Source organism: Catellatospora sichuanensis (genome assembly GCF_007483665.1).
GTDB classification, from domain to species: Bacteria; Actinomycetota; Actinomycetes; order Mycobacteriales; family Micromonosporaceae; genus Catellatospora; species Catellatospora sichuanensis.
This window is the reverse complement of record NZ_VIQO01000023.1, coordinates 1-115343: the sequence shown is the minus strand read 5'-3', so window position 1 is coordinate 115343 and position 115343 is coordinate 1. Positions and strand designations below refer to the sequence as shown.

101 protein-coding genes (1 of these 101 running past the window's edge) are annotated in these 115343 nt (G+C 69.9%); 62 read left to right on the top strand and 39 right to left on the bottom strand.

Going from position 1 to position 115343, the window contains the following annotated elements; all coding sequences use genetic code 11:
* A protein-coding gene (locus FLL47_RS28695; protein ID WP_222106246.1) for a Rid family hydrolase crosses the window boundary here: on the bottom strand, positions 1 to 86 show its 5' portion. The gene continues 586 nt to the left of window position 1, outside the view; only the first 86 of its 672 coding nucleotides appear in the window; its start codon is at positions 84 to 86; its stop codon lies off the left edge, out of view.
* Positions 86 to 1675, bottom strand: a complete 1590-nt coding sequence (locus FLL47_RS28690) for a flavin monoamine oxidase family protein (RefSeq protein WP_246158782.1) — start codon at positions 1673 to 1675, stop codon at positions 86 to 88. The genes FLL47_RS28695 and FLL47_RS28690 overlap by 1 nt, the downstream gene beginning before the upstream one ends.
* 266 nt (positions 1676 to 1941) lie before the next feature.
* Between FLL47_RS28690 and FLL47_RS28685 the strand changes: the two genes are divergently transcribed.
* Together FLL47_RS28685 and FLL47_RS28680 are read left to right on the top strand one after the other, a co-directional pair.
* Positions 1942 to 2559, top strand: coding sequence for a GNAT family N-acetyltransferase (locus FLL47_RS28685; RefSeq protein ID WP_144124233.1), 618 nt, complete (start codon positions 1942 to 1944; stop codon positions 2557 to 2559).
* A 139-nt stretch (positions 2560 to 2698) separates the two neighbouring features.
* Positions 2699 to 3196 carry a hypothetical protein gene (locus FLL47_RS28680; RefSeq protein WP_144124231.1) on the top strand — a complete coding sequence of 166 codons (498 nt, stop codon included), beginning with the start codon at positions 2699 to 2701 and terminating at the stop codon, positions 3194 to 3196.
* Between the two features lie 24 nt (positions 3197 to 3220).
* On the opposite strand, the gene FLL47_RS28675 is transcribed toward FLL47_RS28680, so the two are convergent.
* A complete protein-coding gene (locus FLL47_RS28675; protein WP_144124229.1) occupies positions 3221 to 4417 on the bottom strand; it encodes an epoxide hydrolase family protein in 1197 nt (398 codons plus the stop codon).
* Between the two features lie 449 nt (positions 4418 to 4866).
* Positions 4867 to 6006, bottom strand: coding sequence for an epoxide hydrolase family protein (locus FLL47_RS28670; protein ID WP_144124227.1), 1140 nt, complete (start codon positions 6004 to 6006; stop codon positions 4867 to 4869).
* Positions 6007 to 6144: 138 nt separating this feature from the next.
* Here FLL47_RS28670 and FLL47_RS28665 point away from each other — a divergent pair, with 138 nt between their 5' ends.
* Positions 6145 to 8082, top strand: coding sequence for a sensor histidine kinase (locus FLL47_RS28665; protein WP_144124225.1), 1938 nt, complete (start codon positions 6145 to 6147; stop codon positions 8080 to 8082).
* On the opposite strand, the gene FLL47_RS28660 is transcribed toward FLL47_RS28665, so the two are convergent.
* Complete coding sequence (locus FLL47_RS28660; RefSeq protein ID WP_144124223.1) at positions 8008 to 8613, bottom strand: response regulator transcription factor; 606 nt, start codon at positions 8611 to 8613, stop codon at positions 8008 to 8010. The genes FLL47_RS28665 and FLL47_RS28660 overlap by 75 nt on opposite strands.
* A gap of 360 nt (positions 8614 to 8973) precedes the next feature.
* On the opposite strand from FLL47_RS28660, the gene FLL47_RS43150 reads away from it, so the two are divergent.
* The 3 genes from FLL47_RS43150 to FLL47_RS28650 all read left to right on the top strand — a co-directional run bounded on the left by FLL47_RS43150 (position 8974) and on the right by FLL47_RS28650 (position 10416).
* Positions 8974 to 9144: a hypothetical protein gene (locus FLL47_RS43150; protein WP_186315959.1), complete on the top strand. Its 171-nt coding sequence runs from the start codon at positions 8974 to 8976 to the stop codon at positions 9142 to 9144.
* Positions 9145 to 9493: 349 nt separating this feature from the next.
* A complete protein-coding gene (locus tag FLL47_RS28655; RefSeq protein WP_186315958.1) occupies positions 9494 to 9868 on the top strand; it encodes a low affinity iron permease family protein in 375 nt (124 codons plus the stop codon).
* Between the two features lie 113 nt (positions 9869 to 9981).
* Positions 9982 to 10416, top strand: a complete 435-nt coding sequence (locus tag FLL47_RS28650) for a response regulator (RefSeq protein ID WP_144124219.1) — start codon at positions 9982 to 9984, stop codon at positions 10414 to 10416.
* A 19-nt stretch (positions 10417 to 10435) separates the two neighbouring features.
* On the opposite strand, the gene FLL47_RS28645 is transcribed toward FLL47_RS28650, so the two are convergent.
* The 5 genes from FLL47_RS28645 to FLL47_RS28625 form a co-directional block, all read right to left on the bottom strand.
* Positions 10436 to 10807, bottom strand: coding sequence for a TraR/DksA family transcriptional regulator (locus tag FLL47_RS28645; RefSeq protein ID WP_144124217.1), 372 nt, complete (start codon positions 10805 to 10807; stop codon positions 10436 to 10438).
* A gap of 152 nt (positions 10808 to 10959) precedes the next feature.
* On the bottom strand, positions 10960 to 12177 hold the full coding sequence (locus FLL47_RS28640) for a cupin domain-containing protein (RefSeq protein ID WP_144124215.1): 1218 nt from the start codon (positions 12175 to 12177) through the stop codon (positions 10960 to 10962).
* The gene (locus FLL47_RS28635) at positions 12170 to 12376 is read right to left on the bottom strand and encodes a hypothetical protein (protein WP_144124213.1); all 207 of its coding nucleotides are present in this window, start codon (positions 12374 to 12376) and stop codon (positions 12170 to 12172) included. Before FLL47_RS28635 ends, FLL47_RS28640 begins: the two co-directional genes overlap by 8 nt.
* A gap of 237 nt (positions 12377 to 12613) precedes the next feature.
* Positions 12614 to 12961, bottom strand: a complete 348-nt coding sequence (locus FLL47_RS28630; RefSeq protein WP_246158780.1) for an STAS domain-containing protein — start codon at positions 12959 to 12961, stop codon at positions 12614 to 12616.
* A gap of 1 nt (position 12962) precedes the next feature.
* The gene (locus tag FLL47_RS28625) at positions 12963 to 13286 is read right to left on the bottom strand and encodes a hypothetical protein (protein ID WP_246158778.1); all 324 of its coding nucleotides are present in this window, start codon (positions 13284 to 13286) and stop codon (positions 12963 to 12965) included.
* 361 nt (positions 13287 to 13647) lie between these two features.
* Here FLL47_RS28625 and FLL47_RS28620 point away from each other — a divergent pair, with 361 nt between their 5' ends.
* The 7 genes from FLL47_RS28620 to FLL47_RS28590 all read left to right on the top strand — a co-directional run bounded on the left by FLL47_RS28620 (position 13648) and on the right by FLL47_RS28590 (position 22103).
* Positions 13648 to 14394 (top strand): winged helix-turn-helix transcriptional regulator, encoded by a 747-nt coding sequence (locus tag FLL47_RS28620; RefSeq protein WP_246158775.1) that lies wholly within the window; start codon positions 13648 to 13650, stop codon positions 14392 to 14394.
* Positions 14395 to 14654: 260 nt separating this feature from the next.
* A complete protein-coding gene (locus tag FLL47_RS28615) occupies positions 14655 to 15071 on the top strand; it encodes a GNAT family N-acetyltransferase (RefSeq protein ID WP_144124209.1) in 417 nt (138 codons plus the stop codon).
* A gap of 110 nt (positions 15072 to 15181) precedes the next feature.
* Positions 15182 to 16300, top strand: coding sequence for a sensor histidine kinase (locus tag FLL47_RS28610; RefSeq protein WP_222106244.1), 1119 nt, complete (start codon positions 15182 to 15184; stop codon positions 16298 to 16300).
* Positions 16297 to 16965, top strand: coding sequence for a response regulator (locus FLL47_RS28605; protein ID WP_144124207.1), 669 nt, complete (start codon positions 16297 to 16299; stop codon positions 16963 to 16965). Before FLL47_RS28610 ends, FLL47_RS28605 begins: the two co-directional genes overlap by 4 nt.
* A gap of 70 nt (positions 16966 to 17035) precedes the next feature.
* A complete protein-coding gene (locus tag FLL47_RS28600; RefSeq protein WP_144124205.1) occupies positions 17036 to 17698 on the top strand; it encodes a DUF2306 domain-containing protein in 663 nt (220 codons plus the stop codon).
* Positions 17699 to 17867: 169 nt separating this feature from the next.
* The gene (locus FLL47_RS28595) at positions 17868 to 19415 is read left to right on the top strand and encodes a golvesin C-terminal-like domain-containing protein (RefSeq protein WP_144124203.1); all 1548 of its coding nucleotides are present in this window, start codon (positions 17868 to 17870) and stop codon (positions 19413 to 19415) included.
* Between the two features lie 132 nt (positions 19416 to 19547).
* Positions 19548 to 22103: a polysaccharide lyase family 8 super-sandwich domain-containing protein gene (locus FLL47_RS28590; protein ID WP_144124201.1), complete on the top strand. Its 2556-nt coding sequence runs from the start codon at positions 19548 to 19550 to the stop codon at positions 22101 to 22103.
* A 71-nt stretch (positions 22104 to 22174) separates the two neighbouring features.
* On the opposite strand, the gene FLL47_RS28585 is transcribed toward FLL47_RS28590, so the two are convergent.
* From FLL47_RS28585 to FLL47_RS28570, 4 genes are all read right to left on the bottom strand, one after another.
* Positions 22175 to 23233 (bottom strand): hypothetical protein, encoded by a 1059-nt coding sequence (locus FLL47_RS28585; protein ID WP_144124199.1) that lies wholly within the window; start codon positions 23231 to 23233, stop codon positions 22175 to 22177.
* 204 nt (positions 23234 to 23437) lie between these two features.
* Entirely contained in the window at positions 23438 to 26857 is a 3420-nt protein-coding gene (locus FLL47_RS28580) for an endo-1,4-beta-xylanase (RefSeq protein WP_144124197.1), read from the bottom strand.
* A 147-nt stretch (positions 26858 to 27004) separates the two neighbouring features.
* Complete coding sequence (locus FLL47_RS28575; RefSeq protein WP_144124195.1) at positions 27005 to 28051, bottom strand: questin oxidase family protein; 1047 nt, start codon at positions 28049 to 28051, stop codon at positions 27005 to 27007.
* Between the two features lie 48 nt (positions 28052 to 28099).
* Positions 28100 to 29095 carry a phosphotransferase gene (locus FLL47_RS28570; protein WP_144124193.1) on the bottom strand — a complete coding sequence of 332 codons (996 nt, stop codon included), beginning with the start codon at positions 29093 to 29095 and terminating at the stop codon, positions 28100 to 28102.
* Between the two features lie 159 nt (positions 29096 to 29254).
* Between FLL47_RS28570 and FLL47_RS28565 the strand changes: the two genes are divergently transcribed.
* Genes FLL47_RS28565 through FLL47_RS28540 form a run of 7 tightly spaced genes read left to right on the top strand, consistent with a single transcriptional unit; the run spans position 29255 to position 35393 of the window.
* Entirely contained in the window at positions 29255 to 30202 is a 948-nt protein-coding gene (locus FLL47_RS28565; RefSeq protein WP_186315957.1) for a 3-oxoacyl-[acyl-carrier-protein] synthase III C-terminal domain-containing protein, read from the top strand.
* The gene (locus FLL47_RS28560; RefSeq protein ID WP_144124189.1) at positions 30199 to 31080 is read left to right on the top strand and encodes a diiron oxygenase; all 882 of its coding nucleotides are present in this window, start codon (positions 30199 to 30201) and stop codon (positions 31078 to 31080) included. Before FLL47_RS28565 ends, FLL47_RS28560 begins: the two co-directional genes overlap by 4 nt.
* Complete coding sequence (locus FLL47_RS28555) at positions 31070 to 31312, top strand: hypothetical protein (RefSeq protein WP_144124187.1); 243 nt, start codon at positions 31070 to 31072, stop codon at positions 31310 to 31312. The genes FLL47_RS28560 and FLL47_RS28555 overlap by 11 nt, the downstream gene beginning before the upstream one ends.
* Positions 31309 to 32190: a class-II aminoacyl-tRNA synthetase family protein gene (locus FLL47_RS43145; protein ID WP_186315956.1), complete on the top strand. Its 882-nt coding sequence runs from the start codon at positions 31309 to 31311 to the stop codon at positions 32188 to 32190. The genes FLL47_RS28555 and FLL47_RS43145 overlap by 4 nt, the downstream gene beginning before the upstream one ends.
* The gene (locus FLL47_RS28550; RefSeq protein WP_186315955.1) at positions 32187 to 33248 is read left to right on the top strand and encodes an SDR family oxidoreductase; all 1062 of its coding nucleotides are present in this window, start codon (positions 32187 to 32189) and stop codon (positions 33246 to 33248) included. Before FLL47_RS43145 ends, FLL47_RS28550 begins: the two co-directional genes overlap by 4 nt.
* Positions 33214 to 34356 (top strand): DUF3419 family protein, encoded by a 1143-nt coding sequence (locus tag FLL47_RS28545; RefSeq protein WP_144124183.1) that lies wholly within the window; start codon positions 33214 to 33216, stop codon positions 34354 to 34356. Before FLL47_RS28550 ends, FLL47_RS28545 begins: the two co-directional genes overlap by 35 nt.
* Positions 34353 to 35393 carry a GNAT family N-acetyltransferase gene (locus FLL47_RS28540; protein WP_144124180.1) on the top strand — a complete coding sequence of 347 codons (1041 nt, stop codon included), beginning with the start codon at positions 34353 to 34355 and terminating at the stop codon, positions 35391 to 35393. Before FLL47_RS28545 ends, FLL47_RS28540 begins: the two co-directional genes overlap by 4 nt.
* Positions 35394 to 35506: 113 nt before the next feature.
* Here FLL47_RS28540 and FLL47_RS28535 read toward each other — a convergent pair whose 3' ends face one another.
* Positions 35507 to 36907: an RICIN domain-containing protein gene (locus FLL47_RS28535; RefSeq protein ID WP_484051824.1), complete on the bottom strand. Its 1401-nt coding sequence runs from the start codon at positions 36905 to 36907 to the stop codon at positions 35507 to 35509.
* Between the two features lie 632 nt (positions 36908 to 37539).
* On the opposite strand from FLL47_RS28535, the gene FLL47_RS28530 reads away from it, so the two are divergent.
* Positions 37540 to 38853, top strand: a complete 1314-nt coding sequence (locus FLL47_RS28530; protein WP_144124176.1) for an RICIN domain-containing protein — start codon at positions 37540 to 37542, stop codon at positions 38851 to 38853.
* A gap of 77 nt (positions 38854 to 38930) precedes the next feature.
* On the opposite strand, the gene FLL47_RS28525 is transcribed toward FLL47_RS28530, so the two are convergent.
* Genes FLL47_RS28525 through FLL47_RS28510 form a run of 4 tightly spaced genes read right to left on the bottom strand, consistent with a single transcriptional unit; the run spans position 38931 to position 42814 of the window.
* Complete coding sequence (locus tag FLL47_RS28525) at positions 38931 to 39557, bottom strand: LutC/YkgG family protein (protein ID WP_144124174.1); 627 nt, start codon at positions 39555 to 39557, stop codon at positions 38931 to 38933.
* A complete protein-coding gene (locus FLL47_RS28520; protein ID WP_144124172.1) occupies positions 39554 to 41026 on the bottom strand; it encodes a LutB/LldF family L-lactate oxidation iron-sulfur protein in 1473 nt (490 codons plus the stop codon). Before FLL47_RS28520 ends, FLL47_RS28525 begins: the two co-directional genes overlap by 4 nt.
* Entirely contained in the window at positions 41023 to 41775 is a 753-nt protein-coding gene (locus FLL47_RS28515) for a (Fe-S)-binding protein (protein ID WP_144124170.1), read from the bottom strand. The genes FLL47_RS28520 and FLL47_RS28515 overlap by 4 nt, the downstream gene beginning before the upstream one ends.
* A gap of 4 nt (positions 41776 to 41779) precedes the next feature.
* On the bottom strand, positions 41780 to 42814 hold the full coding sequence (locus tag FLL47_RS28510; protein WP_144124168.1) for a LacI family DNA-binding transcriptional regulator: 1035 nt from the start codon (positions 42812 to 42814) through the stop codon (positions 41780 to 41782).
* Positions 42815 to 43053: 239 nt separating this feature from the next.
* On the opposite strand from FLL47_RS28510, the gene FLL47_RS28505 reads away from it, so the two are divergent.
* The 7 genes from FLL47_RS28505 to FLL47_RS28475 all read left to right on the top strand — a co-directional run bounded on the left by FLL47_RS28505 (position 43054) and on the right by FLL47_RS28475 (position 52481).
* The gene (locus FLL47_RS28505; protein ID WP_222106243.1) at positions 43054 to 44592 is read left to right on the top strand and encodes a sugar ABC transporter ATP-binding protein; all 1539 of its coding nucleotides are present in this window, start codon (positions 43054 to 43056) and stop codon (positions 44590 to 44592) included.
* Positions 44589 to 45551, top strand: a complete 963-nt coding sequence (locus tag FLL47_RS28500) for an ABC transporter permease (RefSeq protein WP_144124166.1) — start codon at positions 44589 to 44591, stop codon at positions 45549 to 45551. The genes FLL47_RS28505 and FLL47_RS28500 overlap by 4 nt, the downstream gene beginning before the upstream one ends.
* Positions 45548 to 46570 (top strand): ABC transporter permease, encoded by a 1023-nt coding sequence (locus tag FLL47_RS28495; protein WP_144124164.1) that lies wholly within the window; start codon positions 45548 to 45550, stop codon positions 46568 to 46570. The genes FLL47_RS28500 and FLL47_RS28495 overlap by 4 nt, the downstream gene beginning before the upstream one ends.
* Positions 46571 to 46663: 93 nt before the next feature.
* Positions 46664 to 47638, top strand: a complete 975-nt coding sequence (locus FLL47_RS28490) for a substrate-binding domain-containing protein (protein WP_144124162.1) — start codon at positions 46664 to 46666, stop codon at positions 47636 to 47638.
* Between the two features lie 80 nt (positions 47639 to 47718).
* Positions 47719 to 48885, top strand: coding sequence for an L-rhamnose isomerase (gene rhaI, locus FLL47_RS28485; protein WP_144124160.1), 1167 nt, complete (start codon positions 47719 to 47721; stop codon positions 48883 to 48885).
* On the top strand, positions 48885 to 50936 hold the full coding sequence (locus FLL47_RS28480) for a bifunctional aldolase/short-chain dehydrogenase (protein WP_144124158.1): 2052 nt from the start codon (positions 48885 to 48887) through the stop codon (positions 50934 to 50936). The genes rhaI and FLL47_RS28480 overlap by 1 nt, the downstream gene beginning before the upstream one ends.
* A 42-nt stretch (positions 50937 to 50978) precedes the next feature.
* Positions 50979 to 52481 (top strand): rhamnulokinase, encoded by a 1503-nt coding sequence (locus FLL47_RS28475; RefSeq protein ID WP_144124156.1) that lies wholly within the window; start codon positions 50979 to 50981, stop codon positions 52479 to 52481.
* A 54-nt stretch (positions 52482 to 52535) separates the two neighbouring features.
* Here FLL47_RS28475 and FLL47_RS28470 read toward each other — a convergent pair whose 3' ends face one another.
* A complete protein-coding gene (locus FLL47_RS28470; protein ID WP_144124154.1) occupies positions 52536 to 53558 on the bottom strand; it encodes a LacI family DNA-binding transcriptional regulator in 1023 nt (340 codons plus the stop codon).
* Positions 53559 to 54326: 768 nt separating this feature from the next.
* Between FLL47_RS28470 and FLL47_RS28465 the strand changes: the two genes are divergently transcribed.
* Positions 54327 to 56360, top strand: coding sequence for an alpha-L-rhamnosidase-related protein (locus tag FLL47_RS28465; RefSeq protein ID WP_144124152.1), 2034 nt, complete (start codon positions 54327 to 54329; stop codon positions 56358 to 56360).
* A gap of 105 nt (positions 56361 to 56465) precedes the next feature.
* Here the strand turns inward: FLL47_RS28465 and FLL47_RS28460 are convergent, their stop codons facing one another.
* Positions 56466 to 57509 (bottom strand): LacI family DNA-binding transcriptional regulator, encoded by a 1044-nt coding sequence (locus tag FLL47_RS28460; protein ID WP_144124150.1) that lies wholly within the window; start codon positions 57507 to 57509, stop codon positions 56466 to 56468.
* 397 nt (positions 57510 to 57906) lie between these two features.
* On the opposite strand from FLL47_RS28460, the gene FLL47_RS28455 reads away from it, so the two are divergent.
* Genes FLL47_RS28455 through FLL47_RS28430 form a run of 6 tightly spaced genes read left to right on the top strand, consistent with a single transcriptional unit; the run spans position 57907 to position 65831 of the window.
* Complete coding sequence (locus FLL47_RS28455) at positions 57907 to 58737, top strand: carbohydrate ABC transporter permease (RefSeq protein ID WP_144124149.1); 831 nt, start codon at positions 57907 to 57909, stop codon at positions 58735 to 58737.
* On the top strand, positions 58734 to 59555 hold the full coding sequence (locus tag FLL47_RS28450) for a carbohydrate ABC transporter permease (protein ID WP_144124147.1): 822 nt from the start codon (positions 58734 to 58736) through the stop codon (positions 59553 to 59555). Before FLL47_RS28455 ends, FLL47_RS28450 begins: the two co-directional genes overlap by 4 nt.
* 8 nt (positions 59556 to 59563) lie before the next feature.
* On the top strand, positions 59564 to 62263 hold the full coding sequence (locus tag FLL47_RS28445) for an alpha-L-rhamnosidase (RefSeq protein ID WP_144124145.1): 2700 nt from the start codon (positions 59564 to 59566) through the stop codon (positions 62261 to 62263).
* A 40-nt stretch (positions 62264 to 62303) separates the two neighbouring features.
* Positions 62304 to 63560 (top strand): ABC transporter substrate-binding protein, encoded by a 1257-nt coding sequence (locus FLL47_RS28440; RefSeq protein WP_144124143.1) that lies wholly within the window; start codon positions 62304 to 62306, stop codon positions 63558 to 63560.
* Positions 63561 to 63615: 55 nt separating this feature from the next.
* Positions 63616 to 64842, top strand: a complete 1227-nt coding sequence (locus FLL47_RS28435; protein WP_246158772.1) for a glycoside hydrolase family 1 protein — start codon at positions 63616 to 63618, stop codon at positions 64840 to 64842.
* A gap of 11 nt (positions 64843 to 64853) precedes the next feature.
* Positions 64854 to 65831: an alpha/beta hydrolase fold domain-containing protein gene (locus tag FLL47_RS28430; RefSeq protein ID WP_144124138.1), complete on the top strand. Its 978-nt coding sequence runs from the start codon at positions 64854 to 64856 to the stop codon at positions 65829 to 65831.
* 21 nt (positions 65832 to 65852) lie between these two features.
* On the opposite strand, the gene FLL47_RS28425 is transcribed toward FLL47_RS28430, so the two are convergent.
* The 5 genes from FLL47_RS28425 to FLL47_RS28405 form a co-directional block, all read right to left on the bottom strand.
* On the bottom strand, positions 65853 to 66923 hold the full coding sequence (locus FLL47_RS28425) for a LacI family DNA-binding transcriptional regulator (RefSeq protein WP_144124136.1): 1071 nt from the start codon (positions 66921 to 66923) through the stop codon (positions 65853 to 65855).
* A 53-nt stretch (positions 66924 to 66976) separates the two neighbouring features.
* Positions 66977 to 68578 carry a glycoside hydrolase family 43 protein gene (locus tag FLL47_RS28420; protein ID WP_144124134.1) on the bottom strand — a complete coding sequence of 534 codons (1602 nt, stop codon included), beginning with the start codon at positions 68576 to 68578 and terminating at the stop codon, positions 66977 to 66979.
* 61 nt (positions 68579 to 68639) lie between these two features.
* Entirely contained in the window at positions 68640 to 69464 is an 825-nt protein-coding gene (locus FLL47_RS28415) for a carbohydrate ABC transporter permease (protein ID WP_246158768.1), read from the bottom strand.
* Between the two features lie 119 nt (positions 69465 to 69583).
* Positions 69584 to 70444 (bottom strand): ABC transporter permease, encoded by an 861-nt coding sequence (locus FLL47_RS28410; protein WP_246158766.1) that lies wholly within the window; start codon positions 70442 to 70444, stop codon positions 69584 to 69586.
* 152 nt (positions 70445 to 70596) lie between these two features.
* Complete coding sequence (locus tag FLL47_RS28405; RefSeq protein ID WP_144124130.1) at positions 70597 to 72291, bottom strand: type 2 periplasmic-binding domain-containing protein; 1695 nt, start codon at positions 72289 to 72291, stop codon at positions 70597 to 70599.
* Between the two features lie 479 nt (positions 72292 to 72770).
* Between FLL47_RS28405 and FLL47_RS28400 the strand changes: the two genes are divergently transcribed.
* The 5 genes from FLL47_RS28400 (at position 72771) to FLL47_RS28380 (ending at position 77552) form a co-directional block, all read left to right on the top strand.
* Positions 72771 to 74906 carry a cellulase family glycosylhydrolase gene (locus FLL47_RS28400; protein ID WP_144124128.1) on the top strand — a complete coding sequence of 712 codons (2136 nt, stop codon included), beginning with the start codon at positions 72771 to 72773 and terminating at the stop codon, positions 74904 to 74906.
* A gap of 14 nt (positions 74907 to 74920) precedes the next feature.
* Positions 74921 to 75070, top strand: coding sequence for a hypothetical protein (locus FLL47_RS28395; protein ID WP_222106241.1), 150 nt, complete (start codon positions 74921 to 74923; stop codon positions 75068 to 75070).
* Between the two features lie 237 nt (positions 75071 to 75307).
* Positions 75308 to 75868 (top strand): M15 family metallopeptidase, encoded by a 561-nt coding sequence (locus FLL47_RS28390; protein ID WP_144124126.1) that lies wholly within the window; start codon positions 75308 to 75310, stop codon positions 75866 to 75868.
* 133 nt (positions 75869 to 76001) lie between these two features.
* On the top strand, positions 76002 to 76466 hold the full coding sequence (locus FLL47_RS28385; RefSeq protein WP_144124124.1) for a hypothetical protein: 465 nt from the start codon (positions 76002 to 76004) through the stop codon (positions 76464 to 76466).
* Between the two features lie 132 nt (positions 76467 to 76598).
* Positions 76599 to 77552, top strand: a complete 954-nt coding sequence (locus tag FLL47_RS28380) for a sensor histidine kinase (RefSeq protein WP_144124122.1) — start codon at positions 76599 to 76601, stop codon at positions 77550 to 77552.
* 19 nt (positions 77553 to 77571) lie between these two features.
* Here FLL47_RS28380 and FLL47_RS28375 read toward each other — a convergent pair whose 3' ends face one another.
* Positions 77572 to 78609, bottom strand: coding sequence for a LacI family DNA-binding transcriptional regulator (locus FLL47_RS28375; RefSeq protein ID WP_144124120.1), 1038 nt, complete (start codon positions 78607 to 78609; stop codon positions 77572 to 77574).
* Between the two features lie 267 nt (positions 78610 to 78876).
* Here FLL47_RS28375 and FLL47_RS28370 point away from each other — a divergent pair, with 267 nt between their 5' ends.
* The 7 genes from FLL47_RS28370 to FLL47_RS28340 all read left to right on the top strand — a co-directional run bounded on the left by FLL47_RS28370 (position 78877) and on the right by FLL47_RS28340 (position 85668).
* A complete protein-coding gene (locus FLL47_RS28370; RefSeq protein WP_144124118.1) occupies positions 78877 to 80802 on the top strand; it encodes a discoidin domain-containing protein in 1926 nt (641 codons plus the stop codon).
* A gap of 244 nt (positions 80803 to 81046) precedes the next feature.
* Positions 81047 to 83113, top strand: coding sequence for an RICIN domain-containing protein (locus tag FLL47_RS28360; protein ID WP_246158763.1), 2067 nt, complete (start codon positions 81047 to 81049; stop codon positions 83111 to 83113).
* A 146-nt stretch (positions 83114 to 83259) separates the two neighbouring features.
* The gene (locus FLL47_RS28355) at positions 83260 to 83490 is read left to right on the top strand and encodes a hypothetical protein (RefSeq protein ID WP_144124116.1); all 231 of its coding nucleotides are present in this window, start codon (positions 83260 to 83262) and stop codon (positions 83488 to 83490) included.
* Positions 83465 to 83986: a DUF6879 family protein gene (locus FLL47_RS28350; RefSeq protein ID WP_144124114.1), complete on the top strand. Its 522-nt coding sequence runs from the start codon at positions 83465 to 83467 to the stop codon at positions 83984 to 83986. The genes FLL47_RS28355 and FLL47_RS28350 overlap by 26 nt, the downstream gene beginning before the upstream one ends.
* Positions 83987 to 83988: 2 nt before the next feature.
* Positions 83989 to 84867 (top strand): helix-turn-helix domain-containing protein, encoded by an 879-nt coding sequence (locus FLL47_RS28345; protein ID WP_144124112.1) that lies wholly within the window; start codon positions 83989 to 83991, stop codon positions 84865 to 84867.
* Between the two features lie 428 nt (positions 84868 to 85295).
* On the top strand, positions 85296 to 85460 hold the full coding sequence (locus tag FLL47_RS43140) for a hypothetical protein (protein ID WP_186315954.1): 165 nt from the start codon (positions 85296 to 85298) through the stop codon (positions 85458 to 85460).
* Positions 85453 to 85668 carry a hypothetical protein gene (locus tag FLL47_RS28340; RefSeq protein ID WP_144124110.1) on the top strand — a complete coding sequence of 72 codons (216 nt, stop codon included), beginning with the start codon at positions 85453 to 85455 and terminating at the stop codon, positions 85666 to 85668. Before FLL47_RS43140 ends, FLL47_RS28340 begins: the two co-directional genes overlap by 8 nt.
* Positions 85669 to 85806: 138 nt before the next feature.
* On the opposite strand, the gene FLL47_RS28335 is transcribed toward FLL47_RS28340, so the two are convergent.
* Positions 85807 to 86376 carry a DinB family protein gene (locus FLL47_RS28335; RefSeq protein WP_144124108.1) on the bottom strand — a complete coding sequence of 190 codons (570 nt, stop codon included), beginning with the start codon at positions 86374 to 86376 and terminating at the stop codon, positions 85807 to 85809.
* A gap of 82 nt (positions 86377 to 86458) precedes the next feature.
* Entirely contained in the window at positions 86459 to 86953 is a 495-nt protein-coding gene (locus FLL47_RS28330; protein ID WP_425457774.1) for a MarR family winged helix-turn-helix transcriptional regulator, read from the bottom strand.
* A gap of 75 nt (positions 86954 to 87028) precedes the next feature.
* On the opposite strand from FLL47_RS28330, the gene FLL47_RS28325 reads away from it, so the two are divergent.
* Complete coding sequence (locus FLL47_RS28325) at positions 87029 to 87667, top strand: NAD(P)-dependent oxidoreductase (RefSeq protein WP_144124104.1); 639 nt, start codon at positions 87029 to 87031, stop codon at positions 87665 to 87667.
* Between the two features lie 38 nt (positions 87668 to 87705).
* On the opposite strand, the gene FLL47_RS28320 is transcribed toward FLL47_RS28325, so the two are convergent.
* Both FLL47_RS28320 and FLL47_RS28315 read right to left on the bottom strand, forming a co-directional pair.
* Positions 87706 to 88401, bottom strand: coding sequence for a GNAT family N-acetyltransferase (locus FLL47_RS28320; RefSeq protein ID WP_144124102.1), 696 nt, complete (start codon positions 88399 to 88401; stop codon positions 87706 to 87708).
* Positions 88402 to 88530: 129 nt separating this feature from the next.
* Positions 88531 to 89625 carry a NosD domain-containing protein gene (locus FLL47_RS28315; RefSeq protein ID WP_144124100.1) on the bottom strand — a complete coding sequence of 365 codons (1095 nt, stop codon included), beginning with the start codon at positions 89623 to 89625 and terminating at the stop codon, positions 88531 to 88533.
* 488 nt (positions 89626 to 90113) lie between these two features.
* Between FLL47_RS28315 and FLL47_RS28310 the strand changes: the two genes are divergently transcribed.
* Entirely contained in the window at positions 90114 to 91292 is a 1179-nt protein-coding gene (locus FLL47_RS28310) for a polysaccharide lyase family 7 protein (protein ID WP_144124098.1), read from the top strand.
* Between the two features lie 75 nt (positions 91293 to 91367).
* On the opposite strand, the gene FLL47_RS28305 is transcribed toward FLL47_RS28310, so the two are convergent.
* Positions 91368 to 91916, bottom strand: a complete 549-nt coding sequence (locus FLL47_RS28305) for a signal peptidase II (protein ID WP_144124096.1) — start codon at positions 91914 to 91916, stop codon at positions 91368 to 91370.
* Positions 91917 to 92033: 117 nt separating this feature from the next.
* On the opposite strand from FLL47_RS28305, the gene FLL47_RS28300 reads away from it, so the two are divergent.
* Positions 92034 to 92501, top strand: a complete 468-nt coding sequence (locus tag FLL47_RS28300) for a GNAT family N-acetyltransferase (RefSeq protein ID WP_144124094.1) — start codon at positions 92034 to 92036, stop codon at positions 92499 to 92501.
* A 23-nt stretch (positions 92502 to 92524) separates the two neighbouring features.
* On the opposite strand, the gene FLL47_RS28295 is transcribed toward FLL47_RS28300, so the two are convergent.
* Both FLL47_RS28295 and FLL47_RS28290 read right to left on the bottom strand, forming a co-directional pair.
* On the bottom strand, positions 92525 to 93295 hold the full coding sequence (locus FLL47_RS28295) for an aminoglycoside phosphotransferase family protein (RefSeq protein WP_144124092.1): 771 nt from the start codon (positions 93293 to 93295) through the stop codon (positions 92525 to 92527).
* A 60-nt stretch (positions 93296 to 93355) separates the two neighbouring features.
* The gene (locus FLL47_RS28290; protein ID WP_144124090.1) at positions 93356 to 94399 is read right to left on the bottom strand and encodes a LacI family DNA-binding transcriptional regulator; all 1044 of its coding nucleotides are present in this window, start codon (positions 94397 to 94399) and stop codon (positions 93356 to 93358) included.
* A 330-nt stretch (positions 94400 to 94729) separates the two neighbouring features.
* Between FLL47_RS28290 and FLL47_RS28285 the strand changes: the two genes are divergently transcribed.
* The 7 genes from FLL47_RS28285 to FLL47_RS28255 all read left to right on the top strand — a co-directional run bounded on the left by FLL47_RS28285 (position 94730) and on the right by FLL47_RS28255 (position 102883).
* Positions 94730 to 96007: an ABC transporter substrate-binding protein gene (locus FLL47_RS28285; protein WP_246158760.1), complete on the top strand. Its 1278-nt coding sequence runs from the start codon at positions 94730 to 94732 to the stop codon at positions 96005 to 96007.
* Positions 96008 to 96085: 78 nt separating this feature from the next.
* Positions 96086 to 97045, top strand: a complete 960-nt coding sequence (locus FLL47_RS28280; RefSeq protein ID WP_246158757.1) for a carbohydrate ABC transporter permease — start codon at positions 96086 to 96088, stop codon at positions 97043 to 97045.
* The gene (locus FLL47_RS28275) at positions 97035 to 97895 is read left to right on the top strand and encodes a carbohydrate ABC transporter permease (RefSeq protein ID WP_144124084.1); all 861 of its coding nucleotides are present in this window, start codon (positions 97035 to 97037) and stop codon (positions 97893 to 97895) included. Before FLL47_RS28280 ends, FLL47_RS28275 begins: the two co-directional genes overlap by 11 nt.
* Before the next feature lie 14 nt (positions 97896 to 97909).
* Positions 97910 to 98674, top strand: coding sequence for an SDR family NAD(P)-dependent oxidoreductase (locus FLL47_RS28270; protein ID WP_144124082.1), 765 nt, complete (start codon positions 97910 to 97912; stop codon positions 98672 to 98674).
* Positions 98671 to 100227 carry a heparinase II/III domain-containing protein gene (locus FLL47_RS28265; RefSeq protein WP_144124080.1) on the top strand — a complete coding sequence of 519 codons (1557 nt, stop codon included), beginning with the start codon at positions 98671 to 98673 and terminating at the stop codon, positions 100225 to 100227. The genes FLL47_RS28270 and FLL47_RS28265 overlap by 4 nt, the downstream gene beginning before the upstream one ends.
* Positions 100228 to 100229: 2 nt before the next feature.
* Positions 100230 to 102233: a heparinase II/III domain-containing protein gene (locus tag FLL47_RS28260; protein ID WP_144124078.1), complete on the top strand. Its 2004-nt coding sequence runs from the start codon at positions 100230 to 100232 to the stop codon at positions 102231 to 102233.
* A gap of 5 nt (positions 102234 to 102238) precedes the next feature.
* Complete coding sequence (locus tag FLL47_RS28255) at positions 102239 to 102883, top strand: hypothetical protein (protein WP_222106240.1); 645 nt, start codon at positions 102239 to 102241, stop codon at positions 102881 to 102883.
* Between the two features lie 65 nt (positions 102884 to 102948).
* Here the strand turns inward: FLL47_RS28255 and FLL47_RS28250 are convergent, their stop codons facing one another.
* Entirely contained in the window at positions 102949 to 103137 is a 189-nt protein-coding gene (locus FLL47_RS28250; protein WP_144124076.1) for a tautomerase family protein, read from the bottom strand.
* Between the two features lie 282 nt (positions 103138 to 103419).
* Here FLL47_RS28250 and FLL47_RS28245 point away from each other — a divergent pair, with 282 nt between their 5' ends.
* Positions 103420 to 103851, top strand: coding sequence for an STAS domain-containing protein (locus tag FLL47_RS28245; RefSeq protein ID WP_144124074.1), 432 nt, complete (start codon positions 103420 to 103422; stop codon positions 103849 to 103851).
* Positions 103852 to 103877: 26 nt separating this feature from the next.
* On the opposite strand, the gene FLL47_RS28240 is transcribed toward FLL47_RS28245, so the two are convergent.
* Positions 103878 to 104576 carry a LuxR C-terminal-related transcriptional regulator gene (locus FLL47_RS28240; RefSeq protein ID WP_144124072.1) on the bottom strand — a complete coding sequence of 233 codons (699 nt, stop codon included), beginning with the start codon at positions 104574 to 104576 and terminating at the stop codon, positions 103878 to 103880.
* Positions 104573 to 105808 (bottom strand): ATP-binding protein, encoded by a 1236-nt coding sequence (locus tag FLL47_RS28235; protein WP_246158754.1) that lies wholly within the window; start codon positions 105806 to 105808, stop codon positions 104573 to 104575. The genes FLL47_RS28240 and FLL47_RS28235 overlap by 4 nt, the downstream gene beginning before the upstream one ends.
* A 317-nt stretch (positions 105809 to 106125) precedes the next feature.
* On the opposite strand from FLL47_RS28235, the gene FLL47_RS28230 reads away from it, so the two are divergent.
* Positions 106126 to 106656 (top strand): hypothetical protein, encoded by a 531-nt coding sequence (locus tag FLL47_RS28230; protein ID WP_144124070.1) that lies wholly within the window; start codon positions 106126 to 106128, stop codon positions 106654 to 106656.
* Positions 106657 to 106740: 84 nt separating this feature from the next.
* On the top strand, positions 106741 to 109356 hold the full coding sequence (locus FLL47_RS28225) for a GH25 family lysozyme (RefSeq protein ID WP_222106239.1): 2616 nt from the start codon (positions 106741 to 106743) through the stop codon (positions 109354 to 109356).
* Between the two features lie 78 nt (positions 109357 to 109434).
* Here the strand turns inward: FLL47_RS28225 and FLL47_RS28220 are convergent, their stop codons facing one another.
* Positions 109435 to 110196 (bottom strand): DUF427 domain-containing protein, encoded by a 762-nt coding sequence (locus FLL47_RS28220; protein WP_144124068.1) that lies wholly within the window; start codon positions 110194 to 110196, stop codon positions 109435 to 109437.
* Between the two features lie 224 nt (positions 110197 to 110420).
* On the opposite strand from FLL47_RS28220, the gene FLL47_RS28215 reads away from it, so the two are divergent.
* On the top strand, positions 110421 to 113033 hold the full coding sequence (locus tag FLL47_RS28215; protein ID WP_144124066.1) for a cellulase family glycosylhydrolase: 2613 nt from the start codon (positions 110421 to 110423) through the stop codon (positions 113031 to 113033).
* An 11-nt stretch (positions 113034 to 113044) separates the two neighbouring features.
* On the opposite strand, the gene FLL47_RS28210 is transcribed toward FLL47_RS28215, so the two are convergent.
* On the bottom strand, positions 113045 to 113641 hold the full coding sequence (locus FLL47_RS28210) for a GNAT family N-acetyltransferase (protein ID WP_144124064.1): 597 nt from the start codon (positions 113639 to 113641) through the stop codon (positions 113045 to 113047).
* Positions 113642 to 114342: 701 nt separating this feature from the next.
* Between FLL47_RS28210 and FLL47_RS28205 the strand changes: the two genes are divergently transcribed.
* Positions 114343 to 115343, top strand: a 1001-nt coding sequence (locus FLL47_RS28205) for an ALF repeat-containing protein (protein ID WP_246158752.1), incomplete at its 3' end; no start/stop codon positions are given.

Genomic DNA, 115343 nt, shown 5'->3' with positions numbered 1-115343 from the left:
GCGGTCGTCGGCGCGACCAGGCCGGCGGTCAGGGCGACGGCCAGGACGATCTTGGTGCGGCCACCGAGGTGGTGGAGCATGCGCATCAGGCGGTCACCCTCTCGTGGATCTGCTCGACGGTGGCGCGGGCCGAGGTGATGGCGCCGTGCTGCCAGGCGATGGCGTGGCTGAGGTGGTCGCCGGCGAAGTAGACGTTGCCGGAGGCCTGCAGGAGGCTGCGGTAGCCGGCCCCGGTCTGGCCGCCGACCGCGCTGGGCCAGCTGACCCAGGCACCTTCGGAGAACTTCGCCGACGCCCAGTCCTGGCTGAACGACGTGGTGATGCCCTCGCCGTAGACGTCACCGAAGATCTTCTTGCCCTGTGCCACCGCCTCGGTGAGCCGCTGCGCCGGGGTCAGGGCGCCGTAGAAGTTCGCGTTGGCGCCGGTGTTGTAGTAGCCGATCATCGTGCCGGTCTTGCCGTGGTAGCCGTACGACGGGTGCCACATGTTGCCGATGTTGGTGTTGGCGTTGGTGATGCCGCCGTAGATGCGGAAGTCCTCCTCCCACCAGCGGCGGTCGTACTCGATGCCGATTTTGCCGGCGTTGGTCTTGCTGACCGAGCCCAGCGCCGTGACGACCTCGGCGGGCATGTTGCTGGGGATCTTCGCGGCGATGTGGGGCGGCATCGCGTTGATGGCGAAGTCGGCGGTGATGGTCTTCGGGCCGCCGGCGGTCGTGTAGGTGACCGCGACGCCGTCTGTGGTGTTCTGGTACGCCAGGACCTCGGCGTTGTAACGGAAGCGGCGGGCACCGATGGCCTCGGCGAAGGCGTACGCGATGCGATCCATGCCGCCGATGGGCTGGTACATCATCATCGCCTGGTCGAAGCCCATCTCGAAGGAGAAGTAGTTGCCCAGGGTGGAGCGGAACAGGTCGGACAGCTCGTACTGCGGGAGCGGGGTGCCGGCCTCGAGATGGGCGCCGGGCTCGGGGGCGTAGCCGCGGCGGCCGCCGCCGACGTACTCGTTGGCGGAGTTGATGGCGCCGAAGCTGCGCAGGTAGGAGATCAGGGCCTCCTTGTCCGCGGCGGTCAGCTCCGCGTCGAGGGCGCCCTGGCTGGTCGCCTTGGCCAGCAGCTCGGCGGTGTAGCCGTAGGCGTCGGCCTTCACGGCACGTTGCCGGACGGGGACGCCGTTGAGCGCGCCGGGGACGTTCTCGCGGTAGAGGAACGCGTCGGCGTTCTGGTTGGTGAAGACCTCGATCGGGACGCCGAGTTCCTTGCAGTAGTCCAGCGTCACGTGCATCTGCGGGATGCGCCCCGGGCCGGCGTTCATGTACTGGCCCTTGGAGAAGCCGGCGGTCTGGGTCTGTCCTTTGAGGTCGGTGAAGGTGGTGCCGCGCCGGACGGTCCAGTTGCGACCGCCGGGCCGGTCGCGGCCCTCGAGCACGGTGACCGAATAGCCGCCCTTGAGCAGCTCGTACGCAGCGGTCATGCCGGCGATGCCGCCGCCCATGACGATGACGGACTTGTCGCCCCGGCTTCGCAGGGCGTCCCTCGTGAGTGGGGTGAACGGCGGGGTCTCGGCAGCGTTGGCCGCCGTGGTGAGCCCGAGGGCTCCCATGGTGTGGAACATGACTCCTGCGCCGCCGGTGATGCCGATCTGGCGGAGGAAGTCACGGCGTGTCTGGCCCAAGGGGTGAACCTCCAGGGACGTCCGGGAGGCGGGGGGGACGCCTCCCGAGGTTGGGGATCTTGGGTCCGGACGCTAGGAGGGCCAGATTTCGGTGGTGCTTTACTTGTGTGTCCGCCACGTTGCCTACCCGGTCGTCAACCGACGGGTAGGTTGCGGCGAGGGGTAACCCCTGACGAACCAAGAACCAGCCCATGACCATGGGAAGTGCGTGTGACCTGCGACAAAATCGGATAGCGCCATCGGCGCCATTATGTGATCGTTGCGGAATGCCTCAACCGATCTTGCGGACTGATCGCCTGCTGCTGGTCCCGCTTGCGGACCGGCATCTGGAGCTGGAAGTCCAACTCGATTCCGATCCGGAGGTGCTTCGGTACATCAGCGGCCGGGCGCGATCCCGGGACGAGGTGGTCGCATCTCATTCGCAGCGGATGGCCTTGGGACGCAAGGTGGACGGCTTGGGCTTCTGGATGGCGTTCGCGTCTGACGGCGGCGCGCTTGACTCGACGCCACCCGCAGGTGAGGACGATGGCGATTTCATCGGGCTGATGATGCTCCCGCCGGCGCACGGTCCGGACCAACCTGACGACCCGACCGTCACAGACCTGGGTTACCGCCTCGTCCGTCGGCACTGGCGGAAAGGTCTGGCCAGCGAGGCATCCCGCGTCCTGCTGCGGCACGCCTTCGACACCGTCGGGCAGAGCCGGGTGATCGCGCAGACCATGGCAGTGAACACCGGGTCCCGAGGCGTGATGGAGGCCATCGGCATGCGGCACGTTCGCACGTACTTTCCGGTCTGGGACGACCCGCTCCCGGGCGCGGACCTGGGCGAAGTCGAGTACGAGATGACCCGCGGCATGTGGCAGGCGTGCCGTGGCGCTCGCTGAGGCAGGAATGCGTGGCCATTGAGGTGGCGGGGCGGATCACGTTGCTGCCGCTCGCCACGATCAACTAGGGTGCGGCGGGGCGCCCTCCACATTGTGCGGACGGCGCCGCCCCAGCGTGAACCGTCGAGGAGCTCTCCGAATGCGCCGTACCGCCGTATCCGTGCTGCTGGCCGTCGTCATGACGGGTGTCGTCGCGTGCAGTGACGCGGCCGAGCCGCAGGCCGGGCCCTCTGTCGTCCCGGCGAGCAGCGCCGCGTCGGATGTGCTCGCGAGCGTCCCGGCCGCCTGCGAGGCTGCCGACGGCCTGTACGCCACTCTGAACACGCAGACGCAGCAGCACATTCAGCGCGGCTTCGAGGCGGAGAAGCGGGGCGACAAGGCGACGGTGGCCAAGGAGCTGGAGGCGCTGGAGCCGACGTTCCTCGCCGTGGCGGCGAAGTTCGCCGAGGCCTCCGACCGGGTCGCCGACGCCGAGGTGAAGGTGGCGCTGACCGATCTTTCCGACGCGGCCGTGGCGGCGTCGACCTTCACGAAGTTCAGCGAGTTCGGCTCGATGCAGCAGCTGACCGTGTCCGGCGAGCTGGTCCTCATCCGCAGATGCCGCAACGCCGGATACAAGTTGGTCAACCTGGTCTGACCGCCGCCAAGGCGGTGCCCGATCTCAATGGCGCAGTGGGCGCAGGCCTGCCCGCAGCTCTTCGGTGAACGACTTCGGCTGCTCCCAGGCCGCGAAGTGCCCGCCCTTGTCGAGCTTGTTGTAGTGGACGAGGTTGGGGTACGCCCGCTCGACCCAGCTGCGCGGCGCCGAGTAGATCTCATCCGGGTAGGCGCTCACGGCCACGGGCACGCCGACGCCCTTCGGTGCGAAGAAGGCGAACTTGTTCTCCCAGTACAGGCGGGATGCGGAGATCGCCGTGTTGGTCAGCCAGTAGAGCGTGATGTTGTCCAGCACGTCGTCGCGGGTCAGGCCCTCCTTCTTGCCCTGGAAGACACGCGCGATCAGCTCGGTGCTGCGGGCGTCGTGGTCGAGGATCCAGGCGGCCAGGCCGACGGGTGAGTCCGCGATGCCGTACAGCGTCTGCGGGCGGTTGCCCATCTCCTGCGCATAGGCCAGGCCCTTGCCGTAGAAGAAGGCGAGCTGGTCGAAGGCGTGGCGTTCCTCCTGCGAGAGACCGGCCGGCGCTTCTGCTCCGGCCAGCGCCGCCTTGTCGATCTCGGGCGGCACCGCGCCGGCCATGTTGGTGTGGATGCCGAGCAGTTCCGGGGCCGCCTGCACGCCCATCATGTCGACGATGAGCGCGCCCCAGTCGCCGCCCTGCGCCGCGAACTCGGTGTAGCCGAGCCGTTTCATCAGCTCCACCCAGGCTCGTCCGATGTGGTCGGGATCCCAGCCGGTGGTCTTCGGCGTGCCCGAGAAGCCGTAGCCGGGCATCGACGGGATCACCAGGTGGAAGGCGTCCTCGGCCTTGCCGCCGTGTTTGGTGGGGTCGGTCAGCGGATCGATGATCTTCAGCTGCTCGACGACAGATCCCGGCCACCCGTGCGTGACGATGAGCGGCAGGGCGTTCTCGTGCGGGGAACGGACGTGGATGAAGTGGATGTCGAGCCCGTCGATCTCGGTGATGAAGTTCGGGTACGAGTTCAGTCGTGCCTCGCACTTGCGCCAGTCGTACGCCGTCGCCCAGTGCTTCGCGAGCGACTGCATCGTCGCGAGCTGCACGCCCTGCGTCAGGTCGTCGACGGTCTCCTTCTCGGGCCAGCGCATGGCCTCGATACGCGCACGCAGGTCGTCCAGCTGGGATTGCGGTATCTCCACCGTGAACGGCCGGATCGCTGATTTCTTGCTCTTGGCGGGCATGGGTGTCCCCTTACCGTTGACGGGTGAGACCGCAGGGTCTGTGCGCCCTGGGTGCGACGAGCGCGGCCTACCCGGCCGCTGTGTAGCGCGGGCGGCAAGAATGATACTTGTTGCCCGTATTTAACCTATTCATGGCCTATTACCGCTTGATTGCCTTATGGTAATACGGTTCGCGGGCGCAGGGTGCCGCTACCGGCGTCCTGATGCGGCCGCAGCAGGGCGGGGGATTGCCGGCCATGGTCGGCAATCCCCCGCCCTCGTCCGATCAGACTGCTGCGCAGCTCGCGGCCGGTGTGGTGTCGCCGTTCTTGCCGTGTCCGCCCATCGCTTGCTGACTGCGGCCCGTGGCCGAAGCCCACCGAACTTGACCGACGGCACGGTTGTGGCCTCGACCACGGAAGCCGACGTCATCGGGCGCAGCCGACCGCCGCTGATGCCGGATCCGAAACTCAGCGGAGGGCGCGGAAGAAGCCCCGAATGTCGGAGGTCACCAGCTCCGGCTCCAGGTGGGCGGCATAGTGTCCGCCGGGAGCGTCGTACAGGTGCCACTGCGTGATGTTCTTGTGGTCGCGGTCGGCGAAGCGGCGGACCCCCGTGAAGTCGCCCCCGAAACCGGCCACACCCAGGGGGAACGTGCTCGGCTCGGCTGGCGCGTGGGCGGCGTTGGCGTCCTCGTGGTAGAAGCGGATCGACGAACCGGCGGTGTTGGTGAGCCAGTAGATGGCGGCGTTGGTAACCACGAAGTCGTCGTCGAGGCGCCGGCCGCCCATCGCTTCGTCGTCCATCAGCTGCAGGTTCCAGCCGAGCAGGCCGGCCGGTGAGTCGGCCAGCGCGTGGGCGAGGGTCTGCGGCTGCTGCGAGTGAAGCTGGTTGAACGAGAACTTGGCCGCCATGAACCACTGCAGCTGCTGCATCTGGGCCATGTCCTGCTCGGACATGCCGGCGAATTCGGCAGCGTCCCCGGAGGGGAAGGAGAACACCTGCATGACGTGTACCCCGACGACTCGGTCACCGGCGTGGGTGGCCAGCCGTGGCGAGATCATCGAGCCGGCGTCGTTGCCGTGCGCTCCGTAGCGTTCGTATCCCAGGCGCGACATCAGCTCCGACCAGGCCGCGGCCGTGCGTACGGTGCCCCAGCCGGTGTCGGCGGCCGGGCCGGAGAAGCCGAAACCCGGCAGGGACGGGATCACCAGGTGGAACGCGTCAGCCGCATCGCCGCCGTGCGCGACCGGATCGGTGAGCGGGCCGACCAGGTCCAGGAACTCCACGACTGATCCGGGCCAGCCATGGGTGAGGATCAGCGGCATCGCCGCCGGTTCCGGCGACCGCACGTGCAGGAAGTGGATGTTCTGCCCGTCGATGGTGGTGGTGAACTGGGGATGCTGGTTGATTCGCGCTTCCTGGGCACGCCAGTCGTAGGCGGACCGCCAGTGCTCCACGAGCCGGCGCACCTGGTCCAGGCCCACCCCGTAGCCGGCCCCGGGCGCGGGGTCGGTCCACCTCGTCCGGTCCAGTCGGGCACGTAGGTCGGCGAGGTCGGCTTCAGGAATGTCGATCCGGTACGGCCGGATCCCGGTGTTGTCCGTCATGATCCGATCCTGCGTCGTGCCTGGCGGCGGCGGCAGTGCAGGAGCGCACCGACCGCCCTCGCACAGTGCCGCCCATCACGTTGACAGGTGCAGGTCGACACTGTGCAATATGCACTTCATCGAGGTCACGGAGGCGCAGTGGGGCGACGCGCCCACATGGCCCAGGCGTTGCTGATCACCACACTCGCCGCCTGGTTCGTGGCTCGTAGCGGGTTCGTCTTCTCCGGCGACTACGGGCCTTCGGGGATCAGCCCGCTGTCAGGCGTCATCGCCGTGGGAGCGGTCGGCGGGCTCGCGGCGACGGTGTTGCTCATCGGATCGCGGAGACCGTCGTCTCGGGCGATGCCCTGGGTGATGGCCGGGCAGGCAGCGCTGGCCTTCGGTCCGTACCTCCTGATGGGTGAGGTGTGGGGGCCGGTCGCGGGCGCGGTCGTCGCCTCGGTGCTGTTCACCATGCCGCGCAGGATCTCCTGGCTGACGGCCGCACTTCTGATCGCGCTCGACGTCGGCCTGAGCGCGGTGTTCGGCGAGGCGGGCGCGGACGGGTTCGCCCTGGTCGGCAGGCTGGTCATCGATGTGCTCGTCGGGTCGAACCTGTTCGGCGTGATGTTGTTGACCGACCTGACCCGCCGCGTGGCAGCCGAACGAGCCGCTCACGCAGCGCTCGCGGTGGCCGAGGAACGTTTCGACAACGCCGAACGTCTGCGTGTCACGCTGGGCACGGACCTGTCCTCGGTGGTCCGGCTGAGCCGGCTCGGCCTGGACGGCGAGCAGGCACGGGCAAGGCTGTCCGAGATCGCGGCGACCGCCCGGCGAGCCGCGCACACCGCACGGTCGATCATCGACACGCGGCGGCAACCATCCGGCGGGCAGACCGATCCGGACGCCGTCTCGTCCCCGACCACCACGATCTCGCCGCGGCTGGCATGGTCCTTCACCCTGGCGACGACCGTCAACTGCGCTCTGCTGGTGCTGGTCAACTTCGCGTTCTACGTTCAGCCGAGCTTCGCCGGTTGGGTGCTCGTGCTGCTGACGCTGGCCGTGTCCGCGGTCCTGCAGATGTATCACGGTGCGCCACAGGTGACCGGTCACCCGGCCCGCCGTTGGCGGTGGACCCTGCCCCTGCACCTGGTGATCCTGACGACGGCGGTCGCGGTGAGCGGCCCGCACTTCGCTCCCACGATCACGTTGGCGGCCGGTGCGGTGCTTTACCGATGGCGTCCGCCGTGGTCGTTCGGCGTCCTGGTGATCGTGACGGCCGAGTTGCTGCTGGTCCTGCGGCCGGGTGCGACGTTCGGAGACCACGTCTACCTGGTGGCCGGCCTGGCCGGGGCACTGATCCAGGTGTACGCCTTCTGCCGCCTGCCGGAAGTGGCACGCGAACTCGCGGAGGCCAGGGAAGGACTGGCCCGGCTGGCGGTGGTCCGGGAGCGGCTGCGGGTCACCCGGGACGTCCACGACCTGCTGGGGTTGAGCATCACGGGGATCAGCCTGAAGTGCGAGCTGATCACGCGGCTCGTCGACACCGACCCCGCCCGTGCCCGACGCGAGTTCGATGAGCTGGCCGCACTTGCCCTGCGCGGGCTCGCGGACATCCAGGCGGCGGTCTCAGGCACCTCGGAACTGCGTTTCGCCGAGGAGCTCCGTGCCGTCTGCTCGCTCCTCGACGCGTCGGGGATCCGGACCGAGGTCGTGGTCAGTGCCGTCGCCCTGCCGGCCGACATCGACACGCTGCTGGCCACGGTGGTACGGGAGGCGGTCACCAACGTCGTCCGCCACGCCACCGCAGGCACCTGCAGGATCACGCTGACCGTACGGGATGAGGCGGCACGGCTGCGAGTCGCCGATGACGGCAACCCCGGCCGCACGGTCGGTGCCGGAACCGGCTTGGTCAACCTGGGTGCACGGCTCGCCGCCGCGGGCGGACGACTGGACGCCGAGCCCGACGGCGACGGATTCGTGCTCACCGCACACGTTCCACTGCGGCCTGTCGAGGCTCGGCTACACCCAGCCCGCCTCGGCCGCGATCCTGATCGCGTCGACCCGGTTCCTGGCGTCGAGTTTGGTCACCGCTGAAGCCAGGTAGTTGCGGACCGTGCCGTAGGTGAGGAACAGCTTCGCAGCGACCTCGCGCGGCGTCGCGCCCGCGGCGGTGAGTCGCAGCACGTCGGTCTCCCGCTCGGTGAGCGGGCTGCCGCCGGAGCCGAGCGTCGCGTAGGCCAGGTGTGGATCGATGACCCGCCCGCCGGCGGCCACGGCGCGGATCGCGTCGACCACCTCGCGCGGCCCGGAATCCTTGAGCATGAATCCGGCCACCTGCGCGTCCACGGCACGGCGCAGGTTGGCCGGTCGTCCCACCCCGGTCAACACCAACGTCCGGCAGGTGGGCAGCTCGCGTCGCAGCCGTGCCGCGGCGTCGAGTCCGTCCAGGCCCGGCATCTCGATGTCGACCACGGCCACATCCGGCCGGTGCCGCAACGCGGCCGGGACGACCTCATCGCCCCGCTCGACGGCCGCGACCACCTCGATGTCGTCCTCGAAGCCCAGCAGCTCAGCCAGCGCCTCCCGCAGCACGCGTACGTCCTCGGCCAGCAACACCCGGATCATCCGCGCTCCCTTCGCCGGCGGCCAGCATACGTCGACACCCGCACGCCCCGGCTTTCGCCGCAGGTGGCAGAAGTCCTGCCCGCCTCGGCCGAGCCGTTCGCGCAGCACGGGCGCGGCATCCTGAGCACCTCGGCATGAGTGAACATAATCGATGCTTATCCCGTGGCCGTTACGGCAATACGGCAGCTGAGGGGCGTACCTGTCTCGCGCCGGGCACCAACGTCGATGCCGCACCGTGGGCGTGGTTCAAGGCGACGCCACATTCAGTGGGGGCGGTTCGCGTATGCGCTCTCTGGGCTGCTTCGCTGCGGTGCCCGCGCCCCTCGCATGCCGACAATGGGGGGTCCGACCGTGCAGACCGTGACATCGAACCGGGTATTGCCGTCAGCGGAGCGGGAAGCCGCCTACCGGCTGCGTGCCGCCGAGCGTGGCATTTGGGCAGAGACCGGGTGGGACACGTCCACCGACGTGGTGCTGGCCATCCGGAACCGGCTGGTCCGGCAGGGGTCGCCGATGACCGCGGCCGCCTGACCGCTCGCTGCGCCGGGACCGATCTCTTCAAGGTGGCCGTGCGGAACACGTTTGGCGATGACGCACGCGGATATCCACGGTCCACAGACGCTCGTTGAACCGGTGCCGTATCGAAGGGGGAGCCCCGTGTATCTGTTCGATGCCGACAGCGTGGTCGTGAGTACTGCCACCGAACTCCTCCGGGTCCATCAGCCCGCTTCGGCAGACGATCCGGCCTGCGGAGGCTGTGGTGAGCCGGCCCCTTGCGCGGTCGCCGCGAACGCCAGGCAGATCCAGTCCGCGGCGAGACTCGCCGCTGGTTCCGGCGAGCAGTAGCCCGATCGAACCCGTTGGCACCCAGGAGCGAGTTGTGCAGCAGGAACAGGTACGCGCCCGTAGCACGATCTCTGCGGCGACCCGGTGGGTCGTGGAGTTCGCCGGATCCGCATGGGCCGCCGTCGCAGCGGTGCTCCTCGCCGGGCTGTGGCTGTTCGGCGGCGTCGTGGGCGGGTTCACGGATCGGTGGATCGGCGTGCTGCACGCGGTGACCGGGGTTTTCACGTTCATCATGGTGTTCTTCGTGCAGCACGCCGCCGGCCGGGAGTCGCGGGCGGTGCTGCTCAAACTCGACGAACTGGTGCGGGCCACCAGCGGAGCCCGCGACGAGCTCATCGCCGCCGAACAGCAGCCGCTGCACGAGCAGGAGCGGTTGGAGCAGCGCCTTCAGGCCGAGGCCGGGGCCTGATCGAGGACACCCCGCGTCTGGCCCTGTGGCCTGCGCCGTCGCGTCAGCCGCACCTGGTTGATAGGGTTCGCCGACGGCCCGTCCAGCGGGCTGCTTTGGCTAGGAGGCTTCCGGTGCCGGACCGCTCCCCGTTGCGGATCCTCCTGGTGGAAGACGACGCCGGCGACGCATTGCTGGTGGCCGACGCCCTCGACACGTTCGGCCTGGCCGAGAGCATCTTCCACGTCGAGGACGGCGACCAGGCCCTGACATTCCTGCAGGACGCTTCCTCGCCTCGACCCGACCTCGTGCTGCTCGACCTCAACCTGCCCCGCGTCAGCGGGCATACGGTCCTGTCCGCGGTGAAGAACGATCAGCGGCTGTCGACCATCCCCGTCGTGGTGTTCAGCACTTCCAGCAACCCCGACGACGTGCAGGCCAGCTACGGCTCGCACGCCAACGCCTACGTCGTCAAGCCGCAGGACATCGACGGCTACGACGAGGTCATCGGTGCGATCTACCGCTTCTTCGACGAGATAGCCCTGCGCAGTCCTGCTCCGGCCGCCTGAGACACCATCTCGCACCAGGTCAGCGGCCCCTTTCGGCGCGCTGCTGGCAGGCGATGCAGTGGGTGGCCCACGGCATGATCTCCATCCGGGCGAGCGGGATCTGCTGCCCGCACTTGCCGCAGATCCCGAACGAGCCGTCTTGCAGCCGGTCCAGCGCCGCCGACAGGCGCTCGGCCTGTTCGGTCAGCGCGGCCGTGACGATGTCACGTTGGGCGGTGTCGCTGATCAACGAACCGGCGTCGGCCACGTCGCCGGGCTCATGCCGTGCAGCCTGCCGCAGGTTGTGCGACTCGGCCGCTTGCACACGGATCTGCTCGATGGTCTGTTCGTGCCGGTGGCGCAACAGCGCCGCCACCTGCTCCAGGTCCACCCCGTCGTCAACAGCCGTCATGCGAGTCCTCCTCACGCCACAGGCAGCCGTGCCCTCTGCCGGCCGGGCTCACCCGCCGCGGCAAGGTGAGACCAGACCATACCGGCCGTATCGATGTAGTCGACGAAGAAACACCGCAGCACTGGGCCGACTCCTCGGGACTGCGGGCGGGTTCAGGCGGGGGTCACGACGGCTTCGCGCAGAAGGCGCCGCACGAGCACGAGCTGGGACTGCTCGTCGAGGCCGGGCAGCTCCCCGACGCGTACCGCGGGACCGGCGAGCAGCGCCCGCACGGCCTGGTCGCATTCGGGCGGGTAGCCGACGGTCCGATCGGCGAGCTCCACCTGCCCCTGCCCGAGGGCCAGGTGCAGGCCGGGGCGTGGCTGTACGCGACTGTCGAGGGTGAGCGTGTCGGCGAACGCGGCCTGTGCCACAGGCCGGATCGGGCCCGGTCGGTGGGCGGTCCACTGGCCGGGTCGTAGGCGGCGGGCGACGTCGTCGGCGTCGGCCTTGACGACGGCGTCCTGCAGCGCCTGCACCGTGGCGGCCAGGTGGGGTGCCAGGGCGGCCGGGTCGGTCAGGTCCAGGCCCAGGGGCAGGCCGGCGCGCAGCTGCGGGTCTTCGGCGGCGAGGCCGAGCAGCGCCTCGACGATGCTGTAGCGGGTGGGCCGGCGCAGCCCCAGGGTGATGTGCAGGCTGGTGCGGTCGACGGCGGACGCGGCGTGCAGCCAGCCGCGGGGCAGGTACAGCACGTCGCCTTCGTCGAGCACATGGTCGAGGTACGGGGCCCCGATGGCCTGCGCGGCGACCTCGTCGGCGCGGCCGCCCCAGGGCTGGCGTTCCAGCGGGTCGGGATGAACGGGCTCGTGCACCTGCCAGTGTTTGACGCCTGCGACCTGCAACACGAACACGTCATGGGTGTCGTAGTGGGTGGCGAAGCCCTGGTTTCCGGCGGGGGTCAGGTAGGCGTTGGCCTGCACCGCGCAGCCCAGCTCGCGGGCCAGGTCGAGGCAGAAGGACTGCAGCGGCGGCCAGATCCGGTGCAACCCCTGAAAGATCAGCGTGGCGCCGTCGGCGAGCTGTTCGAGCACCCTGTCGTCGCGGATCTGGTCGGTCACCTCGGCGCCCAGCCCTGCCCCGCCGGTGAAGGTCCGTGCGGGCACCACGGTGCCGGCGTCGGCGATTCGCAGGAACGGTGTGCGCAGGCCGCGTTCGCTCAGCAGTTCATCGACGGCGGTGAGGTCGAGCAGGTCGTCGTGGCGGCCCGCGCGGCGCAGCAGCGGCCGTACGCCCCAGTGGACGCGTTCGAATTCCGCCGGGTCGCCGACGCAGCGGCGCAGCGCCGACCCGTCAGGGCCGGGCGCTGCGCCGTGGTCGAACCGATCAGGCACTGCCGTCGGCTCCGCCGTCGTGCTCAGCCGAGTCGACCGCGTCGTCGGCGCCGGCGTCCAGGGGGCCTTCGAGGTCGGCGCCGCCGTCAGCGCCGCCGTCCTGCTCGCTCGGGTCGACCTTCTCGCCCGCTCCGGCGTCATCCGGGCCCTCGGTGCCGGGTGTGCCCGTCGTCGTCAGGTCGTCGTCGTTGATGCTCATGCCGTCCTCCGCTCGTCTGCCGCCAACATCCTGATCTTTTCCAGGTCAGGAACGGCATAAACGTCGGAGGCGGGGCCATGCCGATCGCGTTGTGCCCCGGACCCGGCGGCCGCGGATGGCGTGCCGTCACTTTCGGCGAGCACCGTGGCCGGCCGCACGGCGTTCATCGAATCAGCAACCTCAACCGTTTCTCCGCCGACTTGCGGCTCGAACTCTCAGCCGGCGGACGCGGCCGGTTCACGGGCCAGGTGTTGCCGGGTCCGTGTCCATTTCACCGGTCAGCAGCTTCAGCACCCCGGTGATCGTCAGCACCCGCTGGACGATGCCGGTGGCTCCGGCGACGGTGAAGTCGATGCCCGAACCGAGCGCCGAGGCGCGGGCGGTGAGCAGGACATGCAGGCCGGTCGAGTCCAGGAAGGAGACCTGGGAGAGGTCGACGACGACTTTCGTGACCCCTGGCGTATGGATCGTCGCGTGCAGGGTGTCCAGCAGGTCGTCGCGGACCGCTAGATCGACTTCGCCGGACACGGCGACGACCGCACTGCTCGGGTCGTCACCCTGCACGCCGACGTTGGCCGCCTCCACGTCAACTTTCCTCCCCGTCCGAGGGCACCGGCTCCAGGCCGGTCGCCGCCGCCACCTTGTCGACGTCCTGCTGTCCGTACGCGGTACGCACCCCTGACACCGACATCCCCGCCGCCGACGCCAGCTCGCCGAACGTGTACGGGTGCGGATACACGAACTGGCGGCCGTAGGCCAGCAGCAGCCGGATCTCCTCCTCGGCCCGCATGCGGCGGCCGTGCGCGTCCGCCAACGCGGCCAACACCGCGTCGCTGCTGGAGACAACAGGCGGATTCGGTACAGCTGCCAGCACGGTCTTCACATCGGCGGTCACCCTGCGCGTACTCACATGACGAGGTTCGCACGAACATGCGATCAACGCAAGGTCAGCTGATCGTCGGATAGCAGCGCGCAAATCGGTGATGCCGTCGCCTGGCGTCAGGTGAGCAGGTGCGTACCGGTAGGCGGCCGGTGTGGCCGTTCGAAACGGGGAAACATGCCGGAAAACTGCCAGGAATACCAGCGCAAAGACAGTAGTGACAAAGAAATCAATCGCTGGCCTTTGCCGTGTCCTCGACTATGCTCATGCCTTAATCACCCGTCAGTGACGCCGGGACCGACGTGGCACCGCATCCCCTGCGACATCGGCCTTTGCCGGTGCGCGCAGCGGTCGCCCGTTCGGCACGAACCGCGAATGACGGAGGCGACCCGTGGACATCCTGCTGCTGGTGACCGCACGTGCCGGTGAACCATCCGCTGTGCTCCCTGCGATAGACCTGCTTCCGCACACCGTGCGCACCGCTCCCCGCGATGTGCGCACCCTGGTGTCGGCCCCGAGCCCGGACGCGGTCCTGGTCGACGCGCGCTCCGAACTCTCCGAGGCCCGGGCCACCTGCCGGATGCTGCACACGACGGGCATCGGCGTGCCGCTGATCGCCGTGGTCACCGAGGCCGGCCTGGTCGCCGTCAACGCCGACTGGGGCGTCGACGACGTCATCCTGGCCACCGCCGGTCCGGCCGAGGTCGAGGCCCGCCTGCGCATGTCGACCGGCCGCCTCCACTCTGCGACCGCGGCTGCCGGTGGTGTGATCCGTGGTGGCGAGCTGACCATCGACCCCGACACGTACGCGGCGAAGCTCAAGGGACGGCATCTCGATCTCACCTACAAGGAGTTCGAGCTGCTGAAGTTCCTGGCCCAGCACCCGGGCCGGGTCTTCACCCGCGACCAGCTGCTGCGCGAGGTGTGGGGCTACGACTACTTCGGCGGCACCCGCACCGTCGACGTGCACGTGCGGCGCCTGCGCGCCAAGCTCGGCTCCGAGTACGAAGCGATGATCGGCACGGTGCGCCAGGTCGGCTACAAGTTCGTGCTTCCGTCGTCGCGCCCGCAGCGGTCCGACGACGTCGAGTCCAGCCTCGCCGACGCGCTCCTGGTCGACCTCAACCTGGCGGGCTGACGCCCTCCCGAGGATCAAGTGCGAGAAAGGCGCGCCCCTGTCGTTTCGCATGCGCTGCAAGACCTCCACGACCGGCCGGGCAAGTATCCGGGTCGGTGGCCAAGGTCCCCACGCACGGTGAGGCTCTGGCCCGCGCACACGCGCAGGCAAAACCAGCCCCGATGACGCAGGAACCGCACCCACCCCACTCCGGACCAGGACGGAGCCATCAACGCGGCCGCTCACTCATCATTTTCCGTTCAGGCCGTAGACTCCGGCGGATGATCGTGCGGAAGGCCGGCGTGGCGGACGTGGCGGCGCTCGCCGAGCTGCGCGGTATCGAGCCGGAAAACTTCCCGGCGTACGCCGACTGGGTCGCCGCCCACGCCGAGACGCATCTGCCGTTCGTGGCCGAGATCGACGGGTACGTGGTCGGCGTCGCCTGGCTGCTCGTCGCGGAACGGGTGCCCGGCAACAACGCGCTCGACCGGCGGTACGGCGACGTCCAGGCCGTCGAGGTGCGCGAGGCGTACCGCAACCGCGGCATCGGCGGCGCGTTGGTGGCCGCGATCCTTGACGAGGCCCGGACCCGGAACCTGCTGCACGTCTCCGTCCACTCCGGCCGCCGGGCGGTGGACTTCTACCTGCGCAACGGCTTCAGCCACCATCGCCAGCTGCTGCTGTGGGAGCCGGCTTAGCGCGGCAGGTCACGTTCGCTTCGTGCGTTGTCGGGTTTCGGGCACAACCGGATATTCGGGGCGTACTTTGGGCTGATCTGCCGAGCCGCGCCGGCTCGTACCATCGGGTCGTGCGTGGACTGTCTTTTTGGCGTGAGCGGCGCCCGGTGCCGATCCCGCGCCGCGGCCGGCGAGACCACCTGCTCGTCGGTGTCGTCCTCGCGCTGACCGCGGTGGAGGGCTTGCTCCGGCCCGGGCTGCCGACGGCTTCGCTGCTGCTGTCTGCCGGTTTTGCGGCGACGCTGCTGTGGCGACGCGAGCGCCCGCTGCCGATGGTGCTGCTCTCCTTCGGGGTCGGCGCGCTGATCCCGCTGCTCGCGGGGGACGCGGTGCCCGACACCTACACCATGGTCTACCTGCTGCTGCTGCCGTACGCGCTGACGCGGTGGGGTTCGGGCAGCGAGATCGTGCTCGGCGCCGCGGTGATGTCCGGGTGCATGGCGCTGTCGGCCTGGGCCGGCACCACCGGTGCCGCGGACTCGGTGGGGGCGCTCGCGGTGGTATCGGCGGTGGCCGCGAGCGGTCTGGCCCGGCGCTACCGCGTGCGGGCCCGGGGGCGCGAGCTGGAGCAGGTGCGCCTGGTGGAGCGGGAGCGGCTGGCCCGGGACCTGCACGACACCGTCGCCCACCACGTGTCGGCGATCGCCGTCCGGGCCCAGGCCGGTTTGGCGGCCGCGCCGACCAGGCCCGAGGCGGCGACAGAGGCGCTGCGGGTGATCGAGGCCGAAGCGTCCCGGGCGCTGGCGGAGATGCGCGCCATGGTGCGGGTGCTGCGGCAGGACGAACCGGCCGAGTACGCTCCGGCCCCGACCGCCGCCGATCTGCGGTGGCTGGCCCGTCCCGCGGGCGCGGGTCTGCCGGTCGACGTGCACGTGGACGGTGACCTGGCGGCGCTGCCCGCGCCGGTCGCCGGTGCGCTGTTCCGGATGGCGCAGGAGTCGGTGACCAACGCGTTGCGGCACGCGCGGCAGGCGACCCGGGTGCAGGTGCGGGTCAGCGTGGGCGACGATGTGGTGCGGCTGCGGGTCGACGACGACGGCGCGCCGGCGAAGGACATCGGTGGGGGGTACGGGTTGACCGGGATGAGTGAGCGCGCACGGCTGCTGGACGGAGTGTTCGGGGCCGGGCCCGATCCGGCCGGTGGCTGGAGCGTGGCGGTGGAGTTGCCGCTGGCCGGGCCGGCCCGGTGAGCACCCGAGTCCTGGTCGCCGACGACCAGGAGATCGTGCGTACAGGGCTGGCGATGATCGTCGACGCGCAGCCGGACCTCGAGGTGGTCGCCACGGCGGCCGACGGCCTGGAGGCGGTGCGGCTGGCCGAGCGGCTGCGTCCCGATGTGTGCCTGCTCGACGTGCGGATGCCGGTGCTGGACGGGATCGCCGCGACCCGACGACTGGCCGGCCCGGGTGTCGCCCGGCCGCTCGCCGTCGTCGTCATCACCACGTTCGATCTGGACGATTACGTGTACGGGGCGCTACGCGCGGGTGCGCGCGGGTTCCTGCTCAAGGATGCCGGTCCGGCGCTGCTCAGCCAGGCGATCCATGCTGCCGCCAAAGGGGATGCGCTGATCGCGCCGAGCGTGACGACGCGCCTGTTGCACGCCTTCGCCCGGCAGGATCCGCAGGCGGCGCCCCGTCAGCCGGTCGAGCCGTTGACCGACCGGGAGGAGCAGGTGCTGCGCGCGCTGGCCGCCGGGCGCACCAACACGGAGATCGCCGCCGACCTGTTCATCAGCCTGAGCACGGTGAAGACCCACGTGGGCAGCCTGATGACGAAGCTGGGTGTCCGCAACCGGGTCGAAGCGGCGATCTGGGCGTACGAGACGGGCCGGGCAGGTCGTAGTACCAAAGGATGAGCCGGTGCCGCCGCTGCGAGCCTGAAGAACGATGAACGCCGCTCGGCGTGGCCGCACCATCGAGCACGTGATGAAACGTTCTCGCCTCGTTCCGTACTCGCTGATCGCGTTGAGCTTCGTGCCGGTCGTGGCCGGCGCTTTCCGGGTGTCCGAGCTGGCCGCCGGTGCGCCGATCGACGACGGCAACGCCAGGTTTTTCGCGCAACCGCTGCCGGTGGTGCTGCACATCATCGGCGCCACCGTGTACTGCTTGCTCGGCGCGTTCCAGTTCGATGCCCGGCTGCGCCGGCGCAGGCCGGGGTGGCACCGTGCCGCCGGACGGGTGCTGATTCCGTGCGGGCTGGTCGCCGCGCTGACGGGGATGTGGATGGCGGTCTCCTACGACCTGCCGCCCATCGACGGCCTCGGTGTGCTGCTGCTGCGGCTGGTGTTCGGCGGCGCGATGGCGCTGGCCGTCGTGCTGGGCTTCGTGCGCGTACGACAGGGGGACTTCACCGCGCACCGGGCCTGGATGATGCGTGCCTATGCGATCGGGCTGGGCGCCGGCACCCAGGCCTTCACCCACCTGCCCTGGCTGCTGGCGGGCGACGCGCCGGACGAGCTGGGCCGGTTCACCGCCATGGCCGCGGGATGGCTCATCAACCTGGCGGTGGCCGAATGGCTCATCCGCCGCTCGCGCCGCCGCCCGGCACCGGCCCGCACGGCGATGACGGCGATCGTGCCGGTGCGGTGACCGGCACATGCCCGAGCCGTGATCCCCGGCGCGGTCGTCCGACCAAGAAGGACACGCAGCCATCGGCGGCGCATCGCCGGACGAAAATTCTTGCCAGCGAAGGACAACGGGGCGACACTTATCTACGCGCGACGCATCACCACCTCGACCCCTCCGACCGGGAGACGTCATGCGCCGACCAGCCGTTGCCGTCCTGCTGTCCGCACTGCTCGCCTTCGCCGGCGCCGGTGCGCTACCCACCCCCGCTGCCGCTGTCGCCACCGCGGCAGACTTCGGCACGCTTGCCACCACCTCCCTCGCACCCGGCCTGACCCTGACCAACACCTCGATCAGCGGTCCCAACCAGGTCAACATCCTGACCGCCGACCTCGCCGAACCGACGCTCAAGCCCAAGTACCTCAACCCCGGCACCGTCGGCGCGACGGCCACCTTGACCACCCAGGCCAACCGGGTCGGGGCGATAGCCGCCGTCAACGGCGACTTCTTCGACATCGGCGCGACCGGGGCGCCCCGTGGCATCGGCCTCGACAACGGCACGCTGCTCAACGGCCCGGCCTCGGGCTGGAACGACGTGGCGGCGCTCTACCCTGCCGGGGCGGCCAGCCGCGGCGGCCTGGCCCAGATCTTCCTCGACGCGACGGTCACCCTGCCCGGCGGCGCCAAACTCACCGCCACGAACTTCAACTCGCCCAACATCGCGGCGAACGGCATCGGCGTCTACAACCCGCTGTGGGGCGACCAGCCGCGCAGCCAGGTCCTCGACAGCGCCACCCGCTCCCGCGAGATCGAGGTCACCGCCGGCAAGGTGACCAAGGTGAGCACCTCCCCGGGCGGCAAGGTGGCCAACGGGACCGTCGTCGTGCTCGGCGTGAACGCCGGTGCCGACGCTCTGGCCGGCCTCGCGGTCGGCCAGACGGTCACGGTGAACTATGCACCGCGCGGCGGCGACGGCGCTGCACAGGTCGCGATCGGCGGAAACCTGGTGCTGGTCAAGGACGGCGTGGTCACCACCGTCTCGCACCCGAAGAACCCCCGCACCGCGGTGGGCTTCTCTGCCGACGGCCTGAAGATGTGGCTGGTGGTCGTCGACGGCCGCTCGACCGCGAGCGTCGGCATGACCTATGTGGAGCTGGCCAACTACATGAAGTCGCTGGGCGCCGACGATGCGATCAACCTCGACGGCGGCGGTTCGAGCACCCTGGTGGCACGCATGCCCGGCGCCACCTCCGTGTCCGTACGCAACACCCCGTCCGACGGCGCGCAGCGCGCCGTGCCGAACGGCATCGGGTTCGTCTCCACGGCGCAGGCCTGGAGCACGACGGTGGACAACACCACCGCGGGCCGGTTCACGGCGAGCGCCAACTGGGGCACCTCGACCTACTCCAGCGAGCGGTTCGGTGCCGACTACCGGTTCGCCGATCCGGTGCTGGCCAGCGACTCCGCCTGGTACAAGGTGAACATCCCGCAGACCGCCGCCTACGACGTCTCCGTCTGGTACCCGGCCAACGCCGGCTACAACGACTCGACGCCGTACATCGTGGCCACCACCGGCGGAAACCAGACGGTGCGGGTGAACCAGCGCGTCAACGGCGGCCGATGGGTCTCGCTCGGTGTGTTCAACCTGGCCGCGGGCGACGCCAACGTCGTCGGTGTCAGCCGGTGGACCTCCGGCACCGGCTACGTCATCGCCGATGCGGTACGGATCACCCGAGCCTGACCGCGAGTGGTGACATTCGACGTCGGCGCCAGGTCGTACGAGGTCGAGCAAGCGTGGCGCCGGCGGCGGGGAGACCCCGTCGCCGGCTGCCGCAGACAGCAGATCCGTTTGCGTTCGGAACTAGGAGCACCTGTGCAGATCTCCCGCCGCGGCGCCTTGTCGATGATCCCCGCCGCTGCGCTCCTCGCCGTGGCCCAACCGCTTCGGGCCCGCGCCGCGACCCCGCCCGGCGCCGGAACCGCCGCGGCGGCCACCGATCAGGCCCTGCTGATCGACAACACCGTCGCGATGTTCGCGGGCACCGCCGCGTCCAACACGCGCGCCGAGGTCACCGCCAGGCTCACCGCCATCGGGTCGGCCGCCCGGACCTGGCTCGCCGCGATGGACGGGGCCGGGCCCGGCGAGCTGTTCAAAGGGGTCGCGCTCGGCACCAGCGACCCGAACCTCACGACGTCGTTCCGGTACCTGTACGAGATCGCCCTGGCGACCCGCGTTCCCGGTGCCCCGTCCGGACTGCGCGGCGACCTGAGCGTCCAACGCCGAGTCATCGACGCTCTCGCGTGGCTGCACGACAACCACTACGGCGACCAGTCGAAGGGCTACTACGGCAACTGGTTCAACTGGGAGATCGGCATCTCCGCCGCGGTGAGCAAGACGCTCGTGCTGCTCATGGACGAGATGTCCGGGTACCGGCCCGGTCTCGCCGCCGCCTACGTCGCCTCGATGGACGCCTACCTGCGCAACGGCAGGCACGGCGACGTCGACCTCGGCTCGCGCTTCCATACCGGCGCCAACCTCGCCGACATCACGACGAACCGGATCCTCCAGGGCGCGGTGCTCGGCGACGACGCCCGCATCAGCAAAGCCATCGCCGACCAGCTCACCGTCTTCGCCACGGTCGACCCGTACCGGTTGCAGAACGGTGTCACCGACGGCTACTACGCCGACGGTTCCTTCCTCCAGCACGCCTCGGTCGCCTACACCGGCTCCTACGGCAAGGGTCTGCTCACCCGCGTCGTCCAGGCCGTCAAGATCCTCGACGGCACGAGCTACGCCCAGGGCGGCGACCTGGTCGGTGTCGTGCAGGGCTGGGTGGTCGACGGCTTCGCCCCGCTGATCTTCGAGGGCTGGATGATGGAGATCGTCAAGGGGCGCGCGGTCTCCCGGACCACCACCGGGTACACCGACGTGGCCGCGGTCGTCGAGGCCGTCGTCGACCTCTCCGGTTACGCCACCGGCGGCGACGCGGCGGCGCTGAAGGGATACGTCAAGCACGTGGTGGAGTCCGCACGGTCGGCCCTCAACCCGGCCGGTTTCGTCTCACCCGTCAGCATCGCCCGCTACGCCGACATCCTCGCCGACAGCGCGGTGCCGGCCCGCGACCTCAACCCCGCTGCACGCCATGTGGCCTTCAACGCCATGGACAAGACGGTCCACCGCCGCCCCGGCTACGCCTTCGCGCTCGCCCGCAGCTCCAGCAGGATCAGCAAGTACGAGTACATGAGCGGCGAGAACCTCATGCCTTGGTTCCACGGCGACGGCGCCCACTACCTCTACCTGGCCGGGCAGGACCAGACCCAGGCCTACGGCGTCGACTACTACACCACCGTCTCGCCCTACCGCCTCGGCGGCGTGACCGCGCCCGTCGAGCACCGGCGCACCGTCCCGGAGCTGTACGGCACCGCCTGGTACGACAATCCGCAACTCGGCTTCACCTCGTCCTCCGAGTCGCAGAACACCTACGTCTACTTCCCCCGCGGCACCAACACGTACTCCGGCGGTGCCGTCCTCGACGCGTACGGCGCGGTGGGGCTCGTCCAGGCCGACGATGCCGCGTACGCGGCGAAGCAGGCCGGGCTCCTGCCGGACGACTTCGTCGTCTACCGCAACGCCGACGCGACCAAGTCCTGGTTCATGCTCGACGACGAGATCGTCGTGCTCGCCGCCGGGCTGGGCGACACTGCGGGACGGGCGGTGACGACGACGATCGACACCCGGATCGCCGCCCCGTCGGACGCCGTCGACCTCACCGGCGCGCTGCGTGACGGCACGGCTTGGTCGGGCCCTGGCGCCGCTCGGCTGGCCTGGTTGCGCTACGCCAACGGCAGTCAGGGCACCGCCGTCGGATACGTCTTCCTCGACGAGCAGCAGGCGACCGTCGCCCTCGACGACGTGGTCCGCAGCCGCCGCAGCGTACGCGTGGCCAATCCCGACACGCAGGTAAGCAAGAAGGTCTTCGCGGTCCTCGTCGAGCAGCCCGCCGCCGCGCCATCCGCCTCGATGGCGTACGCGATGGTCCCGGGCGCGTCGGCACGGCGACTGGAGTCGTACGCCCGTGGACCGGTCTCCGTCCTCGCCATCACGACCTCGGTCCAGGCCGTCAAACACACGGGACTGGGCCTGATCGCCGCGAACGTCTTCGCGACCGGCACCCACCACGCCGGACGTCTCGCGATCGGCGGCCCAGCCTCGGTGATCATGCGGGCCGGGCGGGACGGCACCACCTCGGTCGCGGTGTCCGACCCGACGATGCAGCGGGAGTCGATTTCGCTGGTCATCCACGGCCGGCGGATGCAGGCGCTGTCGGCCGACGAGGAGGTGCGGGTCAGCGCCGTGCCAGGCGGCACATGCATCGACGTCGTCACCCGCCAGGCCTTCGGCCGCTCCTTCACTGCGACGCTGCGCTGACCGCCGCCGACCGCACCACCGATCGATGGGCACGGCGTCGAGGCGGCTTCCAGCCGGTCGGCGACTCGCGTTCAGGTGCCCGTCTGCCACATGCCGGGTTGCCACGGCTGGAAGGACTGCGGGGCGAACGTCAGCATCCCGCCGACCTGCTCGTCGGGGCAGATGTCGATGCGCTGCGCTCGCTCGGTGAGCTCGTCGGTGTAGCCGTCGAACGGCACTTCGAGCCGGCTCGTGCCGGCGGCCAGGAGCTGCGTTCGGTGCGGTCCTTTGGCCATGCGAACCAGGACGGTGACCGGTCGGCGCAGGGGCGGTTCGAAGGTCAGCTCCGCAGAGATCGGATAGGCGTGCGTCTTCAGCGGTCCGACCCGGTGCCGCCAGTCCTTGACCTCGAACCGGCAGCCGATGCCGGCGATCCGGCCGCCGTCATGCGGCACCTGCAGGTCCCAGCGGACCGCGGGGATCGGGCTCAGCCGGCTCGGCAGGCCGAGCGCCGGTGCCAGCACCGAGATCTCGGTCAGCATCCGGCCGATGAGCCGCATCGACTCGCTGCCCTCGGCGTGCACCGCTGCGCGTGCCGCATTCAGCTTGGCGTCGCGGCCGAACAGGCCGCCGGCACCCTGGCTGCGCACCAGCCGCTGGGCCTCCCGTTCGGGTTCGAACTCGTTCACTCTGGCGACCAGCGCCGCATCGAGCAGCGCCGCCTCCACGTCGGGCAGCGAAGCGGCGGCCGCCGCCGTACGCCCGGTGGCGATGGAGACCAGCAACAGGTAACGGCCTGCCGTGGCGCGCCGTAGCGGCGACGACTCACCGGCTGCGGACAGGGCCTGGATGAACTGCTGCCGGGCCAGTTCAAGGTCCGCGGCCCGGCGGGCAGGGTCGCCGGCCAGATTCGCCTCGAACAGGTACCGCGTCCCGTTGCCGAGCGCGATCTGGTAGTGCTTTTTGTCCAGGTCGGCCAGCTGCGCCTCGATGCCGGCCAGCCGCTGGTCGATGCCGTTCTCGGTTGCCGTCAGTGACGCGAACAGCTCGCCCGCCACGCCGGCGAGTTTGTCGTCGCCGCCCAGCGCGCCGAGGACGATGACGATGCCATGTTTGGCGGCCAGCATGGCGATCGCGCTGAACGGTTCCATCGCGCCATCGGACCACCGCCACCTCGCCGCCGCAATCGCCGATATGGTCGGCGATCACCGGGCGGTCCGCCGCCGACGGATCGGTGCCGTGGCGGAGTGGACTCTGGTCCTGCTCGTCCTCGCGGTTCTGGTCGTGCCGGCCGACCGAGTGGGTGCTGCTTCTCGCGGGCATCATGATCATGACGCCCGCGAGAAGCAGCAATGTCACGCCGCGCGCACCAGCGCAGCTACCTCGGCGTCCGTCAGGGCGTGCTGAAAGATCTGCACGCCGTCGACGGCGCCGACGAACTTCACGGTCGACGACGGGCTGACATGGAACGAACCGGTGGGAGATGAAGCCCACGAGGTCGTCACGTTGCCGGTGGCCTGGAGGTTGCCGCCCACGTAGAGCCTGGGGCGTTGCGACGTGCCGTCCCAGACGGCGGTGACGTGCACCCACGTGTTCGCCGCGGCGACACTGGTCGAAGCGATCTCCACGTACGCTGTGCTGCCCGAAGCGGCCGTCGGGATGCCGAAGGCCCACTTCTTGTCCGACCCCCGGTATTTGAGGACGAACGCGTGCTGCCCGCCGGGGCCGTCCTGGGTGGCGACGATCTGGTTGGACTGCCCGGCAGCGGTGAGTCTGACCCAGGCCGACACCGAGTAGGAGCGGTCGGTGAACAGCGCCTGACGCCCACGGAAGTCGACGTAATCCTCCGCCGTCACCTGCAACGCCTTGGCGGCGGTGCCTGCCTCGCCCGCGGTGAAGGCCGCTCCTCGGTCGCCGCGCATCGCGCCGTCGCGGAAGAACCACGAGGTGTCGTTCAGGCTGCCGTTGAACTCCCAGCGCCCCACCGCCGGGTCGGCATACCCGGCGATCTCACCGGCGGTCGCCGCATGCTTGTGGATACGGATGTCGCTGATCGCGCCGTGGAACGCCTTGCCCGACGCGGCTCGGCCGATTCGCAGCACTCCGGCTGACGGCCAGCTGGTCGCCTCGTGGGTCGCGTCCGGGAACGTGTTCTCCCACTTGCCGTTGACGTAGAGCTGCATGTGGCGCCAGCCGTTGTTCCAGACCGCGGTCAGGTGAGTCCATTGGCCGACCACGGGCGGGTTTTTCGACTCGACCGCCTGCGGTGTCGCGCCGACGGCGTCGGTGCTCGGGATGCTGAACGCCCAGCGGTCCGTCGCCTTCGAGTATCCGAACGTGAACGCGCTGACAGCTGCGCCGTCCTGGCTGACGATCACCTGGTCGGCGGCCTTGCTGTCAAGCCGGACCCAGGCCGAGACGGTGTAGGACGAGTTCGTGGTCACCACGGCTGAGCCGGTGGCGGCCCCGGTGTCCACGCCGTTGCCCCGGAATGCCGACGCCGACGGGGTGCGGCCCTCGCCGCCCAGTGCGTTTCCGGTGACGGTCGCCGGATGCTGGAGTCCGGAAGAGTCGCCGGCCATCGTGGTGGACCAGTCGTCCAGCCGCCAGGCGCCGATCAGATCCGCGTTGGCGCTCGTGGGGCGCGCGGTGGTGGCGAGCACGTTGTGCATCGCGTGATACGCGGGCTTCTTGCCGTAGGCCACGTCGAGGAGAGTCGCCTCGCCCCATCCGGCGTACCTCGGGTCGTCGTTGATCCAGGAGAACTTGTCAGTGAAGCCCCAGGTGGTCACGGAGACGCATCGCGGGACGAGCAGGCAGGCCTTCGCGGCCGACGCGTATGTCGCGGCCTGGCTGCCCAGCTGCGCGCTCGTGGCCGGAACCGCCGGGATGCGCACGTCGAGTTCGGTGATCGCGACGTCGAGGCCGAGGTCGCTGAACTGACGCATCACCTTGCTGAGCGCGGAGAGGCGGTCCGCGCCGAGCATACGGTGGGTCTGGAAGCCGACGCCGTCGATCGGGACTCCGTCGCGCTGGAGTTCCTTGACGAGTTCGTAGAGCGCACGGGCCTTGTCGGTATCCGTCTCGATGCCGTACTCGTTGAGGTACAGCTTCGCCGTCGGATCTGCTTCGCGGGCCCAGCGGAAGGCGTCGGCTATGTAGCCGTCGCCCAGCCGCCGCTGCCACAGCGAGTCCGGTCGGCGCGATCCGTCGTCGGCCAGTGGTTCGTTCACGACATCCCAGACGTCCACGCGTCCGTTCGTGAAGTTCCCGGCGACGGTCTTGACGTGGTGCTCGAGGATGTCACTGAGCTGTTGCCGGTTCGGCTCGCCGGCGATGTCATACGCGTTGAGCCAGTTCGGCAGAGCGTTGTGCCATACGAGGGTGTGACCGCGTACGTCCAGCCCGTGCCGCTCGGCCAGGTCGGCGATGGCGTTGGCGTCGTCGAAGGTGAACACGTTCCGGCTCGGCTCCACCGCCTCCCACTTCAGCTCGGTCTCCGGGGTGACGGTGCCCAGTTCCTTGGCGATGAAGCCGGCGTAGGCGGTCTCGGGGAGGTGATCGGCGCCCACTGCCGATCCGATCCTCACCTTGCTGCCGGCGGCCCCTTGCAGGGTCGTCGGGTCGGCGGTGGTGGCGGTGACGGCCTGGAGCCAGCCGGTGAGGTCGTCGGTGCGGGCAGCCGTGACGCTGCTGTCCGTGCCGGTGACACCAGGGCAGCCTGCCTGGCCGGCCTGGGACAGCACGGCGGCAAGCTTGCCGCCGTTCAGGGCGGGAGCGCCGGCCATACCGCTGCACACCAGGGGACCGGTGCCGGTGGTCAGCGTCGTGCCGGTGGCAGCGGTGAACGTGACCGGGGCGGTCTGCTGCTGGTCGGCGATCGGCTCGGCGGAGGTGCGGCCGTAGCCCACCACGGGAAAGGCGATGCCGGTCGGTGCGGCGGTGGCCAGGACGACCGGAGCGATGTCCTGGATCGGGGTGGCGAGCCGGGCCAGGACCACGTCGCGGCCCGGTCGCGGGCTCAGCCAGTCGATCGCGGTGACCGCGTGCCCGGGGAACACGGCGTGGCTCGCGCCGGCCGGTGCTCCTTCGGTCAGTTGCGGCTGGGCGGGGTTGTCGGCGAAGCAGCTGCCGGCGGTGAGCGCCCAGCGTGGCGCGACCAGGGTCGCGGTGCACATCCGGCCGCGGTGGGAGATCTTGCCGACCGCCGCCTGGGCGCCGGTGACCGGTGCGGGGCCGGTGCCGGTCCGCAGCTGCAGCAGCATGGTGGGCGAGGCTCCCGGGTCGGCACCCAGTCCCACCTGGGTGCTGCCGTCGCGGTCGACCTCGACGGTGATCTCCTCACCGGCGTCGCTGACGAGTTCGGCGGTGACCTCGTGGCCGGTGCCGGTCCGCTGTCCGTCGCCGCGGATCTCGTACACGCCGGGGACCTGCAGGTTCAGTACACCGGATGAGGCGTTGACTTTGAAGCAGACCCGCCCGATGCCGTCGGCGCCGATGGTCTCGTCGGTCGTGTAGACCTTCAGCAGGCCGATGTCGCCCTGCGGCGGCGTCGCGCAGTCGGCGAGCACGATGTGCCCGTCACCGGAGATCAGCCTGACGTTCTGCGCCGCCAGGATCGCGGCCGCGTCGGGATAAGGGTAGACACCGTCGTCCACCAGAGACGGCAACGCGACCGGATCCGCGCCGGCGGGCACGGACCCGCCGGTCACCGCCAACGAACTCGCCAGCACCGTGGCGACACTGAGGGTCGCCAAACGCGACACTGCCCCCATGAACTACCTCCCCGTAGCCGTCGGACCAAGAACATGGTCCGGCTCGCGGACGGTAGCGTCTCCGAACGGAGAGCGTCAACGGTCGACCAATGATCGTGATAGGACTCCCGCGGATCGACTTCGCCGCATGCGGCTGCGGCCGCACGGCTAGTCTCGGGCGATCAGGTCGTTGGCGTATGTCGCCACGTCCAGCACCGCCTGCCCGCCGGTGTGCCGGTACACGTCGAGGGCCGTGTCGATGAACTTGATTCCATGCGAGTCCCGGTCGTGCAACCCGCGTGCCATCAGGTCAGCCGGGTCCGCCGCGCCCCGACCCGGCATCGCCCGTGCCTCCGCGGGCGAGTACGCGCTCGTCACCGCGGCGGTCGCCGCCCAGGCGGCCTGGACGCTCGGTTCCCATAGGGCGTGGGGCAGCACCGGCAGGACCCGGGCGATCGCGTTCGGCGCGGTGGCCGCATGCACCAGCATCACCGGATTGCCGTGCCCGTGCGTGCCGAACCGCAGCACCGCAGCCTCGACGATGGCGGCCAGTCGGGCCGGTCCGCCGGACTCGCCGTCACCGGGCACCGCCCCGGCCGACTCCGGCCACCCGGGCAGGTCGGCGAGCTGCGCCAGCCGGGTTCGGATACCCGATCGCTGGTGCGGCACCCGGGGCACCGCGTCCAGCGCCGAGCGCGGATCGGTCGACCGGTACGGGCCCCTGCCGGCTGGTGCGAGTGGTTGCCAGCGGGCGGCCCAGTAGCCGAGCCCCGCGCCCAGTTCGGCGATCCGGGCCGGCGTCGCGTCGCCGTCCTGTTCGCTGTCGAGCAGGGCGCGCACGGCGTGCCCGACCCTGATGACGCCGTGCGTGGCACCGGCCGCCACCCCCGGTAGCAGCCGAGGCCACCACTCGACCAGCACCTCGCGCCAGGGCCGCTCGATGAGCTGCCGGTCGAAGAAGGTGAGCCAGTCACCGGTGCGGACCGGGTCGCCCAGCGGCTCGCGCCACTGCCCGGCCGAGATGCGCTGGATGCCGCGCGGGCGTTCGGACAGCCGGTCGGCGTAGCCGTCGACCCAGGCGTGCACCTGGGCGCCGTGCCCGTGGCGGACCAGTGCTTCCGCCGCCATGGGCGCGTGGTTGGACAGCCAGCCGTCCCGTTCCGGCCCGGTTTGCTGCAGTCGCTGGTAAACCTCGTCAAGAACCCCGTCTGTCATGGTCAGAAGCTTGCAACCTCAAGCAGACTTGATGTCAATCTCGGGCCGTCACTCCGGTCGGCCGGACAGGGCGGCGCAAACCTGCGGGCGGTGCGCGGTCCACCAGCGCAGCATCCGTTCGTTGCTGATGAACTGGTGATCACAGGACGTGTCGCCGCGGTCGTAGCGCCAGTTCAGCGGCCAGAAGTCGGTGAACCAGTGCCACCACGCCCGACGGACGAGGTCGGCGAGGACCTCGCCGTCGACGGGCCGGATCGCGCGGTAGCCCCGCACGACGGCGGCGATCCGATCCAGATCGAGCACGCCGTCGTCGCCGGCGAAATGCAGCAGGCAGGCGCGGATCAGCTCGGTGCCCGGCGGCTGCCGGCGTACCCGGTCCCAGTCCAGCACGGCGACGACGGCACCGGCCCGCCAGACGAGGTTGAACTGGTGGAAGTCGCCATGGGTCCAGCCCCGCTCCGGCCCCTGTCCCGCAGGCCGGACCTCCGCCGCCAGCAACGCCCGCCGCCAGCGCAGATGATCGGCCGCGACCCGGTCGACCGGGTCCGGAACCGGCCGGGCGGCGATCGCGGCCAGGTAGCGCTCGATGCACTCGGCGGCCGCCGCCCGGCTCGGCGGATCCGCCTGCGCGGGAACGGGCAGGTCCGGGCGGACCGCGACCAGCGCCGTGTGGACCCGACCGAGCAGCCGTCCCAACCGGTCGCACGCGTCGATGTCCAGCTTCGCTCCGGGCAGGTGTTCGCCGTCGACCCAGGGCGCCACCGTGAACCCGACGCCGGCCAGGTATGCCACCGTCTCGCCTGCGGCGTCGGCGATCGGGACCGCCACCGGGATGTCATGCTCCGCCAGCCGCCGCAGCAGCGCATGCTGCGTCCGGGCGTGCTCGGGCGCGTCGCGCAGCTCCTTGACGGCGTATTCCCGGCCGTCGTCGGTGGCGATCCGCCAGTTGCGGTTCATCAGCCCGTGCGCCAGCCGGCTCGCGGAGGACACGGCGGGCAGACCGAACGCCCGGCAGACCTCGGCCAGCAGCGGATCACTTGTCACGGCCGCACCCTAACCGGATCGCCGGTCGAACGTCGGCCCACCTGGCCGATCTGTTCCGCGTGTGCGTCACCCGCCCCACCTGGCTAGGGCAATCGACTCAGCGACATCTGAGTACGCGAGCTCATGCCCGTGCGGCCCGCCGGTACGAGCATGAGATCCATGAACGGGCTCTACATCGGATCGTTTGCCCATGCTCTGGGCGCGCAGAAGCGGCACATACGCGAGTCGGCCGAGGCGGGACTGCTTCGGTCGGCTCCGGAGGACCTGGAAGCGGCCGGTTTCCGGTGGCACCACGTCTGCGAACCGGACGACACCGCGTACGACCTGGCACGTGCCGCGGTGGCGGAGATCGCGGCCCGCGGTGACCTCACGGACGTCGACGCGATCGTCTACGCCACGTGCCTGCCCGGCGGCGAGGCCGGGAGCGGTCCCGTCCGCGACGTGAAGGACCTCATGGACTTCCCGGCCGGCCGCCTGCAGGCCGAGTTCGGCATGTCCCGGGCGATCGTGGTCGGGCTGCATCAACAGGCCTGTACCGGTGCGCTCGGGGCGCTGCGGGTGGCGGGCGCGCTGCTGACGACCGAGCCGGGCTGGCGCCGGGTGTTGTGTGTGACCGCCGACCGGTTTCCCGTCGGCGCCTGGTACGAGCAGGCGTACAACCTGATCTCGGACGGGGCCGCTGCCTGCGTGGTCGGCCGGGACCCGGACGTGTGCCGCCTGCTGACCGTGCACCAGATCACCAACGGCGGCCTGGGCCGGGCGGGCGACGACGAGACCGTCGGAACGTATTTCGCCTACACCCACCGGCTGGTCCGGGAGACCGCGGCACGCGTCGGGCTGACCCCGGCCGAGCTGGACTGGGTGGTCACCCAGAACACGCACGAGAAGGCGTGGCAGATCCTCGCCCGGCTGCTGGAACTCGACCACGCCCGGGTATGGGCCCCGACACTGGCCGACGTCGGACACGTCATCTCGGCCGACGTGATCGCCAACCTGTCGGCGCTGCTCGACTCGGGGCGGGCGCGGCCCGGACAGCGGATCGCGCTGCCGATGGCCGGGTTCGGGCTCAACTGGCAGTGCGCGGTGCTCGAGGTGGTCGGGCGATGAGCGCCCTGGCGACCGCGCTGGCCCAGGTGTCGGAGACCGCCGACCGGCTCAGCCGGCTGTCGGTGCGGGCGCACCAGAACCCGTACACCCTGGTCGACTGGCCGTCCGCGGTGGACCCCGAGCGGGACTGGTTCGGCACCCCGGAGTACGTGAGCCTCAACGGCACGCCGGCGTGGGCGGCCCTGGACGACCAGGCCCGCCGCCGGGTCGCCTTCCACGAGGCCGCCGGCTTCTACAGCCTCAACATCCATGGGGAGAAGGCGCTGATCCAGGGGCTCGCCGCGCGGCTCTACCGCAGCGATCTGGCGGGCTCGACCGGCTACCTGCACCACTTCCTGGACGAGGAGAACAAACACAGCGTCTACTTCGGCGGCTTCTGCACCCGGTACGCGCGGGTCCACCGCAGCCGTCAGGCGTCGTTCGGGACCGACCGGCCGCGCGACGTCGACGACTTCCTGTTCTTCGCCAAGACGCTGATCTTCGAGGAGATCGTGGACCACTACAACCGGGTGCAGGCCCGCGACGGGCGGCTGCACCCGCTGGCCCGCTTCATCAACGACAGCCACCACCGCGAGGAGGCCCGGCACCTGGTGTTCGGCCGGCGCCTCGTGACGGCGCTGTGGCAGGCGGGGGACTGGGATCCGCCGACGGCCGCCGAGATACGCCACGACCTCGGCCGGTTCGTGACCGCCACCTGGCGCGAGTACTACCACCCTGACGTCTACGCCGACGCCGGCCTCGACGACCCGTGGGAGCTGGCGGAGGCGGCCTGGTCCGCGCCCGGCCAGCGAGCCCACCGGCGCCGGGTGTCGTCGGACTGCCTGCGGTTCCTGACGGCAGCGGGCGTTCTCACCGAGGAGCCGGCCGATGCGTTCTGAGACCGAGATCCGCGAGCAGCTGCGGACGTTCGTGCGGCGCCACGCCGGGGACGTCGCCATCACCGACGACACCGCGCTGTTCACGCTGCGTGTCCTGCGTTCGGTACACCTGCCCGAGCTCATCATCCTGCTCGAGCGGCTGCGCGGCGCACCCATCGACGTGGAACAGCTGCGGATGGGCGACTTCGACGGGATCGACGCCATGATGGCGCGCTTCGGGGTGCCGTCGTGAACGGGCCGGCGGACCTGGCCCGGATCGGGCTGCGCTGGGATCCCTGCGGCCAGGCCGGGCTGACCGGGCCGCTGCTGGCGCTGGCGAACGACTGCGACCGCGCCTTCCGGTGCATCGCAAGCCGGTGGCGTTCGCAGGAGGAGGCGTACGCGATGACGCTGCCCGCCTCGTCCCTCGCCGGGCATCTGCGGTCCTTCCCGCACCAGGTCACCTTCGCGACAGCGCTCGATTCGGCCGAGGCCAACCTCGCCGAGTTCGCCGACGGTCCGGTGGTGGACAAGTCCGGGGCGGTCGCGTTGACCCGCACGGCTCCGGTGACCGCCGTGCTCACTCCGGCGGCCTGCTATCACGTCTACCACGGGCACCAGGGGGAGCAGTTGCCCGCAGCCGGCTACGTGACCACGCGCAACACCTGCTTCCGGCGTGAGTCGGACTACGATCCGCTGCGCCGCCAATGGAGCTTCGCGATGCGGGAGATCGTATGCCTCGGCACGGCCGAGGAGACCGCGTCGTTCCTGGTGGAGGCCCGCGCGGCGGTGGACCACTTCGCCCTGCTGATCGACCTGCCGATGGACTGGACACCGGCGACCGACCCGTTCTTCCGCCCCGAGCGCCACCCCGGTCACCTCCTGCAGCGCATCCAGCCGGTCAAGCACGAGGCGACGTACGGCGGCTCGCTAGCCCTCGGCTCGGCCAACCTCCACCACGACCACTTCGGGACCGCGTTCGCCATCACCCGCGACGGCGTCCCGGCCAGCACCGCTTGTCTCGCCTTCGGCCTCGAGCGATGGCTGTACGCGCTGGTCGACCGGCACGGCCCGGAGCCCGACGGCTGGCCGGACCTGCTCGCCGCGGCCGGGCAGGTGGCGGCCCGATGACCACGCTGATCACCGGAGCGGACGGCTACCTCGGGCAGCGGATCGCGGCCGCGCTGCGCGGCGAGGACCTGATCCTGGCGGTGCGCTGCGCGGACGAAACGGAACTCGACCGCAAGCGGGCCCGGCTGGCCCGCGTCGCCGACGCCCCCGTCGTGCCGGTCGACCTGCGCGACGCCGACCCGTTCGCACACGTGGACCCCCGCCAAATCACGCGGATCGTCCACGCCGCCGCCGTCATCCGCTTCGACGTCAGCCACGACACCGCCAGCCGGGTGAACGTGGCGGGGACGGCGCGGGTACGCGAGTTCGCGCACCGCTGCGACCGGCTGGACCAGCTGATGCTGCTGTCCACGCTCTACAGCGCCGGCCGGCGCCGCGGCGAGGTCCGCGAGACCCGCCACGACGACGCCGGATTCGTCAACCACTACGAATGGTCGAAGTGGGCGGCCGAGGAGTGCCTGCTCGACCCGCCGGGGCTGCCGGTGACGGTGGCACGCCTGCCGACCGTGATCGCCGAGGACACGACCGGTGCCGTCGGGCAGTACAACGCGTTCCACCACACGATGCGGCTCTACCACTCCGGGCTGCTGACGCTGCTGCCGGGCGATCCGGCGACGCCGCTGAGCCTGGCCACAGCCGAGTTCACCGTCGACGCCGTGACGGCGCTGCTCACCGCGCCGCCAGGCATCTACCAGGTCTGCCCCGGCCCGGTGACGCTCGGCACCGCGATCGACACCGCCTTCGCCGTCTTCGAACAGGATCCGAGCTTTCTGCGGCGGATGCTGCCCCGCCCGATCCCCTGCGACCGGGCCAGTTTCCACGACATGGCACAGGCCGCGCAGCGGCTGCGCGGCGGGCCGCTACAGCCCGCGCTTGCTTCCGTCACGCCCTTCGCCGAACAGCTGTACCTGCCCAAGCACTTCCGGACCGACCGCCTGCGGGCGGCGTGGCACGGATATCGGGCGCAGAACGCCACGGCGTTGGTCGAGGCGGCGTGCACCGACCTGATCGAGAGGAGCTTCCGTGTCACCGAGGACCGAAGTGCCACCGCGACCTGAAACGGCACAGCAGCCGGCATCGGTTCGGCGGACCGAGCTGACCGGTGCCGTCGACGACCGGCTGTACTTCGCCCAGGTCCGGGAGGACCCGGAGCTGGAGATCGCCGCCTTCACCGGGCGGTGGGACGGCCCGATCGCCGTGGTGAGCTCCGCCGGCTGTACGGCGCTCTCGCTGCTCGCCGCGGGCGCTGCCGAGGTCGTCGGCGTCGACGTCAACCGCACCCAGAACCACCTCGTGGAACTGAAGGCGGCGGCGGTCGCGCACCTGTCGCCCGGCTCGGCGCTCGGGCTGCTCGGTGGCGTCCCCATGGCACCGGACGCGCGGCGGCTGGCGTACGGGCAGATCCGCGGCGCGCTCACTGCCGGGGCGCGCGGCTACTGGGACGCCCACCCGCAAGCGATCGTCGGTGGAGTGCTGCAGGCGGGGGTCACCGAGCGGCTGATGCGCCTGATCGCCCGGTCCCTGCGCGTGGTCCATCCGCGCCGGATCGGGACGTTGCTCGCCCTGCGGACACTCGACCAGCAACGGGAGTTCTACCGCCGGGACTGGGACACCTTCGGCTGGCGGCTGCTGTTCCAGGTGCTGTGCAACCGCCTGGTGCTGCGGCGCACCTACGACGAGCGCTTCTTCGCCCACGTCGAGGATCCCAGCTACGCCCGGCACTTCCGCCAGGTCGCCGAGCATACGCTGACCGACCTGCACATCGGCGGCAACTACTTCCTGCACCACCTGCTGACCGGCGGTTATCCGGTGGGATGCCACCCGCCCTACCTGGAGGCTGAAGTTCCGGTGGACCGCCTCTGCCTGGTCGACGGCACCTTCACCGACTATCTGCGTACGCGGCCGGACCGCAGCATGGCGGGGTTCGCCCTGTCCAACATCTGCGAATGGCTGAGCGCCGCCGAGATCGACGAGCTGTTCACCGAGATCGTCCGCACGGCCCGGCCGGGCGCCCGGCTGGTCTTCCGCAACTTCGTGGGCTGGACCGAGGTGCCGCCGCGCTGGCGCCACGCCGTCCGGGAGGACCGGGCGCGGGGCGAGGAGCTGATGCGCACCGATCGCAGCCTGTGCCAGCGGCGCTTCGCGATCTGCGAGGTGACGCCGTGAGGGTCCGTGACGCCCGGCCGGGGGACAATACGGCGCTGGTCGCCCTGGCGGCCCGCTGCGCGATGGAGGGCGACCTGTCGCTGTGCATCGACCGGCGGCCCGACTTCTTCGCGCTGAACCGGATCGCGGGCGACGCCTGGCGGGTGGGGGTCGTCGACGGTGACGACGGCCCGATCGCCTGCGTCGCGGTCGCCCGCCGACCGTCCTTCGTCGACGGCCGTCCGGCGGTGCTCGGCTACGTCGGTGATCTCAAGGTGCATCCGGCGTACCGGCGGCGCGGTGCCGCCCGCGTGCTGGCGCAGTGGGCGCAGGCCGCCGCCCGTGAACTGGCCGGCCCGGACGCACCGCTGATCGGCACCGTCCTGGCCGGCAACGACGCCGTCGAGATGCTGCGCCGGCAGGTCGAACCCGGCGTACGCCGACGGGCCACCATCAGATCGCACAGCATCGACCTGCTGACCCGCCGAAGCATCCCGCCCAGCGACCTCACGGTGTCGGTGGCCGATCCGGCGGACGAGCCCGACATGGTCGAGCTGTGGCGTCGCTTGGCCGCGTCCCGCCAGTTCGCTCCGGTCTGCGAGTCGTTCCCGCTCACCCGACCGAACCTGGAGTACCTGGTGGCCCGGCGTCCCGGCGGCGAGCTCGCCGGGTTCGTCGGCCTGTGGAACCAGCACGACATCAAGCAGATGCGCATCACCGGTTACTCACCCCGGCTGGCGGCTGCCCGGATCGCCTTCAACGTCGCGGCCCCGCTGTTCCGGGCGCCCCGCCTGCCGCGCACGGGTGCGGAACTGAGCTACCGCACCGTGGTCAACCCGTGCGCGCCCGACCCGGAGACGCTGCGTTTCCTGGTCAGGCACGCCTGCAACCGGCTGCACGGGCTGCACTCGTTCCTCACCATCGGCCTGGACGTCCGTGATCCGCTGGCTCAGGCGCTGACCGGGCTGCGGGCGCAGCCCACCGACGTCGACCTGCTCGCGCTGGGCGGACCGGCCGACCGGGCCACGCCGGTGCACTTCGAGATCGCCACGGTGTAGACCCGACGGGAGAACCCGGATCGCTGTGGATGCGCAGCCATGGCTGCGGCCGGGCAGGGATGGGGCGAGGCGAGGGCGGCGGCGTGGCGGCCGCCGCCCTCGCGATCAGGCTGTCAGACCTGGGTGCGGGTCCACTGCTGATTGTTGCCGCTGCCGCAGGTGTACTGCTGGATGTCGGCACCGTCGCCGGTCCCGGAGCTCACCACGTCGAGGCACTTGCCGCTGTGCCGAGCCTTGATCTGGAAGTAACTGCCGATGGCAGCCCACTGCCATTGCTGGTTGGTGCCGGCGCCACAGGTCCACTGGATGATGTTGGCGCCGTTGGCGGTCGAGGCGTTGGCCACATCCAGGCACTTGCCGCTGTTCTGGTTGACGATCCGGAAGTAGCCGCCACCTGCGTCCTCGAACTGCCACTTCTGGTTGCCGCCGCCGTTCCAGGTGTACTGCTTCACCTCGGCGTTGTTCGCGGTGGAGTTGCTGACGACGTCCATCACCCGGCCGCTGTTGCGGTTGGTCACGCGGTAGTAGGTGGGCGAGATTCCCGTGATGGTTCCCGCGGCGGCGTCGATGGTGATCTGCGGGTGCCAGTTCATGCTCATGCTGGTGCTGCTGGGGAAGGTGAGCGGGAGCCAGACGTACTGCGAGTCGTTGACCGGCCCGCTCCACGCGCCTGCCCATCGGTCACCCAGGTACAGGTAGCTGGTGCCCGCGGTGCCCGTGATCGGCAGCACGAACGTCGGCTGGGAGCTGTAGGTGGTGGCGTTGCCGACGTTGGCCCAGCCCGACCATGGGCCGGAGATGCTGGACGCGGTGGCGTACTTGGCCTGGTTGGGACTCCAGCCCGTCGCGCCCGAGGTCAGCATGAAGTAGGTGCTGCCGCGCTTGAACAGCGCGGGTGCCTCGCGGTGGGCGTCGTTCCAGAAGTTGCCGACCACCGACGCGATGCCCAGGAAGTCCGGCGTGAGGCGGTAGATCATGAGGTCGTAGTTCTCGTCGGCGGCGGAGATCATGTAGCCGACGCCGTTGTCGTTGTAGATCGTGATGTCACGCGACATGTACGTGCCCTGCGGCCGGAAACTGCCCTGGTAGGCGTAGTTGCCGTCGATGGTGCTGGAGACCGCGACCGCGGCTCGGGCCTCGCCGTAGTCGGACCCGTTCTCCTTGTGCATCCACATCACGTACTTGCCGGTGCTCGCGTTGTACATGACCTTCGGCCGCTCGATGTTGGCCGAGGCGAGCTCGGACGCCGAGGACTGGGTCAGCACGTTGTTGCGGAACTCCCAGTTCTTCAGGTCCGTCGACCGGTAGACGGAGACGGCGTAGAAGTGGTTGTCGGCGGTCCGGTTCTCGCCGAACCAGTAGTAGTAGTTGCCGTCCTTGAGGATTCCACCGCCGTGGGCGTGCACGATGCTGCCGTTGGTGGCGGTGAACTGGACACCGTTGGTGATGGTCACCGGCGCGGCGGCGGCTGGGGCGGCGAGCGTGACAAGCCCGGCCAGTGCGGGCGCCAGCAGGACGGTGACGGCCCGGACGAAAGCGCGCCGGTGGTTTCGGGGATTGGTCGAGGGGTGCACTCTGCTTCACCCTTCCGTGTGGGGGAGAGCTGTGGCCTGCCTGAATGCGTGAACGTCCATCGAGGACACGGAACAGCGATGCGCGGGACGACGCGCCTGTCCGTCACATGTCGGCAATGTTTACGCAAACATTGGCGTGGACAGATGATGCCATCGGGGTACGGGTGCGTCAAGAGTTCATCGAGGATCGCATGCTGTGAGCGCTCCCTCCCGGGAGGCGCTGGCTTGCGCAATCGAATGTGGACGATGGATCGCAGCGGTTTCATGTCGTGTCCCGACACCCGTGCCGATGCCTCGATGTACACGGTGAAATGGTGGAACGCGTATGCCCTCCGGTCCCGCCGGCCGTGTTCCGCACCGCTCGGCCCGAGCGCCGACGGGGTCCGAAGTCGACGTCCCGCCCGCGTCCTTGACGGTCTTGGATGTTATCGGTCACACTCGACCTCGCCGTAACACCCCCGAAACCCAGTCCTCGCTTCGGTGGCACGCCACGCACCGATGTTTACGTAAACATCCATGGTTCAGAGGTCAGGTGGGCCGTGGCCGTCTGGCCTGCCGAGATCGGAGTACAAGTGAGAATTCCTGCTCTGCACCGGGTTGCGCGGGTGCTGGTCACCGCGATGCTCGGCATCGTCGCCGGCACCGTGGTGATGGCGGCGCCGGCGTCCGCCGCGACGTCGTTCGTCTACGCCACGTTCAAGGGCGACGCCGTCGCCGACGAGGAGCTGTGGCTGTACTCGTCGACGAACGGCACCAGCTTCGGCGTCCTGGCCGACACGAACTACCGGGGCCCGTCCGGTGTGCTGCGCGATCCGAGCATCATCAACTTCAACGGCAAGTACTTCGTGGCCTACACCGTCCAGTCCTGGACCACGAACTCGACGTCGTTCAACATCGCCTCCAGCACCGACCTGCTGTCGTGGACGCACGTGGCCACCATCAACTCGGGCATCACCGACACGAAGTTCGTGTGGGCGCCTGAGTTCTACGTGGAGGGCAGCACCGTCCGCGTCATCGCGAGCATCGCGCAGACGACCTGCTCCGCGTGCTTCCGGCCCTATGTCTACACCGCGCAGAACTCCGCCCTCACCTCGTGGGGTGGTCCGGTGCAGATGGACGGGCTGGGCTTCAACCACATCGACACCTTCGTCGCGAAGTCCGGCAGCACCTACCACGCGTTCGTCAAGAACGAGACGTCCAAGTTCATCGAGCACTGGACCAGCACGACCAGCGTCACCAGCGGCTGGACGAACCAGGGCACGCTGTGGACTTCGGGATACGAGGGGCCGTCCCTGGCGCAGATGACCGACGGCACCTGGCGCATCTACATCGACAAGTACACCAACGGCGGGATCTGGACCGCGACCAGCTCCAACCTCAACAGCTGGACCGGTCTGAGCGCCGTCGCCTGCGCCGGATGCCGGCACGGCACCGTCGTGCGGACCGAGACGTTGTCGACCGGCCCCGCCTTCACGTCCACCGCGGTGGCGCAGCACAGCGGCAAGTGCGTCGACGCGGTCAACGCGACCGCCGCCAACCAGCTGCGGCAGAACACCTGCAGCGGCGCGTCGCCGCAGTCGTGGCGGTTCCAGCCCGTGGGCGTCGGCACCTACACCATCGCCAACGCGGGCAGCGGCCTCTGCATCGACGTGGACGGCGGCTCCACCGCCAACAACGCCAAAATCATCCAGTGGACCTGCAACGGTGCCGCCAATCAGACGTTCCAGCTGAGCCTGGTCTCCGCGAAGGTCTACCGGCTCGTGTCCGTCAGCAGCGGCAAGTGCATCGACGTGACGAGCGCGTCCACCGCCGACGGCGCCACGCTGATCCAGTACACCTGCGGCAGCGGGACCAACCAGCGGTTCAACCTCGCCGGACGCCCCTGACATCGTCCGCGTCTCCGGGCGACACGGTACGGAAGACATGATGAAAGCCCAGCTCGACGAGCTGGGCTTTCATCATGTCAATCGGAGAGGAGCACGACGATGAGCGTGCGTGGTCCGTGCACTCCCTCCACCCGTCGGAGTTCGATGTCGCTGGTCGCGGACGGGCCGCTGATGAAGGTGAGGGGCTTGTGCGGGTCGACACGAGACAGGAGCTCGGGCACGGTCTGCACGACCTGGGCGGCTCGGACCACACACACGTGCCGGTCGGGGATGAGCGTGATGGCGCGGCGTCCCTGATCAGGTGAGGCGTCGACGACGATGGTGCCGGTGTCGGCCGCCGCCGCAGTGCACGCGGTGAGGACGGCGTCGACGGCATCGAGTTCGGCCGGACTCATGCCTCCGTCGTCGATGACGGCGGAGGCGGGTATCCACTCGGCCGGCAGGCCCGGCGGCACCAGCACCCGGCGGGTTCCGTCGAGGGCCGCTTCCAGCACCGAAACGAGCGTCCGTGGTGTCGCCGCGTGGACTGCTGCGCGGTAGTCGGTGAGCCGCTCGGTCAACCGGTCCAACAGCTGCGGTGCGCCGGGGGAGTACTGCCCGGTGCGCCGGTAGCCGCGGACAGGCTCGATCGGCTCGGTGGGCGAAGCCGAGAGGGCATGACGAATTCTGGCCAGTACCTCGTCGCGGGCCGAACCGGTCGTCATGACCTCTCCTTGCCGTTCAGCCACCATTCGCGAAAGGTCGAGGTCGGTGGCTCCGGCGCATCACGGGTCGCCGTCCATGCCGACAGCGGCGGCGGCAGGGAACGGATCCGGCCGCGCCGAGCGATCAGCCGGCCCAGCCGGGCCGCGCGCGTGGCCCAGGCGAACAGGCGGGGTTTCGACATCACCCAGGACGCGACGGTCATCGCCACGGCCTCGGACGTCGGCACGAGGCGCCTCTCGGCACGCAGCTCGGTGCTGCGGGCGCGCAGGTGCACGAGCAGGGACGGGATGTCGATGCGTACGGGGCAGGCGTCGAAGCAGGCGCCGCACAGCGTCGACGCGTACGGCAGCGTCGGGTTGTCGAGCACACCGGTGAGCAGAGGAGTGAGGACCGCCCCGATGGGTCCCGGGTACACCGAGCCGTAGGCGTGGCCGCCCGTGCGCTCGTACACCGGGCAGACGTTGAGGCAGGCACTGCACCGGATGCAGTGCAGGGCCTCACGTCCCACATCATCGGCCAGGACGGCGGTGCGGCCGTTGTCGAGCAGGATCAGGTGGAACTCCTGTGGCCCGTCTCCGGCGGTGACCCCGGACCAGGTCGAGGTGTAGGGGTTCATCCGCTCGCCGGTGGACGAGCGCGGCAGCAGCTGAAGGTAGACCTCCAGGTCGGCCCAGGACGGAACGACCTTCTCGATGCCCATGACCGTGATCAGCGTCGGCGGCAGCGTCAGGCACATCCGGCCGTTGCCCTCGGATTCCACGACCACGAGCGTGCCGGTGTCGGCGACGGCGAAGTTCGCCCCGGACACCGCGACCTGCGCGGTGAGGAACTTGCGGCGTAGGTGGGTGCGGGCGGCCATGGCCAGTTCCCGGGGGTCGTCGGCGAGGTCGGGGTCCACCCCGGGCATCTCCCGCAGGAAGATCTCCCGGACCTCGGCGCGGTTGCGGTGGATCGCGGGCACGAGAATGTGTGACGGGGTGTCGTGCCCGAGCTGGACGATGAGTTCGGCGAGGTCGGTCTCCCACGCGGCGATGCCGGCCTCGGCGAGCGCCTCGTTGAGGCCGATCTCCTGGGTCGCCATCGACTTGACCTTGACGACCTCGTCGGCTCCGGCAGCTTTCACCAGTTCGGTGACGATGCGATTCGCTTCAGCAGCGTCACGTGCCCAGTGCACGGTGCCGCCTCGTTCGGTGACGGCCTGTTCCAGGCGTATCAGGTGTTCGTCCAGGCGGGCCATGGTGGCGGCCTTGATCTGCTGCCCGGCGAAACGCAGCTGCTCCCAGTCGTCGACTTCCGCCACGGCCGCCGCCCGTTTGCCCCGGATGGTGGCTGTCGCGGCACCGAGGTTGCGGCGCAGCTGGGAGTCGGCGAGAGCGGTTCGGGCGGCGGCGGGAAACGGCTGCGTGCCGTGCAGTGCGCGCACGTCCGCAGGGGCATGTGCCGGCATGCCGAGGAAGACCTGGCTCATCGGGTGGGCCTTCCGTCGGCGGTGTCGGTGGCGGCCAGGATCTCGGCGATGTGCAGTGTGCGGCTTCCGGCCGACAGGCGCGTCAGGCCGCCGCCGATGTGCATGAGGCAGGACGCGTCCGCGGCGGTGAGCACCTCGGCGCGCGTCGACAGCACGTTGGCCATCTTGTCGGCGAGCATGGCGCTGGACGTCTCGGCGTTCTTCAGCGCGAACGTCCCGCCGAAGCCGCAGCACTGGTCGGCGTCGGGCAACTGCTTCAGGTCCAGGCCACGGACCTGCCGCAGCAGCCGCAGGGGCTTGTCGTCCACGCGCAGCAGACGTAGGGAGTGGCAGGTCGGGTGGTAGGTGACGCGGTGCGGGAAGTAGGCGCCGACGTCGGTGACGCCGAGGACGTCGACCAGGAATTCACACAGCTCGTATGTCTTGGCTGCCACTGCGGCGCTGCGGTCGGCGAGCTCCGGGCGGCCGAAGCGTCGCGCGACCGTGGCGTGTTGGTGACGCACCGAACCGACGCAGGAGGCCGAGGGAGCCACGATCACGTCGGCGTCGGCGAAGACGTCGGCGTGGTGCTCGACCAGGCGGAGGGCTTCGCGCTGGTAGCCGGTGTTGATGTGCATCTGGCCGCAGCAGGTCTGTGCCGGCGGGAATACGACCTCGTGGCCGAGGCGCTCCAGGAGTGCGGTGGTCGCCTGTCCGGCGCGCGGGAACAGCGCATCGGACAGGCACGTGATGAACAGGGCGATGCGCACGGTGTCACTCTCTGCGGCTGCGTTTGGCCGGGGTCGAGGGGGAGCTGGATTCGCGTACGACGAGTTCGGGCCGGAAGACGACGTGGCGGTGCTGGTGGGTGGCGGGTTCGTTGACCTCCTCCAGCAGGAGCTGGGTGGCGGCGCGACCCAGCTGCTCGCGTGGTTGGCGCACCGAGGACAGCGGCACTGCCGCCGCGGCGGCGAACTCGATGTCGTCGTAGCCGACGATGGCGACATCGTGGGGGACCCGGACGCCGCGGGTGGTCATCTCCTGCAGAACCCCGAGGGCGATCAGATCGTTGGCGCAGAACACCGCGGTCGGGCGTTCGTCGACCGGCAGGTCGGTTATCTCGCGGCCGGCGCCTCGGCCTGCGGCGACGCTGAGGTTCGACGTGGTCACGAGCCGGGGCTGCGGGCCGTCACCGAGTGCCGCGGTCAGGCCCGCGTGCCGGTCGGCGACCTGGCGCAGCGAGAACGGCCCGCCGGCGAAGGCGATCCGGTGATGGCCCTGCTGACGTAGGTGTTCTCCGGCCAGGTGTCCGCCGAGCACGTCGTCGACCGCGACCGAGCAGCGGTGGAAGTTGCTGGAGCCGCGGTCGACGAGGACCACGGGGATGCCGTGCTCGACCAGTTGGTCCAGGTTCGCGTCGTGGGCTTCGTTCACGGGGGTGATCAGGACGCCGAGCACTCGCTGTTGGCTGAGCATGTCGAGGTGCCGTCGTTCTCGCACGGGGTCTTCGCCGCTGTTGAAGATCATGACGTTGACCCCGCCGTGCTCGGCGGCGATCTCGGCACCGTGCATCACGTCGGTGAAGAACGGATTGGACAGGTCGAGGGCGACCATCGCCACCGTACGGCTGCGCCCGGCCCGTAGCTGACGCGCCGAGTCGTTGCGGATGTAGCCGAGTTCGGCGATCGCGTCGAGGACGCGGCGGCGCGTTGCGGCAGCGACGGTCGAGCGGCCGTTGAGCACGTTGCTCACCGTGCCGACCGAGACACGCGCCCGGAGGGCAACCTCTTTGATGCTGACGGTTGCCATGGCTCCTCGCGGTCGACGTGGATTCGGGTGGCCCCAGGTCCGGAGCGGGCTTCAGCGTACGCCCGAAATGAAACGTGTCAACTACCCCCCGGCCGGGGGTGGGCGCCTGAAAGGGCGCTCCCATAACGGCCGAGCATCAATGTGTTGACAGGCCTGCGACCGGATCGTAGCGTTCGTTCCAGCTCGATCTAAAAAACGATTCAATATGATCTTGGCTCTGTGCGGAGAGGGAGGTACGCGTGGTGGACAGCAGTGCACCGGCCCTACTGCGGGTCGACGGGCTGACGGTCGAGTTTCCCGGCGTACGCGCGCTGGATGGTGTGCACTTCGACGTCGCACCCGGCGAGGTCCACGCACTCGTCGGCGAGAACGGGGCAGGCAAGTCCACGCTGCTCAAGGTCCTCGGCGGCCTGCACCGCCCCAGCAGCGGCACGATCCACCTCGCCGACCGGCTCTACCGCCCGCGGCGTCCCGCCGACGCGACGCACGCCGGCATCGCGGTCATCTACCAGGAGTTCAACCTCTATCCCGACCTCACCGTGGCGGAGAACGTCTTCTCCGGCCGCGAGCCGTACCACCCGTTCCACCGCGGCATCCGCTACGCCGAGATGAACCGCAAGGCGGCGGCCCTGTTCGCGACACTCGGCGTGAGCATCGACCCGACGGCGCCCGTCAGCAGCCTGACCGTCTCGGAGCAGCAGCTCGTCGAGATCGCCAAGGCCCTGTCGGTGGACGGCCGGATCATCGTCATGGACGAGCCGACGGCCGCCCTGTCGGCCGACGAGGTGACCCGCCTGCTGGACGTGGTCCGTCGGCTGCGGGCAGAGGGCCGCAGCGTCATCTACGTCAGCCACCGCCTCGACGAGGTGTTCGCCGTCGCCGACCGGGTGACCGTCCTGCGCGACGGGCGCCACGTGCGTACGACCGACCTGTCGGCCACCAGCTCCGACGAACTCGTACGGCTCATGGTCGGCCGCGACGTCTCCTCGATGTTCCACCGCGACGACGTCGCAGGCGGCGACGTCGTGCTGGAGCTCGACCGGGTCAGCGCCGGGCGCCGGCTGCGCGACGTCTCCATCGTCGTGCGGGCCGGTGAGATCGTCGGCATCGGCGGCGTGGCGGGAGCGGGACAGCCCGAGCTGTCTCAGGTGATCTTCGGTGCGGTGGCCGTGAAATCCGGCCGGATGCTGCTGTCCGGCGAACCCTACCGGCCGAAGGGGCCGAACGACGCCATGAAGGCGGGGATCGGCTTCCTGCACGAGGACCGCAAGGCGGCCGGGATCCTGCCGGACCTCAGCGTGCGCCACAACCTGACCATCTCCGTGCTGGACCGGGTGCGCGGCTTGCTCGGCCGGCTGCTGTCGCCGGCCGCCGAGCTCGGCATATTCGACACCTTCCGCACCCGCCTGGCCATCCGCACCACGGGCCCGGAGCAGCTCATCGGCCAGCTGTCCGGCGGCAACCAGCAGAAGGTCCTGTTCGGACGCGCCCTGGCACCTGGCGGACGGCTGCTCGTCCTCAACGAACCCACCCGGGGCGTCGACATCGGCGCCAAGGTCGAGATCCATCACCTCATCAACGAGATCACCGCAGACGGAGCCGGCGTGGTCATGATCTCCAGCGATCTTCCCGAACTCCTCGGCATCAGCGATCGCGTCTACGTGCTCGCCTCGGGGCAGATCGTCGGCCACCTGACCGGCGCCGATCGCACCGAGGAGAACGTCATGCTGTGCGCCACGACCGGGCGCCGCGTCTTCTCCGCGGAGCTGGTCGCATGACCGCCGTCATGCGCAAGGCGCCGCTGCTGCTCCCGCTACTCGGTGTGCTCATCGTTCTCTCGGTCACCACCGATAGCTTCCTGACCGGCGCGAACATCGAGAACGTGCTCGTCGCCGCAGGCATCGTGGCCGTGCCCGGCCTGGCCATGACGTTCTGCCTCGCCATGGGGGAGTTCGACCTGTCGATCGGCTCGACGGTCTCCCTGGCCGGTGTCGTATGCTGCAGCGCCATCATCGCCGGCCAACCGGCCGCCGTGGCGATGGCCGTCGCACTCGCCGTCGGCGCCGCGATCGGACTCGCCAACGGCCTCGTGATCACCAAGCTCGGTGTCACCCCGTTCATCGCGACGCTGGCTACCCTGGTCATCGTCCGCGGGCTGTCGCTGGCCTACTCCGACGGCCACGACCAGATCGTCAGTTCCGCCGCCTTGAAATACCTGGTCGGCGGGCGGCCGCTCGGTGTGCCGATGCCCATCGTGCTGGCCGTTTTCGCGACCGCCGCGGCCTGGTGGACCATGAACCGGACCCGATTCGGCCGCTGGGTCTGCGCGGTCGGCTCCAACCGCGAGGCCGCACGCGTGTCCGGCCTGCCTGTCGACCGGATCCGTATCGCCGTCTACGTGCTCGTCGGCGTCGCCGGCGGATTCTGGGGCCTGCTCATCTCCAGCCAGCTGCAGAAGGGCAACGGCCAGCTCGGCATGGGCTTCGAACTCGACGCGATCACCGTCGTCGTCATCGGTGGCACGGCCCTGCTCGGCGGCCGGGCGTCGATCCTGGGGACCGTCCTGGGCGCCGTGCTGATCGAGACGATCCGCAACGGACTCAACCTGCTCAACACACCACCGGCATACCAGCGCATCAGTGTCGGACTGCTGCTCATCGCCGCGCTCGCGATCAAGGGCATACGCCGCGCCGAAGCCACCACCATGCCGGCCACCGCACCGGAGGTCGCCCGATGAAAACCTCGACCTCGCTGGGGTCGCTCTGGGACACCTGGGGGATCACCGCGATCCTGGTGCTGCTGCTGGCGGTGGCACCGGTGCTGACGCCCGACTTCTTCAGCCTCGACAACGCCCAGTCGGTGCTGCGCGAGAGCGCCTACCTCGGCATCGTCGCCGCGGGCATGACGTTCGCCATCGCCAGCGGAGCGTTCGACCTGTCCGTCGGCGGGCAGCTGGCCCTGTGCAGCGTGGTGTCGCTCATCGGATTCGCCGCAGGCGGCACCGCCCTCGCGATCGTGGCCGCCGTCGCCACGGGACTGGCCTGCGGCCTGATCAACGCGAGCCTGATCACCCGGCTGAGCGTGCCCCCGTTCGTGGCCACCCTCGGCACGCTGTTCGTGTTCCGCGGCGTGTCCTACATCCTCACCCAGGACGGGCCCAAGACCCTGCCCTACGACCAGATCGGCTCGCCGTTCGTGAAGATCGGCGGGCTCAACGTCGCCGGTGTGCCGGTGCCGTTCGTGATCATGCTCGGTGTTTTCGCGGCAGCGTGGCTGCTGCTGCGGCGCACCGCGACCGGACGCCGGGTGCTGGCCTACGGATCTTCCCCCGAGGCCGCGAAGTTCTGCGGCATCTCACCGACCCGGCTCCGGTTCTTCGTCTTCGCCCTCGTGGGGGTGAGCGTCGGCATCGCCACGCTGACCTACATCACCCGGGTGTGGACGGCGGACGGCTCGGCTCAGGACGGGTTCGAGCTGAAGGTGATCGCCGCGGTCGTGCTCGGCGGCACCAGCCTCAAGGGCGGCAAGGCCACGCTGATCGGCACGTTCTCCGCGGTGCTGTTGATCAGCGTGCTCAACGACATGCTCGTCAGCGAAGGCGTGCCATCGGCATACCAGCGCATCGTGCTCGGCGGCGTGCTGATCATCGCACTGACGATCGACGGGCTGCGGACCAGATTCGCCGCACCCGGCTCGCTGCGGCGGGCGGTCTCTGGACTGGGCGTGCGAACGCCCCAGCCGGGCTCTGTCCGGTGAACACAACGTGAGGCCACGGCGGGCGTCACGTGCACCAGGAAATTGAAACGATTTACCTCGCTGCACCGTCCACATCCCCAGGGAGGGGTATCAGTGAAGAGCAAGATCCTTGTGTCGCTCGCCGTGGCCGGCGCGCTGGTCATGGCAGGCTGTTCGGACTCGAACGCGCCCTCTGACAACCAGAGCGGTTCCGACAAGGTCGTCGTCGGCTTCTCCGTGTACGACATGCAGTACGAGTTCTTCCAGAAGATGGAGAAGGGCACCCGGGAGGCCGCCACGGCCAAGGGCTGGGAGTTCAAGCTGCACGACGAGAAGAGCGACGAGAACGAGATGGTCACCGGCGCGCAGGCGCTCATCGACCAGGGCGTCGACGTGCTCATCATCAGCCCGTTCAAGCCCAGCGCGCTCGGCCCGATCATCGCCAAGGCCAAGGCCAAGGGCGTGCCGGTGATCGTCGACGACATCGGCGGCGGTGGCGCGCCCTACGACGCGATCGTCATCTCCGACAATGCCGGCGGCGGCAAGCTCGCCGCGGAGTACATGGCCAAGCAGATCGCCGCCAACGGCAAGACCAGCAAGAACGTCGCCTCGATCACCTGCGAGCCGTCGGCGGTCTACGCCGCGCGCCGCAACGCGGGCTTCAAGGCCGAGATCGAGAAGCAGGGCTTCAAGGTCGTCGCCGAGCTGTCCGGCAACTCCAAGGCGGAGGAGGGGTACAAGGTCATGAAGGACATCCTGGCCAAGAACCCCGACGTCGCCGGCGTGTTCTCCTGCAACGACCCGATGGGCGTGGCCGCCGCCAACGCGGTCAAGGACGCGGGCAAGGACCCGGTCAAGGACATCGTGACCGTCGGCTTCAACGCCGACCCCGAGGCGATCACGGCCATCAAGGCCAACGGCCTGGCCGCCACCGTCGCGCAGGATCCGGCCGCGATGGGCGCCCTGACGGTCAAGCTCGCCGACCAGGCCCTGGCCAAGACCCCCCTCACCTTCGACAACGCGGCCGAGCGTGAGGTCTACAACCCCGTGCAGCTGATCTCCAAGGAGAACGTCGACACGGTCAAGTGACGCCCCGGGCGGGTGGCGCGCCGCGCCACCCGCCCTACCCAGCCAGGCAAACCATCGCCGGCGAAGCTCAGGAGAAGATGATGAAAGACCACGCCGCCGTCAAAGCCGCCCTGCGCGCCATGCGCATCGAGACGCCATCGTGGGCGTACGGGAACTCGGGCACGAGATTCAAGGTGTACGCGCAGGCCGGGGTTCCCCGCGACGCGTACGAGAAGGTCGCCGACGCGGCTATGGTGCACCGCCTGACAGGTGCCGCGCCCAGCGTGGCCCTGCACATCCCCTGGGACAGGGTCGACGACTACGCCGACCTGGCCCGCTTCGCCGTCGACCAGGGCATCCGCCTCGGCGCGATCAACCCCAACGTGTTCCAGGAGGACGACTACAAGCTCGGCAGTGTCTGCCACCCGGACGCCACTGTGCGCCGCAAGGCCGTCGACCACCTGCTCGAATGCGTCGACATCATGGACGCCACCGGCTCGAAGGTGCTGTCGCTGTGGTTCGCCGACGGCACCAACTACGCCGGTCAGGACTCCATCGCCGCCCGCCAGGACCGGCTCGCCGACGCCCTGCGTGAGGTCTACGACCGGCTCGGCCCGGACCAGCGCATGCTGGTCGAGTACAAGCTGTTCGAGCCGCACTTCTACACCATGGACCTGCCCGACTGGGGCACCTCCTACGCCCACTGCGTCGCGCTGGGCGACAAGGCACAGGTGCTCGTCGACACCGGCCACCACGCGCCCGGCACCAACATCGAGTTCCTGGTGACCGTGCTGCACCGGTTCGGCAAGCTGGGCGGCTTCCACTTCAACAGCCGCAACTACGCCGACGACGACCTGATGGTCGGCGCGGCCGACCCGTTCCAGCTGTTCCGGATCGCCCACGAACTGGTCCGCGCCGACGCGATCCGCCCCGACTCCGGCGTCGAGTACATGCTCGACCAGTGCCACAACCTGGAGGCCAAGGTCCCGGCGCTGATCCGCTCGGTGCTCAACGTCCAGGAGGCGGTCGCCAAGGCGCTGCTGGTCGACGCCGACGCGCTCGCCGCCGCCCAGCAGGCCGGCGACGTGCTGGCCGCCCACGCGGTGCTCATGGACGCGTTCAGCACCGACGTCCGCCCGCTGCTCGCCGAGCTGCGCACCGAACTCGGCATCGACCCCGACCCCATCGCCGCCTACCACGCCGGCGGCTACCAGCAGCAGATCGAAGCCACCCGCACCGGCGGCCGCCAGGCGGGCTGGGGAGCATGATGAACAACCGCGAAAGTGCCACGTCGACGCCCGTGCAGCTGGTGGACCGATCCCGCCGCCTGGGCGCCGACCCGCGCAACACGAACTACGGCGGGGGCAATACCTCGGCCAAGGGGCCGGGCAACGACCCGGTCACCGGCCAGGACGTGCCCCTGCTGTGGGTGAAGGGATCCGGCGGCGACCTGGGCACCCTGAGCGAAGCGGGCCTGGCCGTGCTGCGACTCGACCGGCTGCACGCCCTGGCGCAGACCTACCCGGGAGTCGAGCACGAAGACGAGATGGTCGCCGCATTCGACTACTGCCTGCACGGGCGCGGCGGCGCGGCCCCGTCGATCGACACCGCCATGCACGGTCTCGTCGACGCCCCGCACGTCGACCACCTGCACCCCGACTCCGGTATCGCGCTGGCCACCGCGGCCGACGGCCCCGAGCTGACCCGGCAGTGTTTCGGCGACCGCGTGGTCTGGGTGCGGTGGCGGCGTCCCGGGTTCCAGCTCGGCCTGGACATCGCCGCCATCCGGCGGGCCAACCCGCAGGCCATCGGTGTCATCCTCGGCGGGCACGGCATCACCGCCTGGGGCGACTCGAGCGAACAGTGCGAAGCCAACTCCCTGGAGATCATCCGGGTGGCCGAGAAGTTCATCGCCGAACACGGCCGACCGGAACCCTTCGGGCCCGTGGTGGAAGGCTTCGCACCCCTGCCGGCAGCGCAGCGGCACCAGCGGGCCGCCGAGCTCGCCCCGCTGCTGCGCGGTCTGGCCTCCACCGACAACCCGCAGGTCGGCCACTACACCGACAGCGACACGGTGCTGGACTTCCTGGCCCGTGAACGCCACCCGCAGCTCGCGGCGCTCGGCACGTCGTGCCCCGACCACTTCCTTCGCACCAAGGTCCGCCCGATGGTGCTGGACCTGCCGCCGACCGCGCCGCTCGACGAGACCGTCGTCCGGTTGCGCGAGCTGCACGCCGCCTACCGAGCCGACTACACCCGCTACTACGCCGAGCACGCCGAACCCGACTCGCCGGCCATGCGGGGCGCAGACCCCGCCGTCGTACTGGTGCCGGGCGTCGGCATGTTCACCTTCGGCGCGACCAAGCAGACCGCCCGGGTGGCAGGGGAGTACTACGTCAACGCGATCAACGTGATGCGCGGCGCGGAGGCGGTGTCCCGCTACGCGCCGATCGACGAGCAGGAGAAGTTCCGCATCGAGTACTGGGCCCTGGAGGAGGCGAAGCTGGCCCGGCTGCCCAAACCACGGCCGCTCGCCACTCGGATCGCCGTCGTCACCGGCGGAGGGTCGGGCATCGGTCGCGCCATCGCCCACCGCCTCGCCGCTGAGGGCGCCTGCGTGGTCGTCGCCGACCGTGATGCCGACGCCGCACTGCGGGTGGCCGCCGAGATCGGCGGCACCGACGTCGCGATCGGGGTCGGCGCCGACGTCACCGACGCCGCCGCGGTGACCGAGATGGTACGCAGCGCCTGCCTGGCCTTCGGCGGCGTCGATCTCGTCGTCAACAACGCCGGGCTGTCGATCTCCAAGCCACTGCTGGACACCACCGAAGCCGACTGGGACCTGCAGCACGACGTCATGGCCAAGGGTTCGTTCCTGGTGTCCAAGGAGGCCGCCCGCGTCCTGACGACCCAGGGCATGGGCGGCGACATCGTCTACATCTCCAGCAAGAACAGCGTGTTCGCGGGCCCGAACAACATCGCGTACAGCGCGGCAAAGGCCGACCAGGCGCATCAGGTGCGCCTGCTCGCCGCTGAACTCGGCGCGCACGGCATCCGGGTCAACGGGGTCAATCCCGATGGTGTGGTACGCGGGTCGGGCATCTTCGCCGGCGGCTGGGGCGCACAGCGCGCCGCCGTGTACGGAGTGCCGGAGTCCGAACTGGGCGCCTTCTACGCCAAGCGCACGCTGCTCGGGCGCGAGGTCCTGCCCGAGCACGTGGCCAACGCGGTGTTCGTGCTCACGGCCGGGGACCTGTCCCACACCACCGGTCTGCACATCCCGGTCGACGCCGGGGTCGCGGCAGCGTTCCTGCGCTGACCCGCGCGGCCTGATCGATCGCACGAAGGAGTTGCGCCACCCATGTCCCACTCGCAGTACGCCACGGTAGCGGCGGCAGACCTGGGAGCTTCCAGCGGCCGGGTGATGCTCGCCCGCGTCGGCCGCGACGTGCTCGACCTGGCCGAGGTTCACCGCTTCGCCAACGAACCGATCGAGTTGGGCGGGACCCTGCACTGGGACGTCCTGGCGCTCTACCGCGGGGTGCTCGACGGGCTGAGGGCCGCTGGGCGCTCGGTCCGTGCGTCCGGCACCCCGCGGCAGGGCCTGGACGGCATCGGCATCGACTCGTGGGCCGTGGACTACGGCCTGCTCGACGCGACCGGTGCGCTGATCGGCAATCCCATCAGCTACCGAGACCGGCGCACCGACGGTGTCATGGCACGCGTGCACGACCAACTAGGCGTGGAACGTCTCTACGCGATCACGGGGCTGCAGAACCTGCCCTTCAACACGATCTACCAACTGGCGGCGGCCCAGGGCACACCGGCCGCCGCCACGGCCCGTCGCATGCTGCTGCTGCCCGACCTGCTGGCCTACTGGTTGACCGGACAGGAAGGAGCGGAACTGACCAACGCCTCCACCACGGGACTGCTCGACGCGCGAAGCGGCACCTGGTCGACGGAGCTCATCGCCGCACTGGGCTGGGACGCGCAGCTGTTCGCACCACTGCGACGGCCGGGCGACACCATCGGCCGGCTCACGGCGGACGCGGCAGCACAGACCGGCCTGGATACCTCCGTGCCGGTGCTGGCGGTCGGCTCGCATGACACCGCCTCGGCGGTGGTCGGTGTTCCCGCGGGGGACGAACGTTTTGCCTTCATCTCGTGCGGCACCTGGTCACTGGTAGGGCTCGAGCTGGCAGAACCGGTGCTGACCGAGTCGAGCCGGAAGGCCGGCTTCACCAACGAGGCCGGCATCGACGGCACCGTGCGATACCTGCGCAACGTGATGGGCCAGTGGCTGCTGCAGGAGTCGATGCGCACCTGGCAGGCGCGTGGCGAACCTGCGGACCTGACGGCGTTGCTGGCCGAGGCGGCGGCCCAACCGGCGTTCGTGAGCGTCGTCGACCCGGACGACCCGGTCTTCCTGCCGCCGGGCGACATGCCGGCGCGGATCGTCGACTACTGCCGGCGGTCCGGTCAGCCGGTGCCTGCCTCGCGGGCAGCGCTGGTGCGGTGCATTCTGGAGAGCCTGGCGCTGGCGCACGCACGCGCCGTACGGCAGGCGCAGGAGCTGGCAGGTCACCCGGTCGACGTCGTGCATCTGGTGGGCGGAGGGTCTCGCAACGAGCTGCTGTGCCAGCTCACCGCCGATGCCTGCGGTCTGCCGGTGACGGCCGGACCGGTGGAGGCGACAGCGCTCGGTAACGCACTGGTGCAGGCCCGCGCCCTCGGTGCGATCTCCGGGGAGCTTCGAGACCTGCGCGCCCTGCTGAATCGACACGTCACACCGAGGCGCTACCTGCCGCGACCCGGCGCGAGTGCGACAACGTGGGCCGGACTGGAGGCGCGCCTGACCCGATAGCGTCACGCGTCAGATGCCACGTCGCGTGTCAGAACGTTTCAGGCTCGGATTGCGTCACCGCCGCCGGGCGCTGTCCGGGCGGGCCGTCGACTTCCGTGCCACCAGCTCCGGATGGAACACGAGGTTCCGGTGTGCGTGCGTGTCGGGGGACCTGGTCTCCTCCAGGAGAAGCTCGGCAGCAGCACGTCCCAGGTGTTCGCGGGGCTGGCGAACCGAGGACAGGGGCACTGCCGCGGCCGCGGCGAAGTCGATGTCGTCATAGCCGAGGATGGCGACTTCGTCGGGCACGTTGATCCCGCGTTGCGTCATCTCCTGCAGCAGCCCCAGGGCCAGCAGGTCGTTGGCGCAGAACACCGCGGTCGGCCGATCAGGCGCGGGCAGGTCCGCGATGGCGTCGCCTGCCTGCCGCCCCGCCGCGACGGTCAGCTCGGCGGTCAGGAAGGTGCGCACCTGGATCCCGGATAACACCGACTCGAAGCCGCGTTGCCGGTCGGCGACCTGGGGAATGGTCAGCGGGCCACCGACAAAGGCGACGTGATCGTGGCCGAGCTCGCGGAAGTGCTGCCCGGCGATCCGGCCGCCGAGCACGTCGTCGACCGCGACGGAGCACCGGTCCGACTGCCAGATACCGCGGTCGACCAGCACCACCGGGACCCCGCGCTTGATGAGATTGACCAGCTGGGAATCTCGGCCGCCGTCGACCGGGGTGATGAGGACACCCTGTACGCGCTGCTCCTCGAGTAGCTCCAGGTGCCTTTTTTCACGGGCGGCGCTCTGACCGCTGTTGCACACGACCGCTACCGCACCTGCGGCCTCGATAGCCTCCTCGGCGCCCCGGATGACGTCGGTGAAGAAGGGGTTCGACACGTCCAGTACGACGATGGCGATCGTGCGGCTCCGGCCCGCACGCAGCTGACGTGCGGAATCGTTGCGGACGTAGCCGAGTTCGCGGATGGCCTGCAGCACCCGCTGCCGGGTGTTCTCGGCCACGAGGTGCGGCCTGTTCAACACGTTACTGACAGTGCCCAGCGAGACGCCGGCCTGACGTGCGACCTCCTTGATGCTCGTCGTCTCCATGTTCCCCATCCATGCTCGGCGCCTGCCACCACCACGCTACGCGACGGTTGAAACGGGTCAACGCTGCCCGCACCCGCCAGGCAGCCATCCCGTCACCGTCGGCTATCAGCCTGTTGTCCCGTCCAGGCCGGCACGGCGCCCCATTCGTAGCCACGCCTCGGCAGGCATGCTCGGCGCAGGTCGGCGGGTGACGACACCTACGAGCGCCGCCGAAAGCACCACGCCCTCTGGGCAGAAGAACCGGCCGGTTCGATTGGTGCGCAACGGTTTCGAAACATATGGGCAACCTTGACGGAACGCTGAGGCGGCTCGTACTCTGTGCGCAGAAGGATAATTGAAAGGTTTCAGAGCCGTCCGAGTTCCGAATAGCGAGGCCACGTGCCAGTGCTGACGCAACCCGGGTAACCGAACGCTGCTCAACCGCCACCGGACCGCAGGAACGTTTCAATCGAGGGACCCGCGGGACCCTGCGATGGCCCTGGTCTGTCGTCATCACGACGCACCGGCAAGCGGCGAACCCGGACGCCGCTGCCGTCATCCGACGGTCGGGCGCGCCGACTCCGTTGTCCGAGCTGACAACGCGCCGCAATCAGCTACACACGTCTCCCATCACCAAGTCCCTTGTCCGATGACATCGCTGGCAGGCACCGGCATCGGACAAGGTCGCCGTACCCGGAGTAGCTCAGGGACGGCGCTGGTGAAGCAGAGGCACGAACAAAGGACACACCCGGACCCCGGCAGCCAAGCCGCAATCGAAGGAGGATCCAGATGCACCGTGAGAGTACCGCACCGTTCGCGCCGTGGCGCAGAACGGCCACCCGCAGGTCACTGTGGGCGCTGGCCGTCGCGACGATCTGCGTGGTCGTCGCGTCGAGCCTGCCGAGCACCGCGGCGTGGGCCGCGTTGCCGACCTGGCCGACGAACCCGAACTGGCAGGCACTCGTGCCCGCGCCGACAAGCGACAACCCGGAGGCCGTCCGTATCACCAGGACGGCGGGAACGGTCACCAACGCAGCCGGGCTCACCGAAACGGGCAGCGGCTCGACCGTGCTGACCACGTCCTCCGGCGGGACGCCGGCGACAGTGGTCCTCGACTTCGGCAGGAACGTCAGCGGCACGCCCTTCGTGACCGTCTCGGCCTCCTCCGGCGGATCCGCCAGGACGGTGCGGATCGCGACCAGCGAGGCGCTTCCCTTCCTGACGGCGAACAGCAGCGGCATCTACAACAACGACCACGGTTCGGTCATCTCCCTGAGTGTGACCAGCGCGCGGACGTACACCGGCTCGCTGCGCGGCGGCTTCCGCTACGCGGCGATCCAACTGACCAGCGCCGGTTCGGTGACGCTGACCGGCGCAGGCGTCAACTTCAAGGCGTATCGCGCCACGCCGGCCCAGTACAAGGGCTGGTTCATGTCCAGCGACGACCAGCTCAACCGCATGTGGTACGCCGGGGCGTACACCGCCCAGCTCGACATGGTGCCGACCGGTGTCGCGTCGTGCTTCAACGTTCCGGTGATCTTCGATGGTGCCAAGCGCGACCGTGCCATCTGGTCCGGTGACCTGCTCGTCAGCGACCCGGTGGCGCAGCTGTCGCTCGGCTCGAACGCGGCCCCGTACATCAAGGGCTCCATCAACAGCATCCTCAACCTGCAGGACTCCAACGGCAGGCTCACCAGCGCGGTGGGCTTCCGCGGATGCGGGAAGTTCGACTACGCGGTGACCTACTCGGCGTATTCGGCGATCATCGCGATCCAGTACTACCGCTACACCAACGACACGGCGTTCATCACCGGCCTGCGTACGAGGCTGGAGAACGCCACCGCCTACCACCACACGCGGGTCAACTCCAACGGGCTCGTCGTCACCAACGACAACGACTACTGGCAGACCACGCAGAGCGGCGAGGTCACCGAGTACAGCCTCGCCTACTACGAGCTGCTGCAGAACATGATCTGGATGGAGGGCAAGGTCGGCACCGCGGCGAAGGTGACCGAGTACACCAACAAGGCGAACGCGCTCAAGGCCGCGATCAACAGCCGTCTGTTCAACACGTCTGCGGGTCTGTACGTCCACACCAACACCCGCACCAACGTGTACCCGCTGGACGCGAACATGAACGCGATCCGTCTCGGCGTGGCGCCCGCGGACAGGGTGCAGGGCATCCTGAGCTACTTCAGGTCGCGCTGGCTGGCGCGGGGGAGCCAGATCAGCCAGCCGTCCCCGAGCATGGCGGACCCCTACGGCCACACGATCGAGCCGCTCAACAACACGTGGGAGGTCATGGCCCGTTTCGACAGCGGCGACACCGCGGGCGCGCTCGACCTGCTCCGGCGCCTGTGGGGTCTGCAGGTCGACACCGCCGGTTCCTACTACACGGGTACGTTCTGGGAGTTCGTGAACAGCAACGGCCTTCCGGACCGCGGGTTCGACAGCCTGGCCCACGCCTGGGCCGCCGGCCCCACGCAGGTGCTCTCGGAGAACATCCTCGGCGTGACGGCCGTGAACCCCGGGTACACGACGTGGCGGGTCAAGCCGCAGAAGGCCAACGTGACCTGGGCGCAGGGCCAGGTTCCGACGCCGAACAGCTCGATCGCGGTGAAGTGGGCCCAGGACAGCGCAGGGCAGTTCCAGATCGAGGTCACCGCACCCTCGGGCACGAGTGGCCAGGTGTGGGTGCCGCTGGCCTCGTCCTCGGCGACCAGCAGCGCGTTGACGTCGGGTGCCACGTTCGTGCAGCGCAGCGGCCTCTACGACATCTACTCGGTGGGCGCCGGCACCTTCCGGTTCGGTTCCACTCCCTGACGCGGCATCGGTAGGTGTAGAGCGCGGGCATGAAACCCGCGCCTCTGGTACGGGTCCCGGCAGCCGCGAGCTGCCGGGACTCACCTATGCAGGCCGCTGTATCGGTCAGTCGGGCACTGACGGCCGCCCGGTGCTGCCGCGGACGACGAGCTTCGGTGTCAGCTTGACCTGGGACGAGGGAGCCTGCCGGTGGGATATGCGTTCCAGCAGCAGGCGCGCCGCGTTGCTGCCGATCTGGTGGCCTGCCTGGTCGACGCTTGTCAGCGAGACCGGTGCGAACGCAGCGAACGTGGTGTTGTCGTAACCCGCGACGGAGATGTCCTCAGGGACTTTCAGCCCGGCCTCGGCCAGGGCCTCCAGGACCCCCATGGCGACGAAGTCGGCGCCCGCGAAGATCGCTGTCGGTCGGCGTGGCCGGGCGAGCAGCCGTTGCGCACCGATGTAGCCGCCTTCCTGCGTGTAACTCGTAGCGACGATGTCGATCTCGTCGGCGAGTCCGTGTGCGCGCATCGCGTGGCGATAACCCTCGGCGCGCACCGCGTTGGGCATTTCCAGCAGCCGCGTGGGGTCGGTCTCGCTGTGGTCGATGTGGGCGATGCGGCGGTGGCCCAGGGCGCTCAGATGCTCCACCACGAGCGCGGCGCCGACGAAGTCGTCGTCGGTGACGACGTCGTACAGCGGTGAGTTGCCGTGCCGGCCGACGATGACAGTGGGCACGAGACCTGCGATCTGCTCGAGCCTCGCGCGGGAGGAGACCGGTGCGATGAGTACGACACCGTCCATCCTGCGGTCGATCATCGCGTCGGTCATCCGCTCCTCGGTGTCCTCGCCGTCACCACCCGTTCCGAGCAGGATCTGGTAGTCGGTGTCGCGCAGCCTGTCGGTGAGCCCGTCGAGGATGTCGGCGAAGAACGGGTTGCGGATGGTCGGCAGCATGACCCCGATGGTGTAAGTCTGGCCGCGCATGCCACGAGCGGCGGCGTCGGGACGGTAGCCCAGCTCGGCGATCGCCTCGCGAACCTTCGCCCGCATCTCCGGGCTGGCTCCGTAGGCGTTGCGGAGCACTTTGGACACCGTCGTGGTGGACACGTTGGCGTGCCTGGCGACGTCGATGATCGTGACTCGCCGAGGTGGCTGAGACGTATCCACGGGGTCCTCCTGTAGGCAACGTTACCCAGGACCGTACAGCTAGCGCGGGTCTCCGGATCATCGTCCGTTTGGATCACTTCCTGAGCGCTCACGTAACGAGCTGGTCTGGTAACACTTCGGTAGCGCTCGCGACCTATTGACGTCACACGGACGGCCGCTTAGAGTCTGCCGAACATTGGGAAACGTTCCCCAAATTCTGTACCTCTTCAGCCTGGCACCGAACTTTGGCAAGTGATGAATCGTTTCAAGATGAGGTGGTCCCGTAGTGACAGTTTCCTCAACTGGGCGACGAGCCGACCCGAAGACGCCCGACAGCGGGCACTCCCGGGTGCGGCGCCCGCGCTCGGGGACGACGCGCACCAGGCGGACTCCGCCTTGGTGGTTCGCGCTGCCGGCGATGGCACTGTTCGCGTTCATCGTGCTGGTGCCGAGCGCCCGCGGCGTCTACTACGCCTTCACGGACTGGGACGGCCTCGACCCTGACCACGCGGTCATCGGCCTGGACAACTTCAGTGCGATGCTCGACGACCCGGACGCCCTGCAGGCCATCTGGCACACCCTGCTGATCGCGGTCGCCATCACCGTCATCCAGAACGGCATCGGCCTGCTGCTGGCCCTGGGCGTGAACACCGTGATCAAGTCCCGCAACGTCCTGCGGGTCTTCCTGTTCGCCCCCGCCGTGATCACGCCGATCGTGACCGCCTACCTCTGGCGCAACCTGCTCGGCCCGGAGGGTGCCGTCAACAGCCTGCTCGGCGCCGTCGGCCTGGACTCGTTGCAGCAGGACTGGCTGGGGAACCCGGAGGTCGCGCTCTGGTCGATCGTGGGCGTCATCGTCTGGCAGTTCGCCGGCTACTCCATGGTCATCTTCGTCGCCGGACTGCAGTCCATCCCGAAGGAGATCTACGAGGCGGCATCCATCGACGGGGGAGGAGCGTTCCGACGCTTCTGGTCGGTCACCCGCCCGCTGCTGGCACCGGCACTCACGATCAACCTCATGTTGTCGATCATCGGCGGCATCAAGCTGTTCGACCAGGTCTACGCGCTCACCGGCGGAGGACCCGGCCACGCGACCGACACCATCTCGACCCTCATCTACAAGGACGCTTTCACCCTGGGCGAATTCGGCTACAGCATCGCGCTCGCGGTGGTGCTGACCATCATCGTCGCGGTCGTCTCGTCCGGTCAGTACGTGTTCCTGGCCCGCAACGAAAGGAGCGCCTCGTGAACCGCTACGGCTGGCGCACCGGCGTACTCGAATTGGCGATGATCGCCGTCGCGCTGATCGTCGGGTTCCCTCTATACGTACTGATCAACCTTTCCCTGCGGCCGACGTCCGACACGTCCTCGCCGATCATCCCGACGACCTCACCCACCCTGGACAACTTCGCCGCGGCGTGGCAGGAAGGCGACCTCGGCAACGCCCTGATCAACAGTGTGCTCGTGACGGTCGTCAGCGTGGTGCTGGTCCTGGCCGTCTCGGCCATGGCCGCCTACCCGCTGGCACGGGCCACGGCCGCCTGGTCCAAGGGAATGTTCCTGCTGATCCTGCTCGGGCTGATGCTGCCGTTCCAACTCGCGTCGCTTCCGCTCTACCAGACGATGCGTGACCTCGGCCTGCTCGGCAGCGTAGGGGCACTGGTGCTGTTCTACGTGGGGCTTCAGGTGCCGTTCACGACGTTCCTCTACGTCGGCTTCCTGCGGTCCCTGCCGCCGGACTTCGAGGACGCGGCGCTCATCGACGGCAGCACGCCGTGGCAGGCGTTCCGTTACATCGTGTTCCCGATGCTCAAACCGATCACCGTCACGGCACTCGTGCTGAACGCGATCTCGATCTGGAACGACTTCTTCACGCCGCTGCTGTACCTCAGCGGCAGTGACCAGCAGACCGTCCCGGTCGCGCTGTCCGGGTTCGTCGGCCAGTTCGTCACGGACTGGAACCTGATCTTCGCCGCGCTGGTGATCAGCATCGTGCCGATCCTGGCGGTCTACTTCGCGCTGCAGCGCAGCATCATCAACGGCTTCGCCGGAGGGCTGAAGGGATGACCTCCGACATGAACGACCTGCAACCGTACGGCCTGCAGACCGAACAGCGCGACGAGCCGCTGGGCATCGACGCACACCGTCCACGCCTGTCCTGGAAGCTGACCTCCGACCGGCGGGGAGCGGCACAGTCGGCATACCGGATCACCGCAGCGCTGCTCGCCGGCGACCTCGACGACCCGGCCCGGCTGGTCTGGGACACCGGCCGGCTCGACTCCACCGAGCAGCTGCTCGTCTCGTGGGCCGGTCGGCAGTTGCAGTCGCGCACCCGTTACCACTGGCGTGTCCAGGTTTGGGACGAGCACGGTGACGTGGCGGGCACTGCCGAGAGCTGGTTCGAGACCGCCCTGCTGCACCCCGACGAGTGGACGGCCGTGTGGGTCGGGCGCGACCCGAGCACCCTTCCCCACGTCGACCCGCCGGGCCCGCCTGAGCCCGAACCGGCCGTCGGCAACACGCCGATGTACCTGCGTCGCGCGTTCCGGTTGGACCGGCAGCCGATCCGGGCCAGGCTGTACGCCACTGCCCGCGGCGTCTACGAGCCGCACCTGAACGGCGAGCGTGTCGGAGACCGGGAGCTCGCGCCCGGCTGGACGGAGTACCTGCAGCGCCAGCAGTACCAGACCTACGACGTCACCTCGCTGATCCGAACCGGCGACAACGTGCTGGGTGCCGTCGTCGCCGACGGCTGGTGGAGCGGCTACGTGGGCTTCGATCCGCGCCGTGCCGCCCAGCACTACGGCGACACTCCGGCTTTCCTCGCCCAGCTGGTGTGCGACTTCCCCGACGGCTCGCAGCAGGTCGTGGCGACCGACGACCAGTGGGTGGAGCACCCCGGCGCGATCCGCAGCGCTGACCTGCTCATGGGCCAGCACGTCGACGCACGGTGGGAACTGACCGGCTGGGACCTGCCCGACTGCGCCGGCAGCAACTTCCAGCCCGTGGCGGTGCTCGCCGCCGACCCGGGACCGCTGGTCGCCGAGCCGGACAACCCCGTCCGCGTCGTGCGGGAGATGCCGGCAGTCACGGTCGAAGCCCGAGGCGAGGGCCGCTACCTCGTCGACTTCGGACAGAACCTCGTCGGACGGGTCCGGCTGACCGTCCGCGCCGCAGAGCCCGGGCGCCGGATCGTGCTCCGGCACGCGGAGACGCTCTCCGGCGGAGAGCCGTACCTGGACAACCTGCGCCGAGCCCGGGCGACCGATGTCTACACCACCCGCGGTGACGAAGTGGAGACCTTCGAACCGCAATTCACCTTCCACGGATTCCGCTACCTGGAGGTCCGCAATCATCCCGGCACGCTGGCGAACGCGGACATCGTCGCCCGTGTCCTGCACAGTGACACGCCCTGGACGGGGCAGTTCACCTGCTCCGATCCCATGGTCAATCAGCTGCAGTCCAACATCGCCTGGGGGCAGCGCGGCAACTTCCTCGCCGTACCCACCGACTGCCCTCAGCGCGACGAACGCCTCGGCTGGCTCGCCGACGCGCAGATCTTCGCGCCGACCGCCAGCCGCAACGCCGACGTGTCCGGCTTCTTCGCCCGATGGATGCGAGACGTCGTGGGTGGCCAGAACTCCGACGGCGCCTTCCGCGACATCGCCCCCATCATCACGTTCGACCGCGAGGGTGCACCGGCCTGGGGTGACGCGGGCGTCATCATCCCCTGGCACCTGTGGCGCACCTACGCCGACCGTGCCGCGCTGCAGGACTCGTTCGAGGCGATGGTCGCGTGGGTCGGGCACGTGCGGCGCCACAACCCCGACCTGCTCTGGCGCAACCGGGACGGCAACTCCTACGGCGACTGGCTCGAAGTCGACGCCCGTACTCCGCGAGACATGCTCGCCACGGCGTACTTCGCACGAAGCACCCAGATCGTGGCCGACGCGGCCGTGGTCCTCGGACACCACGGCATCGCCGCCGAGCACCGGACGCTGCACGCGGCCATCCGTGACGCGTTCATCGCGGCATACGTCGACGACATCGGCGTGGTCGCCGGCGGCACCCAGACCGGATACCTGCTGGCGCTGGAGTTCGGGCTGCTGCCCGAGCACCTGGTGCAGGCGGCGGTCGACCACCTGGCCACCGACATCGAGAAACGCGACTTCCGGCTGACGACAGGATTCGTCGGCGTCTCGCTGCTCGGCCCGGTCCTGACCGACCACGGCCGTGCCGACCTCGCCTACGCACTCCTGCACCAAGAGGAGTTCCCCTCCTGGGGATACACCATCCGCCACGGCGCGACCACGATCTGGGAGCGCTGGGACGGCTGGACCGAACACGGCGGGTTCCAGTCCCCATCCATGAACTCGTTCAATCACTACAGCCTGGGCAGCATCGGCGACTGGCTCTTCGGCCGCGTCGCCGGCATCGACCAGACGAAGGACTCGACGGCCTACCGCGAGCTCCTCCTGCGCCCCCTGCCCGGCGGGGGCCTGACCTGGGCCGAAGCCGAGCAGGAGACGGCACGCGGTCGGGTCGCCTGCGGGTGGCGACTCGCCGCGGGACGGATCACCGTATCCGTCTCGATCCCGCCAGGCAGCACCGCCGTACTGGAGATCCCCACCGCCGACGCATCCAGCGTCCGGGAGAACGACGCGCCGGCCGGCGGCCGGCCGGGGGTCCTCCGCGTCGAGGCGTCGACCACCGGGGCAACGCTCCGGCTCGCGTCCGGCCGATACACCTTCAGCGCCACGGCACCTCGGGGCTGAGCGAACCACTCCTGAAACCCAGCCATTTTGTGGAGACAGCATGAAAGCACGCAAAGGCGCAATGCTGGTTGCCGCGATCACGGCCACGGCCATGATCGCTGCCTGCGGCAGCGGCGACAACGGATCCACCGACAACAGCACCCTCACCCTCGCCTCGGTCGACCAGGGCTCCATTGAGCAGGTCGTCAAGGCGTTCGAGGCGGCCAACCCCGGCGTCAAGGTCAACTACACCACGAGCAGCGCCGATCAGTACCAGCAGCAGATCCGGACCCAGCTCGCCTCGGGCACCGCCCCCGACGTGATGACCGTCTGGCCTGGCAACGGCAATCCCGGCGCCACTTACGTGCTGGCCAAGCCCGGTTACCTGCTGGACCTATCGGACCAGCCGTGGGCGAGCAAGCTGCCCGCCGGCCTGCAGGGCGTCGCACAGTACGAGGGCAAGACCTACAACGCGGTCTTCGGCGTCAACGGCATCGGCGCGGTCTACAACCAGCAGGCTCTCGACAAGGCCGGGCTGACCGCACCGTCGACGTGGACCGAACTGCTCGCGTTCTGCAGGTCCGCGGCGGCCAAGGGCACGCCGGCGTTCGCGCTGGGCAACCAGGACAACTGGGTGACCCAGCTGGTGCTGTACTCGCTGGTCGCCACCCTGGTCTACAGCAAGGACAAGGACTTCGACAAGAAGATGGCCGCGGGCCAGGCCACCTTCGCGAGCTCCGAGTGGGCCGCCGCGCTCAACAAGTACATCGAGATGGACAAGACCGGCTGCTTCCAGAAGAACCCGCTCGGCACCAGCTACGAGGCCAGCCAGGAGCTCGCCGCCAACGGCAAGACCCTCGGCATCGTCCAGGGCAACTGGGTGATCGCGCTGCTGAAGGGCAAGAACCCGAACGGGACCTTCGTGCTCAAGCCGCTGCCGGCCAACGACGACCCGGCGAGCACCTTCATGCCTGGTGCGGCCGGCGCCGGTTACGGCGTCAACGCCAAGGCCAAGAACAAGGACCTGGCGCTGAAGTTCGTCTCGTTCGTGATGTCCCCCGAGGGCATGGCGGTGTTCAACAAGGCGCAGGGCAGCCTCCCGGCGCTGTCGGGCGTCGGGGCCACGGCCGACCCCTCGCTGGCCGAGCTCACCAAGTTCATCAACGAGGGCCGCACGGTTCCGTTCATGGACCAGCTCTGGCCGACCGCGAAGGTGCAGCAGAACATGCTCAGCGGCCTCCAGGAGATCTTCAGCGGGCAGACCACGCCCGACAAGCTCCTCGCTGAGATGGACGCCGACTACAAGGCCGGTCTGTAGCAGGGTGGCCCCGCCGGCCGACCCGGCCGGCGGGGCCGTTCAAGAGGAGATGCACGTGAACACGCACGACCGCGTGGCCGACTTTCCCGCCGATTTCCTGTGGGGCGCAGCCACGTCCGCCCACCAGGTCGAAGGCGGCAACACCAACAACGACTGGTGGGATTTCGAGCACCACCCCGCCACCGCAGCACGAGAATCCTCCCGAGACGGCATCGACCACTACCACCGATATGCGGCCGACTTCGCACTGCTCAGATCACTGGGGCACAACGCGCACCGCCTCTCCCTCGAGTGGTCCCGCATCGAACCGGCTCCGGGCGAATTCAGCGCGAGCGCGATCGCTCACTACCGCCGCGCGCTGACGGCACTCGCCGAGTCGGGCATGACGCCGATGGTCACCCTGCACCACTTCACCCTCCCGCGTTGGTTCGCCGTCAGCGGCGGGTGGCTGGGACCCGAAGCAGTGTCCCTGTTCAGCCGCTACTGCCGGCACGTCGCCGAGGCGTTGGGCGAGCTCATGCCGCTCGTCTGCACCATCAACGAGCCGCAGATGGTCGCTCTGCACGGATACCTGGAGGGCTACCACCCGCCCGGGATCACCAACCCGACGCTGTGGAAACGGACAGGTCGGGTCCTGCTCGAAGCCCACCACGCCGCCGTGCGGGCGGTCCGTGACGGTACCGACCGCAGCCGCACCGGCCTGGCCGTCCAACTGCCGCTGCTGGCGCCCGTCCGCGACGACGAAGCCGCGGTCGCGTTCCACGCGGCGATGCAGCACGAGATAGTCGATCTCTACCTCGACGGGCTGACCGGACCTGACCGCGGCGACTGGCTCGGCGTGCAGTACTACCGCAAGCAGTGGGTGGACCCGGCATCGCCGACGATGTTCGCGCCGCCCCCCGCCGGCTTCCGCACCACGCAGATGGGCTGGGCGGTGTACCCGGACGGGCTCCGTCAGATACTGCACCGCGCGGCCGACACCGGACTTCCGCTGTACGTGACCGAGAACGGCATCGCGACCGAGGACGACGCGGAACGCCTCGACTACCTGCAAACGCACCTCGCGGCGGTCGCCCAGGCGATCCGCGAGGGCGTGGACGTGCGCGGCTACCTGCACTGGTCCGCGTTCGACAACTTCGAATGGTCGGAGGGATACGGACCGAAATTCGGCCTGATCAGCGTGGATCACGACCACGACTTCGCCCGGATCCCCAAACCGAGCGCGTACGCGTTCGCCGAGGTGGCCAGATCGGGCCGTCTCAGCACGATGAACGGCAACTGAGGAGAAGCACGATGGTAGAGCTCCACCCGCCCGCCATCGGGCCACTGCCGCCGTGGGACCCGGAGATCAAGCCCGTCATCGACACCTGGCCACGACACAACCCGGAGCAGGACGGCCTGGCCGACTTCCTCACGTCCCGCGGCGACCGGCTGCCGGCGGCCGAGGTCGTTCGACGTGGCGTTTTCAAGGTCACCGAACACGCCATCGCCGGCAGCAGACGCCCGATCACCCTGACCGTCGTCACGCCGACAGCAGCCGCCGTCCGCGGCGCGATCTACTGGCTGCACAGCGGCGGCCAGGTCGGGGGAGCGGCGGTGGCAGGCGACATCGCCCCGGTCCTCGACATCGCCGAACGCCACGACCTCGTCGTCGTCGCCGCGGAGTATGCCCTCGCGCCGGAGTTCCCCGCTCCGGCCGGCCTTGAGGACGCCTACGACGGATTCGTGTGGACGCTGGAGAACGCGCCGCTGCTGGAGTACCCGCCCGGCATCGTGTTCCTGCACGGACTGAGCGGGGGCGGCGGCCTGGCGGCCGGCGCGGCGCTGCTGGCCCGTGATGCCGGACATCGCTGGGCCGGGCTCGTCCTGGACGGCCCGATGCTCGACGACCGCCTCGCCAGCGTGTCCATGCATCAGCACGCCGCGACCGACCTGCCGATGCTGCCGGGGCTCCAGGCCATGTGGGCGGCGATCACCGGCAACGACGCCTCCCTCCACCGGAAGGCGCCGCACGCCGTGCCGGGCCGGCTGACCGGCACAGATCTGTCCGGGCTGCCGCCCACCTACATCATGTGCGGCGCGAACGACCCGTTCCGGGACGAGACCACGGCCTTCGCCGAGGCCATGTGGCGGTCCGGAGGCACGGTGGACCTGCACCAGTGGGCCGGCACCCTGCACGGGTTCGACTGGCTGCTGCCCGAGACACACATCTCGCAGGAGATGACTGCAGGACGGCGCAGCTGGTACGACCGGGTGATGGCCCGCCTCTGACGTCGTGGCCACCGGGCAGCGTCAAGCCGGCGGCGGAGCCGTGCTTTGCCGGATCGTCAGGCTGGTCGCCAGCTCGAGGCCCAGCTGTGGGGTCCGCTCGCCGCGTCCGAGGGCCAGTGCCAGCTCGGTGGCGGCCACGGCCATCTCGGTGAGCGGTTGGTGGACGGTGGTCAGCGGAGGATCCATCAAAGCGGCGATCGGAAGGTCGTCGAATCCCACCACGCTCAGATCCGTGGGGATCCGCAGCCCGAGCGACCGCGCAGCCTGGTACACGCCGAGCGCCTGCAGGTCGTTGCCGGCGAAGATCGCTGTGGGCCGGTTCGGGCGGGCCAGCAGGTTCAGTGCCGCCGCGCGGCCGTCGTCCTGGGTGAGGTCGGTGCGCACGACCAGGTCGGCGTCCGTCGCCAGGCCGGCGGCGGCCATGGCCGAGCGGTAGCCGTCGAGCCTGGCCTGGCAGCACAGGACACGGTCAGGGCCGCTGATCATCGCGATCCGGCGGTGCCCGAGTTCGATCAGATGCCGGGCGGCGGAGCGGCCACCGGTCCAGTTCGTGGCCCCGACGAACGGGACGTCGCCCGGCAGCTCGACGGTGGGATCCACGACCACGAACGGGATGCCTCTGGCCCGCAGCTGGCCACGCTGCTGCTCCGACAGCTGGGCGACTGTCACGATGCAGGCCGGGCGGCGGGCGAGCGTGTCGTCGATCCAGTAGCGGATCGCGCTGCGCTGCGGCCCGAACTCCGTCAGCACGACACCCATGCGGTGCTCACGGGCGACCCGCTCCACCCCGCGGATGATCTCGACGCCCCACATGTGCTGCAACTCGTCGAAGACGAGCTCCATCATGTTGCTGCGGGTCGACGGTGCCGGCCTGCGGTAACCGTACTGGCTGACGAGTGCCTCGACCCGGGCGCGGGTGTCGGCGGCGACGCCGGAGCGGCCGTTGAGGACCTTGGACACGGTGGGGATGGACACCCCGGCGGATTCGGCGATGTAGGAGATCGTCACCGGACCGGCCAGGTCGCCTCGGGTGCGTTCGCTGTCGGTGGTCGACTCGTCCGGCTCGGCGTGCGACAACCCGACCCCCTCCATGGTTTCTGCGGCGCTGCCTCGCCGGCCGTCATCCGGTCGCGGACCGGACCCGTTCACGGCGCAAGGATAGCTTCTCCAGGTGTGTCCGACCGTGGACCTGCTTCGTCGTCCACGGGCTCGTAATCGAACCAGTCGAAACGGACCGTGCCGGCGGCGGCGTACATGCCGATGACCCGGCCGGTGAAGCCGCCGGCGACCTCGGTCGACAGGTGACGTCCGTCGAGCTCGGCCAGTACGCCGAAGGTGCCGTCCAGGGCCTCCACGCCGAGTCGGAGCACATCGGGCCCCTTGCGCGGATGCCAGTCTGCTGGTGGTGAGGTGAGCACGTCTATCCGGAGCCGGACCGGCCCGTCCGGCGCTGCCTCGGTGGCAACCGTCGAACGCAGGGAGGAGGTCCGCGCGATGACTCGCACCTGCCCCTCGCCCACCTCGATCTCATAGTGATGCGCCTCGTCGACCCGTACGCCGAGACCGCCGCTTCCCTGCCCGGCGTCGACGAGCGCCCGTGCCCTGCAGGACAGGTGCTGCTGGCGACGGCCGACGAAAGTCACGTCAGGCTCGTCGAGCGACCCGCCGGCGGCGTGCAGCACGAGCCATCCGGGCTGGTCGGTGAGCGACCAGCGTTCGGCGGGCCGGGCCCGCACCGAGACCCACCGCGGGTGCAGTGAACGGGAGTCGAAGTCGTCGCGTGTGGGGGTCGCCGCCACCGGTCGCGGTGCCCACGGGGGTGCCGTCATGGCCGGTGCGACGTCGCCGACGACCGGCCAGCCGTCGACCCATGTCACGGGCGCGAGAAAGGTCTCCCGCCCGAGTACGTGCCAACCGGGGGTGCCACCGCGCGGCCGGACGCCCAGCAGCACCAGCCACCAGGAGTCGTCCGGGGCTTGGACGAGGTCGGCGTGACCGGTGTTCTGGATCGGCCGGTTGGTGCCGCGGTGGGTCAGGATCGGGTTGGCCGGGCACGGCTCGAACGGTCCGTCGGGCGCCGGTCCGCGGGCGATCGAGACGGCGTGTCCCCGCTCCGTGCCGCCCTCGGCGATCAGCAGGTACCAGCGGTCGCCGACCAGGTACAGGTGCGGCGCCTCGGGGGCCTGTGCGCCTGGTGCGCCCGACCACAGGCTGCGCGGCGGGCCGAACGTCCGGCCGGTGCCGGGGTCGATGCGGATCTGCTCGATGCCGGCATACGTGCACCAGCAACGGCCCTGCTCGTCCCAGGCGAGATCGGGGTCGATGCCCGCGACGCCGGGCACGGCGATGGGTTCGGACCAGGGGCCCGCGGGGTCCGTGGTGGTGAACACCATGGTGCCGCCGCCGGGAGCGACGTTCGTGGTGATCAGCCAGAAGCGGCCGTCGTGGTGGCGCAGCGTGGGCGCGTACACGCCGCCGGACGACGGCGTTTCGGCGGGCAGTGCCAGTTGGCTCGGCCGGTCCAGCGCATTGCCGATCTGCTCCCAGTGCACCAGGTCCCGGCTGTGGAACACGGGTACGCCAGGGAAGTACTCGAAGCTCGAACAGGCCAGGTAGTAGTCGTCGCCGACCCGGCAGATGCTCGGGTCCGGGTGCATGCCGGCGAGCACCGGGTTGGTGAACGCGCCGTTGCTCCAATGGTGTGTCCCGGAAGGGGCTGTGGCTGGTGCGGTTCGGACCAGGCTCATTCGGTCTTCTTTCTCCGTGCGGTGAGAACGTGTGCCGCACCGCCCAGCGTGACGATGCGGCTCATCCCTTGATCGCGCCGATCAGCATGCCTTTGGTGAAGTGCTTCTGGACGAAGGGATAGGCGACGAGGATGGGAATCAAGGTCAGGGTGACCACGGCCATCTGCAGGGACAGCGGCGCGAGGGCCTGATGTCCGAGGTGTTGTCCGCTCACGGCCCCCGTGCCGGGCATGAAGTTGCCCTGCAGCGTGTACGTGTAGATGATCATCTGAAGTGGCCACTTGCCGTTGTCCGGCAGGTAGAGCAGCGCGTTGAAGAAGGAGTTCCAGTAGCCGACGGCGTAGAAAAGGGTGATCACCGCGACCACCGCTCGTGAGGTCGGCAGCACCACCGACCACAGGATGCGCCAGTCTCCCGCGCCGTCCACACGGGCCGCGTCGATGAGGTCCTGGGCGGTGTGGGTGAAGAACCCCCGCATGACGATGATGTTGAACACGGATACGGCACTGGGCAGGATCAGCGACCAGTAGCGGTCGTAGCCGCCGAGCGATGAGACGACCATGAACGTGGGGATGATCCCGCCGCTGAAGAACATCGTCACGACGAGCGCCATGAGGATCGCGCGATGGCCGAAGGAACGTGGACGCGACAGGCCATAGGCGCACAGGACGGTCGTCACCATGGAGAAGACCGTGCCGACGACCGTGATCGTCAAGCTGACCAGGAGCGAGTGAACGATCAACGAGTTGCTGAAGATCGCCCGGTATGACTCGAGGGTCAGGTGGTGCGGTACGAGCACCATGCCGCCGGCCAGGTTTATCGACTCCTGATCGGACAAGCTGGTGAGGACCACCGCATAAAGCGGGACCAGGACGACGGCCAGCACGACGAACAGGATCGTGCCTTTGGCGGCCTGGCCGCCTGGGGTGGGCCGTTCCTCCCAGGGCGGTCGGCGGGTGTCGCGGCGCGGTGACCGGACGCCGGTTGCCGGGGTTGTCGTCATAGTCATCTGCGGTAGAGCCCGTCCTCGCCGAACGCGTGTGCCAGCCTGTTCGCCGCAAGGATCAGCACCAGGGACAGCAGTCCCTTGAACAGGCCGGCCGCCGCGCCGTAGCTGAAGTTGTTGTTGACGACGCCGTAGTAGTACGCGAACGTGTCGATGACCTCGGCGGCGTCCCGGCCGACCGCGTCACGCTGGATCAGCATCTGCTCGAACCCGACCGTCAGCGCGTTACCCAACCGCAGCACCAGCATGAGCACGATCACGGCCCGCATGCCGGGCAGGGTGACGTGCCACAGGCGCCGCCAGCGGCCTGCGCCGTCGACGGCGGCGGACTCGTACAGCTGCTGGTCGATCGCGGCGAGGGCGGCCAGGAACACGATGATGCCCCAGCCCGCCTCCTTCCACACCGCCTGTGCGGTGAGCAGGTACGTGAACGTGCCGGGATCGGTCATGATGTCCCACGGCTCGAAGCCGTGCCGGCGCAGCAGCGAGTTCAGTGCGCCGGCGCCGCCGAGCATCTGCTGGAAGATCGTGATGACGAGCACCCAGGAGAAGAAGTGCGGCAGGTACACGACGGACTGGACGAACGAACGGACCTTGCCGCTGATGATCGAGTTGAGTAGCAGCGCGAGGGCTATCGGGACGGGAAAGTACAGGAGCAGCTGGACTGCGCTGATCACCAGGGTGTTCTCGAAAGCCTGCCAGAACAGCGCATCGCCCAGCAGCTGCTGGAAGGTCGCCATTCCGACCCAGTCGCTCTCCCAGAAGCCCGTGTAGACGCTGTATTGCTGGAACGCCATGACGGAGCCGACCATCGGGACGTAGGCGAACAGTGCGAGCAGCACGAGCACCGGGGCCGTCATCACCAGCAGCGTGCGATCACGCCGTATCTGCATCCGCCACGTCATCGTGGGCACGCCGGGACGCCGAGGCAGCGTGCCGGCGCTTTCGGGGTGGCGCGGCCGGATCTGCCCGGGAGCGGCCGAACCGCCCCGGACCCCCGATGGTGCGCCGCTCACTGGCCGGTGCCGTGCTTGTCGCGGATGCCCTCATAGAACTTGCGCAGTTCGTCTCCGCCCTGCTTGCGCCACGCATCGACCGCGGCCCGGTAATCGTCGATCGATTTGCGGCCGTTGCGGACGTCCTTGATCGTGTCCTCGACCTGCTGGCCGATGGCGGCGTACTGCGGCGGCTCGGTGATGTTCATCGCGAAGAACATCGGCCGGACCGCGTACTTCACCGCATCGGCCTGCCATGCCGCGTAGTCCTTGGCCACCTGGCTGAACCCGTTCTTGACCAGCGTCGCCTGTGGGCCGCTGACCAGGAACTGGAAGCTGGTCGCCACGTCCTTCTGACCCTGCTGTGTGAGGATCGCGTTGCCTTCGTCGATCGTGTAGTCCACCCCGGCGGCACCGAAGTTGACGAGCAGGTACTCCTTGGAGCCGTACGGCGCGGCGAGGAAGTTCGCGATCGCCAGGCACTCCTGGACCTTCGCGTCGGACAGGTCCCGGTTCAGGTAGCTGAACCAGCTGGCTCCGGGGCCGAGCTGGATGACCGGGGTGCTGCCGGCGGCGTCGAAGACGTTGAAGGCCTGCCGGCTGTAGTTCGGGTTGGCGGCCGTGCCGCCCTTCGCGTCCTCGCCGTCCATCGCACCGGTGCCTCCCGCGCTGATGGCCACCTTGCCGCTCCAGAAGCGCTGTTGCCCGTTGGCGGTGTTGCCGGCCAGGGCATCAGGGTGCACGTAGCCCGCCTTGGCCAGCCGGGCCGCGAAGTTGATGGCTTCGATCATGCCCGGGGTCTCGTACTGATGGACCAGTTTGCCGCCGGGGTCAGGGTTCCAGGTGCTGACCACCTGGAACGGGAACAGCAGGAAGGGCCACAGGTCGTCGAACGCCCACCGGCCGGCGTTCGGGTCGGTGAGCTGCTTGCCTGCGGCGAACAGGTCTTCGGCGGACTTCACCGCCGGCGAGATCCCGGCTGCCTCGAACAGGTCCTTGCGGTAGAACAGGTAGCCCGGGAAGTTGTTGGGTGACGAGAACGACGGGATGCCGTACAGCCTGCCGTTCCAGACGCCTGCCTGCCACGCGGCCGACGGGATGTTGGCCAGGTTCGGGTACTTGGCGACGTTGTCGCCGGCCAGGTGCGGCGTCAGGTCGACGAACCGGTCCACGGCGGCGCCCAGGTTCAGTTTCTGGTTGGCCCAGGAGGGGATCTGGGTCCAGTCGGGCAGTCTGCCGGAGGCGAACAGCGCCGGCAGGTTGTCGACGTAGGTGTTGCCATCGGCGGGCTGCATTCGCAGCGTGGAGCCGAGTGCCGCGTTGACCGCGTCGTAGTAGGTGTTCCCGCTCGACGGAGGGACGGCCCCCCACAGCGGCGTTCGGGTGACGAAGGTGCCACCGGATCCCGGCACACCGGCCACCGTCTGGACGGGGTTGGCGGGATAGCTCAGGAACGCCGGATCGGAGGCGGCCCCGTTCGCGCCGGTCACGCTGGGGATGTCAGGCGTCACCGAGGTGCTCGGGACATATCGGGGCAGTGCTCGCTTCATCGCGTCCGCGCCGGTCGTGCCGGGTGCGTTGGTCTTGGTGTCGGATCCGCATCCGGCCAGGGCGCCGGACGTGACCATCGCACCGGCGAGCCCGGCGGCGCCCGTGAGCACGCCGCGGCGGGAGATCAGCCTCGATGTCGGCTGGTCGGCGTCCGCTGTCATGTATGAACCACCTTCGAGGTATCGGTGCTGTGCGGGTCACCTGCTGATCGCGGAGGGCACCCTCATCCACATCCGACTCGACGATCACGTCCATGTGCACCGAGTCATGGCGAGAGTGTAGAAACTTTCTGGACATGGGAGAGAAACTTTCTGGCCGGAAGCGTAGTGAAGGTGGGCTATCCCGTCAATGTGTTGTGGCATCGGCGGGACCTGATCGCCCTTGGCGGTAGGCGTGTTCTGGCATCCATTGACGAACATCCAGGAAAGGCGTAGCGTCCGCCGCGAAACTTTCGCGGATCCAGTCGCGACTGTTGTCGCGCTGCGGGAGCCAAGCAGTGTCGCGGAAGCATCGGGCAGCATCCGCAGAGCACCGAGCCGTGCCGGCGCGCGGTGTGCGCCGACCGTCACCTGCGTAGCCACGAGATGACCGCGCGCCGACCGCGCACCCCAACGAATCCGACGACGAAAGGAACGTCCCCATGAGGCTGCAAGAAATACGAAGAAGCCGACTTCGGGCCGCCGTGGTAGCCGGCAGCGTGGCCGCGCTGCTCGCAGCGGGCATGACCGCAGCGGTCAGCGCTCAGGCCGCCGCGGGATGCCGGGTGGCCTACGCCGTGTCGGCCCAATGGCCGGGCGGATTCACCGCCAACGTGAACATCACCAACCTCGGCGACGCCGTCAACGGCTGGAATCTGACCTGGACATTCCCGTCCGGCCAGCACGTCACCCAGGCCTGGAACGCCACCACCACGTCAGCCGGCAGCCAGGTCACCGCGGCGAACATGAGCTACAACGCGGCGATCGCCACCAACTCGACGGTCTCCTTCGGCTTCAACGGCTCATGGTCGGCCGGCAACACGGCACCCACCTCGTTCACCCTCAACGGCGTCACCTGCACCGGCAACGTCGGCGGGACGCCCTCGCCCTCCACCAGCCCGTCGGCCGGCGCCTCCGCCTCCGCGTCGCCCTCGGCGTCGCCGTCGGCGTCGCCGTCGCCGTCGCCGTCGACATCACCCCAGCCAGGCAACCCCATGGCGACCGTGGCGGCCATGCAGCCGGGATGGAACCTCGGCAACACCCTCGACGCCATCCCGGACGAGACCGCCTGGGGCAACCCCCTGACCACCCAGGCCCTGCTCCACCACGTACGCACACAGGGCTACAACAGCATCCGCATTCCCGTGACCTGGAGCAACCATCACGGCGCGGCGCCGACCTACACCATCGACACCGCCTGGCTGAACCGCGTCCGCCAGGTCGTCGACTGGTCCCTGGCCGAAGGCTTCTACGTGATGATCAACCTGCATCACGACTCCTGGCAGTGGATCAACACGTACCCCGGCGATCAAGCGAACGTACGCGCCAGGTACAGCGCGCTGTGGACCCAGCTCGCCGCCGCGTTCCGCAACCACTCCTCCCGCCTGGTTTTCGAGAGCATCAACGAACCTCAGTTCACCGGCACCTCGGGCGATGAGCAGAACTACGCGGTGCTGCACGAACTCAACGCCGACTTCGTCCGGATCGTGCGCCAGTCGGGCGGCGGCAACGCCACCCGGCTGCTGGTACTGCCCACGCTCTTCACGAACGCCGACCAGGGGCGGCTGGACGCCCTGACCGCCACCTTCAACGAGCTGAACGACCGCAACCTCGCCGCAACGGTCCACTTCTACGGTTGGTGGCCGTTCAGCGTCAACATCGCGGGCGGGACTCGCTACGACACGAACGTGGAACAGGACCTCACCGGCACCTTCGACCGTGTGCACAGCACCTTCGTGAGCCGCGGCATCCCGGTGATCATCGGAGAGTGGGCCCTGCTCAACTGGGACCACAACCGGCCCGGAGTCATCGAACGCGGCGAGTTCCTGAAGTTCCTGGAAGCCGTGGGCTACCACGCCCGAACCCGGAACCTCACCACCATGGTGTGGGACGCCGGCCAGTTCCTCAACCGCAACGACCTGAGCTGGCGCGACCCCGGCGTGTTCGCGATGATGAAGTCCAGCTGGACGACGCGCTCCGGCACCGCCTCGTCGGACCAGGTGTATGTGCCCCGCACCGGCCAGGTCACGGGCAAATCCCTCACGCTCAACCTCAACGGCACGTCGTTCCAAGGACTGTGGCAGGGCAGCACGGCTCTGGCCGGCGGCAGCGACTACACCGTGTCCGGCAATACGCTCACCCTCACCGCCGCAGCCGTGACGCGGCTGGTCGGCAACCGGGCCTATGGCGTGAACGCCGGCATCGAGGCCCGGTTCTCCCAAGGCCGACCCTGGCCGATCAGCATCATCACCTACGACCCGCCCACCCAGGCAAACGCCACCGGCACGACGAGTTCCCTGGTCATCCCCACCCAGTTCCGTGGCGACCAACTCGCCACCATGGAGGCCAAGTACGCCGACGGCACGAACGCCGGGCCTGCCGAGTGGACGTCGTTCAAGGAGTTCTGGCAGCACTTCCAGCCCGACTACAGCGCGAACACGATCACTCTGAAGCCGGAGTTCTTCAACGAGGTCGACGACGGCGCCCCGGTCACACTCACCTTCCACTTCTGGAGCGGCACGCAGATCACGTACCGCATCACCAGGTCCGGCACCTCGGTCACCGGCAGCAGCCTCTGACGGGAACGGTTGCCGTGGCCGCCGAGGACGGCCGCGGCAACCAGCACTACTTCGGGCCCGTGACCTACTCCGCCGAGTCCGGGACCCCTTCCGGCGACGGCCTGGAACTGCTCGCCACCTGGGCTGCGACGAAGGAGCACTCCGCGTCCGACGTCGCAGGCTGACGCGTTTTGGCTGCACGTGGGCGTACGCGATCTCAAGCTACGCCCACGTGCGGGGCGAATTGATTGGGCGTTATGCACGATTAATGGCTTAACAGTAGCTTGTTGGCGATCTATGGATGCATGGCTGATGTTAAGGGCATGTGTAGCGATCGGCTCACTTTCCGGTAACACGCTGCGTGTTGGAGTGGGTGCTCCCGGGTCACCGCAACCGATGGCGGTGCCAGGAGAGGAGTTCCGATGACATGCCCACCCCCGCGGCCGAAGCTGCCCTGGCGGACCGGTGTCGGCGTCGCCGCCACGGTGCTGATGGCGTTGCCGGCGTATACGGACTTCGCGCAGACCGGCTCGTCGCCCGCCGGTGCGCTCACCGCGGACGACGGCTACCTGAGCAAGCCGGTGTCGCCGTTCGACACCGAGCGTCCGGCGATAGCCAACCTCGACCCCGCGTTGCGGGCCGCGATCCAGCAGGCCGCGACGGACGCCCGCCGCGACGGCGTCACGATAATGATCAACTCGGGCTGGCGCAGCCACGGCTATCAGCAGCAACTGCTCGACGACGCCGTCGCCTCGTACGGCCCGGACGAGGCGGGCAGGCGCGTCAACAGCCCCGACCGGTCCACCCACGTGACCGGCAAGGCCATCGACGCGGGACCACCCGAGGCCGATCGGTGGCTCCAGCGCAACGGTGCCGCGTACGGACTCTGCCAGGTCTACGCGAACGAAATCTGGCACTACGAACTGACGACCCGGCCCGGCCGTCCCTGCCCACCCCAGCTGCCTGACGCCTCCGCGGACTGACGGATCCGCCTCGGCTTCGTTGCCGGCGGTGTCTACCGCGGCGGGCAGCTGACGACGGCCCGGGTTCGCCGGTGGCCGACCGTGCCGGGTCGTCGGGACGGCGGAAAGAGTGTCGATGATCGATACTGACCGTATGGACGGCAGGCGCGGTGGGCGGTGGGCGATTCTCGTGGCGGTCGCCGTGCTGGGGGTGCCGCTACTGCTGTGCGTCGGTGCCGCGCGACTGGGCCTCGGGCCGTTCGCCGACGACTTCGGCGTGGTCGTCACGCAGCACGAGCCCCAGGAGGTGCAGGTGTCGACCGCCGACCCTGCGCATCTGAACGTCGGCGTGGCCTGGAGCGAGGACGGCTACTGCTCGGGTCAGTTCAGTTTGTCGGTGACCGAGACCCCGACCGAGATCCGCCTGAGCACCGTGACCAGCCGCGCACACCCGGGTGGCACCTGCGCCGGGCTCGGTACGGAGCGTGGCATGGCGTGGTCTTCGGTACAGCTGGGCGGCCCACTCGCCGATCGCGCGGTCGTTCGTGACACCGACGGTGCGCGCCTGCCCGTGTACGACGAATTCCGGCAGCCGGTGATCCCTTCGTCAACGGCCTGACCGTCGTCCGGGGACCGTTCCGTGGACCCCGTGCTAGCTTTTGGCCATGCGCAGGTCCGGGTTCGTCGATGCGGTCGACGGCTTCGGTCGCAACGGCCACCTCCGCCGGGTGTTCGAGTCGGTGGTGGTGTCGTGAGATCAGGTGCACCGGCCGGGCACGACGGCATCTTCCACGAGACCGCTTTCTACGGCTCGGACGACGAGTTCCTGGCGGTCGTGTTGCCGTTCCTGCGGGACGGGGTCGCGGCCGGTGAGCCGACCGTGTCCCTGTTCGGCGAGCACAACCAGCGGCTGGTGCGCTCGGCGCTGGGGCCGAACAGCGGCGTGACCCTTATCGACGGTGGCCGGCACTACCTGCGTCCGGCGGTGGCGATCAAACGGCACCGCGAGATGCTGGCCGGGTACGTGGCCGGCGGGGCGGCGCAGATCCGCATCGCCGGTGACGTGCCGCATCCCGGTGTCGGGGTGCCGTGGGAGTGGTGGGCACGTTACGAGGCGGCCGTCAACGAGGTCTACGACGATTTCCCGATGTACGGTCTGTGCCCGTACGACACCCGCACCGCCCCGCCGGAGGTGCTCGATCATGCGCGGCGTACGCACACCCATGTGGTGACCGCCGATGGGCGCCGCGAGCGCAGCATTGCGTACCAGGACCCCCGTGAATTCCTCGCCACCTCGGTGGCTCCGTGGGCGGATCCGATCGAGGCCGGTACACCGGCTGTCGAGCTGGTCGACGTGATGCCGATGCGGGCGAGGGACGCGGTCGCGGCGTTGCAGGTGATCGCCGGGTTGCCCGAGGACGACCTGGACGGGCTGCTCGTGAGCACCAGCGAGGCCGTCACCAACGGGCTGCTGCACGGCAGGGCTCCAGTGCGGCTGAGGGTGTGGGCGGTGCCGGGGCGGATGGTCGTCACTGTCACCGACCAGGGGACGGGCCCGTCCGATCCGGTCGCCGGTTTGATGCCCGGTGCGGGGCCGGGGGGCCTCGGTCTGTGGCTGGCACATCAGCTGTGCGGGTATGTGTCGCTGCAACGCGGGCCCGGCGGTTTCACCATCCGCTTGATCGCGGGGGAGTCCGTCGACTGATCGGGCCGCGCCCGATGGGTCAGTGCGTGCCGGGTGGGACGGGTCCGGTGGAGTCGCGGATGACGAGTTCGGGGGCGAGTTCGACGTGCAGCGCCTCGAGCTGGTGGCGTTCGAGGAGGCGGGCCAGCAGGCTGACCGCCATCCGGCCCATCTCTTCCAGGGGCTGGCGGACCGTGGTCAGCCGTGGCGTGGTCGCCTGGGCGAGGTCGATGTCGTCGAAGCCGGTGACGGACAGGTCCGCGGGCACGCGTAGGCCGCGTTCGGCGGCGGCGGCGAGTGCGCCGACGGCCGCTTTGTCGTTGAATCCGACCAGGGCTGTGGGACGCCGTGGCAGGTCGAGCAGTTCCCCGGCGGCCCGGTAGCCGAATTCGGTGGTGGGTTCGGCTGAGCGGACCAGGGTGGGGTCGGCCAGGATGCCGACGTCGGCGAGTGCTGAGGCGTGTCCGGCCAGTCGGGCGCTGCCGGCGACCCAATTGTGCGGGCCGGCCAGGACGCCGATGTGGCGGTGGCCGAGCTGGGCGAGGTGAGCGGTCATGGCCCGGGCGCCGGTGAAGTGCGCCGCCGACACGGCCGGGATGTCGCGCGGGGTGGGGGTGCGTGGGTCGGCGACCACGAACGGGAAGCCGCTGTCGCGCAGGGCTTCGAGCTGCGCGCTGGGTTCGGGCGGCAGGATGAGGATGGCTCCGCCGATGCCGGGCTGGTCGGGCAGTGTGGGCAGGACGTGCTCGTCCTGGGCGAGCTGCCCGGCGTCGAGGATGAGGTGCCTGCCGTGCACCAGCAGCGTTTCGGCGATCGAGGAGACGATCAGGCCGAAGTAGTCGGTGAGCTGGTAGGGGCAGCGTACGTAGACGGCGCTGCGGTGGCGGGTGCCGGGGCGCGCAGGTGCGGTCCGCGGGGCGGGTGCCTGCGTGCCGAGCCGGTCGACGGCCTGCTGCACGAGGTCGCGGGTGCGTGGTGCGACGTGCGGGTATCCGTTGAGGACCCGGGACACGGTGGCGATGGACAGGCCGGTCTCGGCGGCGATGTCGCGCACCGTGGCCCTGGCGCGGCTAGCCATCTGTTTCACCCGCCTGTTTCATGGGAGCAGCATAGAGGACCATGCGGCGCCACGGCCGTTTCAACTCTTGTTACAGGCCAACTTTTTGGATAAAGCCTGCTAGTTGGGCCAATCCTAAATGGTCATGGTGACACATATTGACAGCTTCGAGTGCCGGGTGATTGTCTGCCGGGCATAGATGTTTCACTCTTGTTTCATACGTTACAAGATGGAGCGTCCGCGGCTCCGAACCACCGGGATCGGCGGATGCGGGATCCGAGGTGAGTGATGAGAAGACCCCTGGTCGGCATGACGATTGTGGCGCTGACCGTTGCCCTGACGGCGGGCGGCGCGGCGACGGCCGCACCGGCGAACGGCCACCCACCCGTGCGGGCGCGGGTGTTCGTGACCACCGTCGACCGGGCCGAGCTGCTGCAGGAGCGCGATCCGGTGCTGTTCGCACCGGGCCGGTCGGCGCACCCGACGATCGTGGTGGACCCGCGGCAGACCTACCAGAGCATGGACGGCTTCGGCGCCTCGCTGACCGATGCGTCGGCGAGCCTGCTGTACGGCCTCGATCCGGCCGTACGCGCGCGGGTCATGCGGCAGCTGTTCGATCCCACGATCGGCATCGGCGTCGGCTTCCTGCGCCAGCCGATCGGGTCCTCGGACTTCACCGCTGCCGCGGCCCACTACACCTATGACGACATGCCCCCCGGCCGGACCGACTTCGCACTGCGCCACTTCAGCGTCGCGCGCGACGAGGCCGCCGTCCTGCCGCTGCTGCGCGAAGCGCGCAGGCTCAACCCGCAACTGAAGATCATGGCGACGCCGTGGAGCCCGCCCGCGTGGATGAAGACCACCGACTCGCTGGTCGGCGGCAGGCTCAAGGACGACCCCGCGGTGTACGACGCGTACGCCCGCTACCTGGTCAAGTTCGTGCGCGCCTACGCCGCCGCCGGCGTGCCGGTCGACTACCTGTCGCTGCAGAACGAGCCGCAGAACCGGGCGCCGTCCGGCTACCCCGGCACCGACCTGCCGGTGCGCCCGCAACTGAAGGTGATCGCCGCGCTCGGGCCGCTGCTGCGCGCCGCCAGCCCGCGTACGAAGATCCTCGCGTTCGACCACAACTGGGCCACCCACCCCAACGACGTCGCGTCCACCCCGCCGGGCGAGGACCCGGAGACCGACTATCCGTACGACGTCCTGGCCGACCCCGCCGCCAAGTGGGTCGCCGGAACCGCCTACCACTGCTACTACGGCGATCCGGCCGCGCAGACCGCGCTGCACGACGCGTACCCCGACAAGGGCATCTGGCTGACCGAGTGCTCCGGCTCGCACGGCCCCGACGACCCGCCGGCGAAGTTCTTCCGCGACACCCTGGTCTGGCACGCCCGCACGCTGACCATCGGCGCGACCCGCAACCACGCCAAGTCCGTCGTCAACTGGAACCTCGCCCTCGACCCGTCCGGCGGGCCGCACCTCGGCGGCTGTGACACCTGCACCGGCCTGGTCACCGTGGCACCCGACGGCACCGTCACCACCAACGCCGAGTACTACACGATCGGCCACCTGTCGAAGTTCGTCCGGCCGGGCGCGGTCCGCATCGCCAGCACCTCGTTCGGCACCACCGGCTGGAACGGGCAGATCACCGACGTCGCGTTCCGCAACCCGGACGGCTCGACCGCGCTGGTCGTGCACAACGAGAACGACGACCCGCGCACCTTCGCCGTCGCCGTCGACGCGCAGCTGTTCGAGTACACGCTGCCCGGCGGTGCGCTGGCCAGCTTCACCTGGCCGCCGTCGCCGTCGCTGCGCGACCCGCTGCACCGGGTGCCGCTGCCCGGGGCCACCGCGGCCGCCCAGCCGGCGGGGGAGAACCCGGCCGCCGCCGTCGACGCAGACGCGTCCACCCGCTGGAGCAGCGGGACCGGCCAGGCTCCCGGGCAGTACCTGCAGATCGATCTCGGCACGCAGGCCGTGTTCCGGCGCGTGGCGATCGACAGCGGCGGCAACCTCGGCGACTACGCGCGCGGCTGGCGGCTGTCGGCCAGCGCCGACGGCGTCACCTGGCGCGAGGTCGCCGCAGGTGCCGGCGTCGGCCAGCTCACCCTCGTCGACGTGCCACCGACCCGGGCGCGGCACCTGCGGATCGAGGCCACTGCGACCGCCGGCAACTGGTGGAGCGTCGCCGACGTGCGGCTCTACCGCTGACCTTCCCCCCGGTGGTGGGGGGGGGGGGGGGGGGGCGCCCCCCCCCCCCCCCCCCCGCCCCCCCCCCCCGCCCCCCCCCCCCCCCCGCGCCCGCGGTGGGCCTCTCCCGCTCCCCGCCCCCCGGGTGGGGGGCCGGCGGGGGCGCCGCCCCCCCACCACCCGAAGAACGTCGGCCCCGCGGCGAACTCCCCTCGCCGCGGAGCCGCGAGCACCGCATCCTTCCGTCCCGACACCAGGAGGAACCGTGCACCTCAGAACCAGGCTGGTGGCCGCCGCGGCGGCCACCGCCACCCTCACCGCCGTGGCGGCCGTGGTCACCGCAGGGGCCGCGCAAGCGGTCGCCGGACCCACCGTCTCGTCATGGATCACCACCCCCGACCGGACGCAGCTGCTCGCAGCAGGGTCGAGCCTGACCTTCAACACCGACGGCACCCGGCCCGGCACGATGATCGACGTCAACGCGGCGCAGACGTTCCAAGCCATCGACGGCTTCGGCGCGTCCATCACCGACTCGTCGGCGGCGCTGCTGTACGGCCTGCCCGCCGCGCAACGCGACCAGGTCATGCGCTCACTGTTCAGCCCGGGCGAGGGCATCGGCATGAGCTTCCTGCGCCAGCCCATCGGCGCGTCGGACTTCGTGTCGGGACCGCACTACACCTACAACGACCTGCCGTCGGGTCAGACCGACCTGAACCAGACGCGGTTCTCGATCGCCCACGACGAGGCGCGGATCCTGCCGCTGCTGCGCCAGGCCCTGCAGCTCAACCCGGGCCTGAAGATCATGGCCAGCCCGTGGAGCCAGCCGGCGTGGATGAAGACCAACAACTCGCTGGCCGGCGGCCGGATCAAGGACGACCCGGCCTACTTCCGCTCCTGGGCGCTGTACCTGGTGAAGTTCGTGCAGGCGTACCAGGCCGCCGGGGTGCCGATCTACGCGCTGACGGTGCAGAACGAGCCGCAGAACCGCACCCCGGACAACTATCCCGGCACCGACCTGCCGGTGGCGCACCAGGACCGGGTCATCGGCGAGCTCGGCCCGATGCTCCAGGCGGCCGGCCTCGGCCACGTGAAGATCATCTCGTACGACCACAACTGGTCGCTGCACCCCGACGACGCTGCCGACGCCCAGCGCCTCGGCTACGACCCCGAGCCCAACTACCCGTACGACGCGCTGCGCGGCCCGGCCGCCCAGTGGATCGACGGAACCGGCTACCACCACTACGCCGGCGACGCCGGGGCGCAGAACAACCTGCACAACGCGTTCCCCGACAAGGACATCTGGTTCACCGAGGGCTCCGGCTGGCGCGGCGCCGCCGACCCCTTCGCCCAGTACTTCGCCGACACCCTCAAGTGGCACGCCCGCAACATCCACGTCGCCGCGGTCCGCAACTGGGCCCGTGGCGTACTCAACTGGAACCTCGCCCTCAACTCCCAGGGCGGGCCGGTCAACGGCGGCTGCGGCAGCAACCCCGACGGTATGTGCACCGGCGTCGTCACGATCGACGGGACGACCGTCACCCGCAACGCCGAGTACTACACCATCGGGCACATGAGCCGGTTCGTCCGTCCCGGCGCGGTGCGCATCGGCTCAAACAACGCCGGTGACCTGCACAACGTCGCGATGCGCAACACCGACGGCTCGATCAGCCTGGTGGTGACGAACATCAGCGGCGACGCCCGCCAGTTCGGCATCGCGTACAACGGCATGTTCGTCGCCGCAGCCCTGCCCGGCGGGGCGGTGGCCACCTACACCTGGAACGGCTCCGCCCCGCCCTCGCCCAGCGCCCCGCCCTCGGCGAGCCCGAGCGCGTCCCCGTCGGCCCGGCCCAGCACGTCACCCTCGGCGAGCCCGAGCCAGCCGTCCGGCCCGTGCCCGGTGTCGGAGACGGCGTACTACCGGATCACGTCCGTGCACAGCGGCAAGGCCCTCGACGTCCGCGACGCCTCGACCGGCAACGGGGCCGGCATCCAGCAGTGGGACTACTTCGGCAACAGCAACCAGCAGTGGCGCTTCACCGCCACCGGTGGCGGCTACTACCGCATCGCGGCCCGCCACAGCGGCAAGGTGCTCGACGTCAAGGACGTGTCCACGGCCGACGGCGCGGGCGTGCAGCAGTGGGACTACGCGGGCGGCGCCAACCAGCAGTGGCAGCTGCTCGCCGCGGGCGGCGGGACCTGCCGGATCGTGGCCCGCCACAGCGGCAAGGCCCTCGACGTCAAGGACGTGTCGACGGCCGACGGCGCGGGCATCCAGCAGTGGTCGTACACCGGCGCGGCCAACCAGCGCTGGACGTTCACGGCAGTGAGCTGACCGATCGCCGGGCGCGGCCGTGCACCTGCTCGGCCGCGCCCGTCAACCCTGTTGCCTGAAGTTTCCCGTGATCACCTATTCAACGTCTTCGCTGCTAGCGTCCTTGTCAGCAACTCCGAGCAACCCACCTACGCAGGGAGGCGGCCATGTCGCTAACGTTCCTCGGCAAGGACCCGGATAGCCCCGGCAACGACAGCCCGACCATCTGGGATGACGGGGACAGTTACGTGATCCAGGGATGGCGTATCACCGACTCGGCAGAACTCGCCGAGATCGGAGACATCCCCGCTCACGAGACAGTCCTGCGCATCCCGAAGCGGATGATGCAGTTCTTCCCGGAGGTAAAGAGCAGTGGCGGAGCAGCCGACGTTCGCTGAGCTTCTGGCCAGATGCCAGAACAGCGCTGTGCACCTGGAGATGCGCGACGGCTATATGCTCGACGACCCCGTTTTGCACGCGTGGCGTGAAGGACACCGGCCAGATCTCTCCAGCCCCGAGCCGTGGTGGCTGAACTGGCACCAACTCCTTCAGCCGGCTGTCGAACGCGGAGTACGTGTACGCCGAGCCCGTGTCGTCAGCGAGCCCATCAGCGAGTACATCCGCTACGAGTACGACGTCACGTCGGTCATGAACATCGCTGCGGGGGAGCTGGTGCGCTGGCTCCCCCGCAGTAACGCCACCGACCTTCTACTCCCCGGCAACGACTACTGGGTGTTCGACGATCACGCGGTCCAGGTCATCCACTTCAACGGCGTCGGCACTGTTGTGGAACGTGAGGTCAGCACGGACAGCCGTCTGATCGCGCAGTGCCAGTCCGCCTTCGAAGCCGTGTGGGAACGAGCCACCCCGCACAAGGACTACAACCCGAGCTGACTGTGCCCACTCCGTCTTCGAGCACACAGCAGGCCCTTGAAGCTCTTGGGCTCCGTCTTCGTGAGATCAGGCTTGGAGCCGGTCTCACGGGGCGGAGCCTGGGCGCTCGTGCCGTCTGGCTCCCGTCGAAGGTCAGCAAGATAGAGCACGGCAAACAGACGCCCTCCTACGACGACATCCGCGTGTGGTGCCGCATCTGCGGTGTACCAGAGCAGATCCCTGAACTGATCGCCTCCGTACGTGCAGTCGAGGGCATGTTCATCGAGTGGCGCCGCATGGAGCGGACAGGGCTGAAGCTCGCCCAGGAGTCCGTCAGGGCGCTCTACGAGAGCACCCGGAACTTCAGGGCGTACAGCGCGTGGAACATTCCCGGCCTGTTTCAGACCGCTGCGTACACGAAGGCCGTCCTCTCCACGCTGGTTGAGCGCCGCGGACTGGTCGACGACACGGAAGAGGCCGTGGCGGTCCGGATGGAACGCAAGGCCATCCTGCACAGGGGTAATCACCGATTCGCCGTCGTGGTGGAGGAGTCGGTGCTCCGGAACAACATCGCTGGTGCTGATGCCATGGTCGAGCAGATGGAGCACCTGCTGGAGCTGTCTGCACTTCCCCGCGTGAGCTTCGGTGTCATCCCCCTGGACGCCGACCGCCGGGTGGTGTGGCCCGTCGAGTCGTTCTGGATGTTCGACGACGACCGGGTCCAGGTCGAGTTGGTGTCAGGTTGGCTGAACATCACGCAGGCTCACGAGCTGTCGTCCTACTCTCAGGCGTTCGCCAGCCTGCATGCAATCGCCCTGTACGGGTCGCAGGCGCGAGGACTGCTCCTGTCGGCTATCGGGACCTACACGCAGGGTGACCATTCAGGTGGGGAGGGGCGGTAGCCGGGGGTTTCCGGCGAGGGCGTCCCGTAGTGCCTGGTAGATGTTGAGTCCGTTCGTGGCGAGGGTGGAGATGTAGGCGCGGATGGTGAGCCAGTCTCGGGCGCCATCGATGGTGCGCCAGGTTTCGCCGATCCTGCCCTGGTGGGACCGACACGGCGGTGAGACACCACCCCGACGGTCGGCCCTCGCGTTCCCATCGACGGGCGTCACCTGAATGACGCTCATAGCTCCAGTTGGCTCCCGAGGGCTGTTGCAGAGCAACCTGGAGCAACTTCGTTGAGTCCGTCGATATGCGCTGCTTAGCGTCGAGCAGTCACCCACGGACGGTTCCAGCCAAGCGTGTGTCAGGGCTTTCCTCCCGGCTCGCACCCTGGGAGAACAGGCCGTCCGTGGGTGGCCTACATCGACGGAAGGCGCGAGGAGAAGCCATGACCGCCCGCAAGACATTCCAGGAGCTTGAGACGGAGATCCGTCCAGATCTGCGGTTCATGCGCCGGATCAACAACGCGCACACGTGGGACACCTCTACCGATACCGTGCGACGCATCTACGACCACCTCACCGCCGTCCGTGAGGAGTTCGTCAGTGAGTAGCCCGACAAATTGGCTGACCGGCAATGGCGAGATGGTGTCGATCGGCGACTACGTGGCGATCGACCTGGATAAGGACGCGGTAGGCCAGATCGTCGAGGTCTGCGGTGACCACACGGGCCGTCCGGTGGTCGAAGTGACCGAGGGGCGCAGAACGGGCATGAAAGTGCCTGTGTGGCCCAGCCAAATGCTGTTACGGGTCCTGCGGTAGACAACCCCAGAGGTGGGTGGAAGAAGGGCGGGCGGGCACCTGTGCCCGGACGCGGTGCCCGATGAGGAATGGCTTGGCCCTCCGATGACAAGTTCGGGGGCAGCGCCGGCGCCTATCGAATGCGTTCGTGCTGGAGCGCTAGGCGACCTGGAATGGATAAGCGATGCCGGGCGGATCCTCGCCCACCCGGCCGTCGACGGCCTCCCGGATGAGGTCGGCGTGGCCGGTGTGCCGGGCATACTCCTCGATCATGTCGACCAGCAGGCGGCGCAACGTGAGCAGGCTGCCGTCCGGCGCGGTGTAGACGGTGTCGACGCCGGTGGTCATCAGCACCTCGGTCACCGCCCGCCGGGACCGGTCGACGGCCTGCTCCCACATCGCGTACAGCTGAGCGGCGTCGTCGTCGGCGGCCGAGCGCCACTCCCAGCCGGGCTCGGCGTCGCGTTCCATGTCGCGCCACGGCGCGGGCAGCTCTGCTCCGGCCAGGTCGCCGGTGAAGTTGACGTCCTCCATGTAGGCGAGGTGCTTGAGCAGCCCGCCGAGGGTCATCGCCGAGGCGCCCAGGCTCGTCCGCAGGCCGGCGTCGTCCAGGTCGGCGCACTTCCAGGCGAACGTGGCCCGCTGCCTTTCCAGCGAGCCCAGCAGGGTCTCGGCCTCACCGGCGATGGCCGGCGGCTCCGGATAGCCCACCACGTCGACAAGCGTCATGGCAGACCTCTACCCAGCGGCGCGCTCGCCAATCGCGCATCCTGCCGACCGCACTCCGCAACCAGCCGGTGGCGTGCAGCGCTCATCCCGTGCCGGGCAGCCCGGGATTGCGGCGCAGCCCGGGGTGTACGCCGCGCGGGTTGCCGCTGTGTTCGGCCAGGCGCTGCAGCAGGGCGAGCAGCTGGCGCCGTTCGTCGCCGTCGAGGCCGGTCAGCAGGTCCTGCTCCTCGGCGTCGGCGATGGCGATGGCCTCGGGCAGCAGGGTGCGGGCGGCGTCGGTCAGGTGGATCGCGTGTGCGCGCCGGTCGGCGGGATGCCGCCGGCGTTCGGCGAGCCCGCGCCGTTCGAGGTCGTCGAGCAGCCCGACCATCACCTTGCGGTGGATGCCGAGCGCTTCGGCGAGCTGCTGCTGAGTCCGGCCCTCGCCTTGGGCGAGGTGCATGAGCAGGCCGAAGTGGTTGGGCTGGATGCCCAGCGGGGCCAGGCGATCGGTGAACCGCGTCGCGGTGTGGAAGCCGAGTTGCGACAGCAGGAAGTTGGTCCGCTCGCCCAGCGGCCGGTTCGATGACTCAGGCACCGACATATTGTACGTCCACGGAATTGTCCTGTACGGTAACAATTACCAATCCTCCGTATGCCGAAAGGGCACCAGATGAAACTGACGGTCTTCGGAGCCACCGGCGGCATCGGCGGGCACATCGTGCGCCAGGCCCTCGACGCCGGACACTCCGTGACAGCGGTGGTCCGAAGCTCGGCAAGCTTCGATCTGCGGCACCCGGCCCTGGAAGTGGCGACGGTCCCCGGCCTGACCGACCCGGACCTCCTGCTGCCCGCGGTGACGGGCAGCGACGCGGTCCTGTCGGGCGTCGGCGCTCGCGGGCGCAAAGCCGGCACCGTGGCCTCCGACGCGACGCGCGGCATCCTCGCCGCCATGGCGGCGGGCGGGGCATCGCGCTTCGTGGCGGTCAGCGCCGCCCCGCTCGCCCCGCCGCCCGAGGGCGAGGGCTTCTTCAGCCGCCGGATCCTGCTGCCGCTGGTTCGCGCGGCCTTCAGGGACGTCTACAAGGACCTGGCGGTGATGGAGGGGCTGATCCTGCAGAGCCGGACCGAGTGGACGGTGGTCAGGCCGCCCAAGCTGGTCAACAAGCCGGTGACCGGCCGATACCGCACGGTCATCGGCGGCAACGTCGTCGGGGGCCACACGATCTCCCGGGCCGACGTGGCACACGCCATGCTGGCCGCGCTGGGCGACCCGGCGACCATCGGCCAGGGTGTCGGCGTCGCGTACTGACGTGCTGCGACATCGCGGGTCGCCGACGTCGCACTTCCTCAGGCACGGAACGCGTCGGTGGGGCCAGCCTGCGGGAGTCCGACGGCGCTCCTGCCTGCCTGTGCCGTCATGGCGGCGAGGCGGTTGTGCAGGGTGCTCCTGACGGTCGGCCAGTCGTCGTCGACGACGGCGTAAAGGACCGTGTCACGCCAGGTGCCGTCGCCACGTCGGCGATGTTTGCGCAGGACACCTTCCCGGGCGGCACCGAGCCGCTCGATCGCCGCCTGGGCGCGCAGGTTGAGGATGTCGGTGACGAACGCGATCCGGACGGCGGCGAGCGTCTCGAAGGCGTACGCCATCATGAGCAGCTTCGCCTCGACGTTGAGCCCCGTACCCCACCAGCGGCGTCCCAGCCACGTGTAGCCGATCGACAGCGACCGTAGCCCGGGTTCCGGATCGGAGAACGACGTCGTACCGGCGAATTCGCCCGTGGCGACGTCGATCTGGGCGTACGGCAGCCGGCCGCCCCGGGCTCTGGCGGCGAGTGCGGCGGTGATGTGCCCGGTGGCGTCGTCGAGGGTGACGGGTCGGGCCAGGCCACCGGGCGGGCTCTGCCACCGGAACACCTCGTCGTCTGCGGCGTCATGGCCGACCGCGGCGAGGTAGCCGGGCGCGTGCTCGACGGCCAGTGGCTCCAGCCGGACGTGCCGACCGGTGAGCACCGGCAGCGCGTACCACAGATGATCGTTTTTCATGTCGTGCATGGTTTCGTCCGCGGAAGGCCGCCGCACCCTGTTTCCCAGCAACGGAACGGGCGAAGGAGCCGGGGCACGCACGTGATGTGCCCCGGCCCTTCGCCCGTGCAGGCAGGGTGATGTCGGCGTTCAGCACGCCGCCGTGGGATCGGCGACCTGGTCGGCGTAGGTGCCGATCAGGTCACCGCCGACATTGCCGCTCATGGTGTTGCCGCAGATGCGACCGTGCGGGCCGAATTCCTGGACCTTGATGCCGCCGCGGGCGTTGTCGGTGATGGTGTTGGCGTAGACGTCGTTGCCGACGGCGTCGCCGGGCAGGTCGCCGCCGATGCGTACGCCCGCGGCCGCATTGTGGTGGATCACGTTGCCGCGGATGGTGTTGTAGGAGCCGCGCGATTCGATCGCACCGGAGTTGCCGTTGCGTGCCGCCTGTCCGGTGCAGGTGTTGAACGCGATGTCGTTGTGGCTGGCGCCCTCCTTGACGTCGACGCATTCGGCGCCGCGGGTGTCGAAGACGTTGCCGTAGACGCGGTTGCCGTTGCTGGCGTCGGGTTCGGGGGAGGGGTTGAGGTAGGTCTGCTCGGGCGCCGTGCCGATGTAGACGCCTTCGCCGTTCTGCCCGGTCGTGGTGTTCGGGACCTGGAAGTCGTGGACGCCGCACGGGCCGATCCGGTTGCCGGCGACGAGCGAGCCGGTGGCGAAGTACTTCATGCGCACGCACTCGCCGCCGAGGTTGGTCAGCCGCATGCCCAGGATGCGGGTGCCGGACACGCCGTCGCCGGCGACCAGGCTCACCACGTAGATCGCCTTGTCGCGGTAGCAGGCCTCGACCAGCTCGTCGCAGACCTTGCCGTCGATGGTGAACCCGCTCAGCGTGGTGTCGTCGTGGTGGATCTGGAACACCCGCGACGACGTGCCGGCGCCCTGCAGGACCGCGGTGGGCGGGCCGGTGACGGTGACACCGGGGCGCACGGTGGCGACGTCCTCGGCGTACACGCCGGGGCGCAGCACGATCGTGGCGCCCGACGCCGCCGCGCCGATAGCGGCACGCAGCGTCCGGTACGGGTGGGTGAAGCTGCCGGCTCCCGTGTCGTCGACGCCGCGGACGGGGTCGACATGCAACACGTCGGCGGAGGCCGACGCCGATGCGGGCGCGGCAAGCAGTGACAGCGAGACGGCAAGCGCCACCGCCGCGGCTCGCGGCAGGACTGATCGCGAAGACATGCAAGCACCTTTCGGAGAAAGGCGCCCTCACCCGAGCTGTTCTTGGGCGCATGGCACCGGGGACACCGGTGCCTTACGTGAGCGGTGTGACGTTAGAGCGCAGCGGTCGTCATTGTCAACGGACTGGCCGAACTCCTTGGCCCTCAGCGGGTTCATGCGGTGGATCGTCGCACCGTCCAGATCGCTTCCTGGGTCGCGGTGGTCCCGCATCGTGTGTCGACTTGGATCACGCCCTTGTACAGGTGCGATGCAAAGGATCCCTGCACCGTCCACATGTCGGCGCTGTTTCTGTGGTGTGGCCGGGTATTGACAGTCTTCGGGTCCGCGTCTAGCTTCTGGGGCATCGATACACCACTGCATCGATACACCGGACGACTCGTCGAACCCGAGCCGACGAGTCATCCGGCCCCGGCAGGCCGGAGCCAGCAGCGCCAGGTCCGGCAATGAAGGAACCGGGTTCATAACCCCCTCCGACGAAAGAGGCGCACATGAACCGCACCATCCGCCCCGCCGCGCTGGCCGCCACCGCGGCCGCGGCCCTGCTCGCCACCCTGGTGTCGGCGCCTGCCGCGCTCGCCGCGACCCCGCTGACCATCTCCGCGGTCACGGCCAGCGGCGATGACGGCAACGTGCCCGCCAACACCATCGACGACAACCTGTCCACCCGCTGGTCCGACGAAGGCGACGGGGTCTGGATCCGCTACGACCTCGGCTCCAGCAAGACCGTCGGCTGGATCGCGCTGGGCTGGCACCGCGGCGACGAACGCCCGTTCACCTTCGACGTCCAGACGTCCACCGACGGGTCCTCGTGGAGCACCGCCATCGGCAACCGCACCTCGTCGGGCAGCACCACCGCCCAGGAGGAGTACGACTTCTCCGACCGTGCCGCCCGCTACGTGCGCGTCGTCGGCCACGGCAACACCCTCAACGAGTGGACCAGCATCACCGAGACCGACATCTACGGCGCCGGCTCGCCCGGCGGTGGTGGTGGGGGAGGCAACTGCACCTACCCGGCGCAGATCCTCAACCTGACCAACTGGAAGGAGACCCTGCCGACCGGGTCGTCGGAGAGTCCCACCGAGATCAAGCAGCCGGCGCTGAACACGTTCGCCGTCGACCCCTGGTTCAAGGTCAACTCCAGTTGTGACGGCGTGCAGTTCCGCTCCGCCGTCAACGGTGTCACCACCAGCGGATCCGGCTATCCCCGCTCCGAACTGCGCGAGATGACCAACAACGGCACCTCCAACGCCGGCTGGTCGTCCACCTCGGGCACCCACACCCTGGTCATCAGCCAGGCCGTCACCAACCTCCCGGCGACCAAGCCCCACGTCGTCGCCGGGCAGATCCACGACTCCGAGGACGACGTGACCGTCTTCCGGCTCGAGGGCAGCAGCCTGTACCTCACCAACGGCGACGACACCCACTACAAGCTCATCACCAGCAGCTACCAGCTCGGCACCCGCTTCGAGGCCAAGTTCGTCGTCAGCGGCGGGCAGGTCAAGGCCTACTACAACGGCACCCTGCAGGCCACGCTGAGCAAGAGCTTCTCCGGTGCCTACTTCAAGGCCGGCGCCTACACCCAGGCCAACTGCACCAATTCCTCGCCCTGCAGCAGCACCAACTACGGGCAGGTCATCATCTACAGCGTCACGGTCAGCCACACGTAACCGGCGCTGACCGGCTCGTCGGTGCACCGCGGTGGCGAAGGCGCGCGGCCTTCGCCACCGCGGCCCGTCGTTCGACTACGCCGCGTCGTCCGATCGGTCGGGCGAGGCTTTCGCCGCCGGTCCGCTCACGGGGATGTTGCGCAGGTTGAGCACGAACATCACCGCCACGCCCACCACCAGGGCGATGTCCGCCACGTTGCCCACGAACGGGCCGTAGTCGATGAAGTCCACCACGTGCCCCCGCGCGAAGCCGGGCTCGCGGAACAGCCGGTCCAGCAGGTGCGTGGCCGCTCCGCCGAGCATGAGGCCGAACCCGACGGCCCAGGCCCGTGACGTCACCCGGCGAGCGACGTAGGTGATCGTCCCGACCGCCGCTGCCGCGAACAGGGTCAGCACCCAGGTGTACTCGGTGCCGATCGAGAACGCGGCGCCCGGGTTGTAGGTCAGCCGAAACCGCACCAGCTCGCCGATGACGTTGATCGGTGCCCGGCCGGCCAGCCCCACGGCCCACCACTTGGTCAGCTGGTCGACGGCCACCAGTCCGGCCGCCAGGGCGAGCGCCATCAGGAACAAGCGCGACGTCCGACTCGGCGACACTGCCCGGTCATCTGCCGGCTGGTCCATCTCGATCTCCCTGTTCCCGGTGCCCGCGCCTGTGACGTGCGGATCGCCACCCTAACCCATCGGCGAACGCAGCCGATTCCGGTTGCGGCGATCATGGGGATGGACGACGCTACCGGGATGCTGCTTCGCCTTGCCGAGCCAGAGGATCTCGACGACCTGCTCGACGTACAACAGGAGGGTGCGCAGCGGGCGCTCGCGCACATCTTCCCGCAGGACACCCATCCGTTCCCGCGAGACCTGATCTTCGCCCGCTGGGTCGCGGAGATCGCCGACCCGGGCATCGAGGTGTACGTCATCGAGCGAGAGGGCAGGGTCAGCGGCTTCGCGGCCACCCGAGGTGACGAACTGCTGCACTTCGGCACCGCCGCGGACACCTGGGGAACGGGACTGGCGGCCGCCGCCCACGACGACATCCTGAAGCGGCTGTCCGCCGCCGGGGTCACCCTGGCCCGGCTGCGCGTCTTCGAGGAGAACCACCGGGCGATCCGCTTCTACGAGAAGCTCGGCTGGCAGCGGACGCCGGCCCGCACCAGGACGTCCTTCCCGCCATACCCGGTGCTGGTGGGCTATGAGCGCCGGTGCTAACCAAACCGGTGCGGCTCTCGGACTCATTCGAACAGGTGCCGGTTGGCGCGACTCCAGCGGATGTGTTCAGCCGCTGCGTCGAGCACTCCGCTGTCCCGCCAGGCGACCTGCGGCTGCAGCCCTTGCGCCGCGAGCCGGCGGGCCCGTGCCCACACCGCCTCCTGCGCGGCGATGACCTCGTCGACGAGACCGGCAGCCGAGTCGAGACCGTATTCCGCGGCGAACAGTTCCAGCCTGCGCCGCCGGTCCGGCGGGGTGGAGTAGCCCAGCCACCGCAGACAGGTGTGGTCGTCGCGAAACGGCGCGACGTACTCCAGTGCGTAGGCGACATCGTGGATCGGCGGGTTCGGCCAGACATAGTCCCAGTCCAGGATGCCCACTGGCCGGCTGCCGCGCCACACCAGGTTCCACGGCCCGAAGTCACCATGACAAATCAGCTCGCCCATGCCGAACATGCCGGGGTCGGCTGCCCACCCCGCCGCGGCGGCCGGACGAAAGCCGCGCACCGCCTCGTGGTACTCGCGCAGCAGACGAGCCATCGCGGCCAGGCCTTCGTCTTCGGCCACCTTGGCCCAGCCCTGACTTCCGGATTCTCCGTCGAGGTAGCTGAGCACCTCCCGGCCCTCGTCATCGATACCGAGAAACCGAGGAGCGTAGGGAAAGCCGACGCCTTCGAGGTGACGCAGCAGCTCGTGGACGGTGGCCGACCAGGGATGCACAGGCCGCCGGACCGTGCCTCCGACGCGGACCACCCGGCGATGCGGATCGTCCTGGAGCAGCTGGTGATCTGCCATACCCGGTGACGCTACCCGCCGTACCCGACCGCACAACGCCTTTGCCGGGTCGACGGGCGCTCAGCGTGCGGGGCCGGTGGAGGCGCGCACGATCAGTTCGGGACGTACGAGCATGGAGTGGCCCACCGTCGATTCGCCGGTGAGCCGTTCGCGCAGCTGGGAGAAGGCCTCGGCAGCCATGTCGGCCAGCGGCTGGCGCACCGTGGTCAGTGCGGGCGAGGCCAGGTCGGCCAGCACGATGTCGTCGAAGCCCACCACCGAGATGTCCCGGCCGACCTCCAGCCCCGCGTCGCGGATGCCCGCGCTGATGCCCAGGGCGCACATGTCGTTGATGGCGACGATCGCGGTCGGCCGCCGGTCCCCGGCGAGCAGGTCGCGTACGGCGGTGCGGCCCAGCCCGGCGACGTCGAGGTCGCCGTACGGCTCCTCGGAGGCGCCCGACCACACGATGGCCTGCTGCGGGTCGAGGCCGGCGTCGGCGAGCGCGTCGGTGAAGCCGCGGTAGCGTTCGCGGCGGTTGACGCTGCGTACGGAGCCGGACACGAACGCTATCCGCTGGTGGCCGAGTTCCAGCAGGTGGCGGGTGGCCAGCTGGGCGCCGATGACGTTGTCGACGCCGATGTTGACCAGCGACGGCGGGTCCCCGGCCTGGGCGGTGCGGTCGAAGGCGACCAGGCTCAGTCCCTGGTGCACCAGCGGCATGACGTGTTCCAGTGACGGCAGCGAGGAGCACAGCACGATGCCGCGGATGCCGTCGGACCACAGCTCCTCGATGTAGCGCCGCTCGCGGGCGGGGTCGCGCTCGCTGTTGCACAGCAGCACGTGGTAGCCCTCGGCCAGGGCGGCGTGCTCGAGGTGGCGGGCGAAGGTGCCCCAGAACGGGTTGGCGACCGACGGCACGACCAGGCCGATGACCTGGATGCGGCCGGTGCGCAGCTGGCGTGCGGCGCGGTTGGGGCGGTAGCCGAGCTGGCTGATGGCCTCTTCGACGCGCTTGCGGGTCTGCGGCAGCATGCGGCCGGGGCGGCCGTTGAGCAGGTTGGACACGGTGCTGGGGGATACGCCGGCGGCTTCGGCCACTTGGTAGATCGTCACACCGGTCACGTGCTGCCTCCATTTTGCTGAGCCTCGGGCTGCCGGCCCGGAGTGAACGTAGTGTACCGGCGCACAGCTCCAGCACCAGATGCAGGATGCGGCTGTTTCCTTTATATGAACGTGATGTCACGGGTCCGTTGACAAGGAAGAGACGCGGTCCTAGGTTAAGTGCACCGTTGCACCAGTAAATCGATGCATGATTGCCGTCCGGCCTTCGGGCCGATGGTTTGTAGGGCCCGCCCGGCGGGCCTGGCTCGGGCACCACCCCCTGAACCCACCTGTTTGGCGGCATCGATGCCGCGGAAGGCGAGTTTGCACATGGCTTCGCAGACATCAGCGGTGACCCGTCGCACCGTCCTGGGTGCGGCCTTCGGCCTTGGCGTGGCGGCCGCGGCCGGCTGCGGCGGGCCCGCGCCGAGCAGTTCGACCGACACCGGCGAGGTGTCCGGCACGATCCGGCTGCTCACCCCCATCTTCGAAGGCGCCGAAGGCCAGAAGACCCTGGAAGGCCTGCTGGCGACCTTCAAGCAGAAGCACCCCAAGGTCACCGTCGAGGTCGACTACACCACCTACGCCAAGCTCAACGAGAAGCTGACCACCTCGATCGCCGGCGGCCGGCCGTACGACGTGATGCTCATGGGTGTCGGCTGGATCCCGCCGTTCGCCGCCAAGGGCGTGCTGGCCGACCTCGGTGAGAGCGCCGACGGGCTGACCTCCCGCTTCAACAAGCGTGTGGTCGACCCGGGGGTATACCAGGGCAAGGTCTACGCCCTGCCGATCATGCTGGACACCCGTTTCGGTATCTACCGCAAGGACATCTTCGCCGAGGCAGGCCTGTCCGCGGCGCCGAAGAACTTCGACGAACTGCGCGACATGGGCCGCAAGCTGACCAAGCGGGAGGGCGGCAAGCTCGTCCGCGCGGGCGTGGACATCCTGTCCAACGACCTGCGCCAGACGTTCCTGCCGCTGATGTGGGCCAACGGCGGAGAGCTGTTCACCCCCGACGGCAAGGTCGCCTTCAACTCCCCGGCTTCGGTCGCCGCGCTGCAGCTCATGACCGACATCATCGTGACCGACAAGTCCGAGGACTTCGGCTACACCCAGCCCGGCGCCGCCACCGGCATCCCGCTGGTGCAGGGCCGGGCGGCGATGATGGTCGGCCACAACAACGTCTGGCTGGAGATCGAGAAGAACGCTCCCGACCTGGTCAAGGACGGAAAGATCGGCTTCTTCCCGATCGCCAACACCCGGGCCGCCATGTTCCAGGGCGGCACCCTGGGCACCGTCGCCGCCAAGTCCCAGCACCCCGCCGCGGCCAAGGCCCTGGTGCAGTTCCTCGCCGACAGCGACGCCGCGCTGGCCGCCTGCAAGCAGCGCGGCAACGTGCCCGCGCTCAAGGCGCTGGAGAGCAGTGAATACGTCAAGGCCAACCCGTCGGTGCAGTTCGCGATGGGCAACCTGGACTCCGCCTTCTCCGAGGGCGGCGTGCCGGCCTGGCTGGAGATCCGCGGCGACTTCAAGGCCGCCATCGAGTCGGCACTGCTGGGCAAGAAGTCCCCGCAGCAGGCTCTCGACGAGCTCGCCGCGAAAGCGACCCAGGTGATGGCGCGTTCCTGACGCCGCCCGGATCATGCTGATCCGCCGCGGGCGCGATGCCCCGACGTCGCGCCCGCGGCCGCTATGGAAGGAGAACCGGTGACGGTGACCTCGCTGCCGGCCAAAGCGCCCGCGGCCGGCGCCCCGCCCGGCCCGACCCGCGCGCCGCGCCGTCGGCGCCGCCTGGGCTACGAACGACGGCGTGCCGCCTGGCTCATGCTCACCCCGGCCCTGATCCACCTGACCTGGTGGATCGGCATCCCCGTGCTCGCCACGTTCGTGCTGGCCTTCACCCACTACGACGTGCTCGCCGGCACGGTCACGTGGGCCGGTCTGGACAACTTCACGGAGATCTTCGCCGACGAGACCTGGAACACCTCGATCCTGCACACCGTCGTCTACACCTTCTTCACCGTCCCGGTGGCGATGGCGCTGGCGGTGGTCATCGCGGTGCTGCTCAACGCGAAGATGCGGGCCCGTGCCTGGTATCGCGCGGCGTTCTTCCTGCCGCACATCACCGCGACGGTCGCCATCGCGCTGGTCTGGATGTGGATGTTCGAGCCGAACATCGGCCTGTTCAACGCGGTACTGGCCATGTTCGGTGTGAACGGTCCGGCGTGGCTGTCCGATCCGGACTTCGCGATGGCCGCGGTGATCGTGGTGAGCGTGTGGAAGGGCGTCGGCCTGAAGATGCTCATCTACCTGGCCGCGTTGCAGAGCATCCCGCCGGAGACGTATGAGGCGGCAGACCTCGACGGGGCCTCCGGGCCGCGCCGGTTCTGGTCGATCACGCTGCCGCTGCTCAAGCCGGCCACGTTCTTCGTGTTCGTGGTGTCGATGATCGACGCGTTCCAGGTCTTCGACCAGGTGTACGTGCTCACGCCCGACGGTGGGCCGGCGAATGCCACCACGGTCATGACCTTCGAGATCTACCGGACCGCGTTCAGCGAGTTCCGGATCTCGACCGCCTGCGCGCAGAGCCTGGTGCTGTTCGCGTTCCTGCTGGTGCTGACCGTGATCAGCAGGCGTCTGACCGGAAAGGACGACGATGCGCGTTAAACCCTCGCGGGTGCTGCTGCACCTGATCCTGGCCACCGGCGCGCTGATCATGATCGTGCCGTTCGCCTGGATGCTGATCTCGTCCCTGAAGAGCCACGCCGAGATCTCCGCCTACCCGCCGGTGATCTGGCCGACCGAGTGGGTGTGGTCCAACTACCCCAACGCCATGGGGTTCGCTCCGTTCGGCACCTACTTCCGCAACAGCCTGCTCATCGCCATCGGGCACACCGTCATCAACCTCGCATTGGCCACCATGGCCGGTTACGCGTTGGCGCGGGTGCCGTTCCGCGGAAGATCGCTGATCTTCATGGCGATCCTCGGCACGATGATGATCCCCACCTACACCAAGATCGTGCCGCAATACCTGATCGCCAAGGGTATGCCGTTCTTCGGCGGCAACGACTACCTGGGTCGCGGCGGCTTCGGCTGGCTTGACTCGTGGTGGGTGCTGATCGTCCCCGGCGCGCTGACGCCGTTCGCCATCTTCATGTTCCGGCAGTTCTACCTGTCGCTGCCGACCGAGCTGGAGGAGGCGGCCCGCATCGACGGCATGGGCGAGTTCGCCATCTTCGGCAGGGTGATGACGCCGCTGGTCAAGCCGGCGATCGCCACGGTCGCGCTGATCACGTTCGAGAACAGCTGGAACAACTTCCTGTGGCCGCTGATCGTCACCACCCGCGACGACCTGCGGGTGATCCAGGTCGGGCTGGCGGCGTTCCAGCAGGTCGAGAAGACCGAGTGGGCCTACCTGATGGCCGGGTCCACGCTGGCCACCATCCCGATGATCGTCCTGTTCCTGTTCACCCAGCGCTACTTCGTGCAGGGCTTCGCCACTGCCGGAATCAAGTGAGGAGTCACCACCCCATGTTCGACCTGACCGGCCGCCGCGCCCTGGTCACCGGTGCCGGCCACGGCATCGGCGCCGCCATCGCCCTGTCCCTGGCCCAGGCCGGTGCCGACGTCGCCGTCCACTACGGTCAGTCCGCGGCCGGCGCGGCCGAGGTCGTCGCCGCGGTCACCGCGGTCGGCCGCCGCGCCGTCGCGCTGCAGGCCGACGTCACCGACAGCGCCGCCGTCGACCGGCTGGTCGAGGACGCGGCCGCGTTCCTCGGCGGCCTCGACATCGTCGTCTGCAACGCGGGCCACCTCGTCGGCCGGGTGCCCGTCGCCGACATGAGCGACGAGCACTTCGCCCGGGTCGTCGACGTCAACCTCGGCGCGACGTTCCGGACCGTCCGCGCGGCCCTGCCCCACCTGCGCAAGGCCGGCGCCCGCGGCCGGATCATCACCATGTCGTCGCTGGCCGCGCACAACGGCGGCGGCCCCGGCACCGCCGTCTACGCCGCCGCCAAGGCCGGCATCCGCGGCCTCACCAAGGGCCTGGCCAAGGAACTCGCCGCCGACGGCATCACGGTCAACGCGCTGGCACCCGGCTTCATCGGCGACACCGCGTTCCACAACACGTTCACGCCGCCGCAGGCCCAGCAGAACATCGTCGCCGGGGTGCCGCTCAAGCGCCCGGGTTCCGTCGGCGAGGTCGCCGGGGCGGTCGTGTGGCTCAGCTCCGACGCGGCCGGATACACCACCGGGTCCACCGTCGACATCGACGGCGGGGCGTGGTTCCGGTGACCTCCACGGTCGCCTCGCCGCCGGTCGTCGCGCTGCCCGAGCAGCGCGGCGGCTGGTGGCACCGCTACGTCTGTCCCGCTCACGGCGTCGAACTCGACCACGTCGGCCTGCTCGGCGGGCGGTTCCCGGCGGACGGCGCGCCCTGCGCGCACGGCTGCCGCATCGACACCCCCGAGGTGCGCGGCGCGTGGACGGTGCTGGCCCACCAGGCCTGCGCCCGCGAGATCCGCCGCCTGGCCCGCACCGGCACACCCCGCGACCGCGCCGCCGCCGTCGACCTGCTGGACCGCTACACCGCACTGTACGAGCGGCTCGGCGCGACCGAGAACGACGACGCCGACGCGTGGATGCACCGCGGGCACCTGTTCCAGCAGGCCCTTACCGAGTCGATCTGGGCGGTGACCATCGGCGAGGCCGCCATGCGCGCCGGGGCCGCCGGACCGCTGCGCCGCACCCTGGCCGCCCGCGCCGCACTCGCCCGCGACACCCTGGTCGCCCAGGACCGGTTCCGCTCCAACTACACCGCCTGGCACCTGGCCGCAGGCGCCGTATGCACCGGCGACCCGGACTGGCTCACCGGCGAGCACGGCGTCTTCAGCCACGTGCTCGCCGCCACCGGGGCCGACGGCTGGGAATGGGAGGCCAGCACCTACTACCACGCCTTCGTGCTGCGGGCCTACCTGCTGGCGTTGCGCGCCTGCCCGGACGTGGCCGTCCCGGGCGACGTCGCGGCGCGGCTGGCCGCGATGGCCCGTGCGCTGACCGTGATCGCCCGGCCGGGGCAGCTGCCCGCCCTGCACGACGGCCCGTACCGGCGGCCCGCCTACGACCAGGAACTGGCCGACCTGGCCGAGCTGAGCGCGCAGCTGCTGCCGGCACCAGGGGAACCCGAACCGGTGACCGTGTTCGGCGACGCCGGGTACGCCGTCCTGCGCGGCCCCGACCTCACCGCGATAGTCGACTTCGGGCCGCACGGCGGCTCCCACGGACACCGGGACAAGCTCGCCCTCTACCTCTACGGCCCGCACACCCCCTGGCAACCCGACCCCGGCCAGGTCCCGTACGGGCATCCCGGCTGGCGCGAGCACTACGCCTCCACCGCCGCCCACCCCGCGTTCTCCGTCGACGGGCAGGAGCAGGCCGAATGCGCCGGGCGCCTGGTCCGCGCCGACGCGCACGGCGTCGAAGTCGCCTGCGACAGCGCGTACCCCGGGGTGACCGCGACGCGGCGGCTCACCCTGCACGACGGCAGCCTGACCGACGAGCTGACCGTGCGCGCCGACCGGCCCCGCCGGATCGCCCTGCACCTGCGCCCCGACACCGAACTGCAGGTGCGAGCCGTCGGCGATGCCGTCACCACCGTCTGGGCCGGTGACCGGACGCTGCACGGCACGCACACCGCCGACACGGCGGCGTTCTTCACCGCCCGGCCCGGCCCCGGCCCGGCCGACGACCCGCAGCGGTCCCGCACCCACGTGGACTGGACCGCGCACGACGCCACCGAGGTCACCTTCCGCTCGGTGTACCGCACGATCCCGCAGGACAGGAGCTGACCATGCTGCTCATTCCCGACCGTCTCGACCAGCTGCGCGAATCGCTGTCCACCACCCACCGCGAGCAGTGGCGGCGGCTGTACGAGCAGTGCGAGTGGTACCGGCTGCAGCACCCGCCCGCCGAACACCCCACGGCCAGCATCACCTACTTCGGTCCGGCCGCGGCCAACCTCGCCCTGGCCTACCGGCTCACCGGCCAGCGCGGCTACCTCGACGAGGCGTGGCGCTGGATCTCCACCTGCGTGGCGTACCCGCACTGGGGCAAGGCGAACCTGCCCGACCACGACCTCGACGCGGGCTGGCTGCTGCACGGGCTGTCGCTGGCCTACAGCTGGCTGCGCGAGGACCTCGGTCCCGAGCGGGCCGAGCTGCTGCGCGAGAAACTGGAGCTGCAGGGGCAGCGGCTGTACGACTACGCCGTGGCCACCGAGGGCGGCTGGTGGTCGTCGAGCTACTGGCAGAACCACCACTGGATCTGCCACACCGGCCTGGCCGCGGCCGGCTACGTGCTGGACCGTCCGGACTGGACCAAACGGGCCCGCGCCGGCATGGAGACCGTGCTGGAACTGATGCCGGCCGACGGATCCGACTCCGAAGGCGTCGTCTACTGGCGCTACGGCGTGCCGTGGCTGGCCGTCTACGCCGACCTGGTCCAGCACGCCGAAGGCGACGACCTGTGGCGGCACGGCGGCTTCCTGCGCAACACCTTCGGCTGGCGGCTGCACCAGTGCGCGCCCGGCTTCCAGGAGAACGTCGACCACGGCGACTGCCACGATCGGCGCAGCGGACACAGCGTCGCCCTCTACTACAAACTCGCCTCCGCGTACCGCATCGGCGAGGCGCAGTGGCTCGCGGACAAGGTCGCCCGCGAGTTTTTCTGGCGTGAGGCGTACGCCTCCGGCGTCAAGCCGGGCGTGATGGCCGAGGCCTACCTGGAACTGCTGTGGTACGACCCGAGCGTGCCCGCCGTCGATCCGGCCGCAGCCACCCCGACCACCGCCCACTTCCCCGACCTGGGGCAGGTCGTCGCCCGGACCGGCTGGCACGACGACGCCACCTTCGTCAGCTTCAAAGCCAGCCCCGGCGGCGGGCACCACGCCTGGGAGACCGCCGAGCGGCTGCGCAACGAGCGGGGCTGGACCACCCTCAACGCGGGCCACCACCACCCCGACGCGGGCGCGTTCGTGCTCGCCTCGCACGGGGCGTTCCTGGCCGTCGACGACGGCTACTGCAACCGCAAACGGGCCGAGTACCACAACACCGTGCTCGTGGACGGCCAGGGCTGGGCCAACGAGGACCGCTACCACGTGTACAAAGACCTGCCGTACGAGCACCAGGCCAGGGTGCGCGACGTGCTCGCCGAGGCCGGGTTCGCCCATGCGACCGCCGAGGTCGGCGCGATGTTCGACCGCGGCCTCGGCGTCGTACGCTGCGACCGGACCCTCGTCACGACGCCGCGCGGCCGGATCGTGATCCTTGACGAGCTCGCCGCGACCGCGCCCCGCGAGTGGACGATGCTGCTGCACAGCGACTGGCCCGCCGAGCAGCTCGACGAATCACGCCTGGTGCTGCGGTCCGGGCCCGGCCAGGCCTGGGTGACCCGGTTCGCCCCGGCCGGCGCGACGCTCACCACCGGCATCACCGTCATCGACGCCAACCCGACCTCGTCCACGCCGAGCCTGCGCATCACGAAGAACCTGCACACGGTACGGGCGACCAGCCCTCGGGTGCCCCGTACCGCGTTCCTCACCGCGCTGGAGCCGACCGGCACCCTGCAACCGGAACCGGCCCGGGCGGCCGCGCTGCACCAGGGCGTGACCTTCGGCGACGAGACCGTGCTCGTCGCGCCGCTGTCCCGGGAGATCGACGATGCGGGCGTACACGCCGACGCAGCCGCCGTGATCATCTCCGGCGACCGCGTCGCCGTCGTCGCCGCCACCCGCGTGATCCGCGACGGGGTCACCCTGCACACCTCCGCGCAGCCGTGGACGGGTGTGCTGGGATGACTGCCATGACGCCGCCGACCGTACTGTCCGCCGCCGGCCCGTCGCGGCGACGCCCGCGCGGGCCGAACTGGTACGGGCTCGCCCTGCGGGCCATGGCGTGGATCGCCTACCCGGCCCTGGCCGGGCTCGCGTTCCTACTGCTCAGCCTGGCCGTGGTCAGCTGGCTGCCGGCCTACGCCGCAGCCGGGCACGCGCTGTACCGGTGGCGCACCGGCGAGGACGAGCGCTGCTTCACCGGCACGCTGCGCGCCTTCGGCGGCTACTGGCGGATGCTGTGGCGGCACTCGCTGGCGTCCACGGCGGCCTTCGCGGTGCTCGTCGTCAATGTCGTCTTCCTTGCCGGGCAGCCCTCGCCGATGGCGTTCGCGCTGCTGGCCGCTCAGGTCGGGGTGCTGACCGCGTTCGTGCCGTACCACCTTGCGCTGGCCGCGGCGGCCGCCGTCGACGGCCCGCTCGCCGACCGGCCGCGCCTACGCCGTCGTGCGCTGGTCCTGGCATTCGGATCACCGCGGCGAGGTCTGCTGCTGCTGGCCGTCGCGGTGGCCGCGCCGCTGGTCGCACTGCCGCTCGCGGTCGGTCCGCTGCTTTTCGGTCCGACGCTGCCGCTGCTGGTCGCCCTGCACCTGGCGGCTCCACGCGGCGGCAGCTGACCCGCGGCACGTTCTCGACGCCCTGAGCGGTGCGCCCGACCTGGCGCACCGCTCGCGCCGTGGCGTCATTCGGCGTCGACGGCCAGCACCCCGCCCTTGGCGACGAGCTCGCCGCTGATCTCCACGAACAGGATTCGCACGTCCTGGCGCCGGGCGCCCAGGATCGCCTCGGCCTGCGCGGTGACCGCCTCGACGAACTGCCGCCGCTGGTCGAGACTGCGTCCCGCAAGCAACTCGACGGTGATGTTGGGCATGAGCGACTCCTGGTGATGAGGGTTTGCTGCGGATCAGCGCTTCATCGAGGCGGTTCCACCGTGGATGAGCCCTGAGGCCCGCCGGTCGGCGAATGGCGTTACTGCATCGTTGCACCAGCGTCTAGGTACGGCAAGACCATCGCGACCACCCCTCTACTCTCGACCGATCGAGCAGGAGCGTCGGCTTGTTGCCCAATCGTGATGAAATCGAGGGTTGAGAAGGCGCCGAACGGGGAACCGTGAGCGGATCCCGACCATCACGACGACGTGAGCGAGCGGCCGATGACCGACAAGCTGGAGCTGCGCCTGTACACCTCGGCGGTGGGCGTGTACCTGACCGCCCGCGGGCGACTGGACTCCACCACCGCACACCAGCTGGGAAGGGCGATCGGTGTCGCGCTCGACCGCTATCCCACCGACCGGCTCACCGTGGACGTCGCCGCCCTCGACGCGATCGACGCCGCGGGAATCAGCGTGCTGATGCTCTTCCGGACCAGCGCGCTGCAACGGGGCGTACACCTGACGGTCGCCGATCCGCCGCCGCACATCCGTGCGGTCATCCGGGCGCTACGCGCCGACCAGCTGCTCGCGGCCGCGTTCCGTGACCTTCCCGGCGGTGCCTCACCGCGGCACCGCGGTGACCGGCGCCGCTCCATCGCCGTACCTCGCCACTGCCTGCGTCCGTCGACCGCTGCGCGGCGTCGGTCGCGCTGATCCGCCCCGCGGCCCTGCCGGACCGGTCACCTGCCGCTGTCGGCGCGCCACCAGGACTTCGCGTCGGTCGCCTCCCCGGACCAGAACTCCAGGAGGTCCCCCGGCGCGAGCCCGAGGGCTCGTTCGATCTCGCCGGGGGTGAGGTTGCGCAGGGACTCCGACAGCGACCGGGTCAGATCCAGCCAGTAGCCACGCAACGTGGACTCGCTGACATACAGCTGCTTGGCGACCTGGGCGTAGCTGAGCCCGCGGGCGCGGCCGTGCAGGATCTGGCGCTGGCGCTCGCTGAGCAGCGTGATGCAGTCGCGCCGGACCAGGACCTCGAGGATCCCGACGACCGGCTGGGGCACGACGGTGCCGCCGGCGGCGACCTCGAGGAACAACTGCTCGGCACGGCCGGTCGGCAGGGCCTTGGAGACGACCCCGCTCGCTCCCGCGGCCAGGCACGCGGCCAGGACGAACCGGCGCTCCTCCTGGCTGTAGACGCAGATGCGGTAGCCGCACCCGGTCAGCGCGCGGATCGCGGCGATGCCCTGCCGCACGTCAGGCTGCTGCTCCAGGTTCGCCAGGTGCAGGTCGAGCACGATCAGGTCGACGACCGGTCGCCGGCGGATCAGCTCTTCCACCGTCGAGACCGCCGCGACCACGTCGAGGCCGGGCATGAGCAGGCCGAACGAGTCGCGTATCAGCGACGTGTCCTCGACGACCGCGACGGTGGGCCTCATGCCGCGTCCGCGAGGGCGTCACGGCCCGACCCGACGGCCGCCGTCGCGGGGCGGGACGAGATCGTCACGGTCGTGCCCTCGGCCACGGCGGACTCGATCTGGACGGCGAGGCCCTGCCTCCGCAGTTCGCCGACGACGACTTCGCGCAGCCCGATTCCGCCGGTCCTCGCCGCCGGGTCGAAGCCGACACCGTCGTCGCGTACGGTCAGCGTCCAGCTCCCACCGGCACCCTGGTCGAGGTGCACGACGACGCCGTCCGCGCGGGCGTGCACGCGTACGTTGAGCAGCAGGCTCTCCAGCGCGCGTTCCAGGGCGTCGGCCTGCGCGGCGCGGAGTCTCAGGCCGACGCCGAGATCGAGCAGGGCGTCGACGTTCAGGTCGGCGAACCGGTCGCACACCCGCCCGACCATCGCGGCGAGGGCCACGGAATGGCCGGGCTCGGCGGCCGTCCCGTCCCCGTGCTGCTCGCGACCGCGCAGGTAGGAGCGCATGCGCTGGAGTTCGACCTCGGCGAGGTCGATGAGCCCGGACCGGGCCGCCTCGGTGCTGGGCTCGGTGAGCAGGCGCATCACGGCGACGCCGTTGTGCATCATGACCTGGGCGCGGCGTTCCTCCTCGCGCCGGGCCAGTTCGGCCGCCCGGGCCCGGGAAGTGTCGGCGTCGTGCGCGATGCGGCGCGTGTAGCCGAAGAACATGCGGGTGACCAGCGCGTACACCACGTAGGTGAGGATGTTGCCGACGGCGGTCGAAATCATCGACCCGCCGGCGGAGGCGCCCAGATACACCAGGTAGCTGACGACGACGCCGAGCAGACCGCCCGCCCAGAGGGTGAGGCTGCGGACGCCGCTGGCCGTGATGATGATCGACAGTGCGTAGCCGGGCTGGTAGGCGACCCACGTGCCGAAGCGTTCGCCGGATTCCAGTACCAGCGGCGCGAGCGCCAGCAGCAGGCAGGCCAGTGCGAAGTCCGCCGCGGAGGCCGCAGCGCCGAGCGGACGGCGGCGCACGAGCGTCACCACGCTCACGGTCACGGTGGCGACGGCCGCGGCGATCCAGCACACGAGGTAGGCGGCGCCGTGCGGCGAGGTCGCCACGCCGGTGTGCACGGCGGGGATCATCTGCGCGAGGGTGCCGAGGCGGACGCCCGCGATGAAGTACGAGAACGCCCGCTCGACGCCGGCCCTGGTCGTCGGCAGTTCCGCGACACGCCACCGCACACTCCGGCTGCTCATACCGCTCCTCCCCGTGGGCGGCGGCCGGGGCCGCCGCAAAGTCTGCGGATTCGTTGGGTCACAGCGGCCCCCCGAAACGCAACGATCAAGGTACTTCAGCTGCGCACCGGAAGGTAGATCGCTGCCTGGCCGATTTCGGGACCCCGTCGGCCGATCGGACGGCGTGCGTCGCCGATTGGTCCCCTTCGTGGTTTGGTCTGCGATTTCAACGTGTTCGGGTTGCCTGTCATGGATTCCGCGATTTCGTTGGGTTGTCGTCCGCCCGGCCGTCGGATGTGATCACTAAGTCGCGTTCGTGGCGAGTTCAAGGAGGACAGATGCCAGAATCGATCGATGGCGGCGTGCGGGAAGTGCCCCGCCGTGCCGTCCTCAAAGGGGCCGGGGCGCTGCTGCCCGGACTGATGCTGCCGGTGGTGGCCGGTGGGGCAGCGGCCGCCGCCGCGAGCCCGCCACCGTCCGGAGGGGCTACGCAGGGCGTGTTCTCCGCGGGCGGCTACACGTGGCCGGTCGCCGGATCGCCGGGACGGACCGCGCGAGGCGTGTCCGGCGTGGCGTTCACGCTCACGGCAGGCCACCTGCCGCTGGCCGGGCGCCGGGTGCGGTTCTCGATCAGCGAGTTCCACGCGGTCGGCCGCAGCGTGTGGTTTGAGGCGGCGCCGGGCCGCAAGCCGGTGCGCCGGCTCGGATACGTGGACCTCGACACCGACGCCGCGGGGGTCGTGCAGCTTGACCCGTGGCTGCGGCTCGGCGCCGTGCCGACCTCCGCGCTCGGGGCACGGCCGGTGCTGCGCGCACAACTGGTCGGCTCGGAGACGATCCTCGCCTCGGCCCGACTTTCGGTCGTCTGACCAGCGTCACTACATCCGTTTCCGAACTTCCCGCAGCGGTGGACCGGCGGACGGCCGCGCCGCGCCAGATACAAGGAGCACGAGTTGACGAGAACCGTCGCGGGGGCCGAGCAGTGGGCCCGCGCCAACGTCACGACCGCCGGTGGTGGCGGCTTCTACAACGGCTACAACTGGAACGGCATGTGCCAGGCCCTGATGTTCCGGGCCTGCGGGCTCAGCGACTCGGCGGACACCGCATACCAGGCGTACGCCGCCTCCGGAGCCGACAACACGGACTACTCGGCCGCGCCCCGCGGCGCGTTCCACTGGTGGGCCGACCACGGCGACCCGGATCCCGGCCACGTCGCCCTCGACCTTGACGGCGGCGGCACCCGCTGCCTGATGGCCTCGTCGAAGCTGTCCGGCGGCGAGGACTTCGCGCCCGGCGGATACTGCATCGGCACCCAGTCTGTGGCCCGCTACAACGCGCTGTCCGGCCTGATCTACCTCGGCTGGACCATGGACAACGTCGGCTCCCGGATGGCCGACGCGGGCACCCCCGGGCCGGGCAACAACCCGTCCCCGTCGGGATACACGCTCACCGCCGACGACCAGCGGGTGCTGCAGACCCTCGCCCAGCGCGGCGGCTACACCGGCCCGGTCGACGGCGTCATGGGCGTCAACAGCTGGAAGGGCGTGCAGACCGCGGTCCAAGGTTACGGCTACACCGGCCCCGTCGACGGCATGCCCGGCACCAACACCTACCGCGCGATCCAGTCCCTGGCCCAGGACGGCGGCTACACCGGGCCGGTGGACGGCATCCTCGGCCCGAACACCATCCGCGGCGTGACCGGCTGGCTGCAATCGCACCCGCCGTCGACCACCCCCGCGCCCGGCCCGGCGCCGACCCCGCCGGCCGGCAGCCTCGTGTACGGCATCGACGTCGGCACCAGCCAGGCGAACCTGGACTTCCTGGCCGCGCGTAGCGCCGGGTTCCGGTTCTGCGTCGTCAAGGCCGGCGGCTCCAACGACGGCACCCACCAGCCCTACACCTCGCCGTACTACGTCCGGGAGGTCGACGCGGCCCGGGCCGCCGGCTTCCTGGTCGGCCACTACTGGATGAGCGGCTGGGGTACGGCGGCCGGCGACGCCGCCTACTTCCTGGCCAACCTGCACGACTACCGTGCCGGCGACCCGCTGATGATCGACGTCGAGGGCATCGACGGCAGTCCCGTGTGGACCGACGCGCAGACCGCGGCCTTCATCAACGCGGTCAAGGCCGCGCTGGGCGCCACCCCGTTCCTGTACACCTACTCGGCGCTGCTCACCTCGCGCACCTGGGCGCAGACCCAGGCGACCGGCGCGAAGCTGTGGATCGCCGACTACGACATGGCCCCGGGCAGCCCCCGCATCGGCTCGGCCTACCCCACCTGGGCCATCCACCAGTTCAGCAGTTCAGGGTCGGTCAAGGGCGTCACCATCGACATGAACGTGGCCAAGCCGGACGCGTTCGGCACCGCGGTCCTGCCGCCCCCGGGCCCGAACCCGATCCCCGACCCCGGGCCCGACATCTCGCTGTCCGACGGCCTCACCCTGCAACGCGTCGCACAGCTCGGCGGCTACGTCGGCCCGCTCGACGGCGTGCTCGGCCCCAACAGCTGGAAGGGCGTGCAAACCCTGATCAAGGAACTCGGGCTGTACAGCGGCCCGGTCGACGGGGTCCCTGGCACCAACACCTACCAGGGGATCCAGCGGCTGGCCCAGCGCGGCGGCTACACCGGCCCCATCGACGGCGTACCCGGCCCCAACACCTACGCCGGGCTGCGCGGCTACCTCGCCCAGGCCGGCGGCAGCGTGACGATCTCGACGGCGGACGCGACGACCCTGCAGCAACTCGCCCAGCGCGGCGGCTACACCGGCGCCATCGACGGGGTGATGGGCGCCAACAGCTGGCGCGGCGTGCAGACCGTCCTCGCCCAGGGCTACTACACCGGTCCCGTCGACGGCGTCCCGGGACCGAACACGTACACCGGGCTGCAGCGCCTGGCCGCCGACTACGGCTACACCGGCCCCGTCGACGGCGTACCCGGCCCGAACACCTACGCCGCCGTCCGGACCTACCTGACCGTGACCGCCGGCGGCCCGGGCGCGATCTCGATCGCCGACGGCACGGTACTGCAGAAGATCGGCAAGGCGGGCGGCTACACCGGCGTGATCGACGGCGTCCCCGGCGGCAACACCTGGAAGGGCGTCCAGACGGTGCTGCGCGGATACGGCTACACCGGGCCGCTGGACGGAGCGCCGGGCGCCAACACCTACCGGGCGCTGCAGACCGTCGCCACCGCCGGGGGCTACACCGGTCCGATCGACGGCGTGATGGGCGTCAACAGCTGGAAGGGCGTGCAGACCGTGCTGCGGCGGTTCGGCTACACCGGACCGATCGACGGTCTCCCGGGCGCCAACACGTACGCCGCCATGCAGCGTCTGGCCAAACTCGGCGGCTACACCGGGCCGGCCGACGGGGTGCTCGGGTCGTACAGCTGGCGTGGCCTGCAGGCCTGCTTCCGAGGCTGGGGCTACGCGGGCCTGATCGACGGGGTGCCGGGACCGGGAACCCACACCGCATTGCAGCGGCTCGCCCAGACCGGCGGCTACACCGGCCCCGTCGACGGCGTACCCGGCCCGAACACCTACCGGGCGCTGGCGAACCTGGTCGTCTGACCCGGAACGCGTCGTCTCCCGGGCCGCGCACCTGTGCGGCCCGGGGGACACCGGGCACGCCGACGGTGCCGACAGCCGTCAGCTGAACTTGGTCCTGGGTCGTTTCTGCCGCACACCGTCCACATAGAGGTCGACCTTCTCGTTGTAGAAGGCGACGAGCCCTTCGACCTTCCGGCTCTCGTGCAGCGGCGTGCGGTACGACCACACGAGGTCATCGTGCACCGTGTCGCCGGCCCGCACCGACCAGTATTCAGCCTGGCCCTTGTACGGGCAGTGGGTGACCGTGCCGGTGGGCTCCAGCAGGTCGAGCCGGACGTCGGTCTTCGGCAGGTAGAAGCGCGGCGGAAGGCCGGTCTCGAACAGCACGGTCGGCCGGTGCGACTCGGCCACGGTCACCCCGTCGACCTCGACGCGTACGTGGCGCGAGCTGGCGAGGATGTCCACCCGGGTGTGCGGATCGCGTGGGTGCGTGTAGACCTCCTCGTCCTCCTCGAACCAGGCGTCCATGGCCGCCCAGTCGAACCGCACGAGATCACGAAGCTCTTCCACAGGAGACTGCTGGTAGCGCAGTGCCGCGTCCACGGCCGTACGGTCACCGACCCGTACGGTGTACAACTCGCCCTCGCCCAGACCCGGCGACGAAACCGTGCGGCCCGCGGCTTCGAGCAGCGCGCTGCGCACATCCTCGAGCGGGATGTAGTAGGCCGGGTAGTACGGCACCTCCCAGACGAGCACAGGTCTGCTCGTGTCGGCCACGACCTGGCCGTTGAAGTACGTGCGCACGCGCTTGGCGCCGTGCTCGATCCGAATCCGGGTACCCGTGCCGGTGGAAACGCTCATACAAGGATCAACGAGGTGATCCGGGACCACATTCCGCGGCCGGGACCGACCGCCGACCCGGTGCCCGCGGAAGCGTCCGTGGCCGTTGCGGCTTTCGGCGAACCTCGGCCGTTCAGCGGCGGACACGGACGTGACGGTGCCGCGCGATCGGCCTAACCGGGGGCAGGCCCGACGCTCGGCGGGGACTACGCTTCGCGATCACTATGAGCGTACTGACGTCACCGATGCCCACGACCCGGCACTCGCGGCTGCGGAGCCCCGCCGTCCGCGCTGCGGCCGGGACGGTCGTGGCGCTGGTTCTCATCGTCGCCGCAGGCGCCGCCTGGGACCCCTCCGGCCTGCTGGCGCCCGTGAGCGGACGCGGTCTGCCGCTGATGGGCGCCGGTGGTGTCTACCGCTGGGCTCCGCTGCTGGTCGGGCTGCCGACCATGCTGCTCGCCGCAGCCGTGCCGATCCTCGTGATCGGCGACGGCCGGGTGAAGCGGACAGGATGGCGGGTCTTCCTCGTCACCTGGGCCGCAGTGGTCGCCGCCGCCGCGCTGGCGACCGCCGCGACCGGGCTCGTGAGCGCCACCCCGCTGATCGGGCCGCACCTGTCTGCCGGCTCGGCACTCCGGTTCGCCTTCGCCACCGGCGGATTCGCTGCGATGAAGTTCCTGCTGGTCGGCCCGCTGGTCGCCGCCGCGGCGGCGCTCGCTCACCGGCTCGGCCCCTCGGATGCGGGCACAGCCGTACCCGACAAGGTATTCCCCGATCCCCGGCCGGACGCCGTCGACCCCGACACCGAGCGGCCCGCGTCCGCCGTCGGTGTCTGCGTGGCGCTCATGTTCGTGGTGGTGGCATTGGCGGCGCTCGCGTTCGGCGCGTCGTGGTGGCGGGGCGGGCCGGTCGGCTACGCGTTCGCCGGTCTACTGCCGGCGCCCAGCGCCGCCGCCGGTCCGGTCGGCTACGTGTGCGGAGTGGCTGTGTTCCTCGGTGTCTTCGGCGCGACGGTCGGTGCGTTGCAGCAGCGGCTCGTGCGCCACACGCCGCCGGCCGTGGCCGCGACCGTCTGGCTGGCCTCCACCGTCGCCGGTCTCGGCATCGGCGTGGCCTGTGCCGTAGCCGCCGCGCTGCCGTCGGCCGGGCTGCGTGACGCCGGTCCGGACAGTTGGTGGATCGGCACGACCTTGCTCAGCGTCGGGAGTGGCCTCGGCTACGGCACCGCGGTCGGCCTGATCGGTGCGATCGGTGCGGGTGTGGCGTGGCGGTGGCGACCGGCACGAATCGCGGTCCGGCTCCGCGGGCCGCGCCGGTGGGCCGTGGGCGCACCGGTGGTCGTGCTGCTGGTGGCCCTGCCCCTGCTGATCGGGTCCGCTGCCGTGCCCGGGCCGCAACCGGTCGCGCCGGTGCCGGCGTCCGCGGGCCTGCAGCGCCTGCACCTGCTTCCCGCCGCGGACGACGGCGGCCTGCCCACGATCGGTGACGTCACGGGCCGTCAGGTGATCCTGCGGGGCGTCAACGTGAACCAGCTGATCGACTACCACCTGCGCGATCCTGCGGTCCCGGCCACCGAGCCGCTGACCGACGCCGACTTCGCGCAGATCGCCGCCATGGGCTTCAACGTGGTACGGCTGGGGATGTCCTGGTCTCGGCTGGAGCCGCGGCGTGGGGAGTTCAATCAGGCCTATCTTCAGCAGATCAGCACGGCCGTGGCGTCGGCCAAGGCGCACGGTGTCTACGTCGTGCTGGACATGCACCAGGACGCCTGGGGCAATGCCCTGGCCCGGCCGGGGGAGCAGTGCGGCGGCGGCACCAGCCCCACCACCGGCTGGGACGGCGCGCCCGCCTGGGCGACCATCACCGACGGGACGCTGCACTGCCAGTTCCTGGCCCGCGACCTCGCCCCGGCGGTCGCGACGGCGTTCGGCAACTTCTACACCGACCGCGACGGGATCCAGAGCGAGCTCGTGCGCACCTGGGCGTACGTTGCGCGGGCGTTCGCCGACGAGCCGGCCGTCGCCGGATACGACCTGCTCAACGAGCCCGGCATCGGAGCGAACCCGCCGATCAGCTCCGGACTGCTGCTGGGCCGGTACTACGACGCCGCCATCACCGCGATCCGTGACGCGGAACGGGCCGGGCAGGGCTTCCCGCACCTGGTCTTCTTCGAACCGAGCGTGCTCTGGTCAGGACTGGCCTTCGACGTGACGCCGCCGCCGGGCTTCACCAGCGACCGGCAGCTGGTGTTCGCGCCCCACCCGTACAGCGAGTCGATCTCGATGGATCAGAGCTTCGGGCTGACGGTCGCCTCGATCGAGCGGAACCTGGCGGTGTCGGCGCGAGCAGCAGCGTCCTACGGCGCGGCGTACTGGCCCGGCGAATGGGGCTGGTTCGGCGACCCGGCGGTGGACGGGGCGAAGGTGGCGCGCTTCGGCGCGGCCCAGGACCAGCTCGGCATCGGCGGCGCTTTCTGGGTGTGGAAGCAGGGCTGCGGATCGCCGGAAACCGGCGCCGACGCCAAGACCTCGGGCAACCTCGCCAGGATCGACTGCGTCACCGGTGCCGCGATCCCACCGCCCGCAGGCTTCGCGCAGCCCTTGACCAGGGCGTACCCACGAGCGTTCCCCGGCCGCCTCGACCGGCTCGTGGCGAACCCGGGCGACGGAGGCCTGACGTTCGGAGCGACCGTCGACACCGCCGAGGTGAACTGCGAACTCGACATCTGGGTGCCTGGTGAAGAGCCGCTCCGACTCGTCACCCAGGGGGTCGACGACGCTGCGTCGGCGAAGGTCCCCGGCGGCTGGCAGATCACCGGATGCGCTCGCGGCACGTACACGGTCACCGTCACCCGATGACCGCCGCCTGATCAGGCGGGCAGCTCGTCGCCTCGGATGCGGGCGTGCAGGTGCATGTCGTGCCGGCCGTCGGAGTGGATGGCGTCGCTGCGCTTGGTGCCCTCCAGGGGGAACCCGGCCTTGACGGCGACCCGGCAGGAGGCGTGGTTGCGGGTCGAGTGATCGAGATGCAGCCGGTGGAAACCTGCCTCGCCCAGGGCCCACGTGCTCAGCGCCGCTAGTGCACGGGAGGCGACACCTGCTCCGCGGGCGGCCGGGAGCACCCAGTATGCGCACCCCGCGACACCGTCGTCGAGATTCAAAGACCCCATGGCCATGCGTCCGAGCACCTCGCCGCCGCCGCGGGTCACCGCCCAGCTCGCGCCGGTCTCCTGCGCCCAGGCCTGGCGATACTGCTCGAACCACTCGTGAACCTGCTCCTCGGACGCGGGTTGGCGAGTGTGCCAGTGCTGGATCTCCGGGTCCAGGTAGGCGGCGAGAAAGGCCGGTGCGTCGGCAGCTTCCCAGGGTCGCAGGACCAGCTCACCGGCGGCGGAAAGCACTGGCTGCCGGCTGGCGGAGAGGGTTCCGGTGGGGATGGCGGGCGGTGTCGAAAGCGTCGTCCTCACGCCGCATCCTCTCCCCACGGTGATCACCTTTGTCAAGTCCACCAGCCGCGCGTGCGCCGGGTCGTGGCGGGCCGGACTGCCGCCACGCCGATCAGTCACCCACGGTAGCGGCGACACGCCGCAAAGATCGGACTGTCCGGTTTGGGGCCACCGAGGGTGAGCACTCTTGCCAGGGGCACAGTCCTATCTCTAGGGTGCGACTGCCGTAACTACGATCCCACGGGGGGACATAGTGGGTGCTGAGCCATCTGCTGCCATGGACCATTCCGTCCGAAGAGGACGAACACGGCTACGTGTCGTGACGCCACCGACGGTGACCAGCACATGATGTCATCACAGTCCCGGTAGTCGGGCCGATCAGGCCCGCGGCGAATTCCGCCGCTGTTCCAGCGGCCGCACGCTGAGACCCGCGATCTGTCCGACCACCGCTGTCCGCGGACACCGACGTCTGCGGCAATCGGTCGGCCCGCGGATCCGCAACGGGCTGTGCACGACCAGAGCCAGCGGCATCCTTCCGATGCCCTGGCCTTGTCTCGGCCGCCGCACAGCGTGCCGACAACGCACGCGGCCCCGACCGCCGCATGCGATTCACCCATCACGCCGGTTCGGCCGACGTCATGTGCATCCGGGCTCACCGGATCCGGGCGTGCGGCTGCCAGCCGGTGTCCGTTCGAGTTCCCACGGGGGATCGGAGAAACACGTTGAGTCAGGCATCCGAGGTGGTCGTCACCTCGTCGCATCGACGACGCCGGAGCAGGCCGCGCGGGGTGCTCGCCGCGCTCACCTCGCTGGTCATGGCGTCGGGGTTCCTGCACGCCGTGCCTGCGAAGGCGGTCGAGGAACCGGAGTACGCCGACCGGACGTTCGTGGTGTCGGCGTGGCGCAGCGGCGGCGGGCAGGTCCGGGCCGCTGCCGCGACCGCGCTGCTCGGCGGGGACGCGCAGGTGCTCGCGTTCCTGAACGGCGGCTGGCAGCAAGCGCAGCGGGCTGACGCCCGCGACACGGTGGCCGGCGTGATCGGCGATGGCGGCCCGTCGGTGCGTACCGCCGCGCAGCAGGCCCTGGCCGCGGCCGACGCCGGGGACTCCGGCGCTGTCGAGGCGTTCCTGACCACGGGGTGGCAGGGGCCGACGGACATCGACACGCGGGTGTCGGTCAACCAGCTCAAAGCCTCCGGCGGACCGCAGGTGCAGCAGGCGGCGCAGCAGGCGCTGGACTCCGAGGATCCCGCCGTGATGCGGGTGTTCCTGGAGACGGGCTGGCAGGTCCAGTGGCAGACCGACCAGCGGCTGCGGGTCAACCAGGCGATGGCCATGGGCGGCCCGCAGGTGCGGGCGGCGGGGCAGAAGGCCCTGGACACGGGCACGCCGGAGGCGATGGAGGCGTTCCTGGCCTACGGCTGGGCCGTCGCGTCGGCCCGCGACGACGAGGTCGCCACGATCGCGGACATCCTCGCCCAGGCGCAGGCCGCCGGAGACCTCGCGGCGCAGGAGACGCAGCAGGCCAAGCAGGAGGGCGAGCGGGCCAAGGCAGCGGCCGAGGCGGCGCGCCGTGCGGCGCAGGAGGCGGCCGCCGCCACCGAGGCTGCGCGGGACGACACCGCGCTGGCCGCGGCGCACGCCAAGCGCGCGGCGGTCGCCGCCGAGATGGCCTCCCAGGCGGCGCGGGTCTCGGTGCAGGCCGCAGCGGCGGCCAGCCGGGC

Bases quoted from the DNA above. Each gene is read 5' to 3' on its own strand.
- FLL47_RS28685 (WP_144124233.1), top strand. From the start codon at position 1,942: ATGCCTCAACCGATCTTGCGGACTGATCGCCTGCTGCTGGTCCCGCTT.
- FLL47_RS28680 (WP_144124231.1), top strand. From the start codon at position 2,699: ATGCGCCGTACCGCCGTATCCGTGCTGCTGGCCGTCGTCATGACGGGT.
- FLL47_RS28675 (WP_144124229.1), bottom strand. From the start codon at position 4,417: ATGCCCGCCAAGAGCAAGAAATCAGCGATCCGGCCGTTCACGGTGGAG.
- FLL47_RS28670 (WP_144124227.1), bottom strand. From the start codon at position 6,006: ATGACGGACAACACCGGGATCCGGCCGTACCGGATCGACATTCCTGAA.
- FLL47_RS28660 (WP_144124223.1), bottom strand. From the start codon at position 8,613: ATGATCCGGGTGTTGCTGGCCGAGGACGTACGCGTGCTGCGGGAGGCG.
- FLL47_RS28645 (WP_144124217.1), bottom strand. From the start codon at position 10,807: ATGACGGCTGTTGACGACGGGGTGGACCTGGAGCAGGTGGCGGCGCTG.
- FLL47_RS28635 (WP_144124213.1), bottom strand. From the start codon at position 12,376: ATGAGCATCAACGACGACGACCTGACGACGACGGGCACACCCGGCACC.
- FLL47_RS28615 (WP_144124209.1), top strand. From the start codon at position 14,655: ATGATCGTGCGGAAGGCCGGCGTGGCGGACGTGGCGGCGCTCGCCGAG.
- FLL47_RS28600 (WP_144124205.1), top strand. From the start codon at position 17,036: ATGAAACGTTCTCGCCTCGTTCCGTACTCGCTGATCGCGTTGAGCTTC.
- FLL47_RS28595 (WP_144124203.1), top strand. From the start codon at position 17,868: ATGCGCCGACCAGCCGTTGCCGTCCTGCTGTCCGCACTGCTCGCCTTC.
- FLL47_RS28585 (WP_144124199.1), bottom strand. From the start codon at position 23,233: ATGGAACCGTTCAGCGCGATCGCCATGCTGGCCGCCAAACATGGCATC.
- FLL47_RS28580 (WP_144124197.1), bottom strand. From the start codon at position 26,857: ATGGGGGCAGTGTCGCGTTTGGCGACCCTCAGTGTCGCCACGGTGCTG.
- FLL47_RS28575 (WP_144124195.1), bottom strand. From the start codon at position 28,051: ATGACAGACGGGGTTCTTGACGAGGTTTACCAGCGACTGCAGCAAACC.
- FLL47_RS28565 (WP_186315957.1), top strand. From the start codon at position 29,255: ATGAACGGGCTCTACATCGGATCGTTTGCCCATGCTCTGGGCGCGCAG.
- FLL47_RS28560 (WP_144124189.1), top strand. From the start codon at position 30,199: ATGAGCGCCCTGGCGACCGCGCTGGCCCAGGTGTCGGAGACCGCCGAC.
- FLL47_RS28555 (WP_144124187.1), top strand. From the start codon at position 31,070: ATGCGTTCTGAGACCGAGATCCGCGAGCAGCTGCGGACGTTCGTGCGG.
- FLL47_RS28550 (WP_186315955.1), top strand. From the start codon at position 32,187: ATGACCACGCTGATCACCGGAGCGGACGGCTACCTCGGGCAGCGGATC.
- FLL47_RS28525 (WP_144124174.1), bottom strand. From the start codon at position 39,557: ATGACGACCGGTTCGGCCCGCGACGAGGTACTGGCCAGAATTCGTCAT.
- FLL47_RS28520 (WP_144124172.1), bottom strand. From the start codon at position 41,026: ATGAGCCAGGTCTTCCTCGGCATGCCGGCACATGCCCCTGCGGACGTG.
- FLL47_RS28510 (WP_144124168.1), bottom strand. From the start codon at position 42,814: ATGGCAACCGTCAGCATCAAAGAGGTTGCCCTCCGGGCGCGTGTCTCG.
- FLL47_RS28500 (WP_144124166.1), top strand. From the start codon at position 44,589: ATGACCGCCGTCATGCGCAAGGCGCCGCTGCTGCTCCCGCTACTCGGT.
- FLL47_RS28495 (WP_144124164.1), top strand. From the start codon at position 45,548: ATGAAAACCTCGACCTCGCTGGGGTCGCTCTGGGACACCTGGGGGATC.
- rhaI (WP_144124160.1), top strand. From the start codon at position 47,719: ATGAAAGACCACGCCGCCGTCAAAGCCGCCCTGCGCGCCATGCGCATC.
- FLL47_RS28480 (WP_144124158.1), top strand. From the start codon at position 48,885: ATGAACAACCGCGAAAGTGCCACGTCGACGCCCGTGCAGCTGGTGGAC.
- FLL47_RS28475 (WP_144124156.1), top strand. From the start codon at position 50,979: ATGTCCCACTCGCAGTACGCCACGGTAGCGGCGGCAGACCTGGGAGCT.
- FLL47_RS28470 (WP_144124154.1), bottom strand. From the start codon at position 53,558: ATGGAGACGACGAGCATCAAGGAGGTCGCACGTCAGGCCGGCGTCTCG.
- FLL47_RS28465 (WP_144124152.1), top strand. From the start codon at position 54,327: ATGCACCGTGAGAGTACCGCACCGTTCGCGCCGTGGCGCAGAACGGCC.
- FLL47_RS28455 (WP_144124149.1), top strand. From the start codon at position 57,907: ATGGCACTGTTCGCGTTCATCGTGCTGGTGCCGAGCGCCCGCGGCGTC.
- FLL47_RS28445 (WP_144124145.1), top strand. From the start codon at position 59,564: ATGAACGACCTGCAACCGTACGGCCTGCAGACCGAACAGCGCGACGAG.
- FLL47_RS28440 (WP_144124143.1), top strand. From the start codon at position 62,304: ATGAAAGCACGCAAAGGCGCAATGCTGGTTGCCGCGATCACGGCCACG.
- FLL47_RS28430 (WP_144124138.1), top strand. From the start codon at position 64,854: ATGGTAGAGCTCCACCCGCCCGCCATCGGGCCACTGCCGCCGTGGGAC.
- FLL47_RS28425 (WP_144124136.1), bottom strand. From the start codon at position 66,923: ATGGAGGGGGTCGGGTTGTCGCACGCCGAGCCGGACGAGTCGACCACC.
- FLL47_RS28420 (WP_144124134.1), bottom strand. From the start codon at position 68,578: ATGAGCCTGGTCCGAACCGCACCAGCCACAGCCCCTTCCGGGACACAC.
- FLL47_RS28410 (WP_246158766.1), bottom strand. From the start codon at position 70,444: ATGACGGCCCCGGTGCTCGTGCTGCTCGCACTGTTCGCCTACGTCCCG.
- FLL47_RS28405 (WP_144124130.1), bottom strand. From the start codon at position 72,291: ATGACAGCGGACGCCGACCAGCCGACATCGAGGCTGATCTCCCGCCGC.
- FLL47_RS28400 (WP_144124128.1), top strand. From the start codon at position 72,771: ATGAGGCTGCAAGAAATACGAAGAAGCCGACTTCGGGCCGCCGTGGTA.
- FLL47_RS28390 (WP_144124126.1), top strand. From the start codon at position 75,308: ATGACATGCCCACCCCCGCGGCCGAAGCTGCCCTGGCGGACCGGTGTC.
- FLL47_RS28385 (WP_144124124.1), top strand. From the start codon at position 76,002: ATGGACGGCAGGCGCGGTGGGCGGTGGGCGATTCTCGTGGCGGTCGCC.
- FLL47_RS28375 (WP_144124120.1), bottom strand. From the start codon at position 78,609: ATGGCTAGCCGCGCCAGGGCCACGGTGCGCGACATCGCCGCCGAGACC.
- FLL47_RS28370 (WP_144124118.1), top strand. From the start codon at position 78,877: ATGAGAAGACCCCTGGTCGGCATGACGATTGTGGCGCTGACCGTTGCC.
- FLL47_RS28355 (WP_144124116.1), top strand. From the start codon at position 83,260: ATGTCGCTAACGTTCCTCGGCAAGGACCCGGATAGCCCCGGCAACGAC.
- FLL47_RS43140 (WP_186315954.1), top strand. From the start codon at position 85,296: ATGACCGCCCGCAAGACATTCCAGGAGCTTGAGACGGAGATCCGTCCA.
- FLL47_RS28335 (WP_144124108.1), bottom strand. From the start codon at position 86,376: ATGACGCTTGTCGACGTGGTGGGCTATCCGGAGCCGCCGGCCATCGCC.
- FLL47_RS28325 (WP_144124104.1), top strand. From the start codon at position 87,029: ATGAAACTGACGGTCTTCGGAGCCACCGGCGGCATCGGCGGGCACATC.
- FLL47_RS28320 (WP_144124102.1), bottom strand. From the start codon at position 88,401: ATGAAAAACGATCATCTGTGGTACGCGCTGCCGGTGCTCACCGGTCGG.
- FLL47_RS28315 (WP_144124100.1), bottom strand. From the start codon at position 89,625: ATGTCTTCGCGATCAGTCCTGCCGCGAGCCGCGGCGGTGGCGCTTGCC.
- FLL47_RS28310 (WP_144124098.1), top strand. From the start codon at position 90,114: ATGAACCGCACCATCCGCCCCGCCGCGCTGGCCGCCACCGCGGCCGCG.
- FLL47_RS28305 (WP_144124096.1), bottom strand. From the start codon at position 91,916: ATGGACCAGCCGGCAGATGACCGGGCAGTGTCGCCGAGTCGGACGTCG.
- FLL47_RS28300 (WP_144124094.1), top strand. From the start codon at position 92,034: ATGCTGCTTCGCCTTGCCGAGCCAGAGGATCTCGACGACCTGCTCGAC.
- FLL47_RS28295 (WP_144124092.1), bottom strand. From the start codon at position 93,295: ATGGCAGATCACCAGCTGCTCCAGGACGATCCGCATCGCCGGGTGGTC.
- FLL47_RS28275 (WP_144124084.1), top strand. From the start codon at position 97,035: ATGCGCGTTAAACCCTCGCGGGTGCTGCTGCACCTGATCCTGGCCACC.
- FLL47_RS28270 (WP_144124082.1), top strand. From the start codon at position 97,910: ATGTTCGACCTGACCGGCCGCCGCGCCCTGGTCACCGGTGCCGGCCAC.
- FLL47_RS28260 (WP_144124078.1), top strand. From the start codon at position 100,230: ATGCTGCTCATTCCCGACCGTCTCGACCAGCTGCGCGAATCGCTGTCC.
- FLL47_RS28255 (WP_222106240.1), top strand. From the start codon at position 102,239: ATGACGCCGCCGACCGTACTGTCCGCCGCCGGCCCGTCGCGGCGACGC.
- FLL47_RS28250 (WP_144124076.1), bottom strand. From the start codon at position 103,137: ATGCCCAACATCACCGTCGAGTTGCTTGCGGGACGCAGTCTCGACCAG.
- FLL47_RS28245 (WP_144124074.1), top strand. From the start codon at position 103,420: ATGACCGACAAGCTGGAGCTGCGCCTGTACACCTCGGCGGTGGGCGTG.
- FLL47_RS28240 (WP_144124072.1), bottom strand. From the start codon at position 104,576: ATGAGGCCCACCGTCGCGGTCGTCGAGGACACGTCGCTGATACGCGAC.
- FLL47_RS28235 (WP_246158754.1), bottom strand. From the start codon at position 105,808: ATGAGCAGCCGGAGTGTGCGGTGGCGTGTCGCGGAACTGCCGACGACC.
- FLL47_RS28230 (WP_144124070.1), top strand. From the start codon at position 106,126: ATGCCAGAATCGATCGATGGCGGCGTGCGGGAAGTGCCCCGCCGTGCC.
- FLL47_RS28220 (WP_144124068.1), bottom strand. From the start codon at position 110,196: ATGAGCGTTTCCACCGGCACGGGTACCCGGATTCGGATCGAGCACGGC.
- FLL47_RS28215 (WP_144124066.1), top strand. From the start codon at position 110,421: ATGCCCACGACCCGGCACTCGCGGCTGCGGAGCCCCGCCGTCCGCGCT.